At 64.4% G+C, this 114900-nt stretch carries 103 protein-coding genes (1 of these 103 running past the window's edge); 44 read left to right on the top strand and 59 right to left on the bottom strand.

The genetic code is table 11. The features are described from left to right. Positions 1-2: 2 nt before the first annotated feature. The 3 genes from E0L29_RS06415 to E0L29_RS06405 all read left to right on the top strand — a co-directional run bounded on the left by E0L29_RS06415 (position 3) and on the right by E0L29_RS06405 (position 3994). Positions 3-1415 (top strand): isochorismate synthase, encoded by a 1413-nt coding sequence (locus tag E0L29_RS06415; RefSeq protein WP_131356503.1) that lies wholly within the window; start codon positions 3-5, stop codon positions 1413-1415. Further along, a complete protein-coding gene (gene menD / locus E0L29_RS06410; RefSeq protein WP_131356501.1) occupies positions 1412-3157 on the top strand; it encodes a 2-succinyl-5-enolpyruvyl-6-hydroxy-3-cyclohexene-1-carboxylic-acid synthase in 1746 nt (581 codons plus the stop codon). The genes E0L29_RS06415 and menD overlap by 4 nt, the downstream gene beginning before the upstream one ends. Positions 3158-3262: 105 nt before the next feature. Beyond that, on the top strand, positions 3263-3994 hold the full coding sequence (locus E0L29_RS06405; RefSeq protein WP_131356498.1) for a uridine kinase: 732 nt from the start codon (positions 3263-3265) through the stop codon (positions 3992-3994). Positions 3995-4120: 126 nt separating this feature from the next. Here E0L29_RS06405 and E0L29_RS06400 read toward each other — a convergent pair whose 3' ends face one another. Further along, positions 4121-4702 (bottom strand): cell wall hydrolase, encoded by a 582-nt coding sequence (locus tag E0L29_RS06400; protein WP_131356496.1) that lies wholly within the window; start codon positions 4700-4702, stop codon positions 4121-4123. Between the two features lie 220 nt (positions 4703-4922). Between E0L29_RS06400 and E0L29_RS06395 the strand changes: the two genes are divergently transcribed. From E0L29_RS06395 to menE, 5 genes are read left to right on the top strand one after another with little or no spacing between them, the layout of a single operon-like run. Beyond that, a complete protein-coding gene (locus tag E0L29_RS06395) occupies positions 4923-6443 on the top strand; it encodes a sodium-dependent transporter (protein ID WP_131356493.1) in 1521 nt (506 codons plus the stop codon). Further along, positions 6430-7239, top strand: coding sequence for a 2-succinyl-6-hydroxy-2,4-cyclohexadiene-1-carboxylate synthase (gene menH / locus E0L29_RS06390; RefSeq protein WP_131356490.1), 810 nt, complete (start codon positions 6430-6432; stop codon positions 7237-7239). The genes E0L29_RS06395 and menH overlap by 14 nt, the downstream gene beginning before the upstream one ends. Next, a complete protein-coding gene (gene menB / locus E0L29_RS06385; protein WP_131356487.1) occupies positions 7236-8057 on the top strand; it encodes a 1,4-dihydroxy-2-naphthoyl-CoA synthase in 822 nt (273 codons plus the stop codon). Before menH ends, menB begins: the two co-directional genes overlap by 4 nt. Beyond that, positions 8054-9127: an o-succinylbenzoate synthase gene (gene menC / locus E0L29_RS06380; RefSeq protein ID WP_131356484.1), complete on the top strand. Its 1074-nt coding sequence runs from the start codon at positions 8054-8056 to the stop codon at positions 9125-9127. The genes menB and menC overlap by 4 nt, the downstream gene beginning before the upstream one ends. Then, positions 9115-10593: an o-succinylbenzoate--CoA ligase gene (gene menE, locus E0L29_RS06375; RefSeq protein ID WP_131356481.1), complete on the top strand. Its 1479-nt coding sequence runs from the start codon at positions 9115-9117 to the stop codon at positions 10591-10593. Before menC ends, menE begins: the two co-directional genes overlap by 13 nt. Here the strand turns inward: menE and E0L29_RS06370 are convergent. The 4 genes from E0L29_RS06370 to E0L29_RS06355 are packed head-to-tail and all read right to left on the bottom strand — an operon-like array spanning position 10568 to position 13593. After that, on the bottom strand, positions 10568-11083 hold the full coding sequence (locus E0L29_RS06370) for a hypothetical protein (protein ID WP_131356478.1): 516 nt from the start codon (positions 11081-11083) through the stop codon (positions 10568-10570). The two genes, menE and E0L29_RS06370, sit on opposite strands and share 26 nt — an antisense overlap. A gap of 5 nt (positions 11084-11088) precedes the next feature. Next, the gene (gene dapB / locus E0L29_RS06365; RefSeq protein WP_131356475.1) at positions 11089-11835 is read right to left on the bottom strand and encodes a 4-hydroxy-tetrahydrodipicolinate reductase; all 747 of its coding nucleotides are present in this window, start codon (positions 11833-11835) and stop codon (positions 11089-11091) included. 49 nt (positions 11836-11884) lie between these two features. Then, positions 11885-12772 carry a ParB/RepB/Spo0J family partition protein gene (locus E0L29_RS06360; RefSeq protein ID WP_131356472.1) on the bottom strand — a complete coding sequence of 296 codons (888 nt, stop codon included), beginning with the start codon at positions 12770-12772 and terminating at the stop codon, positions 11885-11887. 23 nt (positions 12773-12795) lie between these two features. Then, on the bottom strand, positions 12796-13593 hold the full coding sequence (locus E0L29_RS06355; protein ID WP_131356469.1) for an AAA family ATPase: 798 nt from the start codon (positions 13591-13593) through the stop codon (positions 12796-12798). Between the two features lie 97 nt (positions 13594-13690). Here E0L29_RS06355 and E0L29_RS06350 point away from each other — a divergent pair, with 97 nt between their 5' ends. The 5 genes from E0L29_RS06350 (at position 13691) to E0L29_RS06330 (ending at position 19262) form a co-directional block, all read left to right on the top strand. After that, positions 13691-14281 (top strand): DNA-3-methyladenine glycosylase, encoded by a 591-nt coding sequence (locus E0L29_RS06350; RefSeq protein ID WP_131356466.1) that lies wholly within the window; start codon positions 13691-13693, stop codon positions 14279-14281. A gap of 99 nt (positions 14282-14380) precedes the next feature. Next, complete coding sequence (gene mgtE, locus E0L29_RS06345; RefSeq protein WP_131356464.1) at positions 14381-15763, top strand: magnesium transporter; 1383 nt, start codon at positions 14381-14383, stop codon at positions 15761-15763. Positions 15764-15787: 24 nt separating this feature from the next. After that, positions 15788-17467: an electron-transfer flavoprotein:ubiquinone oxidoreductase gene (locus E0L29_RS06340; RefSeq protein WP_131356461.1), complete on the top strand. Its 1680-nt coding sequence runs from the start codon at positions 15788-15790 to the stop codon at positions 17465-17467. Positions 17468-17472: 5 nt separating this feature from the next. Then, positions 17473-18567 (top strand): tRNA 2-thiouridine(34) synthase MnmA, encoded by a 1095-nt coding sequence (mnmA, locus tag E0L29_RS06335; RefSeq protein WP_131356458.1) that lies wholly within the window; start codon positions 17473-17475, stop codon positions 18565-18567. 26 nt (positions 18568-18593) lie between these two features. Continuing rightward, positions 18594-19262 (top strand): phospholipase, encoded by a 669-nt coding sequence (locus tag E0L29_RS06330; RefSeq protein ID WP_131356455.1) that lies wholly within the window; start codon positions 18594-18596, stop codon positions 19260-19262. A gap of 125 nt (positions 19263-19387) precedes the next feature. Here E0L29_RS06330 and E0L29_RS06325 read toward each other — a convergent pair whose 3' ends face one another. Beyond that, positions 19388-19564: a hypothetical protein gene (locus tag E0L29_RS06325; RefSeq protein ID WP_165498837.1), complete on the bottom strand. Its 177-nt coding sequence runs from the start codon at positions 19562-19564 to the stop codon at positions 19388-19390. Between the two features lie 147 nt (positions 19565-19711). On the opposite strand from E0L29_RS06325, the gene metH reads away from it, so the two are divergent. Together metH and E0L29_RS06315 are read left to right on the top strand one after the other, a co-directional pair. Beyond that, complete coding sequence (gene metH / locus E0L29_RS06320) at positions 19712-23395, top strand: methionine synthase (protein ID WP_131356449.1); 3684 nt, start codon at positions 19712-19714, stop codon at positions 23393-23395. A 183-nt stretch (positions 23396-23578) separates the two neighbouring features. Further along, the gene (locus E0L29_RS06315; RefSeq protein ID WP_131356446.1) at positions 23579-24577 is read left to right on the top strand and encodes a TIGR00341 family protein; all 999 of its coding nucleotides are present in this window, start codon (positions 23579-23581) and stop codon (positions 24575-24577) included. Between the two features lie 11 nt (positions 24578-24588). On the opposite strand, the gene E0L29_RS06310 is transcribed toward E0L29_RS06315, so the two are convergent. The 5 genes from E0L29_RS06310 to E0L29_RS06290 all read right to left on the bottom strand — a co-directional run bounded on the left by E0L29_RS06310 (position 24589) and on the right by E0L29_RS06290 (position 28771). Then, positions 24589-25062, bottom strand: coding sequence for an SRPBCC family protein (locus tag E0L29_RS06310; RefSeq protein ID WP_131356443.1), 474 nt, complete (start codon positions 25060-25062; stop codon positions 24589-24591). A 4-nt stretch (positions 25063-25066) separates the two neighbouring features. Beyond that, on the bottom strand, positions 25067-26701 hold the full coding sequence (locus E0L29_RS06305) for a L,D-transpeptidase family protein (protein ID WP_131356440.1): 1635 nt from the start codon (positions 26699-26701) through the stop codon (positions 25067-25069). Between the two features lie 32 nt (positions 26702-26733). Then, the gene (locus E0L29_RS06300) at positions 26734-27438 is read right to left on the bottom strand and encodes a murein L,D-transpeptidase catalytic domain family protein (RefSeq protein WP_131356437.1); all 705 of its coding nucleotides are present in this window, start codon (positions 27436-27438) and stop codon (positions 26734-26736) included. A gap of 93 nt (positions 27439-27531) precedes the next feature. Beyond that, complete coding sequence (locus E0L29_RS06295; RefSeq protein WP_131356434.1) at positions 27532-28146, bottom strand: hypothetical protein; 615 nt, start codon at positions 28144-28146, stop codon at positions 27532-27534. Then, positions 28100-28771, bottom strand: a complete 672-nt coding sequence (locus tag E0L29_RS06290) for a DUF2278 family protein (protein WP_131356431.1) — start codon at positions 28769-28771, stop codon at positions 28100-28102. The genes E0L29_RS06295 and E0L29_RS06290 overlap by 47 nt, the downstream gene beginning before the upstream one ends. A gap of 164 nt (positions 28772-28935) precedes the next feature. Here E0L29_RS06290 and tkt point away from each other — a divergent pair, with 164 nt between their 5' ends. Together tkt and pgl are read left to right on the top strand one after the other, a co-directional pair. Continuing rightward, positions 28936-30951 (top strand): transketolase, encoded by a 2016-nt coding sequence (gene tkt, locus E0L29_RS06285; protein ID WP_131356428.1) that lies wholly within the window; start codon positions 28936-28938, stop codon positions 30949-30951. Continuing rightward, a complete protein-coding gene (pgl, locus tag E0L29_RS06280) occupies positions 30948-31766 on the top strand; it encodes a 6-phosphogluconolactonase (protein WP_131356425.1) in 819 nt (272 codons plus the stop codon). The genes tkt and pgl overlap by 4 nt, the downstream gene beginning before the upstream one ends. Here the strand turns inward: pgl and zwf are convergent. The 8 genes from zwf to E0L29_RS06240 form a co-directional block, all read right to left on the bottom strand. Further along, entirely contained in the window at positions 31757-33181 is a 1425-nt protein-coding gene (gene zwf, locus E0L29_RS06275) for a glucose-6-phosphate dehydrogenase (protein ID WP_131356641.1), read from the bottom strand. The two genes, pgl and zwf, sit on opposite strands and share 10 nt — an antisense overlap. Then, positions 33181-34092 (bottom strand): phosphogluconate dehydrogenase (NAD(+)-dependent, decarboxylating), encoded by a 912-nt coding sequence (gene gnd / locus E0L29_RS06270; protein WP_131356422.1) that lies wholly within the window; start codon positions 34090-34092, stop codon positions 33181-33183. The genes zwf and gnd overlap by 1 nt, the downstream gene beginning before the upstream one ends. Before the next feature lie 19 nt (positions 34093-34111). Next, positions 34112-36349, bottom strand: coding sequence for an ATP-binding protein (locus tag E0L29_RS06265; RefSeq protein ID WP_131356419.1), 2238 nt, complete (start codon positions 36347-36349; stop codon positions 34112-34114). 118 nt (positions 36350-36467) lie between these two features. Next, complete coding sequence (locus E0L29_RS06260; RefSeq protein ID WP_131356416.1) at positions 36468-37586, bottom strand: glycosyltransferase family 1 protein; 1119 nt, start codon at positions 37584-37586, stop codon at positions 36468-36470. A gap of 130 nt (positions 37587-37716) precedes the next feature. Beyond that, the gene (locus E0L29_RS06255; RefSeq protein WP_131356413.1) at positions 37717-38187 is read right to left on the bottom strand and encodes a YbaK/EbsC family protein; all 471 of its coding nucleotides are present in this window, start codon (positions 38185-38187) and stop codon (positions 37717-37719) included. Between the two features lie 95 nt (positions 38188-38282). Further along, entirely contained in the window at positions 38283-38846 is a 564-nt protein-coding gene (locus E0L29_RS06250; protein ID WP_242664300.1) for an outer membrane protein, read from the bottom strand. A 113-nt stretch (positions 38847-38959) separates the two neighbouring features. Next, entirely contained in the window at positions 38960-39748 is a 789-nt protein-coding gene (locus E0L29_RS06245; RefSeq protein WP_131356406.1) for a patatin-like phospholipase family protein, read from the bottom strand. 36 nt (positions 39749-39784) lie between these two features. Beyond that, complete coding sequence (locus tag E0L29_RS06240; protein ID WP_131356403.1) at positions 39785-41146, bottom strand: aldehyde dehydrogenase family protein; 1362 nt, start codon at positions 41144-41146, stop codon at positions 39785-39787. A gap of 143 nt (positions 41147-41289) precedes the next feature. Here E0L29_RS06240 and E0L29_RS06235 point away from each other — a divergent pair, with 143 nt between their 5' ends. The 3 genes from E0L29_RS06235 (at position 41290) to E0L29_RS06225 (ending at position 45421) form a co-directional block, all read left to right on the top strand. After that, positions 41290-42045 carry a TerC family protein gene (locus E0L29_RS06235; RefSeq protein ID WP_131356400.1) on the top strand — a complete coding sequence of 252 codons (756 nt, stop codon included), beginning with the start codon at positions 41290-41292 and terminating at the stop codon, positions 42043-42045. A 158-nt stretch (positions 42046-42203) separates the two neighbouring features. Beyond that, on the top strand, positions 42204-44597 hold the full coding sequence (locus tag E0L29_RS06230; protein WP_165498841.1) for an ATP-binding protein: 2394 nt from the start codon (positions 42204-42206) through the stop codon (positions 44595-44597). Positions 44598-44602: 5 nt separating this feature from the next. After that, on the top strand, positions 44603-45421 hold the full coding sequence (locus E0L29_RS06225) for a universal stress protein (protein WP_131356638.1): 819 nt from the start codon (positions 44603-44605) through the stop codon (positions 45419-45421). Here E0L29_RS06225 and E0L29_RS06220 read toward each other — a convergent pair. After that, the gene (locus E0L29_RS06220; protein ID WP_242664299.1) at positions 45418-46239 is read right to left on the bottom strand and encodes an RNA methyltransferase; all 822 of its coding nucleotides are present in this window, start codon (positions 46237-46239) and stop codon (positions 45418-45420) included. The genes E0L29_RS06225 and E0L29_RS06220 overlap by 4 nt on opposite strands. Beyond that, complete coding sequence (locus E0L29_RS06215) at positions 46236-46778, bottom strand: hypothetical protein (protein ID WP_131356394.1); 543 nt, start codon at positions 46776-46778, stop codon at positions 46236-46238. Before E0L29_RS06215 ends, E0L29_RS06220 begins: the two co-directional genes overlap by 4 nt. A 172-nt stretch (positions 46779-46950) precedes the next feature. On the opposite strand from E0L29_RS06215, the gene E0L29_RS06210 reads away from it, so the two are divergent. Further along, a complete protein-coding gene (locus E0L29_RS06210) occupies positions 46951-48195 on the top strand; it encodes a peptidase U32 family protein (RefSeq protein WP_131356391.1) in 1245 nt (414 codons plus the stop codon). Positions 48196-48202: 7 nt separating this feature from the next. On the opposite strand, the gene E0L29_RS06205 is transcribed toward E0L29_RS06210, so the two are convergent. From E0L29_RS06205 to E0L29_RS06190, 4 genes are all read right to left on the bottom strand, one after another. After that, entirely contained in the window at positions 48203-48631 is a 429-nt protein-coding gene (locus E0L29_RS06205) for a peptidylprolyl isomerase (protein WP_131356387.1), read from the bottom strand. A gap of 144 nt (positions 48632-48775) precedes the next feature. Further along, positions 48776-49858 (bottom strand): mechanosensitive ion channel family protein, encoded by a 1083-nt coding sequence (locus tag E0L29_RS06200; protein WP_131356383.1) that lies wholly within the window; start codon positions 49856-49858, stop codon positions 48776-48778. A 4-nt stretch (positions 49859-49862) separates the two neighbouring features. After that, positions 49863-51056 (bottom strand): FAD-dependent oxidoreductase, encoded by a 1194-nt coding sequence (locus E0L29_RS06195; protein ID WP_131356380.1) that lies wholly within the window; start codon positions 51054-51056, stop codon positions 49863-49865. A 124-nt stretch (positions 51057-51180) separates the two neighbouring features. Beyond that, positions 51181-51723: a gamma carbonic anhydrase family protein gene (locus E0L29_RS06190; RefSeq protein ID WP_165498836.1), complete on the bottom strand. Its 543-nt coding sequence runs from the start codon at positions 51721-51723 to the stop codon at positions 51181-51183. A 190-nt stretch (positions 51724-51913) separates the two neighbouring features. Here E0L29_RS06190 and E0L29_RS06185 point away from each other — a divergent pair, with 190 nt between their 5' ends. The 5 genes from E0L29_RS06185 to E0L29_RS06165 all read left to right on the top strand — a co-directional run bounded on the left by E0L29_RS06185 (position 51914) and on the right by E0L29_RS06165 (position 55712). Then, complete coding sequence (locus tag E0L29_RS06185; protein ID WP_131356377.1) at positions 51914-52258, top strand: NINE protein; 345 nt, start codon at positions 51914-51916, stop codon at positions 52256-52258. Positions 52259-52360: 102 nt separating this feature from the next. After that, positions 52361-53095, top strand: coding sequence for an LPS export ABC transporter ATP-binding protein (gene lptB, locus E0L29_RS06180; RefSeq protein WP_131356374.1), 735 nt, complete (start codon positions 52361-52363; stop codon positions 53093-53095). Between the two features lie 17 nt (positions 53096-53112). Next, positions 53113-54519 carry an HD domain-containing protein gene (locus E0L29_RS06175; RefSeq protein WP_131356371.1) on the top strand — a complete coding sequence of 469 codons (1407 nt, stop codon included), beginning with the start codon at positions 53113-53115 and terminating at the stop codon, positions 54517-54519. 76 nt (positions 54520-54595) lie between these two features. Then, a complete protein-coding gene (locus E0L29_RS06170; RefSeq protein WP_131356368.1) occupies positions 54596-54931 on the top strand; it encodes a YtxH domain-containing protein in 336 nt (111 codons plus the stop codon). Position 54932: 1 nt separating this feature from the next. Next, positions 54933-55712 carry an alpha/beta fold hydrolase gene (locus E0L29_RS06165; protein ID WP_131356364.1) on the top strand — a complete coding sequence of 260 codons (780 nt, stop codon included), beginning with the start codon at positions 54933-54935 and terminating at the stop codon, positions 55710-55712. A 24-nt stretch (positions 55713-55736) separates the two neighbouring features. Here E0L29_RS06165 and aroA read toward each other — a convergent pair whose 3' ends face one another. From aroA to E0L29_RS06145, 4 genes are all read right to left on the bottom strand, one after another. Next, positions 55737-57038 carry a 3-phosphoshikimate 1-carboxyvinyltransferase gene (gene aroA, locus E0L29_RS06160; protein ID WP_131356361.1) on the bottom strand — a complete coding sequence of 434 codons (1302 nt, stop codon included), beginning with the start codon at positions 57036-57038 and terminating at the stop codon, positions 55737-55739. A gap of 88 nt (positions 57039-57126) precedes the next feature. Beyond that, on the bottom strand, positions 57127-57324 hold the full coding sequence (gene rpsU / locus E0L29_RS06155) for a 30S ribosomal protein S21 (protein WP_131356358.1): 198 nt from the start codon (positions 57322-57324) through the stop codon (positions 57127-57129). Between the two features lie 32 nt (positions 57325-57356). Further along, on the bottom strand, positions 57357-57929 hold the full coding sequence (locus tag E0L29_RS06150; RefSeq protein WP_131356628.1) for a hypothetical protein: 573 nt from the start codon (positions 57927-57929) through the stop codon (positions 57357-57359). 195 nt (positions 57930-58124) lie between these two features. After that, entirely contained in the window at positions 58125-59498 is a 1374-nt protein-coding gene (locus E0L29_RS06145; protein WP_131356355.1) for a pyridoxal-phosphate dependent enzyme, read from the bottom strand. Between the two features lie 286 nt (positions 59499-59784). Between E0L29_RS06145 and alr the strand changes: the two genes are divergently transcribed. From alr to E0L29_RS06130, 3 genes are read left to right on the top strand one after another with little or no spacing between them, the layout of a single operon-like run. Beyond that, complete coding sequence (gene alr, locus E0L29_RS06140) at positions 59785-60879, top strand: alanine racemase (protein ID WP_242664298.1); 1095 nt, start codon at positions 59785-59787, stop codon at positions 60877-60879. A gap of 36 nt (positions 60880-60915) precedes the next feature. Further along, positions 60916-61428 (top strand): helix-hairpin-helix domain-containing protein, encoded by a 513-nt coding sequence (locus E0L29_RS06135; RefSeq protein WP_131356347.1) that lies wholly within the window; start codon positions 60916-60918, stop codon positions 61426-61428. Next, a complete protein-coding gene (locus tag E0L29_RS06130; RefSeq protein WP_131356344.1) occupies positions 61425-62282 on the top strand; it encodes a hypothetical protein in 858 nt (285 codons plus the stop codon). Before E0L29_RS06135 ends, E0L29_RS06130 begins: the two co-directional genes overlap by 4 nt. Before the next feature lies 1 nt (position 62283). Here the strand turns inward: E0L29_RS06130 and E0L29_RS06125 are convergent, their stop codons facing one another. Genes E0L29_RS06125 through E0L29_RS06110 form a run of 4 tightly spaced genes read right to left on the bottom strand, consistent with a single transcriptional unit; the run spans position 62284 to position 66438 of the window. Next, entirely contained in the window at positions 62284-63306 is a 1023-nt protein-coding gene (locus E0L29_RS06125) for an aspartate-semialdehyde dehydrogenase (RefSeq protein ID WP_131356340.1), read from the bottom strand. Next, positions 63303-64367: a tRNA dihydrouridine synthase DusB gene (dusB, locus tag E0L29_RS06120; RefSeq protein WP_131356337.1), complete on the bottom strand. Its 1065-nt coding sequence runs from the start codon at positions 64365-64367 to the stop codon at positions 63303-63305. The genes E0L29_RS06125 and dusB overlap by 4 nt, the downstream gene beginning before the upstream one ends. Before the next feature lie 4 nt (positions 64368-64371). After that, on the bottom strand, positions 64372-65415 hold the full coding sequence (recA, locus tag E0L29_RS06115) for a recombinase RecA (protein WP_131356334.1): 1044 nt from the start codon (positions 65413-65415) through the stop codon (positions 64372-64374). Positions 65416-65454: 39 nt separating this feature from the next. After that, positions 65455-66438 carry an NAD-dependent epimerase/dehydratase family protein gene (locus E0L29_RS06110; RefSeq protein ID WP_131356331.1) on the bottom strand — a complete coding sequence of 328 codons (984 nt, stop codon included), beginning with the start codon at positions 66436-66438 and terminating at the stop codon, positions 65455-65457. A gap of 132 nt (positions 66439-66570) precedes the next feature. On the opposite strand from E0L29_RS06110, the gene E0L29_RS06105 reads away from it, so the two are divergent. Next, complete coding sequence (locus E0L29_RS06105) at positions 66571-67830, top strand: pitrilysin family protein (protein ID WP_131356328.1); 1260 nt, start codon at positions 66571-66573, stop codon at positions 67828-67830. A gap of 84 nt (positions 67831-67914) precedes the next feature. Beyond that, entirely contained in the window at positions 67915-69195 is a 1281-nt protein-coding gene (tig, locus tag E0L29_RS06100) for a trigger factor (RefSeq protein ID WP_131356324.1), read from the top strand. A gap of 97 nt (positions 69196-69292) precedes the next feature. Here the strand turns inward: tig and E0L29_RS06095 are convergent, their stop codons facing one another. Continuing rightward, positions 69293-69661, bottom strand: a complete 369-nt coding sequence (locus E0L29_RS06095; RefSeq protein ID WP_131356320.1) for a holo-[acyl-carrier-protein] synthase — start codon at positions 69659-69661, stop codon at positions 69293-69295. 8 nt (positions 69662-69669) lie between these two features. Next, the gene (gene nadC, locus E0L29_RS06090; RefSeq protein ID WP_131356316.1) at positions 69670-70548 is read right to left on the bottom strand and encodes a carboxylating nicotinate-nucleotide diphosphorylase; all 879 of its coding nucleotides are present in this window, start codon (positions 70546-70548) and stop codon (positions 69670-69672) included. Between the two features lie 185 nt (positions 70549-70733). Between nadC and folB the strand changes: the two genes are divergently transcribed. Beyond that, entirely contained in the window at positions 70734-71111 is a 378-nt protein-coding gene (gene folB, locus E0L29_RS06085) for a dihydroneopterin aldolase (RefSeq protein ID WP_131356312.1), read from the top strand. Between the two features lie 11 nt (positions 71112-71122). Continuing rightward, complete coding sequence (folK, locus tag E0L29_RS06080; protein ID WP_347564588.1) at positions 71123-71626, top strand: 2-amino-4-hydroxy-6-hydroxymethyldihydropteridine diphosphokinase; 504 nt, start codon at positions 71123-71125, stop codon at positions 71624-71626. 97 nt (positions 71627-71723) lie between these two features. On the opposite strand, the gene E0L29_RS06075 is transcribed toward folK, so the two are convergent. From E0L29_RS06075 to E0L29_RS06055, 5 genes are all read right to left on the bottom strand, one after another. Next, positions 71724-72878 carry an ArsA family ATPase gene (locus E0L29_RS06075; RefSeq protein ID WP_131356306.1) on the bottom strand — a complete coding sequence of 385 codons (1155 nt, stop codon included), beginning with the start codon at positions 72876-72878 and terminating at the stop codon, positions 71724-71726. Between the two features lie 68 nt (positions 72879-72946). Then, on the bottom strand, positions 72947-74524 hold the full coding sequence (locus E0L29_RS06070; RefSeq protein WP_131356303.1) for a hypothetical protein: 1578 nt from the start codon (positions 74522-74524) through the stop codon (positions 72947-72949). 238 nt (positions 74525-74762) lie between these two features. Beyond that, positions 74763-75005, bottom strand: coding sequence for a bacteriochlorophyll c-binding family protein (locus tag E0L29_RS06065; RefSeq protein ID WP_131356300.1), 243 nt, complete (start codon positions 75003-75005; stop codon positions 74763-74765). A gap of 119 nt (positions 75006-75124) precedes the next feature. Then, positions 75125-75544 carry a chlorosome protein C gene (locus tag E0L29_RS06060; RefSeq protein WP_131356297.1) on the bottom strand — a complete coding sequence of 140 codons (420 nt, stop codon included), beginning with the start codon at positions 75542-75544 and terminating at the stop codon, positions 75125-75127. Between the two features lie 86 nt (positions 75545-75630). Further along, positions 75631-76851 (bottom strand): TRC40/GET3/ArsA family transport-energizing ATPase, encoded by a 1221-nt coding sequence (locus E0L29_RS06055; RefSeq protein ID WP_131356293.1) that lies wholly within the window; start codon positions 76849-76851, stop codon positions 75631-75633. A 205-nt stretch (positions 76852-77056) separates the two neighbouring features. Here E0L29_RS06055 and E0L29_RS06050 point away from each other — a divergent pair, with 205 nt between their 5' ends. The 3 genes from E0L29_RS06050 (at position 77057) to holA (ending at position 79599) form a co-directional block, all read left to right on the top strand. After that, complete coding sequence (locus tag E0L29_RS06050) at positions 77057-77848, top strand: dihydroorotate dehydrogenase electron transfer subunit (RefSeq protein ID WP_131356290.1); 792 nt, start codon at positions 77057-77059, stop codon at positions 77846-77848. 151 nt (positions 77849-77999) lie between these two features. Beyond that, complete coding sequence (locus E0L29_RS06045; RefSeq protein ID WP_131356288.1) at positions 78000-78491, top strand: single-stranded DNA-binding protein; 492 nt, start codon at positions 78000-78002, stop codon at positions 78489-78491. A 67-nt stretch (positions 78492-78558) separates the two neighbouring features. Further along, on the top strand, positions 78559-79599 hold the full coding sequence (gene holA / locus E0L29_RS06040) for a DNA polymerase III subunit delta (protein WP_131356285.1): 1041 nt from the start codon (positions 78559-78561) through the stop codon (positions 79597-79599). A 16-nt stretch (positions 79600-79615) separates the two neighbouring features. On the opposite strand, the gene E0L29_RS06035 is transcribed toward holA, so the two are convergent. Continuing rightward, positions 79616-82342, bottom strand: a complete 2727-nt coding sequence (locus tag E0L29_RS06035; protein WP_131356282.1) for an autotransporter outer membrane beta-barrel domain-containing protein — start codon at positions 82340-82342, stop codon at positions 79616-79618. Positions 82343-82797: 455 nt separating this feature from the next. Beyond that, on the bottom strand, positions 82798-83790 hold the full coding sequence (locus E0L29_RS06030; RefSeq protein ID WP_131356279.1) for an NAD-dependent epimerase/dehydratase family protein: 993 nt from the start codon (positions 83788-83790) through the stop codon (positions 82798-82800). Between the two features lie 202 nt (positions 83791-83992). Between E0L29_RS06030 and E0L29_RS06025 the strand changes: the two genes are divergently transcribed. The 7 genes from E0L29_RS06025 (at position 83993) to bchE (ending at position 98893) form a co-directional block, all read left to right on the top strand. Further along, the gene (locus E0L29_RS06025) at positions 83993-85195 is read left to right on the top strand and encodes an aminotransferase class I/II-fold pyridoxal phosphate-dependent enzyme (protein WP_131356276.1); all 1203 of its coding nucleotides are present in this window, start codon (positions 83993-83995) and stop codon (positions 85193-85195) included. Positions 85196-85446: 251 nt separating this feature from the next. Further along, positions 85447-87855: a TonB-dependent receptor gene (locus E0L29_RS06020; protein ID WP_131356272.1), complete on the top strand. Its 2409-nt coding sequence runs from the start codon at positions 85447-85449 to the stop codon at positions 87853-87855. A 216-nt stretch (positions 87856-88071) separates the two neighbouring features. Continuing rightward, positions 88072-91875, top strand: a complete 3804-nt coding sequence (gene bchH, locus E0L29_RS06015) for a magnesium chelatase subunit H (RefSeq protein WP_131356269.1) — start codon at positions 88072-88074, stop codon at positions 91873-91875. 81 nt (positions 91876-91956) lie between these two features. After that, positions 91957-92370 (top strand): hypothetical protein, encoded by a 414-nt coding sequence (locus tag E0L29_RS06010; protein ID WP_131356266.1) that lies wholly within the window; start codon positions 91957-91959, stop codon positions 92368-92370. 127 nt (positions 92371-92497) lie between these two features. Continuing rightward, positions 92498-96343, top strand: a complete 3846-nt coding sequence (locus tag E0L29_RS06005; RefSeq protein WP_131356263.1) for a magnesium chelatase subunit H — start codon at positions 92498-92500, stop codon at positions 96341-96343. A 52-nt stretch (positions 96344-96395) separates the two neighbouring features. After that, positions 96396-97094, top strand: a complete 699-nt coding sequence (gene bchM, locus E0L29_RS06000; protein ID WP_131356260.1) for a magnesium protoporphyrin IX methyltransferase — start codon at positions 96396-96398, stop codon at positions 97092-97094. Positions 97095-97252: 158 nt separating this feature from the next. Further along, positions 97253-98893 (top strand): magnesium-protoporphyrin IX monomethyl ester anaerobic oxidative cyclase, encoded by a 1641-nt coding sequence (bchE, locus tag E0L29_RS05995; RefSeq protein ID WP_131356257.1) that lies wholly within the window; start codon positions 97253-97255, stop codon positions 98891-98893. A gap of 79 nt (positions 98894-98972) precedes the next feature. On the opposite strand, the gene E0L29_RS05990 is transcribed toward bchE, so the two are convergent. From E0L29_RS05990 to E0L29_RS05980, 3 genes are all read right to left on the bottom strand, one after another. Beyond that, a complete protein-coding gene (locus E0L29_RS05990) occupies positions 98973-99392 on the bottom strand; it encodes an Hsp20/alpha crystallin family protein (RefSeq protein ID WP_131356253.1) in 420 nt (139 codons plus the stop codon). 95 nt (positions 99393-99487) lie between these two features. Further along, entirely contained in the window at positions 99488-100411 is a 924-nt protein-coding gene (locus E0L29_RS05985; protein ID WP_131356250.1) for a DUF4438 domain-containing protein, read from the bottom strand. An 11-nt stretch (positions 100412-100422) separates the two neighbouring features. Further along, positions 100423-101163, bottom strand: a complete 741-nt coding sequence (locus tag E0L29_RS05980) for a hypothetical protein (protein ID WP_131356247.1) — start codon at positions 101161-101163, stop codon at positions 100423-100425. Between the two features lie 134 nt (positions 101164-101297). Here E0L29_RS05980 and E0L29_RS05975 point away from each other — a divergent pair, with 134 nt between their 5' ends. Further along, positions 101298-102647, top strand: coding sequence for a peptidoglycan DD-metalloendopeptidase family protein (locus tag E0L29_RS05975; RefSeq protein WP_131356244.1), 1350 nt, complete (start codon positions 101298-101300; stop codon positions 102645-102647). A gap of 28 nt (positions 102648-102675) precedes the next feature. Here the strand turns inward: E0L29_RS05975 and arfB are convergent, their stop codons facing one another. The 14 genes from arfB to E0L29_RS05905 all read right to left on the bottom strand — a co-directional run. Beyond that, on the bottom strand, positions 102676-103068 hold the full coding sequence (gene arfB / locus E0L29_RS05970; RefSeq protein ID WP_278248903.1) for an alternative ribosome rescue aminoacyl-tRNA hydrolase ArfB: 393 nt from the start codon (positions 103066-103068) through the stop codon (positions 102676-102678). 8 nt (positions 103069-103076) lie between these two features. Further along, positions 103077-103673, bottom strand: a complete 597-nt coding sequence (locus E0L29_RS05965; RefSeq protein ID WP_131356237.1) for an HAD-IA family hydrolase — start codon at positions 103671-103673, stop codon at positions 103077-103079. A 150-nt stretch (positions 103674-103823) separates the two neighbouring features. Next, complete coding sequence (locus E0L29_RS05960) at positions 103824-104033, bottom strand: cold-shock protein (protein WP_131356233.1); 210 nt, start codon at positions 104031-104033, stop codon at positions 103824-103826. A gap of 190 nt (positions 104034-104223) precedes the next feature. Continuing rightward, positions 104224-105183 carry a WD40 repeat domain-containing protein gene (locus E0L29_RS05955; RefSeq protein ID WP_131356230.1) on the bottom strand — a complete coding sequence of 320 codons (960 nt, stop codon included), beginning with the start codon at positions 105181-105183 and terminating at the stop codon, positions 104224-104226. Positions 105184-105268: 85 nt separating this feature from the next. Continuing rightward, positions 105269-106405, bottom strand: a complete 1137-nt coding sequence (locus E0L29_RS05950) for a glycosyltransferase (protein WP_131356227.1) — start codon at positions 106403-106405, stop codon at positions 105269-105271. Between the two features lie 95 nt (positions 106406-106500). Then, on the bottom strand, positions 106501-107385 hold the full coding sequence (gene hisG, locus E0L29_RS05945; protein ID WP_131356223.1) for an ATP phosphoribosyltransferase: 885 nt from the start codon (positions 107383-107385) through the stop codon (positions 106501-106503). A gap of 18 nt (positions 107386-107403) precedes the next feature. Then, positions 107404-108150, bottom strand: a complete 747-nt coding sequence (locus tag E0L29_RS05940; RefSeq protein WP_242664296.1) for a UDP-2,3-diacylglucosamine diphosphatase — start codon at positions 108148-108150, stop codon at positions 107404-107406. Between the two features lies 1 nt (position 108151). Next, positions 108152-108862, bottom strand: a complete 711-nt coding sequence (locus tag E0L29_RS05935) for a phosphatidate cytidylyltransferase (RefSeq protein WP_131356221.1) — start codon at positions 108860-108862, stop codon at positions 108152-108154. Positions 108863-108909: 47 nt separating this feature from the next. Continuing rightward, on the bottom strand, positions 108910-109914 hold the full coding sequence (gene bchG / locus E0L29_RS05930; protein WP_131356218.1) for a (bacterio)chlorophyll synthase: 1005 nt from the start codon (positions 109912-109914) through the stop codon (positions 108910-108912). Positions 109915-109990: 76 nt separating this feature from the next. Continuing rightward, positions 109991-111325, bottom strand: coding sequence for a tRNA (N6-isopentenyl adenosine(37)-C2)-methylthiotransferase MiaB (gene miaB, locus E0L29_RS05925; RefSeq protein WP_131356215.1), 1335 nt, complete (start codon positions 111323-111325; stop codon positions 109991-109993). A gap of 14 nt (positions 111326-111339) precedes the next feature. Beyond that, positions 111340-111951, bottom strand: a complete 612-nt coding sequence (locus E0L29_RS05920) for an iron-sulfur cluster assembly scaffold protein (RefSeq protein ID WP_131356211.1) — start codon at positions 111949-111951, stop codon at positions 111340-111342. Then, a complete protein-coding gene (locus tag E0L29_RS05915) occupies positions 111935-113131 on the bottom strand; it encodes a cysteine desulfurase family protein (protein ID WP_131356207.1) in 1197 nt (398 codons plus the stop codon). Before E0L29_RS05915 ends, E0L29_RS05920 begins: the two co-directional genes overlap by 17 nt. Before the next feature lie 45 nt (positions 113132-113176). Beyond that, complete coding sequence (gene cysK, locus E0L29_RS05910) at positions 113177-114109, bottom strand: cysteine synthase A (protein WP_131356204.1); 933 nt, start codon at positions 114107-114109, stop codon at positions 113177-113179. A gap of 244 nt (positions 114110-114353) precedes the next feature. Beyond that, positions 114354-114900, bottom strand: partial view of a helix-turn-helix transcriptional regulator gene (locus E0L29_RS05905; protein WP_131356201.1) — the 3' portion only. Its footprint extends 167 nt past the window's final position; the window shows 547 of its 714 coding nt (coding positions 168-714); its start codon lies beyond the right edge, outside the window; its stop codon occupies positions 114354-114356.

Genomic DNA, 114900 nt, shown 5'->3' with positions numbered 1-114900 from the left:
TTATGAGTGACCAGCATATCATCACGCCACAGGACACCCCCCTACCCATAGTACAGGCGGCCGAAGCCATAGACTCCGCACTCCAGGCCCTGGACGCCGTCGGCGCAGGACGCCCGACGGGCACCCTTGTCGAGTTCCGCCAGAAGGTGGAGCCGATCGACCCCATGCGCTGGCTCGCCCGGCAGAAGGCATGGCCGAAGATATTCTGGCGCAGCCGGGAGCGAGACTTCACCGCCGCCGGCCTCGGTTCGGCCGACACGGTGAGCTTCGCCGGCCGTGAACCCAACGCCTCCGTCTTCCGGCGCCTCGGGGAGACGATGGGCACAAAGAAGCACGACGCGAGATACTTCGGGGGCATCGCCTTCAACAGCCTCGAAGCCGAAAGGGAGGAGTGGAAGCGCTTTCCCGCATTCTCCTTCATACTCCCCCTCGTCGAACTCACCGAGGAGAACGGCGAGCAGAGCCTTTGCTGCCGGATCGTGCCCGGCACAAGGGAGGAGACGGCCGAACGGGCCGCTGAAGCCCGCCGCATCCTCTCAGCGCTCAAAGGCCCCCTCACGGATGAAGCGGCCGGCATTCCGGCCGTCCGCAGCCGCTCCTGCAGCCCCGACCGCGAGGGATGGATCAGAAACTGCCAGAGGGCGATCGAAACCTTCGAAGAGGGCAGCACCGAAAAAATCATGCTCGCCCGCCGCACGACCCTCGAGTTCGCCGCCCCCTTCGACCCGATGCTCATCCTCCTCCGCCACCCCTACCCGAAAAACGCGACCTACCGGTTCTACTTCGAGCCCGAAGAGGGGTGCGCGTTCCTGAGCTTCACCCCCGAGCGTCTCTACCGTCGCGACGGCCGCCGGCTCCTCACCGAAGCCCTCGCCGGGACCTGCTCGAAAGAGAATGCCGAGCTGAGCGACGAATGCGCCTCCCGGGCCCTCCTGGCCTCCGAAAAGGATCTGAGGGAGCACCGGTTCGTGAAGGACATGATCGAGAGCGAACTGCAGCCGGCCTGCCGGCGGATCGAGATGGAGGACGACGTGCAGGTGCTGCAGCTCAACCGGCTCGCCCACCTCTATGCCCGCTGCACGGCCGAACTGAAGCCCGAGTGCGCCGGCGACGGCCAGGTGCTCTCCATCCTCCACCCGACGCCCGCCGTCGGAGGGGTGCCGAAAGAGGAGGCGATGCGCCGCATCCTCGAGTTCGAACCCTTCGCCCGCGGCTGGTACGCCGGGCCGGTCGGCTGGATCAGCCGCGATTCGAGCGAGCTTGCCGTCGGGATCCGCTCGGCCCTCGTGCAAAGCGCCACGGCCTGCCTCTACTCCGGGGCGGGCCTCGTGCGCGGCTCCGACCCGGAGCTGGAGTGGGCGGAGGTCGAGCAGAAGATCGGCGACCTCGTCGCCATCACCGGAGCCACGCCGTGAACAACCGCCAGGTGACGACCCTCTGGAGCACCGTCCTCGTCGAAGAGCTCGTCCGCCAGGATGCCTCGATGTTCTGCATCTCTCCCGGATCGCGCTCCACGCCGCTCACCGCGGCCGTCGCCCGCAACCCCGACGCCCGGTGGAAGATGTTCCCCGACGAGCGCTCCGCAGGGTTCTTCGCCCTCGGCCACGCCCGCGCCACCGGCCGCCCCGCCGTGCTCGTCTGCACCTCCGGCACGGCGGTGGCCAACTACTTCCCCGCGGTCGTCGAAGCCTCTAGCGACCATGTGCCGATGATCGTCATCTCGGCCGACCGCCCCTTCGAGCTGCTCGAATGCGGTGCCAACCAGACCATCCGCCAGGACAACATCTTCGGCAGCTACGTGCGCTGGCACATGCAGCTGCCGCTGCCCTCGAGCGACATCCCGCTCCAGTCGCTGCTCTCGACCGTCGGCCACGCCGTGGCAAGAAGCCTCGGATCCCCGAACGGCCCGGTCCACCTGAACCAGCCGTTCCGCGAACCCTTCGACCCCGAACCCTTCGAAGACGAGACCCCTTGGCTCGAGCCGCTCCGCGCATGGAAGATCGACCGGCGGCCCCGCACCAGCACGCCGCAGCCCGAACGCCGGCCGGACGCCCGGGCCGTCGCCACCCTGCGCGGCCTGCTCTCCGGGGCCCACAGCCCGCTCTTCATCGCCGGGAGCATGAGCTCCCGTGAGGACGCGCTCGCACTCGAAGCGCTCTCGGAAGACCTCCGGGTGCCGCTCTACTGCGACCTCTCCTCCGGGCTCCGCCTGAAGAAGGGGCGCGGCGCGTGGCAGCAGGCCTTCGCCTCACCGGCCTTCCTGGAGCATTTCCGGCCGGACCTCGTCGTGCACTTCGGCGGGCGGCTCGTCGCCCGCCATCCCTCGGCCGCACTCAGGACCTGGAAGCCCGACCACTACGTAGTAGTGCGCGAACACCCCTGGCGCTACGAGCCCGACTATCCGGTACAGCTCTCCGTCGAGTCGCCGATCGCAGCCGCCGCCCGCGAACTCACGGGCAGCCGGAGCCAACCCTGCGGCATACTCGAAGAGGCCGAAGGGTTCTTCATGCGGTGCGCCGAAACGCTCGACGCCCTCACGGATCCCGGCCTCGCCCTGAGTGAAATCTCCGCCGCACGGCTCACCTCGAAGCTCATCGCCCCGCACGAGGCGCTCTTCACCTCCAACAGCATGGCGGTGCGCATGCTCGACTCCTTCTCCGCGGCCCCGCACGCCGAGGGCCCCCGGACGGCCCTCAACCGGGGAGCCAGCGGCATCGACGGCATCATCTCGACCGGCGCAGGGTTCGCCGAAGGACTCGGAACCGCAGGCACGCTCCTCATCGGCGACATCGCCTTCCTGCACGACCTCAACGCACTCTCGCTCCTCGCCTCGCTCAGCCGTCCGATGCGCATCGTGCTGCTCAACAACAACGGAGGAGGGATCTTCTCGTTCCTGCCGGTGGCGGCCTGCGACGACATCTTCGAAGAGCACTTCGCCACCCCCCAGCACTTCAGTGCACGGCCTGCGGCGGAGATGTTCGGACTCGGCTACGCAGCGCCCCGCACCAACCGGGAGTTCGAAGCGTGTTTCCTCGAAGCCGGCCGCTCGAAAAAAAGCACCCTCATCGAAATCGTCACCTCGCGCCAGGAGAATGTCGAGCGGCACCGCACCCTCCAGGCCCGCTTCAACGCCCTGGCGGAGTCGGCCTTCGGCTGAGACGGGGGTTTGCTTTTGCGTCTTCCGCACAAAAAGCGTTACCTTTAAGGCAGGCATCAGCTGGATGCCGGCGTTGAATGAGAAGCAACCAAGAAGTTTCCGGCCATGTTGGGAGACGTACTGCTGATCAACGACCAGCACAAATCGGCTGCGGGCGCCATCCTGGAGCGGGTGCTCCTGGATCTCGAGCTGCTCCGCAAAAAACAGCCCGGCGAAAAGTTCGTCGTAGCCATATCGGGCGAATCGGGCGCAGGAAAATCCGAGCTTTCGCACTCGCTTGCCCTCCTGCTCAAAGGCCGCGGCATCCGGGTCAAGATCCTCCACACCGACAACTACTACCACGTCCATCCGCTCGACCGGCGGAAACACCGCATCGAGAGCAACTACGAGGCCGTCGGCGTACAGGAATACGACTGGGAGGAGCTGCACTGCAACATCGAGGATTTCCGCCGGAACCGCACGGCCTCGATCCCCTGCATCGACATCATCACCGAGGAGGTCGACCGGCTCCGCACCGACTTCAGCAAGATCCAGCTGCTCATCATCGACGGCCTCTACGCCATCCGCACGGAAGGCGTGGACCTCAAGGTCTTCATCGACCTCACCTACCACGAAACGAAACTCAGCCAGATGCTGCGCTGCAAGGAGCCGACGGACGGCTACCGCTGGAAGGTCCTCGAACAGGAGCACCGGCACGTCAGCGCCCTCAAGCCCCTGGCGGACCTGCACATCGACAAACACTACCGGGTCTTCGACCCCCAGGTCGCCAACCAGGCCCCCCGGCCGTGGCAGCAGAAGGCCCCCCACATGGCCGTCTACCCGTCCGGGAACCGCTGAGCGGCACGGCACAAGCGACAGAGAGCAGGCGAAGCCTGCACGGATAACGACACGGATCACCGGAGAGCGGGCGGGCCCCGAAGCGACGGGGCCCGTCTTGCATGGAAGGGTGGCTACAGAGGGTGGCTACAGGTAGAAGACGTGCCGCCCGACCGTCGCCACTTCGGTGCGGGTGTCGGCCCAGTAGGGCTTTACGTAGTCGGCATGGTAGAAGAGCACGCCCTCGAGGTTCCTGGCGATGGGCAGGTCGGGGTTGAGCATCACCTCCAGCGCCGCCGCCATCGCCTTCTCCCACGCCTTGCGGTTGGGCTCGCGGTCGGCCATGCCGTCCCAGTACCAGCTGAACTGCTTGTACTGCTTGACGACCCCCTCGATCGTATCGGGGTAGCGGGATGATTTCACACGGTTGAGGGTAACGACGCCGACGGCGAGCATGCCGTCCCAGGATTCACCGCGCGCCTCGTGGTAGATGTTCCGGGCGAGCCACTTGAGCTCGGCCGAATCGATAGAGGCGAGCCTGCCCGCAGAAGCGTGGGCCGACTGCTCGGCCGCGCTGCCGGTATGGCCCGGGGCGGGATGGTGGTGGTGGCGGGCTGCGACGCCTGCCGAGAACAGGCCGGCCATGGCGACTGCGCCGCCGACCTTGCGGAGCCGTTTTGCGGGAAAGGCTCCCACCCACTGCCTGACATGCCGTTTCATCTTTTTCATGCCCCATCCTCCTTTTCAGCCGCTCCGGATTCCGGAGGGATTGGTTGGCGGGATTCATGCGAGCGTAGACGCTGCTTCAAGGCAAATTACGAAAATTTTGATTTATCCCGCAGGGAGGAGCGTGCCGGGCCGGGCGGGCCCGGCGCACGGCGCTGAAAACAGGCATCTTTTCCGTACTTTCTGCAGAACCACCCACACGAACCACAAGAGCGTTTCGAGCATGCCACACACGAGCCCCGAAAGAAACAGCTGGAAATCCAGGACCGGTTTCATCCTTGCCGCCATCGGCTCGGCCGTCGGGCTGGGCAACATCTGGCGGTTTTCGTACCTGACCTACGAGAACGGCGGCGGAGCCTTCCTCATCCCCTACCTCGTCGCCCTCCTGACGGCCGGCCTGCCGCTCCTCATCCTCGAGTTCGGCATCGGCCACGAGCGCTTCGGCAGCGCCCCGCTCGCCTTCCACAAGATCAGCCCCCGGTGGGAGTGGCTCGGCTGGTGGCCCCTCCTCTTCACGATGTTCGGCATCGTCCTCTACTATTCGGTGGTGATCGCCTGGTGCCTCGACTACCTCTTCTACTCCCTCACCCTCGCCTGGGGTGACGACCCCAACCGGTTCTTTTTCGAGTCGTTCCTGCAGGTGAGCTCCTCCCCCGCCGAAATCGGCTCCGTGCGTCCGCCGATATTCATCGCGCTCCTCGTGGTCTGGCTGCTGAACTGGGCCATCATCATCCGCGGCGTCGGCCGCGGCATCGAACTGGCCAACAAGATCTTCATGCCCCTCCTGCTCCTGCTCACCCTGGCCCTGGTCTTCTGGGCACTGAACCTGGAGGGAGCCATGGTGGGGGTGGAGGCCTACCTCCGGCCCGACTTCTCCAAACTCGCCGACCCGATGGTATGGGTGAGCGCCTACGGCCAGATCTTCTTCACGCTCAGCCTCGGCTTCGGCATCATGATCGCCTACGCCAGCTACATGCCCTATGAGTCGAACATGACGGGAAGCGCCGTCATCACCGCGCTTGCCAACAGCGCATTCTCGCTGCTGTCGGGATTCGGCGTCTTCGCCGTCCTCGGTTTCATGTCCGCAACCCAGGGCATCCCGATCGAAAAGGTGGTGCAGCAGAGCATCGGCCTCGCCTTCGTCGCCTACCCGAAGGCCATCTCGCTGCTCGGCGCCTCGGGCCCCGTCTTCGGCGTTCTCTTCTTCCTGAGCCTTACGGTGGCCGGCCTCTCCTCCTCGATCTCCATCGTCGAGGCCTTCGTTTCCGGCGTCGAAGACAAGTTCGCCATCAACCGCCCCATGCTCGTCAGCGTGCTCTCCGTGCTCGGCTTCGCCGGCGGGCTCGTCTTCACGACGAAAGGCGGCCTGCTCTGGCTCGACATCGTCGACCACTTCATCAACAATTACGGCCTGATCGTGGCCGGCCTGCTCGAATGCCTCGCCGTCGGCTGGTTCTTCCGGCTCGAAATCATCCGCCGCCACCTCAACCGGGTTTCGAAACTCCAGCTCGGCACCTGGTGGAACCTGACCATCCGCTTCGCACTCCCCCTCTTCCTCTGCGTCATCCTGCTCAACCAGCTGGTCCGCGAACTCATGAGCGCCTACGGCAACTACTCCTGGGGCAGCCTTATGGCGATCGGCGGAAGCTGGATGGGCATTTCGCTGCTCGGCGCCTTCGTTTTGGCCACCCGGCAGTGGAAAACCGACAACCATCTCAAAGGGGGGCGTGGTGAGGAGCTCTGAAATCCAGCTGACGAGCGTCGGCCGGGAGGAAAATCCCTGGATCCTCTTCCTCCACGGGTTCCTCGGCGCGGGCAGCGACTGGCTCGGCCATGCCCGACGGCTCGAAGCGGACTACTGCTCGCTGCTCGTCGACCTTCCCGGACACGGAACGGCGCCCGTCCCCGAAGAGGGGGACCCGGAGCGCTACTTCACGGAATGCGTCGACGCCATTGCCGACCTCGTGCGCCGCCGAGGAACGCCGGGATTCCTCGTCGGCTACTCGATGGGGGGGAGGATCGGCCTCGCCCTCTCGCTCCGCCACCCCGACCTCTTTTCGGCGGCGGTTATCGTCTCCTCCTCCCCGGGCCTCAAGACGGAAGAGGAGCGCTCCGCACGCCGGAGGAGCGACGAGGGAATCGCGCGCAAGATCGAGAGGAATTTCGGAGGCTTCATCGAGGCGTGGTACCAGATGCCGCTCTTTTCGACCCTGAAAGCACATCCGCTCTTCGGGGAGATCGACTCGAAACGCAGAGAGGGAGAGCCGCGAAAACTGGCCGCGGCGCTGCGCCTGCTCGGCACCGGAAGCCAGCCCCCGTTCTGGCAGATGCTTCCCGAAAGCCGCGTGCCGATGCTCTTCATGGCGGGCCAAAAAGACGCCAAATACGTTGAGATTGGCCGGCAAATGGTTACTTTGCATTCCATGTCGAGCCTCGAGCTCTTCGAGGGGTGCGGCCACACCCTGCATATCGAAGAGCGGGAGGTGTTCCTCCGGAAGCTGCTCGATTTTTTCAACCAGCATCAAGCATTCAGATCATGAGCACCGTCAACTGGACCAGCGCAGGCGAATTCTCCGATATCCTCTACCATAAAGCCGAAGGTATCGCCAAGATCACCATCAACCGTCCCGAGCGGCGCAACGCCTTCCGTCCCCAGACGGTCGAACAGATGATCGAAGCCCTGCAGGATGCGCGCAACGACGAGCAGATCGGCGTCGTCATCCTGACCGGCGCGGGAGATCTGGCCTTCTGCTCCGGCGGCGACCAGAAGATCCGCGGCAACGCCGGCTACGCCGACGCCAAAGGGGTCAACAAGCTCAACGTGCTCGACTTCCAGCGCGACATCCGCACCTGCCCGAAACCGGTGATCGCCATGGTCGCCGGCTACGCCATCGGCGGCGGCCACGTGCTGCACATGCTCTGCGACCTCACCATCGCGGCCGAGAACGCCCGCTTCGGCCAGACCGGCCCCCGGGTCGGCTCCTTCGACGGAGGCTGGGGAGCCAGCTACATGGCGCGCCTCGTCGGCCAGAAAAAGGCCCGCGAGATCTGGTACCTCTGCCGCCAGTACGATGCACAGCAGGCGCTCCAGATGGGGCTCGTCAACACCGTCGTCCCGCTCGAGAAGCTCGAGGAGGAGACCGTGCAGTGGTGCCGCGAGATCCTGGAGAACTCTCCGCTTGCGATCCGCTGCCTGAAGGCGTCGCTGAACGCCGACTGCGACGGGCAGGCAGGCCTGCAGGAACTTGCCGGCAACGCCACCATGCTCTACTACATGAGCGAAGAAGGGCAGGAAGGCCGCAACGCCTTCGTCGAGAAGCGCAAGCCCGACTTCGGCCGATTCCCGAAACGGCCTTGAGCGCCTCCTACGCCTATCTCTACCGGTACACCCTTCCCTTCACCGAACCGGTCAGCGTCAGGGGCCGCCGCCTCCTGAACCGGGAGGGCCTGCTCCTGGCACTGAAAAGCGAGGACGGCGCCCACGGCGCGTGGGGCGAAATCGCCCCCCTTCCCGGCCTGCACCGCGAGACGCTCGAGGGCGCCGAGCGACAGATCCTCGAAACCCTTTCCCGCCACGGCGAAAACGGCTCCTCGCTGTGCACCGAAGGACTCTTCCCTTCGGTACGCATGGGGCTCGAAATGGCGGTCATGAACCTCGAAGCCTCCATCACCGGCCGCCGGCCCTTCGGCCTCGACGCCCGCTCACCCCTCCCCGCCGTTCCGCTCAACGCGCTTCTGGCGGGACCGACCGAGAGCGTGCTCGCCCATGCCGAAGCGAGCTTCCGGGCCGGCTACCGCGCCTTCAAGCTGAAGGTGCGGCTCGAAGAGCGCGGGCGGGCGCTCGACTCGGTACGCGAGCTGCACCGCATGTTCGAAGGCCGGGCCAGGCTCCGGCTCGACGCCAACCAGGCCTTCACGCTCGAAGAGGCCGTACGGTTCGCCCGGGAGCTGCCGGAAGGGAGCGTCTCCTACATCGAGGAGCCGCTGAGAGAACCCCGGAACATCGCCGAATTCCATAACAGGACCGGCCTCTCTTCCGCGCTCGACGAAACCCTCTGGCAGAAGCCCGGCCTCTTCGAGTCCCTTCCCGAAAAGGCCGTCGGCGCCCTTGTCCTCAAGCCCAACTGCCTCGGCGGGCTCGCCGCAGTCCTCCGGCTGGTCAGCCACGCCGCGGAGCACGGAATGGAGGTGGTCTTCAGCTCCGCCTACGAAAGCGGCGTAAGCCTCGGCTTCTACACCCTCCTGGCCGCGGCGACCTCGCCCCGCCCGGCAGCCTGCGGGCTCGACACCTTCCGCAGCCTCAAGGTCGACCTCTCCCGGAATCCGCCGAGGAGCGAAGGCGGAGTGCTCAAGCCGGAGGCCATCTACCGGGAAAGCTGCCGGGTCGAAACCCGCAGGCTCAGCCTCGCCTCGATATGGACCCTCTGAGCGCCCCACCGAACGACCCCGTCGCCGCGGCGGCGTCCCTCTACCGGGATGCGCCCCTGCTCCGCACTCCCGACGCCGTCCTCTCTTTCGAAGCATGCAGCCAGGCCGCCGGCCGGATCGCCTCCATGCTCCTCGCCCGGGGCCTGGAGAAGGGGGACCGCGTCGCCGTCGTCTCGACGGGCACCCCCGAAAGCGTCCTGCTGCTCCTCGCCCTCCTGCGCGCCGGCATGGTGGCCGCGCCGCTCAACCACCGCCTTCCCGAAGCCCGGCTCCGCCAGATGCTCGAGGCACTCCGCCCCGCCCTCACCCTCACCGGCGAGGGCTCGCCGCTCGAAATGGATGCCGCCGCGGAAACGGAGGATATCGTCCGGCTCATGGCCGAATCCCGCGGCTTCGACCATGCACTGCCCGACCCGGGCCCGGCCGACAGGCCTGCAACCCTCATCCATACCTCGGCGAGCACCGGCCCGGCGAAAGCGGCCGTCCACTCGCTCGAAAACCACTGGTACAACGCGCTCGGCTCGAACCTGAACATCCCGTTCGGGCGGGGCGACACCTGGCTGCTCTCGCTTCCGCTCTTCCACGTCGGAGGGTACGCGCCCATCTTCCGGGCGCTCGCTTCGGGAGGAGCCCTCGCACTCGACCGCCAGGGAACGCCCCTCCCCCACACCCTCGAACGGTTCCTCCCGACGCACCTCTCGCTCGTGCCCACCCAGCTCTACCGGCTCATCGAGAGTGGAAGGGGACAGGAGGAGGCGAAGGGGATCAGGGCCATCCTCCTCGGCGGCAGCGCGGCCTCGACCCGCCTCGTCGACGAAGCGGCCCGAAAGGGGCTCCCTGTCTATCTCAGCTACGGCTCGACCGAGATGGGCTCGCAAATCGCCACCACCCCCGGACCGGTCCGGGGCGCCCGAGAGGACAGCGGACAGGTGCTCAGGTGGCGCGAGCTTCGCCGTGCCCCCGACGGAGAGCTCCTCGTCCGCGGCCGCTGCCTCTTTTCGGGCTACCTCCGCGGGGAAGAGGTGGACCCCTGCCGCGACGCCCGGGGGTGGTTCCACACCGGCGACATGGGCCGCATCCTGGAGGACGGCTCGGTGGTGGTGGAGGGCAGGAAGGACGGGATGTTCATCTCGGGAGGAGAGAACATCCACCCGGAGGAGATCGAGCGCGAGCTCACGGCAGTCGAAGGGGTGCGGGCGGCCGTGGTGGCCCCGATCCCGGACCCCGAGTACGGCGAGCGCGCCGCGGCCTTCATAGAGACCTCCCCGGCGGAAGGCCCCGACGAGGAAACCCTCCGGACCGGAATGCAGCGGAGGGTCGGACGGCTGAAGACGCCGGTGGTGTTTTTCAGGGTATGCCAGTGGGCGACGCTTCCGGGTTCGGAGAAGATCGACCGGGCGTGGTACCGGCAATTGGCCCGCGAGTACCGCCGGCCGGAGTCTAGCGGCGGGCCGCCCTGCGCTTGAGGCGGAAGACGGCCCACATCCCGCCGAACCCGGCGATGGGAGCGTAGAAGGCCGCCGAGAAGAGCATGCTGGCAAGAAGGTCGGTAAGGCTCAGCGAAACCGGGGCGAGGGCGAGCTTTTCGGCCTCGAGCAGTGCCTGCACCTGCGGCTGCAGTTCGGGCCGGTTTCGGGCCGTCTCCACCACCCAGTCGATGACGAGCGAGAGGCTCTCGGTGCCCGGCCGGTAGGAGAGGGTCTCCATCAGCACCCACGAGATCGCCTCGGAAAAGATCCCCCCGACGATGCCGCCGAAGAAGGCGAGAATGAAGGCCTCGTTGTAGGCAAGGCGCACCTGGAAGCGCAGGATGCTCCGGTTGAGGGCGATCGAGCCGGCAAGGAAGATCCCGAGGAAGAGGAAGACGTTGAGGAGCGTCAGGTACGGCACCGTCGTCGTGAGGACGACGATGGCGGCCGTCAGCATGACGGCAAAGAGTTTTTCACGGAACGCCATGGAGCTCAGGCAAGTCTTTCGTTGAGGAAGTCGTCCATGGTGTAGAACCCGGGTGCCGTCCTGTGGCGCATGGCGAGCCATGCGGCACTCTCAACAGCGCCGGAGGCGAAGCCGGAGCGGTTCTTTGCGGTATGGGAGATCACGATCTCGTCGGCTTCGGAGTCGATGTATGCCGTATGCTTGCCGAAGACGCCGCCGAGCCGGATGGCAGCCACCTGCAGTTCGTCGGGCCGGATGCGCCGGTCGTCGGAAAGCTGGCGGACGATCGTTTTCTTGCGGCTGTTGGCCTCGAGGATCCGCTCGGCGGCGGCAAGGGCCGTGCCGCTCGGGAAATCGGCCTTGGCGGTATGGTGCTGTTCCGAGAAGGCGATGTCGAACTGCTCGAAGGGCTCGATGAGGCGTGCGGCCTCGCGCACGGTGCGGAGGAAAATATTCACGCCGAGGGAGAAGTTGGCCGAGTAGAGCAGCGAGGCGCCGGCCGACTTCACTTTTTCTGCGACCGCTCCCCTGACGTCGTCCCAGCCGGTCGTCCCGGCCACGATCGGCACGCCCGAGGCGAGCATCGCGTCGAGGTTCTGGAGGAATGCGTCGCGGACGGTGAAATCGATGATGGCGTCGCTGCCCCGGAAGGATTCGGGGGTGATCAGGGCGTCCACGTCGAGGACGGAGGCGGTTTCATGGATGCCGGAGCGGCTGATGACGGCGGCAACCTGCTGGCCCATCCGTCCGTTGCCTACCAGGGTAAACTTCATAGTGTATCGTACGTGCTTGTGCGGTTGAGGCGTGACGGGCCCCGGAAACTCATTCGTCGCTCATGATCTCGAGTATACGGTCGAGGTCGTCACTGGAAAAATACTGGATGTGGATCTCGCCCTTGCCGCCCTTCTTCTCGATGATGCGGACCTTCGTGGCGAGCTTGTTGCGCAGGAGCGACTCGAGCTGGGCGACATGCGGCTCGCGCTCCGGCTTCTCTTTCCCCCCGGTGGCACCCTGCTCGCGGAACAGGCGCGCGACGAGGGCCTCGGTCTGCCGGACCGAGAGCTGGCGGGAGACCACCTGCTTCCAGACCCTCAGCTGCTGCTGTTCGTTGGGCAGGTTGATGAGGGCGCGGGCGTGCCCGAAGGAGATCTCCCGGTTGCGGATGCTGTCCTGCACCTGCAGCGGAAGCTTGAGCAGGCGGAGGAAATTGCTGACCGAAGAGCGGTTCTTGCCGACCTTCCTGGCGACCTCGTCCTGGGTCAGGCGGCACTTGGTCGTCAGGCTCCTGAGCGCCAGGGCGACTTCGATCGCGTTGAGGTCCTCGCGCTGGATGTTCTCGATAAGGGCGAGCTCGAGCTTGCTCTGGTCGGTCTTGGCCTCGATGAGGTAGGCGGGAATGAACTTGTAGCCGGCCTTCTTCACCGCCCTCAGGCGACGCTCGCCGCTGATGAGCTGGTAGCCGTCCCCGTCGCGCTGCACCGTCACCGGCTGGATGATGCCGTTTTCGAGGATGGAGTTCATCAGCTCCTCGAGGGCCGTCTCGTCGAACTCCTTTCGGGGCTGGAACGGGTTGGCGTGGATCTTCCCGACCGGAAGGCTGGCGATCACGCCCTCCACCGCCTCCGTTCCGCTCTCTTCACGGCCGGAGCGTGAGAAGCCCTCTTCGGGAATGAGCGCCTTCAGGCCTTTTCCCAGTGCGTTTTTGGCCATATCCCTCTGTTAGCTGCCGGAAGCTAGCGCTGCCGGACCTTGAATTTCTTGATGTTGCCGTCCCGCTCGAAGATCTCCCGGACGAGGTCCAGATAGTCCTTGGAGCCGATGCTCTGGGCATCGTACAGGAGGGCCGGCATGCCGTGGCTCGGAGCCTCGGAGAGCCGCACGTTCCTGCGGATGTGGGTACGGTATACCTTGTCCTTGAAAAACTTCCGCACCTCTTCGGCCACCTGCGTGGCGAGCCGGAGCCGTGCGTCGTACATGGTCACCAGCACGCCCTCGATCTCCAGCTTCGGGTTCAGGTGCTTGCGCACGATGCTGATCGTGTTGAGCAGCTTGCCGAGGCCCTCGAGCGCGTAGTACTCCGCCTGCACCGGAATGAGCACCGAGTCGGCGGCGGTGAGGGCGTTGAGGGTGATGAGCCCGAGCGAGGGAGGGCAGTCGATGATGATGTAGTCGTACTCGCCGCGGACCGTGTTGAGCACCTTCTGCATCACGTACTCGCGGTCGCGCATGTTCACCAGCTCCACCTCCATGCCGACCAGGTTCACGTTCGAGGGCAGGACGTCGAGGTACTCAAGGCTGGAGCTCATGATGGCGTCCTTGATCTCCCCGCCCTTGACCATCACCTGGTAGAAGGTGTTGTCGATCTCCTCGCCGTTGTCGATACCGAAACCCGAGGTCGCGTTGGCCTGGGGGTCGATGTCGATCAGCAGCGTCCTGAACTCGGAAATCGCAAGGGAGGCGGCAATGTTGACGGCCGTGGTCGTCTTGCCGACCCCGCCCTTCTGGTTTGCAATCGCAATGACTCGGCCCATGTAGTTCAGCAGGGGAATTTGGAGCTGTTGAAGTTCAAATCTGACATACTACATTATACTACTTGAAGATGCTTTTGCAAACTACTATTCGCTGACCATGAGGCGCCTCACGAGAGAATTTTTCACAGCCTCAACACTCGAGCTCACCGAGCGCCTCCTCGGCAAGGTGTTCGTGCGCCGCGCCGCCTCGGGAGCGCTGCTGAAAGGGCGCATCGTCGAAACCGAGGCCTACCTCGGATCGGGCGACGAGGCCTGCCACGCCTGGAGGAAGAAGACCCCGCGCAACGAGGTCATGTTCCGCGCTCCCGGGACCCTCTACGTCTACTTCACCTACGGCTGCCACCACCTCCTGAACATCGTCACCGAGCCGGAGGGGGTGGCCGGGGCGGTGCTCCTGCGGGCGATGGAGCCGCTCGAGGGCATCCCCCTCATGCAGGAGCGGCGCCGGACCGGGCGGGAGACGGAGCTGATGAACGGCCCGGCCAAGCTCGCAGCCGCCCTCCGGCTCGACTGCGGCGACAGTGGACGGGACCTTTTCGGAGATGAGTTCTGGCTGGAGGACGCCCCGCCGCCGCCGCCCTCGGCGATCGCAACGAGCAGCCGCGTCGGCATTACGCGCAGCCGCGAACTGCCATGGAGGAAATACCTTGCCGCAAGTCCCCACGTCTCGAAGGGACGCCCCTCGTGAGGGGGACAAAAAGCCGCGCCGATGTTGGAAAGTTGAAAAAAAATGTCCTTTATTAGGGGACGACCGGCAAGAGAGGATCCACCTTAAACGACGTCCGGAATGCTCGGAACCCCACTCCTTCCAGAAATCAGGGAACTGATCGAGCGCAGGAACTTCAGCGCCCTGCAGAGGATATTCAACGACTGGCTCCCGGTCGACCTTGCCGAGCTCATAAGCGACCTCCCCGAAAACGAACAGGCCATCCTTTTCCGCCTGCTTCCGAAGAACGTCGCCACCGACACGTTCGAGTACCTCGACCTCGACTCCCAGCAGAACCTTCTCGAGGCGCTCACCCAGAAGGACGTCACCCACATCCTCAACAGCATGTCGGCCGACGACCGTACGGCCCTGCTCGAGGAGCTCCCGGGCAACGTGACGCAGGAGCTGCTCCGGCTGCTCTCCTTCAAGGAGTTCAAGATCGCCAAGACCCTGCTCGCCTACGCCGAAGACAGCGTCGGCAGGCTCATGTCGCCCGACTACCTCTCCGTCAAGAAGGACTGGAACATCAACCAGGTCCTCGAATACATCCGCGTCCACGGCCACGAGAGCGAAACCCTCAACGTCATCTACGTCGTCGACGACCACGGCAAGCTGAAGGGCGAGCTGATGGCCCGCGAGCTCCTGCTCTCGAGCCCGGAGAAGAAGGTCCGCGACATCGTCTCCGAGGACAAGATCGTCACCCTGACAGCCACGCAGGACCAGACCGACGCCCTCGAGGCCTTCAAGAAATACGACACCGTCGCCCTCCCGGTGGTCGACTCGAACGGCTACCTCATCGGCATCGTCACCGTCGACGACATGCTCGACGTCGCAGAAGAGGAGGAGACCGAGGACATCCAGAAATTCGGCGGTATCGAAGCCCTCGAAGAGCCCTACATCGACCTGCCCATCCCGCAGCTCATCAAGAAGCGCGCCGTCTGGCTCGTCGTGCTCTTCATCGGCGAGATGCTGACCGCCTCGGCGATGGCCTTCTTCGAGGAGGAGCTTGCAAAAGCCATCGTGCTGGCCACCTTCATCCCGCTCATCATCTCCAGCGGCGGCAACTCCGGCGCGCAGGCCGCGACCCTCATCATCCGCTCGCTCGCCCTCGGCGAAATCACCATCCGCGACTGGTGGAACGTCATGCGACGCGAAATCATCTCCGGCATCGCCCTCGGCGGCCTGCTCGGCGTGATCGGCGTCTTCCGGGTCGTCGTCTGGTCGATGGTTTTCGGCCAGCTCACCATGCAGTGGGTGTACCTGGCGCTCACCGTCGGCATCTCGCTCGTCGGAATCGTCCTCTTCGGCACCCTTGCCGGCTCCATGCTGCCGCTGCTCCTCAAGCACTGGGGGCTCGATCCGGCGACATCCTCGGCGCCCTTCGTCGCCACGCTGGTCGACGTGACCGGCATCGTCATCTACTTCAGCGTGGCCTCGCTGCTCCTCGGGGGCATCTTGCTCTGAAACGAGGCCCAAACCCTTCCATCCGTGCAGATCCAGCGAGAAACACTCGAGTTCGACATTCTTTTCATCGGCGCGGGACCGGCCTCGCTTACGGGAGCGATCCACCTCAGCCGCCTGCTCCGCCGACACAACCCTGAAAACGGGGAAACGATCGAGCCCTCCATCGCCGTCATCGACAAGGGCCGCTACGCCGGCGCGCACCTGCTCTCCGGAGCGATCCTCGACCACCGCGCCCTCCGGGAGTTCATGGAGGACTACCTCGAACGCGGCTGTCCGGCCGGTCCCGCCGTCACACGGGAGAGCGTCTCCTACCTTACCAGGAACCGCAGGGTCCCGATTCCCGGCGTTCCCGAGGCGATGAGCAGCAAAGGCTGCACCGTCTGCTCGATCTCCCGCCTCGGCGAGTGGATGGCAGAGCTCGCCCTCGAAGAGGGAATCGAGCTGTTCGAAGGCATCGCGGCCGTCGCCCCCCTCATCGAGGAGGGCCGACTCGCCGGAGTGGTGACGGACGACAAGGGGGTAGAAAAGGACGGCACCCCCAAAGCGGCATTCGAACCGGGCCCGATCCTCAGGGCGCAGGCCGTCGTCGTGGGCGAAGGGGCCGGAGGATCCCTCACGTCCGAACTCCAGCGGACCTTCAGCCTCCTCGGCGAGGGCGCAGGCCGCGACCAGGAGACCGGCGTGAAGGAGTGCTGGAGGATCCCTCCGGGCAGGATCGCGGCCGGAGAGGTCCTCCACAGCTTCGGCCACCCCCTTCCCCGGAACCGCTACGGCGGCGGGTGGATCTATGCGACCAGCGACACGGAGCTCTCGGTGGGCTTCGTCACCTCGGTCGAGCGCCGGGCGCCGGCGGCCGACCCGCACCTCAACCTGCAGCGCTTCAAGGAGCACCCGTCGGTACGGAGCCTGCTCGAGGGCGGCACCATGCTCGAGTCCGGTGCGCGCACCATCACCTCCGGAGGGCTCGACGCCATGGGCCGGATCTCGGGGCCCGGGTTCCTGCTCGTCGGAGAGTCGGCCGGCATGCTCGACATGCGGCGCCTGAAGGGCATCCACCTGGCCATGAAGTCCGGCATGCTCGCCGCCGAAACCCTCCTCGAGGCGCTCAAAAGCGGCGACTTCTCCGCCGGACGCCTCGCCGGCTACGAAGAGCGGTTCGGCGCCTCCTGGGCCTACGAGGAGCTGCGGGCCTCCCGCAACTACCGCCAGGCGTTCGAAGGGGGGCTCTACCAGGGCCTCCTCCGGACCGGCTTCAGCCTGAAGTTTCCCGGCTCGACGCTGCTCGAGGGACTGGGGGAAGGAGCAGGAAAGGGAACCGATCCGGCCGCCCGATCCCGAAAGGAGATGGCCGAGCTGGAGAAGCAGGAGCGGGAGCACGCCCCCGACGGCCGGCTCACCTTCACGAAGTCCGACACCCTCTACCGATCAGGAACCGTGCACGAGGAGAACCAGCCCTGCCACCTCCGCATCTCGGCAGAGGACATGGCCTCGATCTGCCTCGAGCGGTGCCGGAAGGAGTACCGCAACCCCTGCACCCGGTTCTGCCCGGCAGGGGTCTATGAACTTGCCGAAGGGGGCAGCGCGCTGCGGCTGAACCCATCCAACTGCCTGCACTGCAAGACCTGCCAGGAGGCCGACCCCTACGGCGTCATCACCTGGGTCCCGCCCGAAGGCGGCGGCGGGCCCGGCTACAAACTCAGCTGACGCACGTGGAAAAGAGAAGGAAAAAAGTGCTCGTCGGCCTCTCCGGCGGGGTAGACTCCTCGGTCGCGGCATGCATGCTCGTCCGCCAGGGATTCGAGGTCACGGGCCTGCACCTCCAGCTGCACGCCGAAGGGGAGGATGCGACGCGGCCGGAACCGATGGAGATGAGGATATCGGATCGCAAGGAGTTCGATATTCCCGTCTACCGGTTCAACCTCTCCGGTCGGTTCCGCCGTGAGGTCGAGGACTATTTCCGGGAGGAGTACCTCGCTGCGCATACCCCGAACCCCTGCATGCTCTGCAACAAGACCGTCAAGTGGGCCGGCCTGCTCGAGGCGGCCCGACTGCTCGATGCCGAACTCGTCTCGACCGGACACTACGCCCGCACCGCATTCAGGGAGGGCCGCCACCGGCTTCTTGCGGGCCTCGACCCGAAAAAGGACCAGAGCTACTTCCTCTGGATGCTTTCGGAGGAGGAGATCGCCAGGACCCTGTTTCCGCTCGGGGAGCATACCAAACAGGAGGTCCGCGAACTCGCCCGAAGCTTCGGCGTCACCGCTGCCGAGAAAAAGGAGAGCCAGGAGATCTGCTTCATCCCCGGCGACGACTACCGCAGCTGGCTTGCAGCCTCGGTACCCGGGCTCCGGGAGCGGCTCGAGGGAGGAGGGATCCTCGACCCTTCGGGCAAGCTGATCGGCAGCCACCACGGCTACCCGTTCTACACCGTCGGCCAGCGCCGCGGGCTCGGCACCGCCACCGGGGAGCCCGTCTACGTCACCTCGATCGACCCGGAGACCAACACGCTCCATACCGGCCCCAGAAGCGCGCTCCTCTCCACAACCCTCCGGGTCGGCCGGCTGAACTGGATCGCCTTCGACCCGCCCGCCGCGCCTTTCGAGGCAACGGCCAGGATCCGCTACCGCGACACCGCCGCCCCCTGCACCCTCACCCCCAAGGAGGGAGGGGAGATCGAGGTCGTCTTCGCCGAGCCCAAAAGCGCCCTCACCCCTGGCCAGGCCGCCGTCTTCTACCGCGGAGAGGAGGTGCTCGGCGGCGGCATCATCACCGATGCCGGGCCCGCCGCCGGAAAAGAATCGTAACCGCAACCCAGCAACCCCCTATCGCCATGCTCCAGCGTAAACAACGCTCGCTCACCACCCTCGAGCTCGACCCAGAGGGCCCCGAACCCGCTCCGCTCGTCATCATGCTGCACGGCTACGGCAGCAACGAAAAGGACCTCATCCAGCTGGCCCCCGAGCTCCCGCCCGAGTGCCGCTACGTCAGCGCGAGAGCTCCGGTGCCGCTCGACATGGAGATGTACGGATGGTTCCCGATCGAGTTCACCGCGGAGGGGATCACGGTCGACTACGAGGCCGCCGGACGGGCGCTCGAGCAGTTCATCGCCTTCACCGGGGAATTGATCGAAACATTCAGCCCGAAAGGAGGAAAGGTCTATCTCATGGGGTTCAGCCAGGGGGCGGTGATGAGCTATCTCACCGCATTCACCCGTCCGGACCTGCTGCACGGGGTCGTCGCCCTCTCGGGCCAGCTCCCCGAATCGCGCCTGCCGGAAGAGCGGGGCCCCGAAGGACTCGGAGAACTCCCATTCCTCGTCCTGCACGGGCTCTACGACGACGTGCTGCCGATCGAAAAAGGGCGTGCGGCCGAGCGCTGGCTCGAGGGAAGGGTCCGGAGCCTCACCTACCACGAGTACCCCGTAGCCCACCAGATCTCCGAGGAGGGGGTCGAAGAGATCCGCCGGTGGCTCCGAAATGAGACTTCGGCTAGAAGCTGAAGGAGAGCGCCATGCCGTACTCGGAGGAGTTGTTCCGGGGCTCGACGAACCCGACGCTCGAGGCTCAGCCGGTCGAGCCCCCGGAAGAAATCGGTCTTTCGGTAGGAGCATGAGGCCGAAACGCCCTAGAGCAGCCCGGACTCCTTCATCACGCCGGATTCTTCATAGGAGAACCAGGAGATCCGCGGACCGACGTCCAGACTGAAGCCCTCGCCGAGCGGGGCGGCCCGGGCGAAACCGGGCAGAAACATCGAAAACACGAGGGAAAGGAGAACGGGAAGAGGGGAGGGAAAATGTCGCATGGGGATCACGGTTCCGGGGTTCATCAAAAGCCGGAGCATCGTTCAATATACAGACAATTCCCTCCACCCTCCACCCCCCGGAACGGGGAATTGCCCCGTTAATCCTTATATTCCCCTTTTTCAAAACCGGACCCGGGACACCACACAATGAAGTCAACACCTAGAGAGCTCCTCAGGGAGCGCATCCTCGTTCTCGACGGCGCCATGGGCACCATGATCCAGCGTCACAAGCTCACCGAGGAGGACTACCGCGGAGAGCGGTTCAGGGAGCACAGCCACCCGCTCCTCGGCAACAACGACATCCTCGTGCTGACCCGGCCGGACATCATCCACCAGATCCACTGCGACTTCCTCGAGGCGGGTTCCGACATCATCGAGACCAACACCTTCAACGCCAACCCGATCTCGCAGGGCGATTACGGCACCGAAGGGCTGATCCGGGAACTCAACCTGGAGGCCGCGAAACTGGCCCGCAAGGCGGCCGACAGCTACACCGCCAGAAACTCCTCGAAACCCCGGTTCGTGGCCGGCTCGATCGGCCCGACGAACAAGACCCTCTCGCTCTCCCCCGACGTCAACAACCCCGGCTACCGGGCCGTCACCTTCCGCGAGGTGGTCGACAACTACCTCCTGCAGCTCGAAGGGCTGATGGACGGCGGAGTCGACCTCCTGCTCGTCGAGACCGTCTTCGACACCCTCAACTGCAAGGCCGCGCTCTTCGCGATCGAAGAGCACTTCGGAAGCACCGGCAAACGCGTCCCCGTCATGGTGTCCGGCACCGTCGTCGACCAGAGCGGCCGCACCCTTTCCGGCCAGACCACCGAGGCGTTCTGGATCTCCATCTCCCACATGCCGGACCTGCTCTCGGTCGGCCTGAACTGCGCGCTCGGCTCGAAGCAGATGCGCCCGTTCATCGAGGCACTCTCCTCGGTGGCCGAAAGCTTCGTCAGCGTCTATCCGAACGCCGGCCTGCCGAACGAGTTCGGCGAGTACGACGACTCTCCCGACTACATGGCCGAGCAGATCAGGGATTTCGCCGCATCGGGCTTCGTCAACATCGTCGGCGGCTGCTGCGGCACCACGCCGGAGCACATCAGAGCCATCGCGGAAGCGGTCTCCACGCTCCCGCCGAGAAAGAAGCCCGAAGCGAAGCACGAGCTCGAGCTCTCGGGCCTCGAACCGCTCAGGGTCAACGCCACGACCGGCTTCATCAACGTCGGTGAGCGGACCAACGTCACCGGCTCGAAGAAGTTCGCGCGCCTCATCCGCGAGGGCAGCTACGACGAAGCCCTCTCCATCGCCCGCCAGCAGGTGGAGAACGGCGCACAGGTGATCGACGTCAACGTCGACGAGGGCATGCTCGACAGCGAGAAGGTGATGGTGGAGTTCCTGAACCTCATCGCCTCCGAACCCGAAATCGCCAAGGTGCCGGTGATGATCGACAGCTCGAAATGGTCGGTCATCGAACACGGCCTCCAGTGCGTCCAGGGCAAGGGCATCGTCAACTCGATCAGCCTCAAGGAAGGCGAGGGGCTCTTCCGGGAACGCGCCCGGAAAATCCTCGAATACGGTGCGGCCGCCGTCGTCATGGCCTTCGACGAGGCCGGACAGGCCGACAGCCTCCAGCGGCGCATCGAGATCTGCAGCCGGGCCTACCGCATCCTCACCGAGGAGGTCGGGTTCCCGCCGGAAGACATCATCTTCGACCCCAACGTGCTTACCGTCGCCACCGGCATCGAGGAGCACGACAGCTACGCCCTCGACTTCATCGAATCGGTCCGCTGGATCAAGGAGAACCTCCCCCACGCAAAAGTCTCCGGCGGCATCAGCAACGTCTCTTTCTCCTTCCGCGGCAACGAGCCGGTGCGCGAAGCGATGCATGCCGCATTCCTCTACCACGCCATCCGGGCCGGGCTCGACATGGGCATCGTCAACGCCGGGCAGCTGGCCATCTACGAAGAGATCGAGCCGGAACTGCTCGTGCGCGTCGAAGACGTGCTCCTGAACCGCCGGGCGGACGCCACCGAGCGGCTCGTCAGCTTCGCCGAAACCATCCGCGAAGGTGAGGGGAAAACCGAGGCGAAAGCCGCAGAATGGCGCTCGCTTCCGGTCGAGGAGCGGCTTCGCCACGCCCTCGTCAAGGGCATCGTCGAGTATATCGACCTGGATACCGAAGAGGCCCGCAAGCGCTACGAGAGCCCGTTGCAGGTGATCGAAGGCCCCCTCATGGACGGCATGAACGCCATCGGCGACCTCTTCGCCGAGGGGAAGATGTTCCTGCCGCAGGTGGTCAAGAGCGCCCGCGTCATGAAGCGTTCGGTGGCCTGGCTCATCCCGTTCATCGAAGAGGAGAAGAAACAGCAGAAGGATAGCAGGGCGGCGGCCAAGATCCTGCTTGCCACCGTAAAGGGCGACGTGCACGACATCGGCAAGAACATCGTCTCCGTCGTCCTCTCCTGCAACAACTACGAGGTGGTCGACATCGGCGTCATGATGCCCTGCGAGAAGATCCTCGAAGCCGCCGAGCGCGAAAAGGCCGACATCATCGGCCTGAGCGGACTCATCACCCCCTCGCTCGACGAGATGGTGCACGTGGCCTCGGAAATGGAGCGCCGCGGCATGAAGATCCCGCTCATCCTCGGCGGAGCCACCACATCAAAGATCCACACCGCAGTCAAGATCGCCCCTGTCTACTCGGGTCCCGTCGTCCAGGTGCTCGACGCCTCGCGCAGCGTCCCGGTCGCCGGCAGTCTCCTCAACCCCCAGCTGAAGGACCAGTACGTCGCCACGCTGAAGGCCGAGCAGGAGGCGATGCGGCGGAGCCACGCCGAACGCACTTCCGCGAAGCGCTACCTCTCGCTCGAAGAAGCGCGGAGGAACCGGCCGGAGTTCAACTACGCCGACTCGCTCCCTCCGGCCCCCCGAAAGCCCGGTGTCACGGTACTCGAAAACGTGACGGCAGCATCACTCCGCCCCTACATCGACTGGACCCCGTTCTTCCGCACCTGGGAGCTGCACGGCCGCTACCCGGAGATCCTCCAGGACCCGAAAGTCGGGGAGGAGGCCCGCAAGCTCTTCAGCGACGCGGAGGAGATGCTCGAAAAGATCGAGCGCGAAGGGCTGCTCGGCATCCGCGGCGTCGCGGGGCTCTTCCCGGCAAACAGCACGGGCGACGACATCGAAGTCTACGCCGACGAGACGCGCACGTCCATCCTGGCCACCATCCATACCCTCCGTCAGCAGCAGGAGAAGGCTCCGGGGGAAAAGAACCTCGCGCTTGCCGACTACGTCGCCCCGAAAGAGAGCGGGCAGAAGGACCATGTGGGCGGGTTCGCCGTCACGACCGGACTCGGCATCAAGACCCTCTTGGAGGGCTACCGGGCAGAGCACGACGACTACAGCGCCATCCTCCTCCAGGCCATCGCCGACCGGCTTGCCGAAGCCTTCGCCGAGATGCTGCACGAAAAGGTGCGCCGCGAGCTCTGGGGATACGCCCCCGGCGAAATCCTCGGAAGCGAGCAGCTCATCGAGGAGCGGTACCAGGGCATCCGCCCTGCTCCCGGCTACCCGGCATGCCCGGACCACAGCGAAAAGGCGGAGATCTTCACCCTGCTCAACGCCGAGGCCAACACCGGCATCACCCTCACCGAAACCTTCGCGATGGATCCGGCCGCCTCGGTAAGCGGGCTCTACTTCGCCAGCCCCGAAGCCAGGTACTTCGTACTCGGCAAGATCGGCCGCGACCAGGTGGAGGACTATGCGGAACGCAAGGCAATGACGGCAGGAGAAGCGGAGAAGTGGCTCGCTCCGGCGCTCAATTACGATGCCTGAAGAGAGCTGCGGCATCCAACGAAAAAGGGGCGGTTTCGACACCGCCCCTTTTTCGTTACTCCTCCCCTCTGCCCCCGTACCGCAGGCGACACACCGCCCGGCTTGAAAGAAGGCAATGGCAGAGGCCGTTCTTTTTCCTACCTTACTGCATACTCCCCCCTTCATAACCAGACCCGTGAGTCGATGAAACTCGTCGAAGTCATCGCAGCCGCATCGAGCCTCAAGACCGCAGAGGCGATCGCAGAGAAACACCATGCCCGCGACTTCAGGAGCTCCGAACCGGATAAGGGAGACAGGTCGACGATACGGATGGTGGTGAGCGACGACGAGGTGCAGGCGGTGCTCGATACCCTCCAGGGGGTGCTCGGAGCGCAGCCGGAATCCCGCATCTTCGTCTATCCCATCGACATCTCCCTTCCCAAGGAGAGCGAGGAGCAGGAGGAGAAAGAGGCCCGGGCGACCCAGGCAAGGGAGTCGCTCTACCGGGAGGTGCAGAAGAACTCGCGCCTCGACTTGAACTACCTGGTGCTCGTCACGCTCTCCACCATCGTCGCGGCCATCGGCCTCATCGAAAACAACGTGGCCGTCGTCATCGGCGCCATGGTGATCGCCCCCCTCCTCGGCCCCAACCTCGCCTTCGGGCTCGGCACCGCGCTCGGCGATCTCGACCTGATGAAAAACGCACTCCAGACACTCGCAGCCGGAGTGGCCGCAAGCATTCTGCTCTCCATCGCCATCGGGTTCATCTGGCCCTTCCAGGTGACGAGCTCCGAACTCCTGCTGCGCACCGACCCGCGCCTCGACTCCATCGCCCTCGCCTTCGCTTCGGGGGCGGCGGCGGCGCTCTCGCTCACCACGGGGCTCCCCTCCGTGCTGGTCGGCGTCATGGTCGCCGTCGCCCTCCTGCCCCCGGCGGCCACCTTCGGACTCATGGTCGGGCACGGGCTCTTCGGGCTCGCCTCAGGAGCCGCGCTCCTGCTCGCCGTCAACGTCGTCAGCGTCAACCTGGCATGCAAGCTGGTATTCCTCCTCAAGGGGGTCCAGCCGCGGACATGGTGGGAAAAGGAAAAAGCCCGGAAGGCGATGCACGCCTACATCGTCATCTGGATCCTGACACTGCTCCTCCTCGTCGTCGCCATCTCGATCAGGACCGTAGGAATCCCCCTGGAGCTCGCTCCCTAGGAACCCGGAGCTCAGGACGTGGCCCCGAAGCTCCGCTGCAGGTTCTCGACGTAGCCGTCGACGAGCCGGCCGAACTCGAAAGAGACGAGCGGCTGGAGGAGGGGCTGGAGGAGGCCCGGGAAGTCGAGCGTGAGCTCGCCCTTCGAGACGAGCCGGACACGGCTGCCGCTCCCCTCCGCTTCGATATGCCAGCTGCCCTCGACGAGGGCGTTGCCCACCCCGTCGAGAGGAGTCCAGCGCACCGCGAGGGCGGCCTCGTCGGCCGTGTAGCGGCTGGCATAGACGGTCTGCTGGAGGGTATGGCCCGCAAGCTCGATCTTCTCCATCTCCCAGCGGTAGGCGCCCCCGCCGAGATCGGTCAACTGCTCGACCTTCGGAAAATGCGAGGCCGAGCGGGGCACGTCGGCAAGCAGCCGGAAAACCTGTTTCGGATCGGCGGAGGTCGAAAACTCCCGCCCGATGGGGATCTCAACAATGAAGGACATGGTCTTAAAAGCCGCAGCTTTCCGTTTTGTAGTTGGGAAGAGGCGAATCAAGGGCCTTGAGGAGGGCTCCGTCGCGCCGGTAGACGTCCCGGCGGAACAGCACCCGCTCTCCTTCGGCGACAGCGGTGAGGTAGAGGATGAGGACGGGCACGGGCCTCGGGAGAGCGACCCTCACCGTCCGGCCGGACGCTATGAGGGAGTCGATACGCCCCGGGTTCCAGCGCACGCTGTCGGCAAGCACCAGTTCGGCGAGCCGGCGGGGGTTTTCGACCCGGATGCAGCCGGAACTGAACGTCCGCTCGCTCTTCTCGAAAAGCTCCCGGGTCGGCGTGTCGTGCAGGTAGACGAGATGCGGGTTCGGCATCACGAACTTCAGACGGCCGAGCGCCCCCCAGTCTCCCGAAGCCTGCCGGAGGCTGTACGGGAAATCCGACTTCCCGAAGGAGTTCCAGTCGATTGTGGCGGGGTCGACGGTCCGGCCGTCCCGGTCGACGACCGAGAGCCGCTGCGCCCTCAGCCACCCCCGGTCCTTCCTGATGGCCGGGAGCGCGTCCTTCCGGAGAATAGTGGGAGGAACGACCCATTGCGGGTTGAAGACGACAGCCGTCATCGGGGACTTGAAGACCGGCGTCCTGCGGAACGGACGGCCGACGATCACCCGCGTGGACCAGCGGAACCGTCCGTCTTCGACGTACTGGAGCGAGTACCCGGCGATGTTGACGAGCACGTAGGTCGAGTCGAGCCCGCCGAGGAACCAGCGGTAGCGCTCGAGGTTCAGCCGGAGCTCGTCGATGCGCCGCGAGACCGGCACATTGAGGGCCTCCAGCGTGCCGCCACCGGCAACCCCGTCCGGCTTGAGGCCGTGGCGCCGCTGGAACCGCCGGAGCGCTTCGACGAGCGCCCGGTCGTAGACCTCCGCATCTGCGGCAGCAGAGAGGGCGAGCTCACCGGTCGCCGAGAGGCGCCGTCGGAGGAGCGCCACCCTGGGGCTCCGCATCCCGACGCTGAGGGCCGGCCCCGGAGGAACCGCGCTCCATCCTCCGGCCTCTTCGATCCCGCGGTAGCGCGCCAGCGCATCGCGGAGCATGCGGTACTTGGGGTGGCGGGGGCGGAGCCCTTCAAGCACGACTCCGGGTCCCTCCCGGCCGGCCGCCCTGACGAGCGCCGCGGCGACGACGGAGCGGCCGGAGGGCTCATGGAGGTTCCAGTTCGGGTCCAGCCGTACGGGATCGACCTTGCCGTGGCTGAGGTGGTCGGCAAGGGTGAGAAAGGCGTCGGACTGCAGGAGCTCGCGCCGTGCACGCTCGGCGGGCGTCGGGGGGTCCTCCCCCGTCATGGCCGCAAGGGCGTCGCGGTGGTAGTCGCGGGGATTGAGCCCGTCGCCGTCCGAGGCCTCCACCTCGCCAAAGAGGGCCGCCGCAGCGCCCTTTCCGGCCCAGATGGGGCGGAACCCCCTCGGAGCGTAAAGATCGTAGAGCTGGCGGATGCAGGCGTGCATCCGGTCGGGCGCGGGATGCTCCCGCAGGAGGCCCTCCAGGCGCGCCTCGATCGCCATGGCCGCCCGATCCTCCGGACGCGGAGCCTCGCCGGCCGGAGGGGCAGGGCTGAAGGCGAAAAGCACGAGGAGCAGAAACAGCATGGCGGGTCCTCCCGGTCGGTCATGGCGCGCCCTCAGGACGGGCCCGTAACGTCAAGCAGATGCGACTCGGCCAGGTAACCGGGGCTCTGGTGGTAGATGAAGAGGCAGCTCCCCCCCTTGATGAGATCGATCACGGCCCGGGAGCTGGACGGCGGCAAGGCCGGGCACCCCTGGCTCCGGCCGAGCCGGCCGTGCTTCAGGACGAACGCCCGGGTGGCGTATGCGGCCGGATGGATGACGATGCTGCGCATGGCTGCGTTGTCGTTCACGCCCTCCTCCAGCCCCTCGAGCCGGAGGGAGTAGCCGTGGCTGCCTTCGTAGGTGGCACCGGTAGTGAAGAAGCCGAGACTGCTCCGGAAAGAACCGGGCTCGTTGGAGAAGCGCTCGGCCGTCGATATCCCGCTCCCCCGCCCGTGCGCGACGAGCGAGGAGTAGAGGATGCGGCGCCCGGCGACGTCGATGACGAAGAGCCGTTTCTGGCTGGAGGGGCGGCTGAAATCGATCACGGTCAGAATGCCCTCCCTCGTGAGCCTTCCCTCCTGCTTCAGGCGGCTGAAGCCGGCAAAGGCCTGATGGAGCAGATCCGCGCCGAGCTCGGAGCGGAGGGCCGGGGCTGCCGAGAATGCAGCCGCTCGGGCGGAAATGGCGGGAGACTCCGCCGCCCGGAGGAACGAGGGAGGGGCAAGCAGGAGCATGCAGAGAAGGGCGGCGCGATACGCGGTGTTCACAACGGTCATACCATCTTCATCGGTTGGGTAAAGCCCGGCGGCGCAGCCGCGGAACGGGCCCGGTCATCATAGCAATGAGGCAATATATAAAATCCATACATATCACCGACCCCCACCGGCGGCGAAGGGCGGAGCCGGCTCTCGGGAGGAGCCGAAAAGGAGCGGCGCGGCTGCGATCCGGCGGAAACGGCGTGCGCGGCGGAGCTGTGGCGGCAAGTCGAGCACGACGCGCACCAGCGCCTCCCATACCGATACCCAGGCGGCGATCGTGAGCCCTTCGACGAGGATCCTCGAGGGGGCGGCGCCGGAGGAGGGAATATCGAAACGGGCCGGCACCCAGAGGGAGAGGACGAGCAGGACCAGGCCCGAGAGGAGCAGCAGGATGGAGGTTTTCAGCATCCGGCGCATCGCCTCGAGCTCCAGCTCGCGCCGGTACATGAAAAAGGTGTTGAGGCTCGAACGGACCCGCTCGAGGAGCTCTTCGGCCGGCGGCTGGTCGAAGGTGAAGCGGAGCATGAAGGGAGATCGGCCGATTTCACGGACGCAGCCCACGAGGTACTCCGTCAGGTCGTCGTCGAGGTCCTTGCGGCAGTATGGGGCCCGCTTGTCGAAATCAGCATAGAGATCCTCGACACGCGGAGCGGCGACCTCGATCAGGACGCTTCCGTCCTCACCCCTTGCGTAACGGTCGAGTATCCCTTTTTTCGCTCGTGCCATGGCGGGTCTCCTCCTGCATCAAAGAGAGAAACTTCTGTGTCTTGAATTTACACAAAAAAGCCGCAACCGACCCATCGTGGCGGAGCATGAAAAGGCCTCCGTCCTGCCAGCTCCCGTTCTCGCGCCGCCAGCGCGAATGCGGGGGATCGCCCTGGTTCTGGTGGATGTTGTGCACCCCGCTGCCGCGGCGGAACGGTTCACCGAATACGAAGATCCTCCGGCACGCCACGAGCAGCGGCTCCAGCTCCCTGAAGGCATTCCGGCCGGTCCCCGAACGCCATCCCGGCGGGAGCCCGCCATCGGAAGGGGAAAAGGAATCCGGCACCTGAAGCTCGGGGCTGCGGTAGTAGTCGATGGCGCCGGTGCCGGGCCTCGAGGCGAGCGGATGCCAGCCGTCGGCGAAGCGTTCGAGCGGAGAGGGAAAGGGGGGAACGGGATCGACGATGCGCCACTGGAGGCCGTCGGAGAGCTGCTTGCTGTCGAGGTCGACGGGGCATCGGTAGTAACGCCCGCGGGCCCGGACCCTGAGGTTGCAGTGGAAGTACTCCCCCTCTACCCGCGAGCGGTCGCAGTACCAGTTGCCTATCGTGCCGCAGAGCACGCCGTAGCCGTCGTTGAGAGGCATAGAGCATCAGAAGGGTTGTTGGAGGAGCCGCGCTCTCTTTGAATGTACGCAACGCTTCCGCCGAAGACAACGACGCAGGGCATCCGCCATGAAACCTTTCGGCCGTCGGCGCAGGTTGCTATATTGCTGTTGGTCCAAAAACGGCGAACCGGAGGGAGCACGAGATGAACGAGAACCCTGAAGAGCGGCAGGCGATCGACACCGCCCGCCTGCTTGCAGTCGACATGGTGGAGAAGGCCCGATCGGGCCATCCCGGCATGCCGCTCGGCGCCGCCCCGATGCTCTACGTGCTCTTCGGGCACTTCATGCGCCACAGCCCGCACAACCCCGCGTGGGCGAACCGCGACCGGTTCGTGCTTTCGGCCGGACACGCCTCCGCGCTCCTCTATGCGATGCTCCACCTCACCGGCTACGATCTTCCGATGGAGGAGCTGCGGCGCTTCCGCCAGCTCGGGAGCCGCACGCCCGGCCACCCCGAGCGCGGCCTGACCCCGGGGGTGGAGACCACGACGGGCCCGCTCGGCCAGGGAATCGCCACTGCCGTCGGCATGGCCATCGCGGAGCGGCGCTCGGCCGCGCTTCTGAACCGCCCGGGAATGGCGGTGATCGACTACCGCACCTGTGTGCTGGCAAGCGACGGGGACCTGATGGAGGGCATCAGCGGCGAAGCAGCCTCGCTTGCCGGCCACCTCCGGCTCGGAAAACTGATCTGCCTCTACGACAGCAACCACATCTCGATAGAGGGCCCGACCTCGCTGGCCTTCAGCGAGGACGTTGCGGGCCGCTACCGCGCCTATGGCTGGCAGGTCCTGGAGGTGAAGGACGGCAACGACCTTCAGGCGATACGGGAAGCCCTGCGCCTGGCTGGTGAAGAGCCGGGCCGCCCGTCCCTCATCAGGGTACGCACCCACATCGGCTACGGCAGCCCGCACCGCCAGGACAGCGCGAAAGCCCACGGCGAACCGCTCGGAACCGAAGAGACGGCACTCATAAAGAAAGCGTTCGGGTTTCCGCCGGACGCGAGCTTCCATGTCCCGGCGGAGGTTCGCCGGCACTTCATGCCGGTCCGGGAGCGGGGAGAATCGCTCGAGAAGGGATGGAACGACACCCTCCTTCAGTACGGGAAACGCCATCCCGAGGCAGCCCGCCTGTTCGAGGATGCGCTCCGGGGACGGCTCGCCGAAGGCTGGGAAAAGAGCCTCCCGGTGTTCAGGCCGCCCGCGGAGCTGGCGACCCGCCAGGCCTCGCACCGCTGCCTCGAAGCGATGGCCGCGCACCTTTCCGTCCTCATCGGAGGATCGGCCGACCTCGCCCCCTCCTGCGGCACCATCCTGCAGGACTCGGAGGAGTTCACGGCCGAAAGCTCCGGCGCCACCCTCCATTTCGGCGTCCGCGAACACGCCATGGGGGCGATCCTCAACGGCATCGCGCTCTCCGGGATCCTGCGCCCATACGGGGCGACCTTCCTCGTCTTCGCCGACTACATGAAGCCGGCCGTAAGGCTCTCGGCGCTGATGCGCCTCCCCGTGCTCTTCATCTTCACCCACGACAGCATCGCCCTCGGAGAAGACGGCCCGACGCACCAGCCGGTCGAGCAGCTGGCGATGCTGCGCGCCATGCCAGGCCTCACCACCGTCCGGCCGGCCGACGCCAACGAGACGAGGGCGGCCTGGGCTCTGGCACCCACCCTTCCCGGCCCCGTCGCCCTCGTCCTCACCCGCCAGAAGCTCCCCGTGCTCGACCCGACACGCCACCCTACGCTCGAGGGGACCCCGAAAGGCGGCTACGTCATCGCCGACTGGACGGGAGACCCCTCCCCGGAGGAGGCCGCCATCATCATCGCCACGGGCTCCGAAGTCCACCCCGCCCTGCAGGCAAGGGAGCTGCTCGAGCAGGAGGGCGTTCCGACAAGGGTGGTCTCGATGCCCTCTTTCGAGCTTTTCCTCCAGCAGCCCCGATCCTGGAGGGAGAGCGTGCTGCCGCCCGCCGTCACCGACCGCGTCTCGGTGGAAGCCGCTTCGCCGTTCGGGTGGGAACGGTTCACCGGTACGGAGGGGCGCATCGTCGCCATCGACCGCTTCGGCGCCTCGGGGCCCGGTACGGAGCTGCAGGAGGCCTTCGGCTTCACCCCGAGCCGTATCGCCGACGCGGTACGCGAACTCAAACACAAGCGCCCATGACCCCCGCCCCCCGCACGAACAGTCCGGAGCACTTCACCGGAACCCCCGAAGAACTTGCGGAACAGGCCGCCGCCCTCATCATCCTTGAAGCGCACCGGAGCGTCCGCCGCCACGGATTCTTCTCGATGGCCCTTTCGGGCGGCAGCTCTCCCCGGCCCCTCTACCGCCTGCTCCGGCAAGGCCTCGAACGCGAAGCCTTCGGCCATAGCGGCCTCCCGCTCCCGGAAGCGGAACCTGACGCGGAAGGCGCCTTCGCGATGCCGTGGCGAAACAGCCTCTTCTTCTTCGGCGACGAGCGCTGCGTTCCGCCGGAGAGCCTGGAGAGCAACTACCGCATGGCCCGGGAGACGCTCTTTTCAGGCATGGAGGAGAAGGGGATGCAGATCTTCAGGATGGAGGGGGAAGACAGGGTGCCGGAAGAGGCCGCGAAACGCTACGAAGCGCTTCTCTTGAACTCGCCCATCGGAACGGAACGGAAACCCGAAGACCGATTCCCCGCACTGGACCTGGTCCTGCTCGGACTCGGCCCGGACGGCCATACCGCTTCGCTCTTTCCCGGCGACCGCAAGGCGCTCCAGGAACGGGAACGCCGGGTGGTGGCGACCGGGGTGCCGCCCCTCGAGCCTCGCGTCCGGCGGCTCTCGCTCAGCATGCCGGTGCTCAACCACGCCCGCACGGTGCTCTTCTTCTCTCCCTCCCCGGAAAAGGCGGCGCTGGCCGCTTCGATCATCCTCGGCAAACGGCCGGACCTGCCGGCCTCGATGGTGCGTCCGGAGCACGGCCGCACCATCTGGCTCACGGCTCCTCAGCCGTAGATCCCGGACGCGGAGGCTGGTCCGTCGGAGTGTATCGGATAGGGTTCGGGGTGACGGCCGTCGAGGGCGTGGCGGATGGCGTCGACCACCTCCCAGGCGTGCTCCACGCTGTCCTGGCGGATGAAGTTCATCCGGTCGCCCGTGATGGCGTCGAGCAGCAGCCGGTGATAGGCGGTGAGCCCCTCGCCGGGAAAGGAGTCGCGGTAGTCGAATTTCATGTAGACCGGATCGGTCTCGACCGCCTCGCCGGGGCGCTTGGTGCCGAAACGCAGGGCGATGGTCTCCTCCGGCTGGATGGTCATGACCACCTGGTTCGCCGTGTAGCCGCAGCTGTCGGAGGGCCCGAAGAAGTTCTGCGGGGGGCACTTGAAGGTAATGACGATGCGGGTGCGCGTCTCGCCGAGGTTCTTGCCCGCCTTCACGTAGAACGGCACCCCCTGCCACCGCCAGTTGTCGACGAAGAAGCGGATGGCGGCGAAGGTCTCCACCTCGGAGCGGGGATCGACGTCCTTCTCCTCCCGGTATCCCTCGTACTGGCCGAGCACGATGGCCGTGCCGGCGTCTGCCGGCGTGTGGCGGCGGATGCTGCGCAGCACCTTGGACTTCTCGTCGCGCACCGAATCGGCCGAGAGGTCGACGGGCGGCTCCATGGCGACGGAAGCCAGGAGCTGGAGCGCATGGTTCTGGATGATGTCGCGAAGCAGGCCGACCTCCTCGTAGAAGGCGCCCCGGTCGCGGATGCCGAAGTCCTCGGCGATGGTGATCTGGACGCTGGAGATGTAATGGCGGTTCCAGAGCGGCTCGAAAATGCCGTTGGAGAAGCGGAAGACGAGGATGTTCTGCACCGTCTCCTTGCCGAGGTAGTGGTCGATGCGGAAGATCTGGTCCTCGTTGAACACCTCCCCGACGGCGGCGTTGAGCGCGCGGGCGCTCTCCAGGTCACGGCCGAAGGGTTTTTCGACGATGATCTTCCGCCACCCCCTGCAGGGCAGGTTTTTGCCGCCGAGTCCCGCCGCCTGGAGGTTCCTGACGATCAGGGGAAGCAGTCCGGGCGAGACGGCGAGATAATAGAGCAGGTGGGTGCAGACGCCGCTCTGGCCTGAGGCGTCCATGATCTCGCGGTGGAGCCGGTGGTAGCCCTCCGGCTCCGAGATGTCCAGCCGGACATAGAAGATGCGGCGAAGGAACGGCGCTATGGCCTCCTCATCGAAACCGCCCGCGCCGGGAGATGCCCGGAGCGCCTCGAGCACCGTCCTGCGGAAGGCTTCGTGGGAAAGATCCCGGCGGCCGGTGCCGATCACCCGGTACTCCTCCGGGAGGTGGCCGTAGCGGAAAAGGTCGAAGACCGAGGGGAAGAGCTTGCGCCGGGCAAGGTCGCCGGTCGCGCCGAAAATGACGATGCTGAAATTCTCCATCATGCCTCGGCGTCCTTCGGCGGAGTCATGGCGTGGCCCCCGAACCCGTAGCGCAGTGCCGCCACGACGCGGTCGGAGAAGGCGTTGTCGTCACGCGAGCGGTAGCGGCTGAAGAGCGAAGCTGCGATGACGGGAACGGAGACTCCGTGCTCGAGGGCGCTTTCGACCGTCCAGCGCCCCTCTCCCGAATCAGCGACCCGTCCCTCGAGGTAGCCGAGCGAGCCGTCACGCCGGAATGCGTCCCGGGCCAGCTCCATCAGCCACCCGCGGATCACCGATCCGTTCGACCAGACCCTGGCGACCTCCTCGAGATCGAGCCCGTAACGGCTCGCGTCCATGAGCGCGAACCCCTCACCCATCGCCTGCATCATGCCGTACTCGATGCCGTTGTGGACCATCTTGACGAAGTGTCCCGAACCCGAAGGACCCATGTAGCCGTAGCCGCCCTCGACCGTAAGATCCCTGAAGAGCGGCAGGGCGGCGTCGTACGCCTCCTTCTCGCCGCCCACCATCACGCACGCCCCGTGCCGGGCGCCGTCCAGCCCGCCGCTGGTGCCGGCGTCCAGGAACCGGATCCCCTTCAGGGCGAGGCGCCGTGCACGCGCTTCCGAATCGGTGTAGCGGGAGTTGCCGCCGTCGATGAGGATGTCGCCCGTCGAAAGGAAGGGCTCGAGCTGGGCGATGGTGGCCTCTACCGGTTCTCCGGCCGGCACCATCATCCAGACGATGCGGGGAGAGGGAAGGGCCGAACAGAGCTCGCCAAGGGATGCGGCCGTCCCGGCCCCGGCCTCGGCAAGGGCATCCATGGCAGAGGGAATCAGGTCGAAGACGACCAGCTCGTGGCCGCGCTCAAGCAGCTGCGAGGCCATGTTGAATCCCATTTTCCCAAGGCCTATGAATCCGATTTTCATGGAGGATCAGTTAGCATTTTCAGACAGTGTACCAGCCGGTTTCTACGGCTTTATCTTTGAAACGCAGGAAACACCCGTTTAAATTCCCGAGCATCCGGTCGAACGCCGTGAACTCCTTCGAACGCTCAGCCGCTTCGAGCTCTGCGGCCAGCCGGCTCAGCTCGGCCGCGCCGACCGTGGCGGCCGCTCCCTTCAGGGTGTGCAGGAGCAGGCGGCAGCGGGCCATATCGCTGTCCGCCCACGCCTCGGCGATCGCCCGAAGCTCGTCGTCAGCCGATTCGATGAACTGGGCGACGATGATCCGGACGATCTCCCGATCCTCCTGCAGCCGCCCCAGCACCTCCTCGACCATGAAGACGCGATCGGACTCTCCCCCGGAGGAAGCGGCAGCCGCCGCTTCCCTGTCGACCGGCGGATCGCTCTTTGCGGATGGAAAATACCGCTCCATCACCGCCTGGAAATCCGTTATGCGAAGCGGCTTGGCAAGATAGTCGTCCATACCGGCATTGAGGCATTTCTCCCGGTCCCCCTTCATCGCATTGGCCGTCATGGCCACGACCGGCACGCGCTCCGAGCGCTTCAGTCCGGCGTCATGGCGAATGCGGCGCGTCGCCTCGTACCCGTCCATCCCGGGCATCTGGCAGTCCATGAACACCAGGTCGTAGGATTTCCTCAGCATGGCTTCGAGGGCCTCGCTGCCACCGACCGCCACGTCCGGCGAGTACCCGAGCTTTTCGAGCATGGAGACCGCGACATTGCGGTTGACCGAGCTGTCGTCGACGACGAGCACGTTGATCGGCGTGGCCTGCCGGCACGACACCTCTCCCGCGCAGCTGACGGCGGGTTCTTCCGCCACCCTCGCAGATGCCCCCCCGGCCTCGCCGTGGGCCTGCAGGACGGCAAGAAGCTCCTGGCTACGAACCGGTTTTTCGAGGAATACGGCACAGAGTCCTCCGGTGAGCGCTTTCAGGTTCTTCTTGCAGCCCATCGGCACGAGCAGCACTACCGGCACTCCCCCGCAGGCCTCCAGGACCGGAAGGAACGCCCCGAACCCTTCAGCCTCGGGCCCGAAACAGCGCAGGTCGAGCAGGAGGAGGGGCGACTCTTCCGGCGCCAGGCCGCCGAGCAGGCCCGGCAGCGCTTCGGGGTCGTCCACACGCCGGCAGCGGTGGCCGCTCGACTCGATCAACGCCGAAAGCGCCTCGCCGAGCGCACCGGACCAGGTAACGAGCAGGACTGAACGGGAGCCCGTATTGGCGACAAGGTCGGAATCGGCCGGCTCCGGCAGTTTTTCAAGAACGATGTCGAACGAGAAGGTCGACCCCTCATCCGGCACGCTCTCCACGCGGATCCGCCCACCCATCTTGCTCACAAGGTGGCTCGATATGGAAAGCCCCAGGCCGGTTCCGCCGTAGCGGCGGGCGGACGAGCCGTCCGCCTGCGAGAAGGGCTCGAAAATCGAGTCGATCCGATCAGCGGGAATGCCGATGCCGGTATCCGTAACGGAGAAACGCATGACGGCATACCGTTCAGTCTCCTGCATGAGCGACAACCCGAGGACCACCTCGCCTCCCTCGTGGGTGAACTTGACGGCGTTGCCGAGGAGGTTGACGAGCACCTGGCGGAGCCGCAGCGCGTCGCCCTTGACCTGCAGAGGCCCCTCCGGAGTTACGGCGAGCGTCAGCTCCAGTCCCTTTGCCCGTGCTTCCGGACCCATCATGCAGCCGACATCCTCGAGGAGGTCGACAAGCCGGAAAGCCTCGTGCTCGAGATCGAGGCGGCCCGCCTCGATCTTGGAAAAGTCGAGGATGTCGTTAATGATGTTCATGAGGTTCCGGCCGCTGGCGATGATGGCCTGCACGTACTTCTGCTGCTCAGGTTCGAGGCTGGTTCCAAGCAGGAGGTCCGCCATGCCGATGACGCCGTTCATCGGAGTCCGGATCTCGTGGCTCATGTTGGCAAGGAACTGACCCTTCGACACGCTGGCCTGCCTGGCCTCCTCGGCCATGAACTTGGTCTGGAGCACCGACTCCTCAAGACGCTGGTTGCTCCGGCGCAACGCCTCGAGCGCCCCCTCGAGCTGCTGGCGCACGTCGGACTCCTCGATGGATTTCCTTGTCAGCCGGGTATTCTGGTCACGCAGCAGCGCATGCCGCTCAAGGGAGCTCTGCTCGAAGACCCGCCGTTCGGCGGCCTCGCGCTCGAGCTCTTCTACCCGGCGCTTGAGATCGCCGTATGAGGGCTTGCCTGTAGCCATGCGGAGGAGGGGGATGGAAGGTTGTCTTTCCTATAAAGTACGCAATTTCAGCGCGCACGCTTATACATATAATATAGAAAACGAACGGAAAATGGGGAAAAGACAGCGGCGGCGATGCTCAGGAGGTCATCCGCCGGTAACGCTCGATGAGGGCGCCGTTGACGGCGTCCCAGGACTGGGACGCGGCATAGGCGAGGCCCGCCTCGCGCTGCCGGCCGAAGAGGCCGACATCCTCCATGAGCGTGGTGCAGCAGCGGTAGAAGTCGTCGACGTCGCCGGCTCGGGCGACGAGTCCGCCCCGAGAGAGTTCGACCACCTCGCGGCACCCGCCGACGTCGGAAACGACGGCCGGAAGACCGCACGAGATGCCCTCCAGCGTCACGTTGCAGAACGCCTCGGTGGTCGAAGGAAAGAGGAAGATGTCGCCGCTCGCGTAGGCTTCCGGCAGTGCAGTCCCGGTCAGGTAGCCGGTGAAGACCGCCTCCGGCATCTCGCCTCTCAGCGTCTCCTCCTCGGGTCCGCTGCCGATCATGACGAAGCGCACCCGATCCCCGAGGCCCTCCCGGTGGAAGCGCCGGTAGAGGTCCATCACGACCCGGATGTCCTTGTACCAGACGAAACGGCCTGCGAAAACGAGCACCGTGCGGCCCTCGGCGTCCCAGGAGCGGCGGAGCGGCCCGCTTCGCCGGCCGGGGTGGAACAGGCCGCGGTCGATCCCCCGCGACCAGATGCCGACATCGCGGATGCCGTGCGAGAGAAGGTTCCGGCGGACGATCTCGTTGGGGGCCAGGACGGTGCCGCAGCTGTTGTAGAACCACGCCAGGTATCGCCATAAGGCGCCCTCGGCGAATCCGAGCCGGTAGTATTCCAGATAGGAGGGAAAGTCGGTATGGTAGGCCGAGGCGACCGGAAGGGAGCGCTTCAGGGCGTAGAGCAGGAACTTCCGCCCGATGATGTCGGGAGTGGAGATATGGACGATATCGGGGGCGAAGCGGTCGAGCTGGCGGCGGGTTTCAGAAGAGAAGAAACCGAGCCGGTAATCGGGATAGAGCGGAATCGGGACCGAAGGCATGGTGTATACCGGTACCCCGCCGTGGTCGTCGGACTCCGAGACGTCCGGAGACCAGACCATGACCTCGTGGCCCTCTTTCCTGAATGAAGCGACGAGCTGGTATATCGATCTGACGGCACCGTCCTTGTCCTTGACGAAGGTACCGGCATATAACGCAATCTTCATGACGGGCAAGCAGTTCTGGAGTCAACGCGGCCGCATGCCCGGCAGTTCGGGGAAGCGTTGTTCCCGGAGCGTCTTCAGGCATGACCCAAAGGTAACATTTCCCCCGGAAAAACCAGCATCGGGGAGACGATCACGCCTCCGGAATGCTCAGCGGAGCCGCCTTCGGCCGCACCAGGCGGCTGAAATCCCGATAGGCCAGACGCACGAGCTCCCGGTGGGTGCCGGCGTTGAAGGCGATATCCTCGTCGTCCTCGAGCACCTCATCCACATAGACCGCCATCCCGTAGAGATTGCCGAACGGAGGCATGGCGCCGGGCTCGCAGCTGCCGAACCGGCCGGCGAACTCTTCCTCGCCGGCAAGTTCGGCATGTTCGGCACCCGAGGCCTGGCCGAGCAGCTCGAAATCCAGCCTGCGGGAAGCCGGCAGGACGGCCATCGCCATCCGTCCGTCGAGTTTGACGACCACGGCCTTGGCCAGCTCCCGGCCCGGCACATGCGCCGAGGCGGCGACCTCCTGCGCCGTGTATGCGGGAGAGTGGATAAGGGTGGAATAGCGGACACCGTGGCTGTCGAGAAAGTCCGTGAGCGTGCTGTAGGGCATGGTATGGCTCCTTCCGTCTGCTGTTCATGAAGGGGGAGGCTCACGCCGCATACCGCGGGACGCTCCGGCGCCTGCCGGAAGCGCCCCGCAGCGATTCAGAATTCGATCCGCAGCCCCACCATGAGGTTGTGGGTGTCGATGGTGTACTCTCCGCCGTACAGGTCGGCGTCGCTGGTGCCGAGATAACGGTAGCGTGCGTCGACCAGCATGTTGTCGGCGATCCGGTAGCCCACGCCGGCGCCGAGCTGCCAGGCGAAGACCGTATCATCGACGGAACCGGGACCGGTTGAATCATCCACCGAGGCAAGGCCGAGGCCCGCCGTCAGGTAGGGGGTGAAGGATGAACGCTCGAGCTCGAAGTCCACATAGCCGTTCGCCAGGAAGCTGAGGATCGAGACCTCGTCGCCGCTGTGCTCGATGCCGTTCTCCTGGTAGCCCAGCTCGCCCTCGAGGCGATACTGGCCGCTTTTGAGGCCAACGGCCCCGGCAAGCGCGTAGCCGGTGTTGTAGGAACGCTCACCGCCGAACTCGATATCCGAATCCTGCAGCATGGCAAGACCCACCGAGCCGGTGGCGTAGGGCGTTGCGGCCGAGGCGGCCGTAGCGGAACCGCCGAGCGCCAGGACGGCGCAGAGGGTTCCCGCAGCAAATCTCTTCATCACACACACTCCTTTTTTCATCGTTTCCTTTCGTTCGCCTGTCACTACCGCCGGAGGATACGCCCCCGGCACCTCTTCACCACTTTTAAAGGTAAAGCAATCTGGAAAACGAATCAAGAAGAACGGGGAGCTTTTTCCATGAAACGGCGCAGTGCGGGAAGCGCGTCGCGGTAGCCCGCATCAATCAGATCGGAGACCTGGGAGGTATCGACGAGATTGAAGGCCGAGAGATCGGGTGCGAGGCAGAGGTCGGCACCGGCGGTCTGCATCGAGGCCGTGTTGGTGACGGCGGTGTAGAAGGAGTTGAGCAGGAGGCCGACGATGCTCTCCGGCTTGGTGAAGGCGTGGCGGGCGAGCAGGTCGACGCAGATGACCGGCCGCAGGCCTTCGTCGACGAGCGGCGAAATCGGCACGTTCTCGAGCAGCACCCCGTCGACGAGCATCGACCCGTTGCGCTCGAGGGGCCGGAACACGCCGGGGATGCAGCTGCTGGCCATCACCCCCTCGGCAACGTCGCCGCTCCGCAGCACCGCCTTGCGTCCCGTCGAGATGTCGGCGGCCACCATGGCGAGCCGAATAGGGGCGTCCTCGATGTTGCGCCTTCCGAGCAGGTCGTGGACGACCTGGCCGAACTTCTTGTTCGAAAGGATGCCGTACTGCGAGAGCACGGGACCGGAGAGGTCGAGCCAGTCGAGCTCGAGCGTCACGTCGCGGATCTCCCGCCAGCTCTTGCCGAAAGCGTGGAGCGCGGCGATGAAGGAACCGATGCTCGTGCCGCTGACCATCGAGACCCTGATATCGAGCTCATCGAGCGCCCTGAGCACCCCGATATGCGCGGCGCCGAGCACCGCCCCGCCTCCCAGCGCAAGCCCTGCGGTTCCGGTCGTACTCTTGTTGATCATCGCATTCGGGTCAGATTGTTGAACGTGGCCGCCGGGCTACTGGAAGTGCAAGGCGAGCCAGCGCAGAAAGCGGTACTTCAGTCCATGGTAGGGCGGATAGCGAAGCCGGATGTCCGCGGCGATCGGCCGCTGCATGAGGCTCCGGCGAACCGAGAACGCCTCGAACCCTGCCCGGCCGTGGTAGGCGCCGAACCCGCTCGAACCGACTCCGCCGAATGGAAGCGAGGGGACCGCCGCCTGGAAGAGCAGGTCGTTCAGGCAGACCCCCCCGGAACGGGTGGAGGCGATCACACGGTCCTGCACCCGGCGGTCGGAAGTGAAGAGGTAGAGGGCGAGCGGCTCGCCGCCGCGCTGGACGATATCGATCGCCTCTTCGATATCCCCATAGGCGACGAGCGGCAGGACAGGCCCGAAGATCTCCTCCTCCGACATGACGGCCTCCGCTCCGGCCCCCTCGATGAGGGTCGGGCGAAGGCACTCCCCCGCCGCAATCCCGGGAAAGCGTTCCAGGAGCCGCCGGCGGCGGGCATTGTTGCGGACGCACGCGTAATCCCCACCCTCCCCGGGCGAAAGGCCGTAGAACTCCCCGACGGCCTCGCGCAGGGCGGCGGCCAGCCGGCCCTCGAGCTCTCGGCGCACCAGGACGTAGTCGGGGGCGATGCAGGTCTGTCCGGCGTTGAGGAACTTCGCCCAGGCGATGCGGCGCGCGACCGTCCGGAGGCCCGCATCGGAATCGACGATGCAGGGAGAGCGGCCGCCGAGCTCCAGGGTCACAGGAACGGGATGGCGGGCGGCGGCCCGCATCACCTCGCGGCCCGCCGCCCGGCTTCCGGTGAAGAAAACGTGGTCGAAGCGCTCTGCGAGCAGGCCTCGCGCCGCCTCCGCCCCGCCCTCCACCACGCGGAATGCCCGAGGGTCGAGGTAGTCCCTGACGCCCCGGGCTATGGCGGCGGAGGTCAGAGGAGCCTGCTCGGAAGGCTTGAGCACCGCGCAGTTGCCGGCAGCGATGGCGGCGACGAGCGGAGCCAGGACGAGCTGGAGCGGGTAGTTCCAGGCTCCGATGACGAGTACCACCCCGACCGGCTGGAAAGACCAGGAAGCAGAGGCTGGAAGGTAGAGGAGGGGGACCGATGCCTGTCGGGGACGCATCCAGCGGCCGAGGTGGCGGAGGGCGTAGCGGATCTCGCCCTGCAGGAAGGCGGTTTCGGTGAAGAAAAGCTCTGCCGGAGGTTTGCCCGTGTCGGCAGAAACGGCCGCGGCAAGTTCCTCCTCCCGCTCCTCAAGGAAACAACGGAGCGCCTCCAGCTGCCCGACCCGCCAGGCGCGGGGACGGGTCAGCCCCGATCGGAAGGTCTCGCCGAGAATCGGTGCGAGCGGCTGGCGGTGTGCTTCTCCCATAGGAAAGAGCGGATGAATGGTGGTAATGACAAGAAAAGTAACGAAAAAGCGCGTCAGCCAAAACAGTGCGGGCGTTGGCGGAAGCGGGAATGTTGGCTACATTGGGTGAAATCACGACCGGAAACCCGCACTCCCCTCTACCGATGGACTGGATAACGCAGCCCGAAGCATGGGTCGCTTTGGCGACCCTCACGATCCTCGAGATCGTCCTCGGCATCGACAACATCATCTTCATCTCGATCCTGGCCGGCCGGCTCCCCGAACACCAGAGGCAGAAGGGGCGCGTCCTGGGGCTCGGCCTCGCCATGGTGACGCGCATCCTGCTCCTGCTCTCCATCAGCATGGTCATGCGCCTGACCGGCGAGCTCTTCAGCCTCGCAGGCCACGGCGTCTCCGGCCGCGACATGATCCTCGTCGCCGGAGGACTCTTCCTGCTCGCCAAGAGCACCCGCGAGATCCACCTGAGCCTCGAGGGCGAAGAAGAGAGCGGAAGCCGCACCGCCGCCGGCAACTTCATCTTCACCCTCCTGCAGATCGCCGTCCTCGACATCGTCTTCTCGCTCGACTCCGTCATCACGGCCGTCGGCCTGGCGAAGGATCTCGGCGTGATGATCCTGGCCATCATGATCGCCGTCGGTGTCATGATGCTCGCGGCCCGCAGCATCAGCGACTTCGTCGAACGCCACCCGACCGTCAAGATGCTCGCCCTGAGCTTCCTCATCCTTGTCGGCGTCACGCTCCTTGCCGAGGGAGCCGGCTACGAGATCCCGAAAGGCTACATCTATTTCGCCATGGCCTTCTCCATCGGCGTCGAGATGCTCAACCTCAGGCTGCGGCCGAAAGCGGCCGCCCCCGTCCAGCTCCGCCCTACGCTCCCCACGGACGGGAAGGAGGGGTGAGGGAAGGCGTTCCCGTTCGGGAAGAATTTTCATACATTGGAAGCAGAGGAGAGAATAAATCCGGAATGACCAGAACCCCCAGCTGCAGGTTCCGGCGCTTGACCCGGTAAGAGGGAAACCCATTCGCTCGGCGATCGACCCGAAAAGGAGTGGAGATGATGCAGCTGCCCTTAAGACTTCCCCCCGACCAGCTTCGCAGGAGATGCGACCCGCTGGAATTCAGCTTCGAAACCACCGCAGAACTCGACGGCCGCAGGGAGGCCGTAGGCCAGAAGCGTGCCCTTGATGCCATCGCCTTCGCCATGGCCATCCGCCATGACGGCTTCAACCTGTTCGCCCTCGGTCCCAGCGGCACAGGAAAGCAGACCGCCCTCATGCACCACCTCGAAAGCGTCGCGCCGGAAGCGCCGGTGCCAGACGACTGGTGCCACGTCTACAACTTCGAAAAACCGCGCCATCCGAAAGCGATGCGCCTCCCCCCGGGCAGGGCCATGGAGCTCTCACTGGGCATGGACCATCTGGTCGAAGCCCTCTTCACCGTCATCCCCGCCGCCTTCAGCAGCGAGGAGTACCAGGCACAGGAAAAAGCCATCCACGAAGAGTTCCAGGAAGAGCAGGCCGAAGCGATCGGCGCACTCGAGAAAAAAGCGGCGGACGAAAGCATAGCCCTCATCCGGACCCCCGCGGGATTCGCCTTCGCGCCGGTCAGCAAAGGCGAGGTCATCAAGCCCGACGAGTTCATGAAGCTCAGCGACGGGGAGCGCAAAGAGATCGAAGAGAAGATCGGGCGGTTCAAGGACGAGCTGCAGTCGATCATGTCGCAGATCCCGAAGTGGCAGCGCCAGACGCAGGAAAAGATCAACGCCCTCAACCGCTCGATTGCGGACTTCGCCCTGCGGCCGCTCGTCGAGGAGCTCAAGAACCGCTTCGAGACGCTTCAGGAAGTACGGGCCTACCTCGACGCAGTGGAGAACGATATCGTCCTGAACTTCTACCAGTTCCTCGAAAAGAGCCAGGAGCCGGGCGATTCGGTAAAGAAAAGCCACGCCTTCAACCGCTACCGCGTCAACGTGGCTGTCGACAACGGCAAAACCATCGGCGCACCGGTGGTCTACGAGGACAAACCGGCCTGCAGGAACCTCGTCGGCGACATCGAACACCTCTCGCAGATGGGCACGCTCGTCACCGACTTCACCCTCATCAAGGCGGGCGCCCTGCACCGGGCCAACGGCGGCTACCTGATCCTCGACGCCCGGCGCCTGCTCATGGAGCCCTTCGCCTGGGAGGCCCTGAAAAAGGCGCTGAGGACCCGCCAGATCCGCATCGAATCGCTCGGCCAGCTCTACAGCCTCATCAGCACCGTCTCGCTCGAACCCGAACCGATCCCGCTCGAGCTGAAAGTCATCCTGCTCGGCGAACGGCGGCTCTACTACCTGCTCAACGCCTACGACCCCGACTTCAGCGAGCTCTTCAAGGTCGCGGCCGACTTCGAGGACGAACTGGAGGCGGACACGGAAGGCAAAAACTCCTACGCCCGCATCATCGCCCGGGTCGCCCGGGACCAGGGCCTCCGCCACTTCAGCCGCGAGGCCGTGGCCCGGACCGTCGAATACGGCGGCAGACTGGCCGGCGAAGGGGGAAAGCTGACCGCCCGGCTGCAGGAGATCAGCGACCTGGTCCACGAGGCCGATTTCCATGCCGAGTCGGCAGGGCGCGCCACCGTCGGAGCCGAGGAGGTGGAGCAGGCGGTACAGGCACGCATAGCGCGCGCCTCGCGCATCAGCGAAAAGATCAGGGAGGCCACCCTCAAGGAGTCCATCCTGATCGACACCGAGACGGAAAAGGTCGGCCAGATCAACGGCCTGGCGGTCTATGAGGCGGGACGGGAGCGGTTCGGCCATCCGACGAGAATCACCGCCCGGATCCGGCTCGGCAAGGGAGAGGTGATCGACATCGAACGGGAGACCGAGCTCGGAGGTCCGATCCACTCCAAGGGGGTCATGATCCTGACGGGGTTCCTCGGCGCCCGATTCGGCATGCAGCAGCCGCTCTCGCTCTCCGCCTCGCTCGTCTTCGAGCAGTCCTACGGCGGGGTCGAAGGCGACAGCGCCTCGTCGGCCGAGCTCTACGCCCTCCTCTCTTCCCTCTCCGGACTTCCTCTCCGTCAGTCGATCGCCGTGACCGGTTCGGTCAACCAGCACGGCGAGCTGCAGGCGATCGGCGGCGTCAATGAAAAGGTCGAGGGGTTTTTCGACCTCTGCCGTGCCCGGGGGCTCACCGGGCGGCAGGGAGTCCTGATCCCGAAAGCCAACACGCTGAACCTCATGCTCCGCCCGGACGTGGTCGAGGCGGCGGCGCGGGGGGAGTTTTCGATCTATGCCGCCAGCCATGTCGACGAGGCTATCGAGCTGCTCACCGGCGTTGCGGCCGGCGAGCCTGACGCGGAGGGCAACTGGCCCCCGGAGAGCGTCAACGGGCGTATCGTCGCACAGCTCGGCTCGATGGCCGAACGGCTCAAAGCGTTTTCCCAGAACAATGAAACCCCCGAGTGAGCACCATGATCATCCGCCGCATCGCCGTCGCCATCGACGGCTCCCCCCACAGCCTCGCCTCGATCGAGGCCGCCCGGGACCTGGCCCTCAGCATGGAGGCCGAGCTTCGGGGAATTTTCGTCGAAGACGACAACCTCTTCCGGCTCGCCGCGCTGCCCTGCAGCAGCGAGATCCGGCCCTACAGCAGCGAAGCCCGCCCGATGGAGCCCTCCGAACTCGAACAGGCGGTGCGGCGGCAGGCCAGGGAGGCCGAAGAGGCGCTGATCCGGGCAATCGGCCAACGCGTGATCCGCCACTCCTTCACCACCTGCCGCGGCATGGTGCCGGAAGCGGTGGTGGCGGCCTCGACGGAAAGCGACCTGCTCGTGCTCGGCCGCAGCGGGCGCTCGCCCACCTGCCGCCGCAGGCTCGGCTCCACAGCCGAAAAAGCCCTGCGCGAAGGCAAACGACCGCTGCTCCTCATGCGCCACGGGTTCAGGACGGCGGGGCCGCTGCTCCTCCTCTACGACGGCTCGGAAGGCTCACGGCGGGCGCTCGAGGCGGCCCTCGCCCTCTCGGCAGAAGGCGGCCTCCTGAACGTGCTGGTCCTTGCCGGCGACCCCGGAGAGTCCCTGCACATGGAGGAGGCGCTGCAAGCGGAGCTCTCCGCCCGGGGCGTCGAAGCGGAGTTCCACCACCTGAGGCCGGGGGACGCCAAAACGCTGGCGCAGTTCATCCGCATGGCCGACTCGGGCCTGCTCGTCCTCTCCGACGAGATGCACCTCGAAAAGGAGGTGGTGCTGGAGCTCGTCAGCGAGCTCGACTATCCGGCGCTGCTGGTCTAGAGGGTGGCAGGGGGAAGGGGCGAGAGAAGGATGCGCTCCAGAAGGATCGCCGCCGAGACCGCCGCGTTGAGCGACTCGACCCGGGACCGTCCGTCACCGTGGGGGATCTTCACCAGCCGGTCGGCCATGGCCTGCACCCGGCGCTCGGCGCCGTTGGCCTCGTTGCCGATGACGAGCGCCGTCCGCTCCGGCCACGCCCCGAACCGGCGGAAGTCGATGCCCTCGAGCGAGGAACAGACGATCTCGAAACCCAGGCTGCGGAGCGCGCCAAGCGCTTCGGGAAGATCGTCGGTGCGGGTGTGCGGCATGGAGAACAGGCTGCCGGCCGAGGATCGGACGCTCTTGGGGTTGTAGAAGTCGACCGTGCCGGGCCCGGAAAGAAGGGCGTCGGCCCCGAGCCAGGCCGCCGTGCGCAGGATCGTGCCGGCGTTGCCGGGATCCTGCACCCCGTCGAGCACGACGACGAGCGCGGTGGCAGGATAGTCCCGTTCGTGCGGCGGGGGAAAGGAGGGCTGGCGGAACACCCCGAGCACGCCCTGGGGAGAGCGGGTGCCGGCCAGCGCGGCGAACTCGGCCTCGCCGGCAAGAAAGACCGGGAGGGCGGAGCGGGAGGCCTCCGGCAGCTGCAGGAGGCCGCTTTCGGTGCAGACGAGGCAGTCGAGCATCGAGGGATCGGCCATCTGCTCGAGCAGCTCCCGGACGGTGCGAAGCCCCTCGGCAAGGAACAGCCCCGACTCGTCACGGTACTTGCGCTGATGGAGCCGCGCCAGGCGTTTGAGGAGGGCGCGGCTCGCGGCCTCTGCTCCGGGAGTTCTCACGGCTTGCCTCCCGCCCGGCGCAGGCTGGCCATGACCGACGAGGGATCGTGGGAGAAGTCGGAGGGCATGGTGCCGCCGCTGCGGGCCAGGGCGTCGCTGTCGAGCTCGACCGAAATGCCATCCTCGTCCCCATCGTTTCCCCCCTCGCCCATCGAGCGGCCGATGTACTCCCGGAACCCCTCCATGTCGAGCGAGAACCCTTCGAGGCCGGAAGCGCCCGAGCGCTCGATCGAGGGCTTTCCGCCATCCCCGCAGGCGCCGCCGCGGAACTCTTCGTCCGAGCGGTAACCCTCGAGCCGCTCGCGCATCATCTCGTCCCGCATCGCCCTCTTCCGGCGCGCCGAAACCGACTCCACGGCATGGCGCGAGCCGAGGAAAAGGCGCGCCGAAAACAGCATGCCGGCAAGCGAGAGGGCGAGCGAGAGGAAGAGGACCGGAAGATCCGGCGGGAGCGACGCCGAAAAGAGGAGCGCGAGCTCAGCGACGGCAAGGAGCCCGGAGAGGGCGAAAAGGAGCGAAGCGAAGAGGCGGTCGTTCATAGGGAGACCCGGGGAAAAATGGCAGGCGGCGGGAAGAGGGCTTCCTCCGCCCCGAAAACGGTCGGACTGTCGAATTTAACGCCTTATTCGCTATTATCCCATACCGGCCGCCGCATGGCGGCCCCTCGAGCATCAGGAACCAGGAGACGAAAGCAGGCAGGAGAACACCCCCATGCAGATGAAACGACCCGAACTGATCGCCCCGGCCGGCAGCCGGGCCTCCATGCAGGCCGCGCTCCGGGCGGGAGCCGACGCCGTCTACTTCGGCGCCGACGGCTGCAACATGCGCGCCGCAAGCGAGAGCTTCACCGCATCGGACTTCCCGGCGGTGCGCGCCCTCTCGGACCGCTACGGCGCCCGGGCCTACCTTGCCCTGAACACCACCGTCTACGACAGCGAGCTCGCGATGGTCTATGACTACGTCCGCTCGGCCCGTGCCGCGGGCCTCGACGCCGTCATCTGCTGGGACGCGGCAGTGATCGAGGCCTGCCGGAGGGAGTCGATGCCCTTCCACCTCTCGACGCAGGCCTCGGTGAGCAACAGCGCCGCCCTGCGCCACTTCGCCGCGCTCGGCGCCACGATGGTCGTCCCGGCCCGAGAGCTCACGATCGAACAGGTCGAAGCGCTCGTCCGAACGGCGGAGGCCGAACGGCTGCCGGTCACCATCGAGTGCTTCGTGCATGGGGCGATGTGCGTCGCCGTCTCCGGCCGCTGCTTCCTCTCCCAGGAGCTCTTCGGGCGCTCGGCCAACCGCGGCGAGTGCGTCCAGCCCTGCAGGCGAAGCTACGTCATCACCGACCCGGAGGAAGACAAGAGCTTCGAACTCGGAACGGGCTACGTCCTGAGTCCAAAAGACCTCTGCGCCGTGGAGTTCCTCGACCGGCTGACGGACGCCGGGATCGGAGCGTTCAAGATCGAGGGGAGGAACCGCAGCCCCGAATACGTGCAAACGGTGACCCGCGCCTACCGTACCGCGATCGACTGCTGCATGGAAGAGCGGGGCAAGCCCGGGTTCAGGGCCCGCTACGGCGAGCTTACCGGACGGCTGAAAGGGGAGCTCGAAAAGGTCTACAACCGGGGATTTTCCAGCGGGTTCTACTTCGGAAGGCCGATGGAGGCCTGGGCGGACTCCTACGGATCGCAGGCGCTCGAGCAGAAGACCTATTTGGGAAAGGTGGTGAAGTACTATCCAAAGGCGGGGGTTGCCGAGATCCTCATCCATGCGGGGAGGCTCGAAAAGGGGGCGAAACTCTCGGTGCAGGGCCCCCTCACCGGTGTGGAAACCTTCATCGCGGAAGGTTTCCGCACCAACGACATGGAGGGATCTCCGGCGGCCTCGAAGGGCGACACCGTCACCCTGAAGTGTCCTCTGCTCCGCCGGAACGATGCCGTCTACCTTCTGGAGGAACGGCCCTGATCCTTCTTCAGGCGATCTCGACCAGCTCGATCTCGAAGGTGAGTTCCTGACCGGCGAGCGGGTGGTTGGCGTCGAGCGTCACCGCATCTTCCTTCAGGTCGACGACCATCACGATGGCCTGCTGTCCGTCGGCAAGCCCGACCTGCAGCTGCTGGCCGATCTCGAGCTCCATGTCGGCAGGGAAACGCTCACGCGGAACGTCGGTCACGAGCTCCGCCGAGTGCGCGCCGTAGGCCTCCTCGACAGGGATGACCTGCACCTTCACCTCGCCCGGCTTCATGTCGATCAGCGCCGTATCGAAACCCTTGATGACCTGTCCGCCGCCGACGGTGAACTCCAGCGGCTCACGATCCGCAGAGGTGTCGAACACCGAACCGTCTCCGAGTTTTCCCGTATAGTGGACTTTTACCTTGTCTCCTGCTTTGGCCTGTGCCATAATCGCATCCTCCTCGTTTGTACCGTTCCGGTCATGATTGAAAATAGTCCGGGCAGAACCTCTGCAGCTCGGCAATCACGCCTCGCCGGCCCCGCTCCCGACAGAGAGCGAAACTAGCCAAAAAAGCGCAAAGAACCCATTTTTTTATCCCTCGACGACCGGCGCGGACCCCTGGTCCATCTCCATGCGCACGCGGGGAAGACCCGCGGGATAGTTCTCACGGATGAATCCGACCATCTGTTCGCGCACCAGGCAGCGGAGCTCCCAGGCGTCGGAGGAGTTGCGCGCGCTCATGAGCGCGCGGACCTCGAGGGAGCGCTCGGTGGTCTTCGTCACGTGCAGCTTCACGACGCGGCCGTCCCAGAGCGGAGTCGCGGCGACGGTGCGCTCGAGCTCCTGGCGAAGGCTTTCGACCGGTATGGCGTAGTCGACGTAGAAGAACACCGTACCGAGGAGTTCGGGGGAGATGCGCGACCAGTTCTCGAAGGGCTGGTCGATGAAGCGGCTGATCGGCACGATGAGCCGGCGCTGGTCCCAGATCTGCACGACCACATAGGTGAGGGTGATCTCCTCGATCTTGCCCCACTCTTTCTCCACGACGACGACGTCATCGATGCTGATGGGCTGGGTGACGGCGATCTGCACGCCGGCAATCAGCGTCGAAAGGCTTTTCTGGGCGGCGAAGCCGATGATGACGCCGGCGATGCCCGCCGAAGCCAGGATGCTCACCCCGACCTGGCGGACGGTGTCGAAGGTCATGAGGACGGAAGAGACGGCCAGTACGACGAAGAGCACGTTGAGGATCTTGCGGGCAAGGCTCGCATGGGTGGCCACCTTGCGGCGGGCGGCGCTGTTTTCGAGCGTTTTCGACTCGTAATGGTGCAGGACGGCCTGTTCGAGCACCACGAGAAGGCGCATCATGAACCAGGCGGCCCCGACGATCGAGAGGATGAGGAGCAGATGGTGCAGCACCGGCAGCAGCCCCTCGGGCAGCGGCAGGTAGCGCAGGACGAGAGAGATCCCGGCGAGTTCGACGAGCAGGCGGAACGGCGTGGCCGTCGCCTCGAGCGGAAGACCCGTCCCCTTCAGCGAACGGCGGATCCTGCCGGCGATACCCCGGAAGAGGGAGTTCGCCCCGAAATAGAGCAGCAGGAAGGCAAGCACGAGAAGTACCGGCATGAGATAGCCGCCCTCCATGAGTTCCCGGAACCGGAGCGTCACGTCCATGCCGCTACCCCCTCAGGCGTTCGCATTCGCTCTTCGAGCGGCTGACGCAGTCCTCGATGGCCATGCCGCCGAAATAGTTGCCGGAGAGCGCGAGTCCTTTTCTCGAGGCAAGCAGGGCGTCGGTTTTTCCGAGCCACTCGTGGTGGCCGAGGCGCAGCGAAGGGACCGTATTGGTCTTCACGTGGACATGCTCGATCTTCGACATCGGCACGCCGAGCACCTCCGTGATGCGCTGCTTCTTCAGCTTGTCGTCGAGACCCGGACGGAAGTGGAACGAGAACCCCCTGTAGTCGTCGTCCGGCACGGTGTCGCGCGAGACGGCCGAGAAAAAGACGTCGCCGGGAGAGATCAGGGCGGCGACCGGCTTCAGCGAAAGCGCATCCTTCTTCAGGACGACGCCGACGGAGTCGACCTCGGCGGCACGGAGCGTCGAAAGGTGCGCCGAGAGTTCGGGATCGGCTCCCGCGAGCAGTTTCGATGAGACGGCCGAAGGAGCGGCGAGGACCAGCTTCGCGGCCGCATGCTCTTCCCCGCCGGCGGTCCTGACGACGTACCGATCGCCCTCGCGGCGCACGCCGACGGCCTCGCTCGAGACGGCTACCGTGACCTCCGGACGGGCGGCGATCGCGCGGGCCACGCTCTGCAGGCCCTCGCGGAAGGTGTAGTTCTTCAGCACGTCCTTGCGCTTCTCGCGGCTCTTGAACATCATGTCGGCCGGGAAGTCGTCGGTCGGCTGCGAGGGGACGGCATTGAAGAAGTGGCGGATGACCTCGTCGTAGTTGCGTTTTCCGACGATCTTCTCATAGTAGGAGCGTACGCTCTCTCCATCCTTCTTGAGCCGGAAGAGGTTCGGCGCCGAAAGGAAGAGCTCGCCGATGTGCAGCGACGAGACGAGGGACTTGACCTTGCCGTCGACGAAGAGCGAGAAGGGCACCTTCTCCCGCGGGATGATGTCCCCCATCATGGAGCACTGCTCGACGATGCCGAGCAGGTTCTGGTAGGAGCTGTAGCAGGTGTGTGCGCCCATCTCGAGCCAGAACTCCCTGCCCCGGCTCCCGTAGCGGGGCGAGGAGAAGGAGCCGCCCGCTTCGGGGCGCTGTTCGAGCACGAGGGGCCGCATGCCGGCTTCGGCGCAGTAAAACGCCATGGAGAGGCCGCTGATGCCGCCGCCTACGATCACTATATCATGTTCACTCATGGGTGGAGAAGGAGAGTTTTTTCAGAAAGTGCGTTCTTGAACCCCGTTGCGGCCTCGCGGGCCGCCCGGCACAATTTAGCGAAATCAGCCCGGAAAACACACGATGATTCCCGCACGGCTCCGCCTACCGTTCCCGGGCCTGTTCGAGCACCCTGCCCTCGCGGTAGTTGGCCGAGTAGCGCACGTAGTTCTCCGGAGACTCGACGATGTTCCGCCGCTCATCCTCGGTGATGGGGCGCATCACCTTTGCCGGCACGCCGGCCACCAGCATCCCGGACGGCACGCGGAACCCCTGGCGCACGAGCGCGCCGGCCGCGACGATCGAGTAAGGCTCGACCACGCAGTCGTCGAGCAGCGTGGCGCCCATGCCGATGAGCACCCAGTCCTCGACCGTGCAGGCGTGCAAGGTCGCCCCGTGGCCGATGGTGACGTTGCTGCCGATGGTGAGCGGCCCGGTGTCGTGCGTGACGTGCAGCGTCACGTTGTCCTGCACGCTCGTCTTCTCCCCGATGCGGATCGGACAGACGTCGCCGCGCACCACGGCGTTGAACCAGAGGCTCGAATGCGCCCCTATCTTCACGTCCCCGACCACATAGGCCCCATCGGTCATGAAGACCGACTCATGCACCTCGGGCCACACACCCCGGTACGGCATCACCTTGCCCATAATCCGCTCCTGCTGCTTGAAACTGTTAAAAGAAAACGACGGCGCACGGGCGCCCGACTTCCAAAGTACGCAATCTTCGGGGGAAATGTCTTGCCCCTTGAAGAGGGAGTCCGTATTTTCACCCGTAGCGCCCACCTCGCCCGGTGAGCCCTCCGCTTCCCCGAAACACGAGAACGAACAACCGCGACCGATGGAAAAACGACCCGACGAAAAATACTGTACCGAATGCGGCGCGCTGATCAGCGCCAAAGCCGAAATCTGCCCGAAATGCGGCGTCCGCCAGAGGCCCGCACCATTCTCCTCCAGCCTCGGAGCCATCGCCCCGAACGGACGGAGCCGGCTTGCCGCTGCCCTTTTCGCGCTCTTCCTCGGAAGCCTCGGCATCCACAAGTTCTACCTCGGCAGTATCGGATGGGGCATCATGTACATCCTCTTCTGCTGGACCGGCATCCCGACCATCGTGGGCTTCATCGAAGGAGTGCTCCTGCTCATCATGAGCGAAGAGACGTTCAACATGAAGTACGGCGGCGCATGATTTCCGTACCGCCCTCAGGACAGCAGCGGGATTTATTCGTATATTGACTTCCATACGGCGCACTCCCGGGCCCGGCCCGGCAACAGCAACCACAGCCACATCATGAGCTCCACCCTCAGCTGCAGCGGACTGCAGAAAGCCTACAACAAGCATCTGGTCGTCCGGGACTCGAACATCTCGGTCAGCCAGGGAGAGATCGTGGGGCTGCTCGGGCCGAACGGCGCCGGCAAGACCACCACCTTCTACATGATCGTCGGCCTCGTGCGCCCGGATGCCGGGGACGTCTTCCTCGACAGCCGCAACATCACCAGGGAGCCGATGTACCGGCGCGCACGGCTCGGCATCGGCTACCTGCCGCAGGAGGCCTCCGTCTTCCGCAACCTGACGGTCGAGGAGAACATTCTTGCGGTCCTGGAGTTCACCGACATGGAAAAGGCGGCACGCCAGGAGAAGACCGACGCGATGCTCGAAGACCTCGGCATCTCCCATATCCGCAAAAGCATGGGCTACGCGCTCTCCGGCGGCGAGCGCCGCCGCACCGAAATCGCCCGGGCCCTCGCGCTCGACCCGAAGTTCATCCTCTTCGACGAGCCCTTCGCCGGCGTCGACCCGATCGCCGTCGAAGACATCCAGGAGATCGTCGAGGGACTCGTCAAGCGCAACATCGGCGTGCTCATCACCGACCACAACGTGCATGAGACGCTCTCCATCACCAACCACGCCTACCTGCTCTTCGACGGCAGCCTCTTCATGCACGGCACCCCCGAGGAGATCGCCAGCCATCCCGAGGTCCGCCGCCAGTACCTCGGAGAGAAGTTCAGCCTCGAGCGCTACTAGGCAAGCCCCCCGAGCCCATGATCGCCGAACACCTGCTATTCCGCTCCGACGGAGGATTCATCCGCATCCCCATCTGGGGCCACATTCCGCTCTCCGGCCCCCTGAAAAAGGTCATCTCGCACCCCTCGTTCCTCCGGCTGAAGGGGATCCGCCAGCTCTCCTTCTCCCAGCAGGTCTACCCCGGCGCCACCCATACCCGCTTCGAGCACTCGATCGGCGTCTACCACCTGATGAAGCTGATCCTGCAGCGCATGCTGACCAACCCGCTGGCCCTCAGCCTGCAGGGGGAGCAGTTCCGCTTCGACGACCACAACTGCCGGCTGCTCCTGGCCGCAAGCCTCCTGCACGACATCGGCCACTACCCGCACGCCCACATCATCGAGGACCAGATCCCGGTAGCCGGCGGGGAGCCGGTCTTTTCGCACCACGAGGAGCTCTGCCGGCACTTCATCCACGAGGAACACCCCGGCGTGCCGACCATCGCCGAGATCCTCCGCGACGAGTGGAAGGTGTCGGCCGATGCCGTCGTCACCCTCATCAGGGAGGGATCCAGAAACCGGTTCGGCAAGCTCATCAGCGGCACGCTCGATCCCGACAAGATGGACTACCTGATGCGCGACGCGCACCACTGCAACATCCCCTACGGCAGCATCGACATCGAACGGCTGATCGAGTCGTTCGTGCCGGACCCCGAGCGGGAACGCTTCGCCATCACCGAAAAAGGCATAGCCCCGCTCGAGAGCCTCATGTTCGCCAAGTACATGATGATGCGCAACGTCTACTGGCACCACACCAGCCGCGCCCTCTCGGCCATGCTCCGCCGCCTCCTGCAGGACATCGCGACCGAAGGGCTCCTGGAGCCCGCGGCGCTGCGCGAGCTCTTCTACTCCAACGCCGACGACCGGGTGCTGCACGAGCTGCGTGAACTGATGGGCGGAAAAGGCCATCCCCTGGAGGGCCTCCTCGACGACATCATCATGCGCCGGGTCTACAAGCGGGCCATCACCGTGCAGCCCTACCTGGAGTCGGGCGAGGCCGACCTGCGCTGGTTCTCCTACAACGGCGACGGCGCGAGAAGGCGAAAGACGGAGCAGAGGATCTGCCGGTTCCTCAACGAGCGGCACGGCCTCGAGCTCGCCGGCCACGAGGTGCTCATCGATCCTCCCTCGAAAAAGGACATCTTCGACTACAGCGACCTGAAGGAACTGCGCGTCCACCCCACCCGCTCGGAGCACGTCCACTACTCGCTCGAGCTCGAGGGCGAGTACGTCCGCTTCGACGACCTCGACGAATCGGTCTTCCGTTCCGACTTCATCCTGGCCTTCGAACGCTACACGAAGAAGTTCCGCCTCCTCTCCCGCCCCGATCTCACCGGCTTCATCGTCGACGCGCGCCGGGAAATCATGGAGATGATGGCGGGCTAAGGGGAGAGGGAACGGCAAAAATCGCTATATTGTTTGCATATAGAGATATCCATCCACCTCATAACCATCTCAGGCCATGGTACAGCAGGACAAATTCTACAAGGGACTGTTTTTCGGAGCGCTGATCGGAGCGGCTGGCGGTACCGTCATGGGACTGCTCTTCGCTCCCCACAAGGGCAGCGACACCCAGCAGATACTCTCCGGCAAACTCAAGCACGCGCTCGAAAAGGCCGCCGAGCTCTATGAGGGCGAGGAAGAGGGCGAGGAAGAGGGCGAGGTCTACGGCAACGAGGCCAAGAAGCGCTCGCAGGAGATCATCGACACCGCGCGCCAGGAAGCCAGCAAGATCCTCGACGAGGCCAACAGCATCATCCGCGAGATCAAGGGCCAGCCGAAAGTCGCGGAGAACTGAGATGGCCCTTACCTGGCAGGGCGTGAACATCGACGCCCGCAATCCTTTCGAAGGCGTGCTTCTCCTGCACGCCTTTCCGCTTTCGGCCGCCATGTGGCATCCGCAGCTGCGCGCACTCGAAACGGCCGGCGTCCCGGCAATCGCCCCGAACGCCTGGGGCATCGAAGGATCCGGAGAACGTGACGAGTGGAGCTTCGAGGAGTACGCCGACGAGCTCGCCCTGCTGATGGAGCAGGTCGGGATGCAGCGCGCCACCCTCGCCGGGCTCTCGATGGGCGGCTACCAGGCCTTCGCGTTCCTCAGGCGCCATCCCGAACGGGTCCGCTCGCTCGTGCTTGCCGACACCCGGCCCGAGCCGGACGCCCCGGAAGCGGCCGCGGCGCGCGCGGAGTTCATCTCCGCCGTGAAGGAACATGGTTCGGAAGAAGCTGCAAGAAGAATGGTGCCGAACTATTTCAGGGAGGGTGCCGAGGAGGAACTGAAGCGGGAAGCGGAGGCGATGATCACGGCCCAGGCGCCGGAAGTCATTACGGCAGCGATGCGGGCCATCATGGGACGCCCTGACAGCACCCCGATGCTCCGCTCAATCGCCTGCCCGACGCTCGTCCTCTGTGGCGAAAACGACCGGCTGACCCCTCCCGAAACCGCCCGCATGATGGCCGAAGCCATCCCCCGCTCCACGCTTGAAATCATCGCGCAAGCCGCCCACATCTCCAACCTCGAACAGCCCGAAGCCTTCAACAGGGCCCTCCTCACCCACCTCGCCGCCCTCGGGAGCTGACGGCTCCGGGGCCCGGAGGCCCCCCTAAACCTCCAGGGATTCGAGCAGCTCGAAGAAGTTCGGGAACGACACCCCGGCCACATGACTGTCGGAGAGCTCGATGGGCTCTCCGCAGGCCCTCGCGGCCACGGCGAAGCTCATGGCGATCCGATGGTCGTCGAAACACTCCACCACCACCGGTTCCGCCGGCCGCAGTCGACGGCCCGTCACGCTGAGCCCGTCGGGCTCCTGGCGGCACAGGAAGCCGAGCCGCTCGAGGTTCACGGCGAGCGCCTCGATCCGGTCACTCTCCTTGGTGCGCAGCTCTGCGGCGCCCGAGAGCTCGAAACGCTCCGTCATGAATGCGGAGAGCACGCCGAGCATCGGAAGCTCGTCGATCACCCAGGCCACCTCCTGGGGGTCGCTGATGGAAAGCGGCTCCATCACGGCAGAACCGCAGACGAGGATGTCGCCGATCGGCTCTCCGCCGACCGTCCGGCGGTTCTCGATCGTGATCGCCGCTCCGGCGCGGACAAGGATGTCGATGAAGGCCGCCCGGGTCGGGTTGAGGCAGACGTCCCTGATCATGATCTCGCTTCCCCGGCCGAGCAGGCCGAGCGAGACGATGAAGCAGGCGGCCGAAGGATCGGCGGGAATCTGGAAGGGACGGGCTGCGATGGGCCGGCGGCCGGGGATTACGATGACACGCTCGCCGTTCTCCACCCCGGACTCCAGCCCGAGCATCAGTTCGGTATGGTCGCGAGAGAGAAGCGGCTCATAGATGCGCGTCTCCCCCTCGGCATGCAGAGCGGCGAAGGCGACGAGCGACTTGACCTGGGCGGAGGGAACCGGCAGGCGGTACTCGATCGCCTTGAGCTCCCTCGTGCCATCGATTACGACCGGGGCGGTGCCGCTCGGCGAGAGCGACACCCCGGCGCCCATCTGGCGGAGCGGATCGGCGATGCGGCGCATAGGGCGCTTCATCAGCGATGCGTCGCCGACAAGCTTGCTCTGGAACGGCTGGCCGGCCAGAATGCCGGAGAACATGCGCATGGTGCTGCCGGAGTTGTTGCACTGGAGTGCTCCCTCAGGCGGGGTGAAGCTCCAGAGCCCCCGGGAGCTGACCACCACCCGACGCACCGGGGCGCCCCAGGGCCCGGGGACCTCTTCCTGGCGGACCGGGATGCCGCAGGCGGCAAGCACGCCGAGGGTCGACTGGTTGTCGAAGCCGGCGGAGAAGTTCATGATTTCGGTCTCGCCCTCCGACAGGGCCGCGATGAGGGCCGCGCGGTGGGAAATCGACTTGTCGGGAGGCAGCGAGGTGACCTCGCCCTTGAAAACGCTCATGGATCTGGGTGGAATTGACGGTGGCGAAAAAAAAAGCAGCCCCCCTTGTGAGGAGCTGCTTTGAGCTATGCCTTTGACAGGCTTCGAATCACGAGTTGCGTTCCTCGTTCGCACGCTGCGCGCGGCGCTTGCTGCGAGACCGTTTCAGGCGGCCGTCGATCGAAGGCTTGACAAAGTATGCGTTTTTGCGAAACTCCTTCAGGACACCTGCGCGCTCATACTTCTTCTTGAAGCGCTTCAGCATCTTGTCGATGGATTCGTTATCGTTCATCTGCACACTGACCAATGAAATTCACCCCCTTGCTCGTTGGCGGACTCTTACCGCCGTAATTTCGTCTTGATTATATCCGTAATGCTTTCAGAGCTCTTCTCCCTGGCAGGGGTCAGCTGCACGTTTTCGAGAAGCTGCTTCTTTCCGCTCTTACAGAATTCAACAATAATGACATAGGAACCGCTTCCGGTCGCCTGTTTTTCACGGACCACGCCCACCTCGTCAAGCGCCTTGTGGTAGAGCGCGTCGCCCGTGGCGTAAATGCCGTGCGGGGAGTACACCTGGCACTCCTCCGCCTTCAGTTCGTCGGGACTCAGTTCGCGGTCGATCTGGATCTGCCATTCCTGCAGGAGATGCACCTGGTTGCACTGCATGCAGCGGATCCAGTACTGGTTCTCTGCGGCAGGCACCGGAGTCTCCTCGACCACCGTCTTTTTCTTCTTCCCTTCCCGGCCCTTTTTCGGCGGCGGCGGAAGCAGGGGATCGTCCTCCCTCGGCTTGTCGCTCGGCATCCATTCGCCGACGAAGGCCTTCTCGGTCACCTGGCCGCACCCGTCGCAGTACCCGGGCTTGATCTTCCCGTCCAATATGAACTGTCTCTTTCTGGACTCGACCTTCATTGCATGAAACATCTTGCTGCGTTGTTGCGCCGTGGACTGAACAGCAGAGTGGAACTCCGTCGCAGCCGGAACCTCTGCCGGCATGGTATCCGGAGGCGCAGCGGCCGGAACTGGCCGGGCGGTGACCGGAGAAGCGCAGGACTGCCTAATTAAGTAAATACGGCCAAAAAAACAACCCCATAATTCCCTTCGTCCTCACTTATGCGTAAGCGCGTCGATAAGGTCCGATTTGGTAAGGAGTTGCAAATTGCCGTCGAGCATGCTGATAAGCACGCCCGAGGCGTTCTGCTGGAGTTTTTCCGAGAGCTCCGAAATGGCGGCGTCCGGCTGGCAGACCGGAAAGGGGGGCTCCATGAAGCCCAGGACCTTCGAATTCATCGCCTCGTCGTTCTCGATGAGAATGGAGAGGATGCGGTTTTCGCTGATGCTCCCGATGGGGGCGTTGTAGGAGACGATCGGCAGCTGGGAGACGTCGTTCTGCTTCATCATCTCGAACACCTCGGCAAGGGTGTTCTCGGGATAGGCCACGATCAGGTCGCGGTGTGCCTTCAGCCGGAGGATGTCCTCAGCGGTAAGCTGCTCAAGGGGGGACTTCTGGCGGCGGTAGAGCCTGCGGCTCTTCATCCACTCGTCACGATACATCTTGCTGAGGCTGTAGCCGCCGAAGTCGCTGAGCAGTGCGACGACGGTGGCATCGGAACCGAGAGTTGCGGCTGCCGAAAGGGCGGCGAACATGACCGCTCCGGAAGCGCTGCCGGCAAAGACCGCCTCGGTGCGCAGCAGCTCCCGGCCGCAGTTCAGGGCGTCCTCGTCGGAGACCTGCACCACCTCGTCGATCTGCGAAGGGTCCCAGCAGGCGGGAACCTTCTGCGCGCCGATCTCCTCGAGTTCGGAATAGGCCGGAACGCCGGGCTCGCCCTTCTCCAGGAGCCCTTTGAACACCGAGCCCAGAGGCTCGACCCCGATTACCCGGATGGCGGGGTTCAGGGCCTTGAGCGCGCGGCCGACGCCGGAGACCATGGCGGCCGAGCTCATCGGCACGAACACGTGGGTGACCGTCCCGTCGGTCTGCTCGAAGATCTCCGGTCCGGTCGCCTCGCGGTGCACCTCGACGTTCATCGGGTGATCGTACATGCCGGCGAAAAAGGCGTTCGGGAGGTTGCGCACAAGGCTCTCGGCCACGTTCATGCAGCTGCGGGCCTCGCCCGGCAGCGCATCGGACGGGGTGATGACCAGTTCGGCCCCGATGGCGCGGAGCACGTCCTGCTTCTCGCGCGAAATCTTGTCAGGAGCTGCCAGGAGAACCTTGTAGCCGCGGCTGGCGGCCGCCATGGCCAGGGCGATGCCGCTGTTGCCGTAGGTCCAGTCGACGAGTGTCATGCCGGGATGGATGAGCCGGCGTTCCTCGGCGTCGCGCACCACTGCCGCCGCCACCCGGTAATAGTGGGAACAGGCGGGGTTCAGGTACTCGAGCTTGGCCATCACCTTCGCCTGCATCTGGCGGGGCATCTGGCTGAGGAGCACCGTCGGGGTCTGGATCTTGAGTCCGAGAATATCGTTGTTGGCCATTGTAATATCTAAGCTGTCGGCAGTGGTGGATGCGGGAGCGGCACAACGGCCTCCCCGCGGGATTCAGGGGAAAATACACAAAACCCCCGGACGAACCCTCCGCCCGGCGGGAAAAAGCGCCGCCGGATGCATTCAAGGTAGTCAAATTATTCCTTTTTCTGCGGCGACGGATCGTGCGACGGCCTGCCGTACCGGTGAAAATCCGCATTATTTTTGATACCTTGCAAAAAATCCGTCAACCCCTAGAGAGCGCCCGACGCCAATGCACCCCGACACACCCGAGCCCATGGCTGAAGCGGTCATTTCGCTTGCGAACCTTCGCCACAACGCGCGCCTCGTCCGGAAGAAGGCCGGCGTGCCGCTCATGGCCGTCGTGAAAGCCAACGCTTACGGCCACGGCGCCACGGAGGTCGCGCGCGCGCTTGAGGAAGAGGGCGTCAGCCACTTCGGGGTGGCCAACATCCGCGAAGCCCTGGAGCTCCGCAGGGGCGGCGGACTCGAGCCCTCCGCCTCCGTCCTCGCCTTCTCCTCGCCGCTGCCCTCGCAGATCCCGCACTACCTGGAGCACGATATCGAAATGACCCTCTGCGGCATCTCGAACCTCCGGGCAGCCGAAGAGAGCGCATCGGCCGCCGGCAGGACCATCGGCGTGCAGCTCAAGGTGGACACCGGGATGGGCCGGCTCGGCCTGCCGCCCGAAGAGGCGCTGCAGGTGCTTTGCGAACTCCCCCGCTGCCCGCACGTGGAGCTCCGGGGCATCTACACCCACTTCGCCGACAGCACCGGCGAGCGGGCCTTCACCCGCCGCCAGCTCGAAGCCTTCACGGCGTTCTGCCGGGAGTACGAGCACGCCTCCGGACGCACGGTCCTGAAGCACGCGGCCAACAGCGGAGCCATCCTATCGGAGCCCGGGGCCACCCTCGACATGGTCCGCCCCGGCATCCTCCTCTACGGGGCCCGACCCTCCGCGGAAAGCGAGGAGACGCTCGGTCTCCGCCCGGTCATGCAGCTCGAGGCGAGGGTGGTCTTCCTGAAAACCGTCCGGGCCGGCACCACCATCAGCTACGGACGCACCTGGAGCGCCCCCGGCACGCGCCGGATCGCCACCATTGCGGCAGGATACGCCGACGGCTACCACCGCGCGCTCTCCGGCAGGGGAACCGTCGCCATCAACGGCCGGCCCTACCCGCAGGTCGGCACCGTCACGATGGACCAGATCATGGTCGACCTCGGAGAAGAAAGCGACGTCAGGATCGGAGACCGGGCCGTACTTTTCGGGGCCGGCGGCATGAGCGTCGACCAGCTCGCCGATCGCGCAGGCACCATCAGCTACGAGCTCCTCTGCGCCGTCTCCGGACGCGTAAAGCGAGTCTTTCGCTGAATCTTCGTATCTTGGAACAGACCAACCCCCGCCGGCATGCACGTTGTTGACAAACTATCGGAAAAACTCAGCCTGACCAGGGCGGAAGTCCTCATGGTATCCACCCTGCTCGCGTTCCTCGTGCTCGGCGGCGTCCTCCGCCAGATGCACGCCGTGGAGCTCGAAAGCGACGCCCGGCAGCGGGCCGAAAGCGCAGTTTTCAGCGATGCGGAGGCCGACAGCCTGCTCAAGCTCGCCCTGCTGGAAGAGGGCCGCGTGGAGGAAGCCGTACGGGAGAGCATGGCCCTCGAAAAGGATGCCGGCGGCTTCGTCAAAACGGCGCGGAGAAGTGCGAAAAAACCCTTCACCGGAACCGTTCCGTTCCGGAGCGCCACCTTCGAGGAACTGCAGCAGATCCCGGGCGTCGGCCCGGTCATGGCAAGGCGGCTTATCGACTTCAGGGAGAAGCATGGAGGAAGCGTCGACTCCTATGAGAAGCTTCTCGAAGTGAAAGGCATAGGAACGAAGAAACTCGAAATCCTCAAAAAGCACCTGATACTCGAACAATGAGCAGAAGCATGGTGGCCTGCGCGGTAGACGCCCTCGAAAGCAGCGTCGTGCGGCTCAAGACGAGCGGCGGTGACGGCTTCATCCTCAGCGGGTGCCGCACCGTTCCGGCCGGGTTCAGGGAGCTCACCTCGCCGAAGGGACAGCGGACGCTGAAGCGCCTTGCGGCGCATGCCGCCAAATGGGCTGGCGAACCCCTCGCCCTCACCGTCGCTTACGACACCTACCATCCGCTTCCGGCTCTCTTCCCTGCCGGGGCGACAGCCGAAGAGTGCGCGGGCTGCAGCCGGCTCGAGGCGTCCTACTTCCTCAGCGAACCGGACCGCTACCGCTGCGACATCCTCCCGTTCACGACAGAGGCGGAGGAGGGGGCGCACGAGCGGAAGCTGCTCGTGTTCTGGCCGGAAGCCGCGCGAGGAAGCATTGCCCGGGCCTTCGAGGAGCGGCATGGCCTCAGCCTGGAGAGCACTCCCGTGAAAACGGCGGTCGGCATGTCGAAGTTGAGTGCGGAGCCTACGGTGCTGCTCGAGCTCGAGAGCGGCCACCTGCTGCTGCTCGTGGCCAGTGGCGGCGCCGTCGAACATTTCTCGCACCGCCAGGTGCGGAACCGTGACGAAAGCCGCTATTTCGCCCTGCGGGAGCTGAGCGAAGCCGGTCTTCCGGCCGGCACGCCGGTGCAGCTGAGGGGAGAGCTTGCCGACCGGGCGATGCGGGAGCTGATCAAGCACGAAAGCGGCTTCGAACCCACCGCCCAGGCGCTGCCGCCGACCATCTCCGTCAGCGGCATGTCGAAGAGCGTCGCCTCCTCACCCTCCGCCCTCGTCGCCATCATGACGGCGATCCAGGCGCTCGGCTGACTCAGGGTTTTCCCGCCAGCACCACCTCGGCGATCTGCACGGCGTTGGTGGCCGCGCCCTTGCGGAGATTGTCGGCGACGATCCAGAGGTTGAGCGTGTTGGGGTGCCAGTAGTCGGGCCGGATACGTCCGACGAACACCTCGTCCTTCTCATACGAGGTCAGCGGCATGGGGTAGACGCGCGCGGAAGGATCGTCCTGCAGGACGATGCCGGGCGAGCCTGCGAGCAGCGCCTTGACCTCCCCGATATCGAACCCTTTTTCCAGCTCGATGTTCAGCGACTCGCCGTGGCCGCCGTAGACCGGGATGCGCACGGTGGTCGGCGAAACGCTGAGCGACGGGTCGCCCATGATCTTGCGCGTCTCGTTGACCATCTTCATCTCCTCCTTCGTATAGCCGTTGTCGGTGAAGACGTCGATCTGCGGAACGGCATTGAAGGCGATCTGGTGGAAGTGCGTGAACTCCTCCTGCCTCTCGCCGGCCAGCTCGCTCTCGAGCGCGTCGCGGCCGGCCTTGCCCTTGCCGGTGACCGACTGGTAGGTGGAAACGATCACGCGGCGCAGGCCGTAGCGCTCCATCAGCGGCTTGAGGACGACGACCATCTGGATGGTCGAGCAGTTGGGGTTGGCGATGATCTTCTCCGCCGTGCCGTCGAGCCGGAAGATCGCCTCCGGGTTCACCTCCGGGACGACGAGCGGAACCCCCTCCTCCATCCTGTAGGCCGACGAGTTGTCGATGACGACGGCGCCCTCGGCCGCCGCCACCGGCGCCCACTCGCGGCTCGCCGAGGCGCCGGCAGAGAAGAGCGCGATATCGACCCCGCGGAAGGCCTCGGCGGAAGGTTCGCGGATCACGAACTCCCTGCCCTGGAAGGTGACCGTCTGGCCGGCGCTGCGCCGTGAGGCGAGCGGGACGATCTCGGTTGCAGGGAAGTTACGCTCTTCGAGGACCTGCAGCATGGTGCGGCCGACGAGGCCGGTCGCGCCGAGGATGGCGACACGGCAGGGTTTCTGGGAACTGCTCATATGGTTTTGTTCGATGCTTTGTAGTTCAACACAAGTTTATCGGAATGGTCGTTGAGGTACTCCGCGTGCTCGCGGATCCTCCCCTCCCGTTCATAGCCTTCGCACTCCAGGCGGTAGTCGAGAAGGATGGAGCGGACCACGCGCCAGTCCTCTTCGCGCACCAGCTTGTTGCGCACCACCGACACCTTCGGCAGCCCTTTCAGGTAGGTCGCGTAGTGGCGGCGCATCTCGAGCGAGCCGTACTTCTCCCCCTTGAACGCCACCGAAAGCTCGAGATGCTCGACGGCCGCCCCGATGCGCTCCCGGAACCCCGGGGGCGGAGGAGGCGTGCCGGTCCGCAGGAGATGCTTCGTCGCATTGAAGATGAAGGGGTTGCCGATCGAGCCCCGCCCGATCATGATGCCGTCGGCTCCGGTTTCCTCAAACATCCTCACGCCGTCTTCCGGGCTCCACACATCACCGTTGGCGATGAGCGGGATGCGGGCATGGCGCTTTGCCTCGGCGATCCAACCCCAGTCCGCCTTCCCCTTGTACATGTCGCTGCGGGTCCTGCCGTGCAGGGCGAGCGCGCGGATGCCGGCGTCCTCCAGGCGGCGGAGCACATCGAGGATGTTGATGGAGTCGTGGTCCCAGCCGATCCGGGTCTTTGCCGTCACCGGCAGCCGGACCGCCTTCACCACCGCCTCGGCGATGGCAGCCATCTTTTCGGGCTCCCTGAGAAGCGCGGCGCCGGCGCCCTTGCCGGCGACCTTCTTCGTCGGACAGCCGAAATTGATGTCGAGGTAGTCGGGCTCGAACCCTTCGGCGATCACGGCCGCCTCGACCATCGACTCCACCGTGCTGCCGAAGATCTGCACCGCCAGCGGCCGCTCGACCTCGTCCGCCTTGAGCTTGCGCATGGTCTTCTCGATACCCCGGCGCAGGGCCTCGGCGCTGACGAACTCCGTATAGACGATGTCGGCCCCGTGACGCTTGCAGAGCTGGCGGAACGCCCGGTCGGTCACGTCCTCCATGGGGGCGAGGATGACCGGGCGGTCGATGTCGAGGGCGCCGATCTTCATTGCTTCAGGGCTGCAGGGCTTCGGGGTTGCCGAGCATGAGGTCGCGGACCTGCGACTGGACTTTCGCGAACAGCTCGGCATCTTCGCGCAGCGCCTTCTTGACGGCCTCGCGTCCCTGGCCGAGCTTGTCGGAGCCGTAGCTGAACCACGATCCGGCCTTCTTGACCACGCCGAACTCCACGGCCAGGTCGATCAGCTCGCCCATGACCGAAACACCCTCGCCGTAGAGGATGTCGAACTCGGCGATGCGGAAGGGAGGGGCGACCTTGTTCTTGACGACCTTCACGCGGGTGCGGTTGCCGATGATCTCGTCGCCGTCCTTCAGCTGTGCGATCTTGCGGATGTCGAGCCGGACCGAGGAGTAGAACTTGAGCGCCTTTCCGCCGGTGGTGGTTTCGGGGCTGCCGTACATGACGCCGATCTTGTCGCGCAGCTGGTTGATGAAGATGCAGACGCTGCTCGACTTGGAGATGGCGCCGGTGAGCTTCCGCAGGGCCTGGCTCATGAGCCGGGCCTGGAGGCCGACGACGCTGTCACCCATCTCGCCCTCGAGCTCGGCCTGCGGCACGAGCGCGGCCACGGAGTCGACGACGACGACGTCGACCGCTCCGCTGCGAACAAGGGTCTCGACGATGGAGAGCGCCTGCTCGCCCGACTCGGGCTGGCTGATGAGGAGCGCGTTGATGTCCACGCCGAGCTTGCGGGCGTAGGTGGGATCGAAAGCGTGCTCGGCGTCGACGATGGCGGCGATGCCTCCGGCCTTCTGGGCCTCGGCGATGACGTGCAGCGCGAGGGTGGTCTTGCCGGAGGATTCCGGGCCGTAGATCTCGGTCACCCGGCCTCTCGGCAGGCCGCCGACGCCGAGGGCGAAATCGAGCGTCATCGAACCGGTCGAGATTGCCTGGACCTGTATGATGGAGTCGTCTCCGAGGCGCATGATGGCACCCTTTCCGAACTGCTTTTCAAGGGCGTCGACAGCGAGGTTCAGCTGCTTGAGTTTTGCCGGGTCGATGCCTGCGGCGGCCGCTGCGGGTTTGGGTGTATCCATGGTACGTATGGGGTAAAGGTGGAGAAAAACCGGCCCTTCTCAGGTTACTGCGCCTAGAAGAGTCTCTTCAAGCGGCCGGTAGGTGACCTGAAGCTCCTCCGTTGATTTCGTATTGCTGTACGAGGCCATGCGCGCGGCAAGGCGGATGGCCTCCATGCTGATGAACGAGGGGCGGCCCGTCATGAGCGAGTAGAGCTCTCCGCCGACGCCCGCCATGAGCCCGAGAACACGCGGAATAGGAACCGGGCGGCGCGTCCTGGCGCCCCGGAGGGTGCCGATACGCCCGAACAGCTCCCCGAAAGCGAGGTTGTGTCCCACCACAAGGTAGCGCTCGCCGCTTTTGCCGCGCTGCCATGCGGCCACCAGGGCCTCGGCCACGTCGCGGACGTCGACGAACCCGGTGCCGCCCGCCGGGTGCAGGGGAATGCGCCCTTCGTAGATGAGGCGGAGCACCTCGTTCGACGAGCTCCGCGAGCAGGGGTTCCCGCCGTCGCGGCCGATGACGACGCCCGGGCTCACCATAAGGGCCTCGAGGCCTTCGGCCGCGCCGCGCAGCACCTCGAGCTCGGCCAGGTGCTTCGATTCCATGTAGCCGTTCCGGTGCTGCCAGTCCTGGAACTGGGCCGACTCCGTCACCGGCGAGCCGTCCGCGCTCGCCCCCGCAGCGGCGATCGAACTGACGGCGACGAGGCGCCGGACTCCCGCCTTGAGGCAGGCGTCGACGACGTGCCGGGTGCCGAGAACGTTCACCCTGTAGAGATCCCCCCGGGAGCGCTTCGTGTAGGAGATGAGCCCCGCCGAGTGGAAAACCGTGTCGATCCCCGTAAACGCCTCCTCGAGGCTCGCCTGGTCCAGGATGTCGCCGCGAACGACCTCCGCTTCGAAACCGGCTGCATCAAGGCAGCCGGAACCGTTCCGCGCCACCACCCGCACGCCCGTTACTCCCTTCGAGTCGAGCGAGCGGAGGAGCTGCGAACCGATATAGCCGGTCGCCCCGGTAATGGCAATGGACGGAGTCGTCATGAAACGGGCTTGATTGTTCGGCCCTCCGGGAAACGGGGGCGCTCCGATGGAGCTTCTGCTGTTTTTTAACATAAGAATAAAAAGTACATTGCTCTCAATTCCAATGCAGAGCACCCGAAATTTTTCCCTTTGATGCACCATCCACCCGAACCGGAGCACGCGGCGGTCCGTGAGGAACGGCTCTCGTGCGGCCTGCGGGTCGTCACCGACCGGGTTCCCTCGGTTGAGAGCGTGACGCTCGGCATCCTCGTCGAAGCCGGATCGCGCGACGATCCCGAAGACGCCGCGGGGCTCGCCCACTTCATCGAGCACGCCATTTTCAAGGGCACCGGCCGGCGCAGCTATCTCGACATCGCCCGCGATATCGAGCGCAACGGGGGCTATCTCGACGCCTGGACCACCAAGGAGCACACCTGCATCTACGTGCGCTGCCTCAGCCGCCACATGGAGGCCGCCTTCGAACTGCTCTCGGACCTCGTCACCGACCCCGTCTTCCCCGCCGGAGAGATCGAGAAGGAAAAGGAGGTGGTGCTCGAAGAGATCGCAAGCATCGAAGACACGCCCGAGGAGATGGTCTTCGACGAGTTCGACCTCCGCTCCTTCCCCCGCCACCCCCTCGGCCGCCCGATCCTCGGCACGGAGGAGAGCGTGGAGGGGCTGACAGAGGGGCACCTCACGGCCTTCATGCGGGAGCACTACCGCCCCTCGAAGATGATCCTCACCGCGACGGGCGACGTGCGCCACGACCTCATCATGCGCCTCGCCGAACGCTTCCTCGCCAGGACGGAAGAGGTACCCCCGACAGCGCAGCGCATCCCGTTCCGCACAGAAGACTACCGGCCGTTCCGGAAGACGCTGAAGAAAAGGATCTCGCAGTCGCAGATCGTCCTCGGCACCGCCGTCCCCCGCAACGACGAACTCTTCTACGCCGCGATGGCCTTGAACTCCATGCTCGGAGGGGGAATGAGCTCGCTCGTCAACCTCGAGCTTCGAGAGAAGCGGGGCCTTGCCTACACCGCCTACTCGAGCGTTTCGTTCTACGACGACCTCACCACGCTGAACATCTATACCGGCACCGACGCGACGAAAATCGGAACCGCGCTCGAGCTCATCGAAAAGCTCCTCCGGGGACCGGCCCTCACGGACCCCGACCCGCTGGAGGTCGAGACCGCCAGGAACAAACTGCTCGGCTCGCACATCATGGGCATGGAGAAGATGACGCGCAGGATGTCGCAGGTGGCCACCGACATCTCCTACTTCGGCCGCTACCTGACGCCGGAGGAGAAAACGGCCGCAATCGAAGCCGTCACGCCGGAAGCGGTCGCCCGCGCCGCCCGTGCCCTTGTCCAGGAGGCACCCCTCTCCACGCTCATCTACCGCCCCTCCCGCTAGGCTCCGGCTGTTTTGATTCCCTGCTTATAATTCGTATCTTTTGGACTTTGATTTTTGACCCTTACCAACAAACCACACAGAGCCTTGCAAAAGAATATCAAGAACATCAGCGACACCGAGCAGGAGCTCGAGCTCATCTTCTCCGCCGACGAATTCGCCGGCGACTACGAACAGGAATTCGAAGAGGCCAAGAAGAGCGTGCAGCTCAAGGGCTTCCGCAAGGGCCACGCCCCCGCAAGCCTCATCAAGAAGCTCGCCGGTCCCTCGATCGAAGCCTCGATCGCCGAGAAGCTCGCCTCGAAGCATTTCGGGGAGGTCGTCGAAGCCGACAAGATCAAGACCGCCAGCCGCGCAGGCATCATAGACTTCACCTTCACCCCCGAGCAGCTCACCGTCCGCCTCGGCTACGAAGTGCACCCCGAGTTCGAACTGAAGGACTTCAGCGGATACGAGTTCACCCGCTCGGTCTACACCGTTGACGACGCGGCCGTCCAGAAGGAGATCGACCTGATCCTCAAGGGCCACGGCACCATGGTGAGCGTGGACGGAGAGGCGAATGCCACCGACACCGTCATCGGCGACGTCGTGAGGCTCACCGAAACCGGCGAGGAAGAGGAAGAGAGGACCGAGAACCACCACTTCAACCTCGAGTACCTCCCCGAGGACAACCCGTTCCGCAAGGGCCTCGAAGGCAGGAAGGCCGGCGACGTGGTCGAAATCGAAGCTCCCGGACAGAACGAAGGCGACGCAGCGCAGCGCTTCCGCGTCACCGTCGGCGAGATCAAGCAGATGGAGCTTCCCGAGCTCACCGACGAGCTTGTCAAGGAGATCACCGGAGGACGCTTCGAGAACGAGAAGGATTTCCGCGCAGATGTCAAGATCCAGCTCGACGAGCACTTCCAGAACAAGTCCGAAGAGGACCTGCTCGAAGCCATCTCTTCGAAGCTGATCGACGAGAACCCGGTTCCGACCCCGAAGGCGATGGTCGCCTCGTTCGCCAACATGCTCGTCGAGAATGCCAAGCGCCAGATGGGCGGCAGCTTCCCGAAAGCCTTCGATACCGACCAGTTCAGGACGGCCATGGCCCCCAACGCCGAGCGCCACGCCCGCTGGCTCATCATCAGCCAGAAGATCGCCGAGATAAACAACCTCGAAGTCGACGAAGCCGCCATCAGGGAGTATGCCGAGAAGGAAGCGGCAAAGAACACCGCCATGGACGCCGAGGAGCTCATGAAGACCTACATGTCTGCGGAGTTCCGCGACTACGTGACCGACACCATCACCAAGGAGAAGGTCTACGAGGCCATCAAATCGAAGGTGAAGATCCAGGACGAAGCGACCCCGGTTCCCGAGCACAGGGGCTGAGGCCGGAACGGACACACCGGACACGAACGAAGGCGGGACCCGAAAGAGTCCCGCCTTTTTTCATGTAAAGACGCCAGGAAAAACGGATCGACGGCGTTCAGCCGCCAGAAGAGCAGTCGAGGACTGCGGTCGCCACTGCGGCGTGCCGGTCGTGGGCGATGGAGATTTTCAGCGAGCACCCTTCAGCGAGCACCCCCTCGGAAGGGATGACGACCGGGCGGCCGGCGGGATCATTGAGGACCTCGAAGCTCTTCCAGCCGACGGTCGCCGTAATGCCGGTTCCGAGGGCCTTCACCACGGCCTCCTTCGCCGCGAACCGCCCCGCGATGCTGGCGACGGGGGAGGGCTTTCTGAGGCAGAGCTCGATTTCGCGCTCCGTCATGATCCGCTCGAGGAACTTCCGGCCGTACCGCCCGTAAGCTTTTTCGATGCGTTCGAGCTCGACGATGTCTACACCTATCTCCATTTGGCCCCTCAGTCGAGCGTGATGGTCATGGAGAGATCGAGCGCGCGCACGCTGTGCGTCAGCTCGCCGACCGAGATGAAATCGACCCCCGTTTCGGCGACCGCCTTGACGGTATGCAGGCTCATGTTGCCGGAGGCCTCGAGCTCGACGGAAGCCGAGATCGAGCGCACGTACTCGACCGCCTCCCGCAGGAGGTCGAGGGTGAAGTTGTCGAGCAGGATGATGTCCGGCCGGCAGGCGAGCGCCGCGGAGAGTTCGTCGAGCGAGCGGACCTCGACCTCGATTCTGATATCGAGGGCGTGCTTCTCGCGGTACATCCTGGCCCGGTTGAGGGCGGGGCCCACCCCGCCGGCAGCGTCGATGTGGTTGTCCTTGATGAGGATCAGATCGAACAGCCCGAACCGGTGGTTCCGCCCGCCGCCGATGCGCACCGCCTCCTTGTCGAAGTAGCGCAGCCCCGGAGCGGTCTTGCGCGTATCGAGAATCCGGGTGTCGGTATGGGAAATGAGATCGACGAATGCCCGCGTTTTCGTGGCGATGCCCGACATGCGCTGCATGAAGTTCAGGGCCGTGCGCTCGCCGAGCAGGATCGGGGCGAGCAGGCCTTTCACCTCCATGACCCGCTCTCCATTCGCGACCCGCTCGCCGTCCTGGCGGTGCATGGCAAGCGAGAGCGACGGATTGCAGGCCGCGAAGACCTGCGCGGCGACGTCGAGGCCGGCCAGGATGCCGTCCTCCTTGGCCGTCACCACCGCATGGCCCTCCTGGGCGGGATCGATCGTCGCCATGGTGGTGACGTCGCCCGTATAGCGGTCTTCCTCAAGCGCGAGCATCACCGCCCTCGAGCGGCAGCCCTCGTAAAAATCGTGGCAGTCCCGGTTCTTCATTCTCCGTCCGTGCTTGAAAGTCGTTGGTAAAACCTCTTGAACCCTTAAAGTAACACTTTTTCGCGTCCCTGCTCCGGCCTAAAAAACCGACGGCGTGGTTTTGTCGTTTTCGATTTTGAATTCAGCCGATTCTGAGCAACATTGTCAAGTACACAACCGCGCCACACAACCAGTTCCACAGTCCCATGGCACACCTCTCGCGCTCCTCGGTCAGGCTTTCCAACATGGTCTTCTACGCCCATCACGGGGTAATGCAGGAGGAGCACCGGATCGGGGCCAAGTACGAGGTCGACGCCGAGCTCGTCTTCGACTTCACACGGGCGGCGGAGAACGACGACATCTCGAACACGGTGGATTACGGTGCGGTCTACGGCCGGATCCGCAGGGCGCTGACCGAGAAGAAGTACTTCCTCATCGAAGCGGTCGCCTGGGAGATCGCCCGGGACCTGCTCGGAGACTTCCCGATCGTCTCGGAGGTCGGGGTGCGGGTGCGCAAGCGCAACCCGCCGGTCGACGGCATCTGCGACTATGCCGAAGCCGACTGCACCATGCAGCAGCGCTGACCGCGATGGAGATGGTGAAGGCATACATCGGCACAGGCTCGAACGTCGGGGACCGTTTCGGGAACCTCCAGGAGGCGCTCCTGCGCCTCGCAGCCCTTCCCGGAACACGCGTGCTCGAGGCCTCGCCTGTCTACATGACCGAACCGGTCGGCGAGGAGGAGCAGGAGCGTTTCTTCAACGGCGTGGTGCTCATCGAAACCACCCTTGAGGCCGAAGAGCTGCGGCGCCGGACGAAAGCGATCGAGCAGGAGCTGGGCCGGCCGGAACGCTACCGGCGCTGGAGCCCGAGGGTCATCGACCTCGACATCCTGCTCTATGGAGATCGGGTGATCGAGAGCGGAACGCTCCACGTCCCCCACCCCGAACTCCACCGTCGCAAGTTCGTGCTGGTTCCGCTGCTCGACATCGCCGACCCCGTGCACCCCTCCCTCCAAAAGACCATGCTGGAGCTCCTCCCCCGCTCCGCCGACCCCTCCGTGCCCGTCAGGCTGAAACAGCGCCTCCGTCTCCCCTGACCCCCCAAACACGGCGGGCCGCCCGTCCAGAGGCAGCCCGCATGCAGTTCATCTCCCTCTCCTCCGCCGATGGACGGCAAGGAGCCGGGTCCCTCCGTCAGTTCGCGAAGGTGATGTTGAGGTTTCCGGCCTCGAAATCCGCACCTTCCGTCTTGCGTCCGACCAGCACGTTCGGCAGGATGATGCTCTTGCGGAAGTTGTTGATATCGACGAGCAGCTCGTCACCCTTGATGTTGACGTTGAGCTTCTGCACCTCGACGTTCGGCAGATAGAGGCTGAGCACGTACTTGCCGTCGATCTTCTCGAGGGTCTGGGTGCGGTCGTTGGTATAGAGCACGTCGGCGGGGTTCTTGTCGCCGAAGATCTCCTTGCTGAGATCGTAGAGGCGGTCGGGGTTGATGACCTCGGCCGTGGCCTGCTTGGCGCGGAAGATCGGGAGCGGGAAGAAGCAGTTCTCGATGACGCGCAGGTACTTCTGCTGAATGTCGATGAGGCTCTGCAGGTAGTTGTCGCCGGACTTGTCGGGAAGGATCTTGTTGACGACGGCGGCATCGAGCTTGTAGCCGAAGAGGTTCAGGTAGGTCTGCACGCGCAGCGCCTCCTTGATGACCATGTTCTCGGGGTTCAGCACAACGCGGAAGGTGGTGATGCTCTTGTCCTGCAGCATGCCGTGGAGCTCCTTCATGTGCTCGTTCACCTCCGGCATGAGCTTGAAGATGTTCTTCTTCGGCATGAACTTCGTCAGTAGCGGCGCGGCGAATCCGATCGCCTTCGAGTGCCAGCCTCCGATCTTGTCGGAGTACCAGCCGTAGGACTCGGGCATGCCGAGCAGACGCATGGTTTCGCCGGTAGGGGCGGCGTCGACGACGACAGCGTCGTACTTGCCGGATTTGGCGGCCTTCCAGATATAGCGGAGGCTGATCATCTCCTCCATGCCCGGCACGATGGCCAGCTCCTCAGCAACGACCTCGTTGGCGCCGTCGTGCATGAGGATCGAAGAGAAGTAGGAGTAGAGTTCACTCCAGTTTTCGCGGATCTCGGCCAGCACGTTGACCTCCATGGCGAAGAGGTTCTTTTCGACCTCGACAGGGCTCGTGCCGAGCTCGACACCGAGCGCGTCGGCAAGGCTGTGGGCCACGTCGGTGCTCATGATCAGCACCCTGCCGCCGCGGCGTGCGATCGCCGTGGCCGTTGATGCCGAGACCGTGGTCTTGCCGACCCCGCCCTTACCCAGATACAGAATAATTCTCATGTTGCTAAACGAAACGATTGAGGAGAGTTGACCTTTATTGAACTACACTCTGGCGGACCCGTGCCGCCTCATGAATCCTGCGTTGCGGGGCCTTCCGGCGCCTTCTTCACAGGGTCCGACTCTATGGTCCCGTAGAACCCGCCGTCCTTCTTTTCGGGCGTCTTTTCACCGAGCGCCGCAGCCAGCACGTCGTCGGAAAGAAGCGGCTGCTCTTCGGCGTCTGCGCTCTTCACCGCAATCTTCCTGCGGACCGGCGCGGGGGCCTCGCTCGCAGGCTCTGCCTCCGATGCGGGTGCCGCCAGAGCGTCGCCCTCGGCCTCGGTGATCTTTATTTTCCTGCGGTGCACTTCGCCGTTCCCGCTGGCGGCGGGGCTCTCCTCGGCAGGCCTGTCCATGTCCATCATATCCTTGACGAGCGCCGGAACATCTTCATCCCCCATCTGGATCTTGATCTTCTTGCGTCCGGCGGGAGGTGCGTCGTTTGCAGGCGGCGGCGGGGGGAAATCGTCATCCTTGAAGTCGAAGCTGTTTGCGGCACCGGCCGAAGCGTCGTCCTTGACGGAGATCTTCTTGCGGCGGACGCTGCGGTCGTCGTCGTCATCGAACCCTCTTCCGGCCTGCGAACCTTCCTGCTGGCGGGCGGGAGCCTTGCGGGAACCGCCGATGCCGGACATCTGTATCATCTTGCCGATGGAGCCGAGCACGCCGTCGTTGCGCACGGCGGTCTTGATGGCTGTCATGACGAACTGCTCGGCATGCGGGTTGCCGGCGATGTTCGAAACCAGTTCGTTGACCGCCGTCAGCACCGTGGCCACGTCGCCCGGCACATGCTGGAGGTCTTTCATCACCTGGTCGCGGAGCTTGAAGGGAGCCTCGCCGACGAGGTCCTTGATCGAACCGGCGATCCGCTTCAGCGAGGCCGGGTCGGTCGGAAGCATACTCTCGAGCCCGCCCATGGGGCCGGCCGGCTGACCTGCGCCCTGCGGCCTGCCCTGAGGCTGCTGCTGAGGGGCCTGCTGGCCCGACATGCCTTCCCCGGGAGGATAGCCGATCGAAGCCTTGTACTGCTCAAGGAGATCCTGACCGTAGCCGATGGAGCTGTCCTGCTGCGGGGCGGGAGGAGCGTCGAGCGCCACGTGGAACTGCCGGGGGATGCAGACGCTCCGGCCGGCGTCGAGCACGCGGTGGGCGACGGCGTCGGGAACGGCCTTGCGGTAGCCCGTTCCGAGCTTCTCCTCGATAACCGATTCGATGAGGGTGTGCATGCGGGTGATCAGCTCGGCCTCATGGATCTCGACCATGTCGAAGATCACGTAGACCGGCTCCTTGTCCTCGCGGCGGATCTTGAGGTTGAGGGTTGCGAACGCGCTGTCCTTGTTGCGGCTGTTGACCGTGAGGGTACTGAGGTCGAAACGGTCGAGATAATCTTTCGTGGCGCCGCGGGCCCAGAGATAGACCGCACGGTCGGAATATACCAGGTAGTCCTGGAAGGCGATGTTGCCTACCCGCTCCTGGTGTGATTCATAGAACACGCCGTCGAAGAAAGCGATGGGCTGCTCACCCTCGCCGAGCATGTGCTTCTGGAAGAATTCCGTGACATCGGCTACTTCCGTCTGTCCGGAGACATATAAAGAGATATTGGCCATTTACCGGTTTCCGATCGTGTTACACGGTTATCCGTCAAGTCTGCATTGAAACCTTTAAAATAGAAAAACTAATGGAAATTACCGAAAGGGCTCCAGGGGAGGAAAAGCGCTTCGAGGGCAGGAGGAAGGAAGTCGGAGCAGCGGAGCGCGGAGAGGATGGCGGGAAAGCGCGGAGAGGACAAAAAAAAGGCAGTATCAGGCTTGCGCCTGCACTGCCCTCGAAAGAAGCAACGGGTGCTTACTTTGCGAACTTCGACTCGACAGCCTTGGAAGGCACGGCGTAGCCGGCAACCTCAGGCGAAGAACCGCGGAGGCTTGCACCGCCGCCCATGCTGCCATAAGCGTTGCGGTTGATCCTCATGGTACCTTTGCCGAGAGAATCGAACAGCATGCCGACAGTTTCCCAGTGCCCTTCAACCATGACCTCAAAGATGCGGCCGGCTGCGGCAAGGATATCAGTAAATACTCCTCCACCAGTCATAATTCCTCCTTGGAATTTTATTATTGGAAAATAACCTACTTAACAGAATATGAATTCTTTGAATCAATTTAAACCAATCGACCAAAAAATACAAAAAGATTTTCAGCGGCGCCGAAACCTTACTTCTTGCCGGCCGACTTCTGGACCGAACCGGTAAAGCTCTTGACTGCTTCGGACGCGCTGACGCCGGCATCGCCAATAGCCTTGGCTGCGTTGTCGGTCACGTTCTCGACGTTCTTGACGGCATCATTGTAGAGATCTCCTGCGGAACGGGAGACGTCCTTGACGGTGATGGCGACACGGTCGATGGTCTCGCCGACGACTCCGCCGGTGCGGCCGAGCAGGCTGCCGATGCCGGTGGCATCGAGCAGGGAGCCGACGGTGCCGGTCACGGTTTCGACGACGGTACCTGCGAGCTCAAGGCCGCCGACTACCGCGCTCTGGCCGGTGAGCAGCGTGCTCTCGGCAAGAAAAGTGAGACGGTCGGTGAACTCAAGATCCTTGAAATCCTTGCGGAGTTTCTGGTAGGACTCTGACATATCTTCCTCCTGTTAAACGATTGTGGTTTATGGTCGTATGACAAAAACTACGAAAAATTACCGCCTGAGGCAAACGCCCCTGCCGTTCAGGCCTTGCTGCTGTACTCCTTGTCCGTCTGGTGGCGTCCCTGGCGGTTGAGATCGAAGGGAATGTGCAGCCACTTGTCCCTGAAGACCGCGTCGCCGGGCTCGAGGCCGGTGAGGCTGATCGGAAGGGTGATGACCTTGCGCTGGCTTCCGATCTGCACATAGAGCTCGTCGCCGGTCACCCAGACGTCGATATCCCCGGGGTTGGCGAACATGAGCTTCAGCTGCACCTCGTACAGGTCGCCGTTGCGAACGAACTTGATCGGCGGCTCGTCGTACATGAGGTCCGAAGGGTCGGTATCGCCGTACATGTCGGCGGCGAACTGCTCGAGAGCCTTCAGCCCGACGATCTCCTGCTCGTACATGCGGAGCTTGGCCACGGGAAGCGGGGAGAAGCCTTCCTCGATCTCGCCGAGGTATTTCTGCTGGATCGCCTTCCAGTTCTCGAGGTAGCCGCTGTCCTCGTTGGTGTCGAGGAGGCGGTTGACGAGCACCATGTCGACCCTGAATCCGTAGAGGTTCAGGTAGGTAAGCGCGCGCATGGTCTCCTTGATCGACATCTTCTCGGCGTTCATGACGAGACGGACCGTCGATTTCTGGTTATTGGTGAGGATCTCGCGGATGTCCTCGAGCTCGTCGAAGACCTGGTCGACCGATTCGATGGCGTCTTCCGGCGGAATGTAGTAGGCGATGCGGTCCGACATCTTCGAGAGCGGCTTGCTGAGCGGCCGGACAATGTATTTGTTGACGTTCTTGACGGCCTTCATACCCCATGAGAGGGTGTCGGGCAGGGAGAGGAGGCGGAGGGTCTCGCCGGTCGGCGCGGTGTCGAGCACCAGCGCGTCGTAGAGGCCGGAGGACTTGTAGCGCTTGATGCGCAGGAGCGAGAAGAGCTCTTCCATGCCGGGAAGGATCGTCATCTCGTCTGCCATGACCCCGGAGACGCCCTGGGCCATGAAGATCCTGGTATAGTACTTCTGTACGGCCTGCCAGTTCTCCTTGAGGTCGACATACGGGTTCACCTCGATCGCGTGGAGGTTCTCCTTGATCTTGGTCGGCTCGGAGCCGAGCGGCAGATTGAAGGAGTCGGAGAGGCTGTGTGCCGGGTCCGTTGAGAGCACGAGGGTACGGTAGCCAAGTTCCGAGAGCCGGACCGCGGTTGCCGCCGAGACGCTGGTCTTGCCGACGCCGCCCTTACCCGTAAATGTTAGAATGCGCATGAACCGGACTTTGGAATTGAATAGAATGAAAAGCGAAAGATTGAAAGATATAACTCTCAAGGGACTCTGCAAAAGATATGGCGAAGATACTCCCCCCTGCCGGATCGCTTGCAAATGTTGCCGTCCCTGCATTAATTACCATTCCGATCGAGCGGCTCCGGGTGCGGATGCCGCTTACCGACAGCAACCGAAACCCCTCCCCGACATGCAGCGAGAGAGCACCATCACCGATACCCGGGCCACCCTCACCGACACCCGGCGGATCAGCCGCGACGTCAGCATCATCACCCTCCGCTGTCCCGAAGTCGCCGAAGCGGCCGAGCCCGGCAACTTCGTCAACGTGAGGGTCAGCGACACCACCCAGCCGCTCCTGCGCCGCCCGTTCTCGATCCATGACGCCGAAGGCGACGAGATCCGGCTCATGGTCAAGGAGATCGGCAAGGGCACGGAGATCTTCTGCGGGTGCCGGCCCGGCACCGAGCTTTCGATTCTCGGCCCCCTGGGCAACCGCTTCAGCGTGGAGGCCGACGACTACGACACCGCCCTGCTCGTCTCGGGCGGCATCGGCACCGCCCCGATGAAGCTGCTCGAGCGCCGGCTGAGGGCGAAAGGAAAAACGATCGTCAACCTGATCGGAGGGCGCACGAAAACCGACCTCCTCCAGGATGGGCTCAGCGACTGCCGGCTCGCCACCGACGACGGGTCGGAAGGACTGCACGCCACGGTGCTCGCACTCCTGGCGCAGGAGCTGCCGGCCCTTTGCGCGGCCGGGCGGCCGAGGGTGTTCGCCTGCGGCCCCACCCCGATGCTGAAGGCGGTTGCGGCGTTCTCCCGGGAGCAAAAGATCCCCTCGGAGGTCTCGCTGGAATCGGTGATGGGCTGCGGCTTCGGCATCTGCTACGGCTGCAGCGTGGAGGTCGCCGCGCCCGAGGGAGGCACAAAAACCGTCCTGCTCTGCCGGGAGGGCCCGGTGATCGACGGCGGCAGGATGGTTTAGGAGCCGGAAGGAAGGCGCCCCCTGCAGTAAATTTACCGCAGGACTATGTTATCGCGCCGGAGACTCGTATACTACCCTATTATAATAAGGCCCATCCGCGCCCGGCGAAGAAGGGCCCGGCAACAGATCGCTAACCTGAAGACACAGACCAATGGCAAGAGGACTCAATAAGGTAATGCTCATCGGCAACCTCGGAGGAGACCCGGAGCTCCGCACCATCCCCTCGGGACAGACCGTCGCGAACTTCACGCTCGCCACCACCGAAACCTTCAAGGACAGCGGCGGCAACCCGCAGGAACGGACCGAATGGCACCGCATCGTGGCATGGGGTCGGCTCGCCGAGATCTGCGGCCAGTACCTCAAGAAAGGCCGCCAGGTCTACGTCGAGGGACGCATCCAGACGCGCAGCTGGGACGACCAGAAGACCGGCGAGAAGAAGTACGCGACCGACATCGTCATCACCGACATGCAGATGCTCGGAAACATGCGCCAGGAGGGCGGCGGATACGGCGAGGGCGGACAGCAGGGCGGCTACTCCGCTCCGGCAGCCCAGCAGCCGCGCCAGGACTCGCCCGCCACGCCTCCCCCCGCAGCCCCTTCGGCTCCGATGATGGAAAACGACAAGGACGACCTGCCGTTCTAACCAAGCCACAACCCGCCAGCCGCACCGGGGCGCCCACGGGGGCGCCCGGCGGCGTGCAACCCCAGTGATGGAAACTCTCAAGAAGAACATCCTTGCCGGCAGGCTCGAGCCGGTCTATTTTTTCCACGGACCGGAGAGCTACCTCAAGGAGGAGTTCAGTGCGCTCATCCGCAGCGCGGCCTTTCCCGACGAGAACGAAGCGGCGGCCAACACCCATATCGTCTACGGAGCTGAAACCACCCCCGGCGAGCTCGTCGCCCGTGCCTCGGAGTACCCGATGTTCACCCCCCGCCAGCTCATCATCGTGCGGCAGTTCGACAAGCTGAAGAAGCCGGCGGGCAAGGAGCAGCAGAAACAGCACACGGAGAAGTTCGCGGCCTACATGAAGAACCCGGCCGAGTTCACCATCCTCATCCTCGACGCCGAGCAGCTCGACCGGAAGGATATCGAAAAACCGCCCTACGCCGCCCTGAAAGCCTTCCGGCACGACTTCCCGCTCATCAAAACCCCGGACCTCTTCGCCGCGAACCGCGCGCGCGAGGCGGGCTGGGAGTTCGACCCGGAAGCGCTGAAGGCCTTCACCGCCTACATCCAGCCCTCGTCGCGCGAGATCTGCCAGGAGATCGAGAAGCTGACCACCTACGCCTCGTCGCGCGAGGGCGAGCGGCGCATCACCGCCTCGGACGTCTACGAGTGCGTGGGGATCTCGAAGACCTACAACGTCTTCGAGCTGGAAAAGGCGGTGGCCTCGAGGAACCTCCGGCTCTCGAGCGGCATCTCGCTAATGATCATGGAGCGCGAAGGACAGAAGGAGGGTCTCATGAACATCGTGCGCTACCTCACCACCTTCTTCATGCGGCTCTGGAAGGTCTCCCAGCCGGAAGTGCGGGCGATGCCGCAAGGAGAGATCGCAAAGGCGCTCGGCATGTACGGCAAGCAGGAGTACTTCGTGCGCAACTACCTCTCCTATGCAGGCGCCTTCTCAGCACCGCAGACCGAGCGCGCCATCGCGGCCCTGAAAGAGACCGACGCCGCCATGAAGGGACTCTCCAGCTACCCCGACGAAAAGTACCTGCTGCTCTGCCTCATGCAGCGGATCCTCGGCTGAACGCCCCCCTATCCCTTCAGAACGGCACCCTCACCCCCGCCCCGACCGAAAGCGTACGGCTCCCGCCTGAGCCGCCGGACCCTTCCGCACCCGCACTCACCCAGTAGACCGGATCGAGCGCCCCGCCCGAGCGGTTTCCGAGGGTGAGGTTCGCTCCCCAGAGAAGCTCATCCCCCTCGGTCATGAGCGTGACGCCGGAGGCCGGGTAGCGGACGCTGTTCTCCGGAGAGCCATCCCACCGCGCCGTCCCCTCCATTACGAGATACCAGCCCGGGCAGTCGGTGTTCACGGCAAGGCCGAGCCCGAAGAGCCCCTCCGCGCCGTTCCCGTCCGGGATCTCGAGCGGCCCCGTAGAGGCCGGGCTGAGTCCGAATCCGTCCATATGACGCCAGATCCCCTGCACCCTCGAGGTGAGGGCGACGCCCCGGCCGAGCCCGAACTGCGCCGCAGCCTCGAGGGAGCCGAGGCTCCCCTCCGTCGAATACCCCTCCTTCGGATCGTCCTCGTAGCGCACCTCGCCCTCGCTGAGAACGCCTCCGAACGAAGCCTCGAGCCGCCATGCGCCCGGACGCACGAGGAACGCGTAGAGGCCTCCGGCGTAGAAGGTGCCCTCGAGACCACCGGCAGCCCGTCCGTCGGCAGCGGTGAGGGTGCCGCTCTGGGTGCCGGTGCCGCCAAACACGCCTGCACCCCATGAGGAACGCCCGCCATGGCCGTGCCATGCGTCCCAGCCGAGTTCGACGAACCGCATACTGCCGTCGGTGACGCTCCCGGCATCGCCCTCGAGCACCGTGCGGAGCGACGAATGCCCCGCCCTGGCCCAGCCGCCCCCGAACTCCGGCATCACACCAGCGGCTCCGCCGTAGGCATGCCGCTCGGGAAAGCGCGGCACCAGCTCTTCGAGGGGTTCGGCGACGAACGCCATCACGGCCTGCGCGGCATAAGCCTCGTCGTGCAGGCCGCCGACCCCGTAGTACCAGTCCGTGCCGGATGCGGCGTCCTGCACCACCGATACCCCCGCGACGTAGGGGCCGTAGTCGGTCGCATCAACGACGGAAAAGGCCTCTTCAGCCACGACGGCGTCGGTATGGACGAGGAGCGAAGGCTCCGCCGAGGCGAGCTCCGTCACCGTCGGCAGCACGCTGAGCAGAAGAACGGTGGAGTCGGTGACGGAGCCCGAGAGGATAAGGGTGTCGGAGCTCCCGGCGCCGATATCGAGCCCGACCGAACCGCCGCCCGCATAGCTCCCCGCCACCGTGAGGGAACCGCCGGCGCGTCCGTCGCGCAGGTCGACGAGCCCCTTGTTGGAAAGGCTCCCTGAAACCCGGTCGCCGCCGCCAGCCGAACCGGGCCGGAGCACGGCGCCCTCGAGCACCGAGAGCTCGCCGGAAAAGGAGCCGAGCGCACCCATCGAAAGCGAGGAGCCGGAACCGACGTCGAGATGCTCCCACCCCGTCATGGCGCTCGAGTACGCGCCGCTCCAGCTGCTGAACACCAGCCGGTCGTCCCCCGTCCCGCCCTCCAGCGCCCCCACGCCGGAGATGTCGGCCGTGCCGCTGAGGGTGAGGGAGTCGTCGCCGTCGCCGAGATAGACGCCGCCGGTGAGCACCGCGCCGCTGGCGAGCACCACCGTATCCGTGCGGGACTCGGTGTTGTCGGTGAATCCGCCCTTGCCGTCGAACATGCCGGAGCGGATGGCGTATGCGGACGAGCCTGTTGCGGTGAGGGTGCCGGTCACGTAGAGGTTCATCTCGTTCCAAGCCATGACAGCGGCGGAGGCGCCGGAGGAGGCGGCCGTAATGGTGCCAGAAATGCGCAGCGGGTCGGAAGAGGATGCTCCGTGGATGGCGCTCTCGAAGCAGTAGAGGCCGGCCGCGTCAGACCCGGAAGCCGTGGCAGAGAGCGTGCCTGTCACCGCCCCAGTGAGGGAGACGGCGCTTTTCGCCCTGATCGCGTAGGCGCCATCACCATCCAGAGTGGTTGCCGTAATCGTACCGGAAATGTCGCCTCCGACCGCGAGACTGCCCTCCACCTTCAGACCGCAGGCATCGTAGCTACCCGCCGTGGCCGAGATCGTCCCGCCAAGATCTCCCGACACCGTAAGACCACTAGCCGAATAGATTCCCCTGGCGCCATAGGTTCCGGTGGTCGCCGCAAGATTCCCGGTAACGCTGCCATCGATTCGCGCAGCCGTCGCCGAATACAGCGCCGAGGCGCCTCGACTCCCGGCATTTACGGCAATAGTGGCGGAAACATCTCCCTTCACGAACAGAGCGGAATCTGAGCGCACGCCGTAAACATACTGGGAGTCCCCGCTCGCATGAAACTCTCCGGCCAGATCGCCACGTATTGTCAGGTCGTCTTTGCCCCGCACCACTGAAACGTTGGACGAGGCAGATGTCTCAAAGTAGCCTGACGATGGCAGAGAAATCGTCGCGGGCGACTGCCACATGAAAAGAGCGCTATTGTAGCCCGTCTCACCGACCACCCGGACGCCCGATGCAGGAATCACAAACGCCACGTCATGAGCAAGTTCCGGCAATTTGCTCGACACCGTCACCGTGGACGCTGCAAACGTTATCACGTTGCTGGCATCACCTGAATCGTTCACCTTCGTGATAGCGTCACGAAGCGTCCCGTCACCGGTGTCTGCCGACGAGGTCACGGTAAACTCCCCCGCGGCAAGTTCGTCCGGGAAACACATGGAAAGAAAGAGCAGCAGCCGAAGGAACCGCCTGTTCATACGCACTCCCTTTTTTAGGGTGGCGATGCCCAGGGGGCGGTCCGGAGGGAACCGCCCCGCTCGGGAGGCACCGAAAAACCTCTGGCCGGCAATCGCATGCCGGCGGGCGCCTGACGGACGAAAAAGACTAGGGTCCCCCGAAGCACCCGAGGGTGAGGGAACGGGACGCGGAACGGTACCGCCGCACGCGGCAGAAACGTTTTGCTAAATGGTCAGGCGTTCTTAATCGGGCATTGCGGCCCGTCGTGAAGGAATGAGGGACTGGAGAGCGCCGGCCCGGCCGGCACCCCTACACGCCGAAGCATTCACGAGGCGCCCCCTGCCGTACTATCGAAGCAGGATCGGCCCGATGCTTGCCAGCGCATTCGCAGCACTACGAAGTAGTGCTTGTGGGTAAATATATGGAATTGTAGCGTAAACGCCCAAACCACGGAGCAAAGCGCGAATGTAGGAACCTACAGCAACCCCTCGCGTTTCGCCCATGCGACGGTGGAGGCCACCCCCTCCGCAGGAGAGATCCCGCTGATGAAGCCGAGCTCTTCCAGCGCCCGCCTGGGGGAGGATACCCAGTAGTCCTGGAGCAGTTCGACCGCCTTGTCGCGGTTGAGGATGGAGGCTTTGCCGAGGAGGGACGCGGCGCCGCCGACAGCGGTGCCGAGCAGCATGACGAGAGGGGCGGGAAGCGAGAGTCGCAGGACACGCCGGAACCCGAGGGCCGGGCGAGCGGCGTCGACGACGTCGTCCCACGACCAGGGCGAAGAGGAGGTGATGTTGTAGGTGCGGCCTGCCGCGGCGTCGGAGCGGGCGGCGAGCACGATGCCGCGAACGAGGTCGTCGACGTGGATCATGCTGAAGCGCTGGCGCCGTGCGTTGCCGGCGGTGACGAGCACGCCCTTCGCGAGCATCTGGAAGACCTGCAGCACGTCGCGGTCGCCGGGCCCGTAGACGGCCGGTGGCCTCACGATCGTGAGGGACACGTCGCCCGAAAAGGCGAGTGCGGCCTCTTCACCGCGGAGCTTGCTGCGGCCGTAGGCGCTGACCGGATGCGGCGCGTCCGACTCCCGCACCCCCTCCAGGCCTTCGCTCGCGGGACCGGCGGCGGCAAGCGACGAGACGAGCACGAACCGCTTGAGGCCGGGGTTGTGGCGGCGGACGGCCTCGAGGAGGGTTCGGACGGGCAGGACGTTGCCCGCGTCGAAAGCGGTCTCGTCTTTGGCTTTCGTCACGCCGGCGAGGTGGATGATGCGGTCGACCCCCTCGACGGCACGGCCGAGCGCCTCGGGATCACTGAAGCCGGCACGCACCGCCAGGACGCCTTCGGGCATCGGGCGATCGGGGCTTTCGGGGCGGAGCAGTACCCGTACCCGCTCCCCCCGGAGCGAGGGGTGCCGGAGCATCCGTCGGCCGATGAAGCCGGTGGAGCCGGAGATGAGTATCGTTTCAGCCATACGCGTTCAAGGTGTTCGGAGCCCGTAAAAAAACAGGGCTCGGCAATATCAGAAAAAACAAAAATTTTAATACATTTCGGTTTCTGGGCATCTTACCCCCAAAGCGAAACCCGGTCACCGAAAGAAACAGAAAAAGCGACGGCCGGGAAAACGAGAAATTCCAGCGCTGCATCTCTTGCAGCGGAAGCAAATCTACACTACTGTGGAGAAACCGAAAGATCTTTTCAAGAAATGCTTTGACTTCACCCTTGCCGATGCGATCAAGGAGCAGGGCATATATCCGTTCTTCCACCCCATCGACGAAAACGAAGGTCCGGTCGTCTCCTTCGAGGGCCGCAAGGTCGTCATGGCCGGTTCGAACAACTACCTCGGCCTGACCTCCGACCCCCGCGTCAAGGAAGCCTCCATCGCAGCCATAAAGAAGTACGGCACCAGCTGCAGCGGCTCGCGCTACATGACCGGCACCGTCACGCTCCATATCGAACTCGAGGAACAGCTCGCGGACTTCTTCGAAAAGGAGCGCTGCCTGCTCTTCAGCACCGGCTACCAGACCGGCCAGGGCATCGTCCCCACCCTCGCGCAGCGCGGCGAGTACATCGTCTCCGACCGCGACAACCACGCCAGCCTCGTCGCCGCATCCATCATGGCGCAGGGCGCAGGGGCCAACCTCGTCCGCTACAACCACAACAACATGGATGACCTCGAGCGGGTCCTCCAGAAGATCCCGGATACTGCAGGCCGCCTGATCATCTCCGACGGTGTCTTCTCCGTCTCCGGAGAGATCGTCGACCTTCCGCGCCTTGTTGAGCTCGCCAAGAAGTACAACGCCCGCATCGTCATCGACGACGCCCACGCCGTCGGTGTGATAGGCAAAGGCGGCAGGGGCACCCCGTCCGAGTTCGACCTGGTCGACGAGGTGGATCTCATCATGGGCACCTTCTCGAAGACCTTCGGTTCGCTCGGTGGCTACGTCGTCGGCGAGGACAAGGTGATCGACTACATCAAGCACAACGCCTCATCGCTCATCTTCAGCGCCTCACCGACCCCGGCAAGCGTCGCGGCGGTGCTCACCACGCTGAAAATCATCCGTGAGGAACCCCAGCTCGGCGAGCGCCTCGTCGCCAACACCGACTACGTCCGCCAGGGCCTCCTGAAGGCGGGCTTCACCCTCATGCCCTCCCGCACGGCCATCGTCACCGTCCTCATCGCCGACCAGATGAAGACCCTCCACTTCTGGAAGCGGCTCTTCGAAGCGGGTGTGTACGTCAACGCCTTCATCCGCCCCGGCGTCATGCCCGGCCACGAGGCGCTGCGCACGAGCTTCATGGCCACGCACGAGAAGGAACACCTCGACAAGGTCATCACGGAGTTCTGCACCATCGGCAAGGAGCTCGGCGTGATCTGACGGCAGGAGCATCCGGAAGTCCTCCCCGGCCCCCCCACACCATCGAATCAGGAACCCCCGCGAAGCCGGGGGTTTTCCTTTTTCCGCCCGAACCCGCTCCCGACTACTGCGTAACTTGCTTTTTTCAAAAAACTTTGTATACCTTTAACTATCTACCCGCATGATGTGATGGCGAACGAGTACGACGGACGCTGACGATGATCCGCTGCTGATGTACAGGGGTTTTTCCAACAACCATACCACACACAGCCATGAAATCAACCAAGACACGGGCAGGTTCGTTCGCCCGTATCGTAACGGCAGCATGGTGCATGCTGGCGTTCCTGGTACCGATGACCGCGTTTGGCGCGGACACGGGAACCATCAAGGGAAAGGTCACCGACAGGGCTGACGGGGAAGGCGTCTACGGCGCGACCGTCACCGTAGGCGGCACCACCCTCAGCACCGCGACGGACATGGACGGCAACTTCACCCTGAAGGGCGTCCCCGCAGCAACCCAGAAGATCTCCGTTTCCATCGTAGGCTACGCGCCTGCGGCCCAGGCAGTCACCGTCGGCGCCGACGCGACCGCGACTGCCGAAATCTCCCTTTCACAGACCACCATCATGGCCTCCGAGGTCGTGGTCGGCGCCGCCATGTACGGCCAGGACCGCCTCGACGTGCCCGTGACGGCCAACGTGGTTACCAGCGAGCAGATCAAGGAAGAGCCCAACCCGACGCTCGACTCGGTCGTCGACGGCGTTCCGGGCGTGGTGGTGTCGCGCGCTGGCGGTCAGACCAGCAGCTCGCTCCAGATCCGTGGCTCGAACGTCTACCAGGGCGGAGGAATCGGCACCAGGGTGAATGCTTTCTATGACGGATTCCCGATTAATGCCCCCGAGTCCGGCGAGATCGTCTGGCAGACGGTCAACATGAACGCTGCCGACAAGGTGGAGGTCCTCAAGGGCGCCGCAGCGACCCTTTACGGCTCAGCAGCCATGGGCGGCGTGGTCAGCGTATATGGGCACCTTCCCGAAAAAGAAGAAATCATCGCTGGTTCGAGCATCGGATTCTATGATGCGCCTCCGTCCGACGATCAGAGTGCCTATCGTGAGAGCTATACTCCGGTCTTCTGGAACAGCTATGTCGGCTACGGCAACAAGGATGGGAAATGGCGTTACAACATCCTTTACAGCCATAGCGATGACAACGGGTACAGGGAAAACACCGACAGCTACCTGAATGACCTGAAGATCAAGGCTCGGTACGACATCGACGCAACCCAGTACCTGCAACTCAGCGCGTTCTATAATGCCACGGTGGGTGGGTATGGTAGAAACTGGCCATATGATACTGACATGACGGGAGCGATTACGGCCACACACCCTGAACTCGCTTATGACATTAATAACGCAGCCTATTATGGCGATGACAGCACTCTGAGGAAAAACGCTCTTGTCGGCTTGAACTATGTCAAGATGTTCAGCGACAACATCTCTCTGGACACAAAGCTTTACTATACTCACAACGGCACTCGCTATGAGTACAACCCCACAGCAGAGACGGAGTATCTGTATCCGGGCAGTACCGTATCGAAAGCACCCGGAGCATTCAACGAGACCTATTCCGACAGGGTCGGCGCAGGAACAAAGCTTGACTGGAAAGTCAGCGATGCTCACCGCCTCCTCTTCGGTGTGGACGGCAACTTCACCAATGTAATGTCGACGCAGGTCACGGCCACCACTCCGGTCACAGGCGTTCTGAACGACATCCAGGAAAGCAATTTCGCAAGCTTCCTGCAGGATGAATGGAAAATCACCGACCGCCTGACGTCCCTCGCATCAGTCCGCTACGACTGGAACGGCATCAGCGATGACATGGTTGGAACCACCCCCATCCAGAACAAATCGGTTGACGCTGTAAGCCCTCGCGTAGCATTGAACTACAAGGCAATGGACGACATGAGCTTCCGCGCCTCATGGGGCAGGAGCTTCAGGGCACCCTCGCTCTATGAGCGGTTCGTTCGTGAAGGTGGATTTGCGACACTGACGCCGAACCCTGCCTTGGATAAGGAGACTATGACCGCATGGGAAGCCGGCGTTTTCAAGCAGTTCGGCGAACGGGTTGCCCTTGATATCGCAGGATTCATCAACAACTACAAGAACCTGATTGAATCCACATCTTCTGATGGAACAACCTTTCAATACGAAAACCTCACAAAAGCACGCATTTGGGGTATCGAAACTAACCTAAGCATCAAACCTGTCGATGAGGTGAATGTCAACCTGGCATACACCTACATGAATGCGAAAAACAAATCGTATGACCCCAATACCGCATTAGCCAGCGTAAAGGACAATCCCGACCCCGACTGGCTCGCCTACCGCCCGGAGCACACCGCCTCGGCCAGCACGACCTGGAATGCAACCAAGGCCCTCGCGCTCAATGTGAACGGCCGCTACGTCAGCAAGTACAAGAACATCAACATGTACAACAATGTTGCCGGAACAAACTACCCCGGCGACTTCGTGGTGTTCAACGTCGGCGCGAAGTACAGGGTGAACGACAACTTCACCACCTCGCTCGTCTGCAACAACATCAACAACACCCAGTACGAGGAAGTCGCGTGGTTCCGCGCCCCCGGCCGCAGCTACGTGCTCGGCGTGGACTTCTCCTACTGAGCGATTCCCCTCCCGGGGAACCATCGGGCGCACTGCGCCGTTCATTACAGCCAGCTCCCTTCCGGGGGCTGGCTTTTTTTTGTGTCCAGAAGCACTGATTGCGTAATTGAGCACCCGAGCCGCACGGCACAGAACCGGTTAGCATTCATCAAGCCTTTTTCGTACATTTACCAATTCGTTACGTACCACCTTTCAAGCACATCTTCCGTTATTCTTATGCCCAGTAAGATCAGAATCGCAGCAGTCGTCGGTATGGAGCAATGCAACCAGCGGGTCTGGCGAGAGGTCAGTGAGATGATCTCAGAGCACGCCGAACTGACCCAATGGACCGATCAGGATCTCGAACACCAGAACCCGGAAGCGGGCGAGGCCATCCGCAACGCGGACTGCGTCTTCACCACGCTGATCCAGTTCAAGGGGCAGGCGGACTGGCTCGAGGAGCAGCTGAAGGCCTCGAAGGTGAAGACCGTCTTCGCCTACGAGTCGATGCCCGAGGTGATGCAGATGACGAAGGTGGGCAACTACATCGTCTCCGGCGACGGCGGCGGCATGCCGGACATCGTCAAGAAGGTCGCCAAGATGCTCGTGAAGGGCCGCGACGAGGACGCCCTCTACGGCTACATGAAGCTCCTAAAGATCATGCGGACGATGCTCCCCCTGATTCCGAAGAAAGCCAAGGATTTCAAGAACTGGATGCAGGTCTACACCTACTGGATGCATCCGACCGCGGAGAACCTCGCCGGGATGTTCAACTACATCATGGCCGAGTACTTCGAGGTGGGCGTGAAGGCCGAAAAGGTGCAGGAGGTCCCCACGATGGGCTTCTACCACCCCGACGCCCCCGAATACATGAAGGACCTGCACCACTACGAGAAGTGGCTGCATAAAAAAGACAAGGCATCCGCCAAGCGGCGCAACATCGCGCTTCTCTTCTTCCGCAAGCACCTCCTGCAGGAGAAGGAGTACATCGACAACACCATCCGCGCCATCGAGTCGCGCGGTCTGAACGTCCTGCCGGTCTTCGTCATGGGCGTCGAGGGCCACGTCGCCGCCAGGGAGTGGTTTACGCACGGCAACGTCGACATGCTGGTCAACATGATGGGATTCGGGTTCGTCGGCGGCCCTGCCGGCGCCACCACCCCTGGAGCCTCGTCGGCCGCGCGCGACGAGATCCTCACCAAGATCGACGCACCCTACGTCGTCGCACAGCCGCTCTTCATCCAGGACATCAACTCATGGAAGAAAGAGGGCGTCGTGCCGCTCCAGTCGGCCATGACCTACTCGCTGCCGGAAATGGACGGCGCGGTCTGCCCGGTGGTGCTCGGCGCCATCAAGGACGGAAGGCTCCACACCGTGCAGGACCGACTCGACCGGCTTTCGCTCCTGGCAAAGAAGTTCTCGGACCTCCGCCAGCTGCCCAACAGCGAGAAGAAGGTCGCCTTCGTCGTCTACGACTATCCGCCCGGCATGGGCAAGAAGGCCAGCGCCGCCCTGCTCGACGTGCCGAAGAGCATCTACCTCATGCTGCAGAAGATGCAGGCCGAGGGCTATAACGTCGGCGAACTGCCGGAGTCCCCGGAAGCGATGCTCGAGATGCTCGACCGCGCGACCGACTACGAGATCCAGGCCCACGAGCCCGACAGCTTCTCGATCGACCGCGAGGTCTTCAACCGCATCACCACCGACCGCGAGAGAGAACGCATCGAGGGCCGCTGGAGCGGGTTCCCGGGCGACATCGTCCCCGTCGGCACCGACAAGCTCTTCATCGGCGGCGTGCGCTTCGGCAACGTCTTCATCGGCGTGCAGCCGCGCCTCGGCATCCAGGGCGACCCGATGCGCCTGCTCTTCGACAAGGAGAACACTCCGCACCACCAGTACATCGCCTTCTACCGCTGGATCAGCCGCGAGTTCGGGGCCAACGCCATGGTCCACGTCGGCATGCACGGCACCGTCGAATGGATGCCCGGCCTGCAGCTCGGCGTCACGGGAGAGTGCTGGCCGGACGCGCTGCTCGGCGAGGTCCCGCACTTCTACATCTACCCGATCAACAACCCGAGCGAAGCCAACATCGCAAAGCGCCGCGGCTACGCCACCATGATCTCGCACAACATCCCCCCGCTCGCCCGCGCCGGTCTCTACAAGGAGCTGCCCGCCTTCAAGGAGATGCTCAGCGACTACCGCGAGCGCGGCCTCGAGAAGATCGTCGACGTCGAGACCGAGGAGGCCATCATCCAGAAGGCCCAGCAGCTCAACCTCACCGACGACTGCCCGCGCTGCGAGGGAGAGCCTTTCCAGGAATACATCAGCCGACTCTACACCTACATGATGGAGCTCGAGGGACGTCTCATCTCCAACTCGCTGCACGTGTTCGGAGAGACCCCCCACCTCGACACCCAGGTCACCACCATCACCGAGTACCTGAAGGTGCGCGGCAACGAACGCTCGCTGCCCTCCGTCATCCTCCAGGCGATCGGCGAGAGCGCCACCTACGGCGACTACGCGACACTTGCCACCAGGGCACGCAAAGGCGAAGCCGAGGCGCTGAAGGTGCGCGAGCGGGTCGACGGGCACACCCGCGACTTCATCGCCGGAACCATTTTCGAACGCGGCAACCCGGCTACGGTGTTCAGCACCCTGACCGGCGGCGGCCAGGTCTCCAAGGAGATGGCCGAAGCCATCAACGAGTCCCTGAAAGAGGGCCAGGCCATGAAGAGCGCCCTCGAGGACAACAGCGGCGAAATGACGAGCTTCCTGCACGCGCTCTCCAGCGGATACCTCCCCTCGGGACCCGGCGGCGACCTCGTGCGCGACGGCGCCGGCATCCTGCCGACCGGACGCAACATCCACGCCATCGACCCGTGGCGCATCCCCTCCGAGCTGGCCTTCAAGCGCGGCAAGCAGATCGCCGACAGCATCATAGCACGCCACGTCGAGGAGAACGACGGCGAGTACCCCGAAAGCATCGCCCAGGTCCTCTGGGGCCTCGACACCATCAAGAGCAAGGGTGAGGCGGTCGCCGTCATCATCCACCTGATGGGCGCCGAACCGGCCTACGACGCGCAGGGCAAGATCAGCCACTACCAGCTGATCCCGCTCGACAGGCTCGGCCGTCCCCGCATCGACGTGCTCATCCAGATCAGCTCGATCTTCCGCGACACCTTCGGCGTGCTCGTCGACCACCTCGACAAGCTGGTCAAGGACGCCGCGAAAGCCGACGAGAGCCATGATATGAACCACATCAAAAAGCACGTGGACCTGGCCATGCAGCAGGGCGCCGACTTCGAGGCCGCGACCTCCCGCCTCTTCACCCAGGCCCCGGGCGCCTACGGTTCCCAGGTCGAGGAGCTCGTCGAAGACTCCGCATGGGAGTCCGAGCAGGACCTCGACGACATGTTCGTCAAGCGCACCGGCTTCGCCTACGGCGGCAACCGCTACGGCGACCAGCAGACCGACATCCTGAAAGGGCTGCTCGGCACGGTCGACCGCGTCGTGCAGCAGGTCGACTCCGCAGAGTTCGGCATCTCCGACATCGACCGCTACTTCTCCTCCTCCGGAGCGCTGCAGCTCTCCGCACGCCGCCGCAACCCGAAAGGCGACAGCGTGAAGCTCAACTACGTGGAGACCTTCACGGCCGACGTCAAGATCGACGACGCCGACAAGGCGCTGAAGGTGGAGTTCCGCACGAAGCTCCTCAACCCGAAATGGTTCGAGACCATGCTCGAGCAGGGCCACAGCGGCGCGACCGAGATCAGCAACCGCTTCACCTACATGCTCGGATGGGACGCCGTCACCAAAGGCGTCGACGACTGGGTCTACAAGGAGGCCGCCGAGACCTACGCCTTCGATCCGAAGATGCGCGACCGGCTCATGAAGGCCAACCCCAAGGCCTTCAAGAACATCGTCGGCCGCATGCTCGAAGCCAGCGGACGCGGCATGTGGAACGCCGATCCCGACATGATCGACAAGCTCCAGGAGATCTACAGCGACCTGGAAGACCGACTCGAAGGCATCGAGGTATAAGCCGCACACCGGGCCCCCAGAGAGGGGCCCGGTTTCGTTTTTAGCGGCGGCCATGGTATATTGGACGATAAATCCGCATTCATGCCGAACCGCAACCCGAACATCTTCAGGAGCGCCTGGCGCCTCTTCGAGGTCCTCCTCTTCTTCATCGTCTCGGTGCTCGGATTCGGCCTCCTCTTCAAGACCAGCGGCTTCGGCTCGCGCTCCAAAGAGAAACTCCGCCAGCAGCATACGGCCGCCGCCGCCGTCCATGAAAGCCGGCTCACGGCGCTCGCCGCTGCGTTCGCGCCGTTTGAACGCGGCCGCACCCTACTCCCGGAAGTGCGCGCCGGGCAGGATGAAACCGCTCCCGCAGCCCTTTCCGCAACCGCCTTCGATCGCCCGGCCATACTTGCGCCGCCGGCCCCCGCACCACTTGCATCCGCGCCCCCCTATTCCGCCCTTCTTGCCCTTCCGGCGAACCTCCTGCAGGAGAACCCGGTACTCCTCATCTGATACCCTTCCCTCCGCTCCATCCGCAAACGGCACCGCCCGCGGATGCGCGGCATCCAGAGATCCATACGCCAGAGAACGTGCAGGCCGGGCGCGACCGACATTTTTTGATTTAGCCTAAGCAGTACCTATGCATTTCGTATTCCTGACCATGGAGGCCACCAACAACGGCACGCTGAAGGCGGCCGCAGGTGAGCTGAACCGCAAGTACGGGACCGGACTCGAAGTCTCGGTCTTCAGCCTCGGCCTGCACAACAGCCCCGAGCTCTGGGAGAGGCTCCGCCGCACGTTGCCGGAGGCGGACTTCGTCTTCGGCTCGATGCTCTTCAGCGAGGAGATCGTGCGCCCGCTCGAAGCGCTGCTCGACGGACTCCGGTGCCCGGTCTGCATGATCACGAGCAACCCGGCGCTCGTCGGCCAGACCCGGCTCGGCCGGTTCTCGCTCAAGAAGCAAAAAAAGGAGCATGAAGGCCCCCCCGGCATCTTCAAGCAGTGGGCCGACAAGCTCAAGCCGAAACACAGCGGAGGGGAGAGCCAGCGCCAGCTGGCGCTCGCGCGCAACGCCAGCCGCATCCTCAAGCACCTCCCCGGCCGCGCACGCGACATCCATACCTTCATCGCCGCGCACCAGTTCTGGCTGAACGGATCGCAGGAGAACATGGAGCGGTTCCTCTCACTCCTCATCGAGCGCTACGCCGAAGGGTGGAAGGGCCGGCTGCCGCAGGAAGACCCCATCTTCTATCCCGACACGGCCCTCTTCCATCCCGACTCGCCGGAAGAGTTCGAGAGTGCCGCCGCATTCCTCCGCTGGCAGAAAAAGCACCGGCCGGAGCTCACGAAAGGCCCGGTCGCCATCCTCACGATGCGCTCCACCGTACTCGGCCGGAACATGGACCATATCGAGCACCTGCTCCGCACTTTTGAAGCCAGAGGCATCAATACCTGCCTCGCATACAGCGGCGGTCTCGACTGCCGGCCCGCCCTCAACCGGTTCTTCCACCCCCGCATCCCCGGCGCCCTGCGCCCCGTCCTGCTCCTCAACGCCACCGGGTTCTCGCTCGTCGGCGGGCCGGCGGAGAACCATGCGGCCGACGCCGCCGAAGCGCTCCGCGAGCTCGACGTCCCCTGCTGGAACCTCATCCCGCTCTCCTTCCAGCCGGTCGAACAGTGGCGGAAGGGCAGCCTCGGACTCACCCCGCTGCAGACGGCGCTGAGCGTCGCCATCCCCGAGCTCGACGGCACCGTCGAACCGCAGGTCTACGCCGGTACTGAGGCCGGAAGCGACCGATCCATACCGCTGAAACCCGAAATCGAGCTCATCGCGGGACGCGCCGAACGGTTCCTCCGGCTGAAGGCGACGCCGAACGCCGGCAAGAAGGTCGCCATCGTCCTCTTCAATTTCCCGCCGAACCTCGGCAACGCCGGTACGGCGGCCTTCCTCAATGTCTTCGAAAGCCTCCGCCGCCTGCTCGTGAAGATGGATGAGGAGGGCTATACGGTCGAGGTGCCCCCGTCGGTCGAAGCGCTGCGCGACCGGCTGCTCGAAGGCAACAGGCTCATCCACGGAACGGACGGAAACGTCGGCGGCGACCTCTCACTCGAGGAGTACCGCAGGCTCTTCGGAGCCTACCACGAAATCGAGGCGTTCTGGGGCGACGCGCCGGGCGAGATGCTCAACAACGGCCGGCAGTTCCATATCCTCGGGTGCCGGCTCGGCAACGTCTTCGTCGGCCAGCAGCCGAGCTTCGGCTACGAGCGCGACCCGATGCGCCTGCTCATGGCCAAGGACGCCGCGCCGAACCACGCCTTCGCCGCCTTCTACACCTGGCTCGAGCAGAAGTTCGACGCCGACGCAATCGTCCACTTCGGAACCCACGGGGCGCTTGAGTTCATGCCCGGCAAGCAGGTGGGGCTCGGCGCCTCGTGCTGGCCGAAACGACTCATCGGCACGCTGCCGAACTTCTACTGCTACTCGGTCAACAACCCGAGCGAAGGGGCCATCGCCCGCCGACGCGGCATGGCCACCCTCCTCAGTTATCTCGCACCGCCCCTCGAAGAGGCCGGTCTCTACCGGGAGCTGCGCAGGCTCGGCGACCTCGTCTCGAGCTGGAGGGCGGCCCCCTCCGACGAACTCCTGGATGAGATCCGCGAGCTCGCCCGCACGGCCGAAATCGACGCCGGCGACGAGGAAGCTCCCGCCGAGACTTTCGTCACCCGCCTCTCCGGCGAACTCTACCGGATCGAGGAGCGCATGATCCCGCTCGGCCTGCACATCATGGGCGAGGCGCCCTCGCCCGACAGCCTCACGGACCAGCTCGCCCTCCTCGCCTCGCACCCGCAGCCCTCGCTCGCGGGCAAGTCCCTCCCCGAACTCGTCGCCGCGCGCCTGCGGCTCGACTACCCCACGCTCGAGGATCGGATGGAGGACGACTTCGAATCGCAGGCGGCGTGGCGCCGCATCCAGGCCGTCTCGCACGAAGCGGTCCGGCGTTTCGCCGGCAACATCAGCGAGTCGGCCGGAAACGGGCGGCAGTTCACCGCCGCCGAACTGCTCGAAGGCAGCCTGGCGGTCCGCGCGGCTGAAGCCGACGCCTATCTCGCAAAAGAGGCCGGGCTCCGGCCCGCCGATACCGAGGCGCTCTGGAGCTTCCTGCAGCGGGTCATGCTCGGTCTCGCCCGGAACACCGAAATCGAATCCCTCCTCGCGGCGCTCGAAGGGCGCTACGTCCTCCCCTCGCCCGGCAACGACCTCGTGCGCGACCCCGAAGTGGTCCCCACGGGACGCAACATCCACAGCCTCGACCCCTACGCCATGCCCTCCCCGCAGGCGGCCAAAGCGGGCCGGCACTCTGCGGAGGAACTGCTCCGCTCCTACCGGGCGGAGCACGGCGAGCTGCCCGAATCCGTCGCGCTCGTGCTCTGGGGCACCGACAACCTCAAGAGCGGAGGCGAGGGGGTGGCCCAGGCGCTCGCGCTCCTCGGCACCCGCACCCGCACCGACGAGCTCGGCAAGATCGCCGACGTGGAGCTCATCCCGCTCCCGGAGCTCGGCCGACCGCGCATCGACGTGGTGATGACCGTGAGCGGCATCTTCCGCGACCTGCTCTCGGTGCAGGTGCGCCTGCTCGACCGTGCGGCGCGCCTTGCCGCCGCAGCAGACGAACCCGGAGAGCTGAACTTCGTGCGCCGACACGCACTCCAGGAGATGGAGGAGCGGGGCTGCAGCCTCGAGGATGCCTCCAACCGGGTCTACTCGAACGCCCCCGGCAGCTACGGCGCCAACGTCAACCACCTCGTCGAAAGCAGCTCGTGGGAAAAGGAGGAGGAGCTCGCAGAGGCCTTCACCTCGAGGAAAGGGTTCGCGGTGACGCCGTCGGGCGAGTGGGCCGAACGGCCCGAAGCGCTCCGCTCCGCCTTGAAGTCGGTCAGCCTCACCTACCAGAATATCGACAGCGCCGAAATCGGCATTTCGGATATTGACCATTATTATGAGTATCTTGGCGGTGTATCCAAGACGGTCGAGCGCCTCGGCGGGAAAAAACCCTCCGTCATGGTGGGCGAGAACTCCGGCAGGGGCGGCAGGCAGCGGATCACCTCGCTTGAAAAGATGGTGGCGCTCGAATCGCGCACGAAGCTCCTCAACCCGAAGTGGTACGAGGCGATGCTCGGCCAGGGCTACGAAGGGGTGCGCGAGATCGAGTCGCACCTGTCCAACACCTACGGATGGAGCGCGACGGCTTCGGCCGTGCCGAACTGGACCTACACCGAAGCGAGCAGGACCTTCCTCGAGGATGCGGAGATGGCCGCGCGCATGAAGGCGCTCAACCCGCACGCCACGATGGCCATGTGCGGCCGGCTCCTCGAAGCCAACGCACGGGGATTCTGGGAGACCGGCGAGGGGACCCTCGAAACGCTCCGGGAGCTCTATGCCGACCTGGAATCGCGCATCGAAGGCGCCGATGGCCCCGTGCACTGACTGAAAAGGAAAACGAAACCATACAACCATTACAACCCGTAACACCGACATCATGAGCAGCACCTCTTTCAATGCCGAGGAACACAAGAACATGCTCCGCACCTACTTCAACGGCCAGGGCTACCAGCGCTGGGCGTCGATCTACGGCAGCGACAAACTCTCCACCGTCCGCAATACCGTCCGCCAGGGCCATGCGGTGATGATGGACCGCGCGTTCGCCTGGCTGGAAGAGCTCGGTCTCCCGAAAGGTGCGCACATCCTCGATGCGGGATGCGGCACCGGACTCTTCAGCATCCGTCTGGCCAAGGCGGGCTACCGGGTGACTTCGGCCGACATCGCCTCGCAGATGGTCGAGAAGACCAAAGCCGACGCCACCGCCGCAGGAGTCGCCTCGAACATGGAGTTCCAGGTCGAGAGCATCGAGTCGGTCAGCGGGAGCTACGACGCCGTCGTCTGCTTCGACGTCCTGATCCACTACCCGAGCGAAGGGTTCATCCAGGCCTTCGGGAACCTCTCGAAGCTCTCGAAAGGCCCCGTCATCTTTACGTACGCACCCTACAACAACATCCTCGCCTTCCAGCACTGGCTCGGCGGCTACTTCCCCAAGAAAGAGCGGCGCACGACGATCCAGATGATCAAGGACGAGCAGATGCGGCAGGCGATGCAGGGAGCCGGGATGGAGATCAAACGCAAAGAGAAGATCAGCTTCGGCTTCTACCATACCATGCTGATGGAAACGGAACACCGCTGAACGCGGAGGGCAGAGGGGTCGCCGAAAGCGTTCGGGATTTACAGAATAAATTGTAAATTTAGGGTTCATAGGAATTTTATCTGCCGGGCTTCGGCCCGTCCGACTGCAGCTAGCAATAGCGATTTCGTAAAACACACATACCTGGAGGGTGGATACCGATGAAAATTTTGATGGTTCAGCCTAATTATCACTCCGGCGGCGCTGAAATCGCCGGCAACTGGACCCCCAGCTGGGTGGCCTACATCGGAGGTGCGCTGAAACAGGCAGGATTCGACCAGATCCGCTTCGTCGACGCCATGGCCGATGACATGCCCGATGATCAGATCGAGGAGATCATCCGCGCCAACCGTCCCGACGTGGTCATGACCACCAACATCACCCCGTCCATCTTCAAGGCGCAGGACATCATGAAGATCGCCAAGAAGGTCGATCCGAAGATCCGCACCATCATGGGCGGCATCCACTCCACCTTCATGTACCCGCAGGTGCTGACCGAGGCGCCGGAGACCGATTACGTGATCCGTGGCGAAGGCGAGGAGATCGCCGTCAACCTGATCAAGGCCATCGCCGCCGGCAACGACCGCGAAACCCGCTCGGAGATCACCGGCATCGCCTACGTCGACGACGAGGGCAAGGTGTTCGCCACCCCGGCCCACCCCGTCATCGAGGACCTCGACTCCCTCACCCCGGACTGGAGCCTCTACGACTGGGACAAGTACATCTACACCCCGCTCAACTGCCGCCTGGCAGTACCGAACTTCGCACGCGGCTGCCCCTTCACCTGCACCTTCTGCTCGCAGTGGCAGTTCTGGCGCCGGTACCGCGCCCGCAGCCCGAAGCATTTCGTCGACGAGATCGAAGTGCTGGTCAAGAAATACAACGTCGGATTCTTCATCCTCGCCGACGAGGAGCCGACGATCAACAAGCAGAAGTTCGTATCGCTCTGCCAGGAGCTGATCGACCGCAAGCTCGACGTCACCTGGGGCATCAACACCCGCGTGACCGACATCATGCGTGATGCCGACCTCCTGCCGTTCTTCCGCAAGGCGGGCCTCGTGCACGTCTCGCTCGGCACCGAGGCTGCCAGCCAGATGAACCTGAACCGTTTCCGCAAGGAGACCACCATCGAGGAGAACAAGCTGGCCATCAAGCTGCTCCAGAAGAACGGCATCGTGGCCGAGGCGCAGTTCGTGATGGGCCTCGAGCACGAGACCCCGGAGACCATCGAGGAGACCTACCAGCTCTGCAAGGACTGGGATCCCGACATGGCCAACTGGACCATCTACACCCCCTGGCCGTTCTCCGACCTCTTCAAGGAACTCGGCGACCGCGTCGAGGTCCGCGACTACTCGAAGTACAACTTCGTCTCGCCGATCATCAAGCCGGACAACATGGAGCGCGAGGACGTGCTGAAGGGCGTGCTGAAGTCCTACGGACGCTTCTACGCCCGCAAGACCTTCTTCGGCTACCCCTGGATCAAGGATCCGTATGTGCGCAAGTACATGCTCGGCTGTCTCAAGGCCTTCGCGCAGACGACCCTCACCAAGCGCTTCTACGACATCGACCGCGTGAAAACCAAGAACCGCAAGCTCGAGATCGACCTCGGTTTCGACAAGTCGAGGATCCTCACCGAGGAAGAGGTGAAGAACCTCAAGGAACTGCGTCCGGAAATGGTCGCCGACATGAGCTTCGGCCTCAAGGAGGCGGGCTACCAGCGCGAGCACGACGAGCACGAATGGGACGAGTTCGACGAGTCGACGATCAAGGACCGCCAGGACTCCACCATCCGCAACTGCTGATCCTGCAGGACTGCGGAACAGGAAAAAGGAAAACCCTCCACTGCGGAGGGTTTTCTCGTTTCCGGCCGAAGAGGCCCTGCTACTTCACCGCGATCTCGGTACCGCGTTTCGGTTCCGGCTCCTTCTTCGGCACCCTGATCTTCAGGACGCCGTTGTCGTAGTGCGCGTCGATGTTCTCCTCGTCGACGTTGTCGCCGAGCGTGAAGCTGCGCGACAGGCTGCCCCAGCTGCGTTCGATCCGGTGATAGCCCTTCTTCTTCTCCTCCTCACTCTGCTCGCGCTCCGCATGGATGCAGAGCACGTCGTCCTCCATCTTGACGTGCACGTCCTCCTTCTTCATGCCCGGCATGTCGGCCTCGATGAAGACGGCGTTCTCGTCCTCGCTGACGTCGACCTTGAAGTCCGGGGCGACGATCGATGAGAAGAACGGCGACACGCGCTCGTTGAACACGTCTTCGAAGAGCTTCAGGGGATCCCTTCCGTACAGTTTCATGGCCATGAGACTCTCTCCTTTGTGATGTTGATGTTGCGATACGACTGCACAAGGGGGAAAAACCTATAACCGTACGGAAGCGGAAAAAATTCAGTCTCTTCTCACTTCCCCTTCCCGCGTTTCGGGCCTTTCGAGCCGCCCTTGAGCCGGGTGCCGAACCCGAGCCGGTCGGCGATGTTGGCCTCGGGATCGACGACAGGGCGGATGAGGGGCGACGCGGCGGTCATGAGGGTGGTGACGCCGGGCCCATGGCCCGCCTCGCGGCAGTCGCTGTGCACGACGATGCCGATGCTCACCGCGCCGCGCCGGTAGGCACGCCCGTAGCGGTTGTCGTGGTCCATGAGCGCGACGAAGTCACCGAGGCGGATGCGGTCGAGCCCGTACTCGGCGACCGTTTCCGGATCGCTCGTCATGATGTCGTAGTCGCCCTTCGCCACATGCGCCGAGCCGATGCCCGAACCCATGCAGACCGGAGGAACCAGCGTCGTCACCGGCACCTCGAGCACCCCGTCGGGAGCCTCTTTGATCTTCATCTTCCCGAGCAGGTCGGGATCGAGGTTGAAGAGCGCGACCTGGGGATGGCCGGTAAGCTGCAGCCCCTGGCCGCGGCCCCGGATGATGATGGTGTCGCTGTAGAGCAGCTGCTCCTTCACTTCGCGCGGGAAATCGACGATGACGTGCTCGGAGCCGCCGTGGTGGCCGAGCACGCGGCCCTCGGCGCCCTTGGCCTCACCGGTGGCCACTGTGGCGAGGTTCCCGGCGCAGGAGTAGATCTGCAGGCCCACGTTGGGGTGTTCGAAGGGCTTCTGGGTATCGGCCGTGCAGCTGACTCCCGGCTCGACATGGTCGCCCTGCCAGCCGAATGCGGAATCGCCGGCCTGGACATTGAGCGTGATGCCGCCGATGGAGGGGAGGATGAAGGGGACACCCTGGTGGTCGACCTCCCAGCTTCCGCGGGTACGCGGCTGGCCGGGGTGGCACTGGAGAAGGAATTCGACGAGGCGGTCTGCGTTGGTGTTGAGCATGGTACTGCGCTTTAGGGGTTGGCGGATGAAGAAGGTTCGGTATCGAAACCGGGGCGCTGGAAGGCCCGGGCGTCGGGAAAGACGAGCTCCAGCGAACGACGGAGCCGGTCGAGGTGCAGCAGGATCGAGAGCGTGCGGTCTTCCTTGCCGGGATGATCCCCGTAGAGGATGCTCCAGGCGCCGATCGAGCGGTCGATCGAGAGCAGGGCGATCTTGGCCGAGCCGTCGGAATCTCTCCCGGCCCCCGGATCCTCGCGCGAAAGGGCGTGGTTCCTGCCGTCGACGGCACGCACGACCTTCGCATAGATCAGGTAGCGGTAGTGGCGGATGACCTCGACGGCCTCCATGGAGCCTGAAACGGGCTTTTCCCGTTCCGCCTCCATAAACCACCCGTCGGCCATGCCGGCATAGGCGAGCGCCGCCCGGGAAGCGGGATGCTCCCTCGCGCTCCGCCGTGCGGGCGCCATGACCGGTTCCGGCGGGGCCGGGTCGGCACCCTCCCCCCGGCTATCCTCGGCCGCGGAAACCGCATCGCGGATCAGGCGCGAAGCGCGCTCCATCCCGAGGGCGAGCTCCTGCCAGAACGGCACGCCGAAGATGTCGAGCCCCTCGAGCGCCGTATGGCCCTCCGCCTTTTCGGAATCGAGGCGGAACTGGAGGCAGCGGGCCGTGAACGGGCATCGCCGGCACCAGCGGTCGCAGTAGTGGTAGATCCCCGGAATCATCCCCGGGCCTTCGCTTGTCGTCGTCATCCGCATCGCTCCGGATAAGGGTTCCCGCATCAAAAAGGCGCCGGGAGTTCCATGTGTGGAAATAAAATAGTAAATTACCGCAACCCCCAGAAATTACCGGCGCCCGGTGTGCCCGAGAGACCGAACGAGACCCTATGCACCTCCTCCATGAGTTAGTACGGAACATTTCAGCCTGGCTGACACCTATCAGAAAGAACACAACCCCCGCCTTCTGGCTGCCGTTCCTTGCAGGAACCCTCGTGGCGGTCTTTTTCGCCTACACCCTCATTCCCGGCTTCAGCGGCTACGTCGACGAGCTCGGCGTCACCGGTGCCTCGGAGACCGTCCGGATCGACGAGACGCCCCAGGAAACAGAGACGAACATCGAGAACCACACCGTAAAGTCCGGCCAGTCGATCTACACCATTCTCAGGGCCCAGGGCATCACTCCCCTTCAGATCCACGAAATCAGCCAGCAGCTGAAAGGCAAGTTCAGCCCCCGCTCGCTGCGGCCCGGCAAAGCCTACGAGACCGAAAAAGACCTCGACGGCACCCTCCTGCGCTTCTCCTACTACCAGGACCGCGCAACCGTGATCCATGTCGCCCGCGGAAGCGCCGAAGAGGCCTTCCACGCCGAAAAGGAGATGAAGGAGTACAGTACCCGCACCGTGGCGCTCGAAGGCATGGTCGAGCAGAACCTCTCCACCTCGCTCAGCGCACGGGGACGCGCCGGCCTGCTGCCAGGCATGAAGAAGCTGCTCTCCTCGCGCGTGGACTTCCGCCGCGACATCCCGCCCGGCAGCACCTACCGCGTCCTCTTCGAGGAGCAGTGGCTTGAGGACTCGTTCATCAGCAGCGGCAGGATCCTGGCCGTCGAGCTCACCCTCGCAGGCACGACCTACAGCGCCTACCGCTACATGAACGCAAAAGGCGAAGAGGGCTACTACGACGAACGGGGCCGCTCGGTCGAGCGCATCGCGCGCTTCGCCGCACCCTGCCGCTACCGCCGGGTCTCCAGCCTGTTCGGCTACCGCGTCCACCCGATCTTCCGCACCCGGCACTTCCACGGCGGCGTCGACCTGGCGGCCCCGACCGGCACCCCGGTACGCGCCACCGCGGCCGGCAAGGTCATCTTCAAGGGCCCCAAGGGCGGAGCCGGCAACATGATCACCCTCTCCCATCCCGGCGGGTACCACTCGCAGTACCTCCACCTCAGCCGCTACGCCGTGAAGACCCGCTACGGAGCGAGGGTCAAGCAGGGCGACATCATCGGCTACGTGGGCTCGACCGGCAACTCGACCGGCGCGCACCTCGACTTCCGCATCATCCACAACGGCAAGCACCTCAATCCGCTCACCCAGCTCAGGAAGACCTCCTCGAGGATCGTCGTCAAGGCCGAGATGGCGAACTTCCTCGCCGAGGTCAGCCTCCTGAAGGCCAAGCTCGACGACCGCAGCATCCTCGTGGCAGGTTCAGGCGAGACCACGAACGCGCCGCTCATGTAACGCCCCCGGTTCGGGGTAAACGGGGCGGCTACGGCCCCTCGACCTTCCCCCTGAGCGCTTTCTTTTCCGAGCGGCGCCCTTTCTCCTCCAGCCTCCTGAGGCCCGAGCTTCTCGTCTTCTTCGTCGGCTTTCTTTTCACCGGCTCATCGGCAACACTGTCTATCAGCAGCTGCAGCCGCTGGAGGGCGTCCTCCCGATTCTTCTCCTGGGAGCGGTAGCGCTGGGCCTTCAGCACAAGCACCCCGTCGCGTGATATCCGCCGGTCCCTCAGCTGCAGGAGCCGCTCTTTCACCCCATCGGGGAGCGAGGAGGCGGGGATGCTGAAGGAGAGGTGCACGGCCGTCTCGACCTTGTTGACGTTCTGCCCTCCCGCACCGCCGGAACGCATGAAGCGAAGCTCCACCTCCGAGGGATCGATCACAAGCCGGCTCACCCTGCACCTCCGTCGAGTGCCCGGAGCGCTTCGGGCCAGGAGGTGAAGCAGTGGCTCCGGATCCCCGCCTCCCCGGCAGCCCGGCAGTTCTCAGCCCGGTCGTCGACGAGCGTGCAGCATGCGGGATCGAGGACGGAGTCTTGAAGCACGTGCCGGAATGCCTCGGGCGAGGACTTGAGGAAGCCATGGCGGAACGAGAGGCAGTAGCGTTCCCGGTCCCGTAGCGGGGGAACACGCTCCATGAGAGCGGCGAAGTGCAGGGGGTCGGTATCGCTCATGATCCAGATGCGGCTCCGTTTGGCGAGGGCGGCAACGCCTTCCGCCGCGCCCGGAAGCGGCTTGAAGATCCGCTGCCAGGCAAGCGCAAGCTCCCCTGCCGGCAACCGGCGGACCAGGGGATCGGCCGACAGGAGGGCGAGGAACGCCCCGGCGTCGATGCGCCCGGTATCGAAACGGGCCTTGAGATCCCCGGAGCAGTATTTCGCCAGAACCGCTTCGGCCGCGCCCTCGCGCGGAACCGCCACGGCCCGGGAGAACGACATGAAGTCGACCCGGACCAGCACGTTGCCGATGTCAAGAAGTATGATCTCCATACCAATATCGGGCCGTTCGGACGCACCGGAGCACCACCCCTCGCACTCGGGCGGGGGCACCTGCCGGAAACGGCCGGAGGCAGAGCGCCTCGACCGGTCCGGAATACGATAGTTCGCTGGGGGTGTGCTGCCGCTGCTCGCGGCTAAAGATCAAAGAGGTGTGACATTGGCCGCCTGGAGCCCTTTCTCGCCCTGGGTGACCTCCATCGAGACCTTCTGTCCCTCGATAAGAGTCCTGCGTCCGCTACCGTTGATTGCGCTGTAATGCACGAACACGTCCTTGCCTTCGCCCTGCTGGATGAAACCGTACCCTTTCTCTTCGTTAAACCACTTTACCGTGCCTTCAACCTGATTGTCCATATGGTCCTCATGTGTTTATTGCCGGAAGATCCGGCGTTTCGACCGGGCGCGCCCATGCGACGCCCTTAACCATAATGTACGCACTCTCTTTTTATTCGAAAAGAGGGTTTTGCGCTTCGCCCCGAATATCGGTGTAGTATTTCACAAAAATATCGGGTGAAGCGCAGGAAAAGGATGGGAAAACAGCGAATCAGGGGGTTTCGGTAACGGCCCAGAGCTTGATTTTCCGGTCGTCGCTGCCGGTGACGATGGTCTTGCCGTCGGGCGAGATGTCGACCGACTGGACCTCGAGGACGTGGCCGCGGTAGGTATGCAGGAGCCGGCCATCGGCGACGTTCCAGAGACGCAGCGACTCGTCGTTGGAGACGCTGGCCAGGTATTTGCCGTCGGGGCTGAAGGCAAGGCCGCGCACGGCGTCCTCATGGCCCTCGAGCACGCGGACGACCGAGCCGTCTTCCGCATTGAGGATGCGGATTTTGGCGTTGCGGCCGGCAAGGGCGATCAGTGAGTCGTCGGGGCTGAAGAGGACGGCGTGCGAGAGGTTGTCGCCGGTCTCGTAGTTGGCGGTGTTCTTTCCGGATGCAACGTCCCATACCTTCACGACAGGCTCTTCGCCGCAGCTGACGATCTTCTGGCCGTCGTGGCTGTAGGCGAGGCACTCGATGTAGGACTTGTGGCCCCGGAACTGGCTCTTCTCGGCTCCGCTCCCGACATCCCAGATCCGGATGGTGGTGTCGCGCGAGCAGCTGGCGAGCGTTGCGGAGTCAGGGCTGAAGGCGACCATGCGCACCGCGGTGTCGTGCCCCTTGCAGACATGCAGACACTGGCCGCTTTCGGCGTCCCAGATCCTGACGGTGCTGTCGGTGCTGCCGCTGGCGAGACACCGGCCGTCGCGGCTGTAGTCGATGCACTCCACCCAGGTCTCGTGGCCCTTCATGGTATGGATCGGGCTCGAGGACTCCACGTCCCAGAGCATCACCAGCTCGTCGAATCCGCCGCTGAGGAGCTTCTTGCCGTCGGCACTGAACTTCACGCCGAGCACCCTGTCGAGATGTCCTTCGAGCGTCTTTATGAGATTGTCGTCTTCACGAACCTTCGGAAGCTCGAGCACCTCTTCCTTCTTACCGAACAGTTTTGATAGAAAACCCATGAGGCTGGTCCTTTTGAAATTGATTGAAGGGAAACGGCAGTGGAGGAATTTAAAAAAATTTATCGCCTTTGGCCAATCCGCCCGCTCAGGAAAATCGGTACCGCCTCCCCTTCCAGAGCGAGCCGCCCCCCCAGCGGGCCTGGTAGAGGGAATTGAGGGCGATGGCGATGAGAAGCGAGCGGGCCAGCGGGTCGAAAAACGCGAGCCGCAAAGGCTCCCGGAAACGCCGGGCGACCTGCACGCGTCCAAGGAGCACGAGGGCGATTTGCAGGAGGGGCAGCGCGAATGGGAAGAGGCCGTACTCCCCCGCAAGAAGGGCGTAGCCGAGGAATCCCCATGGGGCGACATGGAGGGCGAAGGTAAGGAGGACGAAGGCGAGAAGTCCGGCCGTACTGCTTCCAAGGCCGGCAAAGAGGTTTTTGGAGAACCCCTCCCAGACCTCTTTGAAGTTGCGGTACATCCGGCAGCTGACGGCGTCCGTGCCGTTGAAGGAGAGCACCCGCCCCCCGGCACGCTTCGAGGCCATGCAGAGCCAGACGTCCTCGACGAGGGCGCTGCGCACCGCCGCGTGCCCACCCAGCCGCTCGTAGAACGCACGGCGGAAGAGGATGAACTGCCCGTTGGCGAAACAGAATGCAGGGTTCGGGGAGGTGCGCACAAGCCGCAGCGGCAGGTAGCTCATGAGAACGACGTTGACAAGCGGGACGACGAGCCGCTCGGAAAAGGAGCCGAGCTCCTGACGCGGGGTCAGCGAGAGCATGTCGCCCCCTCCCTGGCCGAGTCCGCCGACCGCGCGGGATAGCGCATCGGGACGGTGCAGGGTATCGGCGTCGGTGAAGAGCAGCAGTTCGCCGGAAGCTTGGCGCGCCAGCTGGTGGCAGGCCCAGCTCTTGCCGTGCCAGCCCTCCTCGAGCGGCTCGCCCCTGAGCACGCGGAGCCGTCCGCCCGATTCGTCCTCGAGGCGGCACAGAATCGACGGGGTGGCATCGCTCGAGGCGTCGTCGAGTACGAGAAGCTCGAAATCCGGGTAATCCTGCAAAAGAAGTGAGCGGAGGCACGCCTCTATGGAGCGTTCCTCGTTGCGCGCAGGCACCAGCACCGACACCTTCGGCCCGAGCGTCCCGGCAGGGGGAAGGAGGGGCAGCTCCCGGCGGTTCGCCAGCTGGATAGCGAAAAAGAGGAGGAGGAGGCCGAGGACCAGCGGCTGGTAGAATTCAGGCATGCGCAAGGATAAAAAAGGCCGCCCGTCGGGGCGGCCGGCTGGTTGGCGCACCGAGCGGCGAGCGGCACCGAAAGGGGCCCCTCGCCAGGCGGAGCTCAGTCGATCAGTTTGTTGATGTCGTACTCGAAGATGCCCTCGGCGCCGGCGCGCTTCAGCTCCGGGATGAGCTTGCGGACGATCTTTTCGGTCACGATGACCTCGAGGGCCACCCAGTCGTTGTTGGCAAGATGCGCGACGGTCGGCTGGCGGAGCGCGGGAATGATCGAAGTGATCTTCTCGAGCGAGGATTTCGGGGCGTTCATCTTCAGACCCACCTTGCCCTGCGCATTAATGGCTCCCTCGAGGAGAAGGGCCATGCTCTCGATCTTCTCGCGCTTCCAGGGATCCTCCCACGACTGGCGGTTGGCGATCAGCTTGGTGTTCGACTCGAGGATGGTCTCGACGATGCGCAGCTTGTTGGCACGCAGCGACGAACCGGTCTCGGTGACCTCGACGATGGCGTCGGCAAGATCCGGTGGCTTCACCTCGGTAGCGCCCCAGCTGAACTCGACCGAAGCCTTCACGCCGTTCGACTCGAGATATTTCTTCGTGATGTTGACCACCTCCGTGGCGATGTGCTTGCCCTCGAGATCCTTCACCGACTTCACCGGCGAACTCTCCGGAACGGCGAGCACCCAGCGCACCGGGCGCATGGAGGCCTTCGAGTAGACGAGGTCGGCAACCTCTACGACATCGGCATCGGTCTCGATGATCCAGTCCTTGCCGGTCAGGCCGACGTCGAAGGCTCCGAGTTCTACGTAGTGTGCCATCTCCTGGGCTCGGATGAGGATCGCCTCAAGTTCGTCGTCGTCGATCGAGGGGAAATAGGAACGGCTCTGGACGGAAAAATGGAAGCCGGCGTGCGCGAAAAGGTCGAGGGTTGAATCCTGGAGGCTTCCTTTCGGCAGGCCGAGCTTGAGAACCTTGTTTGCTTCACTCATGGAAAAAAGATCTGGTGGTTAAGGTTGCAGGTCGAGAAGCCTGAGACTGCCCTCGCGGTAGACCGCATAGGGCGTGCTTCCATCGATCCACGATCCGAGATTGACGTAGCGGCTCCTGCCGCCGGGAAGCTCGTGCTCCCCCAACACATGGTTGTGGCCGCAGAGAAAATAGTCAAAATCCCGCTCGGTCGCCAGCGATCGGGCGAAATTCAGCAATCGATCGTTCTCGTAGCTGAGGTTTACGGGCTTGTGGTCGCGGCTGAGGCGCGAGAGCCAGCGCATCAGCCCGGTTGCCAGGTCGGCGTGGAAGAGGGTGAGGAGGCCGAGATTGAAACGGTTGCGGGCAAAGCGTGCGAAGAGCTTGTAGCCGAGATCCCCCTCCCCGAGCCCGTCGCCGTGGGCGATGAGGAAGCGTCTGCCGCCGTGCTCCACCTCCTCCATCCCGTAGCCGGTCCCTACGCCGAGCTCACGCTCGATGAAAGAGCCGAGGTAGAAGTCGTGGTTGCCGGCAAGCCAGCGCACCTCGACCCCCGCGTCGACCAGGCGGCGGAGGATGCAGAAAAAACGGGTGAAGCCTTTCGGCACGACGTTACGGAACTCCATCCAGTAGTCGAGGACGTCGCCGAGCATGTAGAGCGCCGCGCCGTCGCTTACGGCCATGTCTGCAAGGCGGGCGAAGGCCCGGAGCTTCCGCTCCTCCTCCAGGGGCTCCTGCAGCCCCAGGTGGAGATCGCTGACGAAATAGACCGACTCCTTCACCGCCACCTCAGATCAGCTGCACGGCACCGAGGACCGCGGCGGGAATCAGGATGTTGTCGATCTCTCTGGGACTCACCCCTTCGACCACCGTCGCGACGAGACAGATGAGCAGGATCCTCTGGAAGTCGAACGAAGCCGGCACGATGAGCCAGACGAAGAATGCCGCGGCGGCGAGGCTGCCCAGGAGGAAAGCCAGGCTCCCCTCCACGCTCTTCTCGCTGAAGACGTGGTACTTCAGCCTGCCGTAGCGGGTGCCGACGACGGGAGCCAGGCCGTCGCCCCAGCCGAGGATCGCCATGGCCAGCACGCCTTCGAACTGCTTGTAGTAGAGCGTTCCGCAGAGGATGCCGACAAGGACGAAGTAGAGGGTCCCCTTGAGCAGCTCGCGCTTGTCGCCGGTGCGCGTCATGGTCTTGATGGCCTGGTCGTCATCGGCGGCGAAGAGCCCCTTCTGGATGAAGAGCAGCGCCCATACCACGTAGACCGAGACGTTCAGGTACTGCGACCAGTCGCCGTCGACATAGAGGGGAAGGAAGACGATGAGTGAGCCGGCCGCGATGTGGGTGATCTTGCGGCTGATGTCGCGCGGAAGGCCCTTGCTGGAGACCAGGTAGTCCATCAGCGGAGGGACGCTGAAAACGTAGACGAAGGTCAGGAGCGTCACGAGCAGGTTGTGCCCGTAGGCTGGGAGCCCCAACCAGGTGGCGGTTTCGGTCATGGGAACACCCTCCGTTTAGAGGTTGGGGAAAAGCCCGTGGGGGCGGTTCACTGGTACATGTACTTCACGCCCACCATGCCGGCGGCGATGAAGAGGATGATGAGGAAAAGCAGGTTGTTGGCGACCTGGTAGCGAAGGAAGGTGTTGTGCTCCTGCACGTCGCTCTTGCCGATGGCGTTGCCGAATCCGTCGTCGACGGCATGCTGCATGAAGGAGAGTCCGCCCTTGGGATCGCGGTAGAGCAGGGCTTGGATGACCATGTTGACGGCAAGCGTTACGAGCACGATGGAGAAGAGCAGCATCGAACCCAGATGCCAGGCAATCCAGGAGAACCCGAGGAAGACCCCGTCGATGAGAACGAAGGCGACGAGGAAGGTGTTTTTCGCGCCGATCATCACCGTCATCGACTTCAGGCCGCTCTCGAGGTCGCCCTTGGCGGACTTGAAGTCGTTCATGATGATGAGTGCCACCCCCATGAAGAAGTTCAGGCCGGCCATCCACAGCGTCTCGGGATGGATGTCACTGAAAAGGGCGTTGCCGGCAAGGAACGGCAGCATGTTGTAGGCGATGCCGACGGCGGGGGCCGAAAGCAGGATGTTCTGCTTCAGCTTGAAAGGCGGAGCGGAGTAGATGTAGGCCAGCACGAGCGAGATGCCGATGGCGGTGAGTGCAATCGCGCCCCGCACGCCCCCGAAGTGGAGCCAGAGCCAGATGCCGCTCGAGAGTGCAAGCGTAAAGACGGCGATGCTGTTCCAGACGGCCTCCTTCTCGCTGAGCCTGCCGGAGGGAATGGGACGGCCGGGTTCGTTGACCCGGTCGAGCTCGAGATCGTAATAGTCGTTGATGGCCTGGCTGAAGCCGGTTCCGAGGGGGCCGAACATCAGGAAGAGCAGCAGCAGGATGAAGAAATCGTGCGGAGTCGCATGCATCTGGCCCGAAGCCATGGCTCCGGCCGCTAGCGAAGGGAAAACGCTGATCCAGGTGACGGGATCGAGCAGCTCGATGTGAGCCCTGACTTTGTTGATGAATCCGGTACCTGGGGTGGATGGCATGCGTTACTTCTCTCCTGGGCCTGCTAAAAAGGCGGTTTAGATGAGTCCTGTCTAAACCCCAATTTACGAATACGACTCAAGATAAAAAAGCCCGAATGAGGCCCGTCCGGCGCCCGCTGAGGGTGGCCGAAGTGGCTGAGTCGACCCTCACCCGAACCAGGTCCCCCGGCACGCACTCCCCCCGGTCGAACACGACCGCCTGGCCTTCGTCGGTACGGCCGAGCAGGCGGAAGGAGGAGCGGCGGCTCTCCGATTCGGCGAGCACCTCGACCTCGGTGCCGACGAGCTCCCGATGCAGCTCCAGCGAAACGGACTGCTGCAGCTCGATGATCTCCTGCAGGCGCCGCTTCTTCACCGCTTCCGGCACGTCGTCCTCGAGGGTCCTGGCGGCCAAGGTGCCTTCCCTCGAGGAGTAGTGGAACATGAAGGCGGAGTCGTACCGGACGGTCCGGAGCAGCTCGAGCGTCGCCCGATGGTCCTCCTCGCTCTCGCCGGGGAAGCCGGCGATGATGTCCGTCGAAAGGCTCACGCCCGGCAGGGCCCTGCGGATGATGCGGATCTTCTCCAGATAGTCCTCGACGCCGTGCCCGCGGTTCATCAGTCGCAGCACGCGGTCCGATCCCGACTGGACCGGCAGATGCACCTGCCGGCAGATGTTCGGGTTCCGGGCGATCGTTTCGACGAGCCGCGGGGAGATGTCCTTGGGATGCGAGGTGGTGAAGCGGATCCTGAGATCCGGCGCGGCCATGGCCACGGCGCCGAGCAGTTCCGGGAAATCCGCCCCGGACAGAGGATCGCTGTAGGAGTTCACATTCTGGCCGAGCAGGGTTATCTCGCGGTAGCCGGCGGCTGCAAGCCCGCGGGCCTCCTCCACGACCATCCCGAGCGGCTGGCTGCGCTCACGGCCCCGGGTGAAGGGCACCACGCAGAAGGCGCACATGTTGTTGCAGCCGCGCATGACGGGGATGAAGGCGCTGACCGGGCTCTTCCTCACCTGCCCGACCCCCTCGTAGGTCTCCGTCGGGTCGAAGTCGAGAAGCGCGGGACGCGATCCGCATCCGGCAGAGGCGATGAGCGAGGGCAGCCGGCGGTAGGTGTCGGGGCCGGCGATGAAGTCGACGGCGGGAAAACGCCCGAAGAGTTCCTCGCGGAGATGCTGGGGCACGCAGCCGAGCACGCCGACCAGAAGCGAACGGCGGCGCCGCTTGGCCCCCTTCAGGTGCTGGAGGAGGTTGCCGATCTTTTCGACGGCGTTCTCGCGCACGGCGCAGGTGTTCAGGAGAATGACGCCGGCGTCCTCTTCGCCCTCCGAACGGTGGAATCCGGCCTCAAGCAGTATGCGGGATATGATGCCGGAATCCGCCTCGTTCATCTGGCATCCGAACGTCTCGATGTGGAACGAGCGTGCCATGTCCGTCGGCACGCTCAGGCCCCGAAGTGGAGGTGCTTGTACTTTTCAAGCAGGCCTTCGGCCTCGTCCCTGCACTGGCCGCAGACGGTGCCGAGCTTGGTGCGCTCCTGCAGCTCGAAATAGGTGCGCGCACCCTCGAGCACAGCCTCCTCGATGTCATGGTCGGTGATGTTCATGCACTGGCAGACGATCTTGGCCTTCTCCTCCATCACCCTGTCCTCCATGCCGTTGCGGACATAGTAGTTGTTGATGGCGGCACGAAGCGCCTTGTCGCCGAGTACCGAGCAGTGGATCTTGTTCTCCGGCAACCCGCCGAGCTCCTTGGCCACATCCTTCGGCGAAACGTTGAAGGCCTCCTCGAGCGTCATCCCCTTGACCATCTCGGAGAGGATCGAGGTGCTTGCGATGGCGCTGGCGCAGCCGTAGGTCTTCCACTGGCAGTCGGTGATGACCTCTTTGTCCCTGTCGACCTTGATGACCACCATCATCTGGTCGCCGCACTGCAGGTTGCCCTCCATGCCGACCCCGTCGAACGCATCGGTGTCCTCGCCCTGGAGGATGTTCTTCGGGTTCATGAAGTGCTCTTTCAGTTTCTCGCTGTATGCCCACTCACCTGCTTGCAGCATGTGTTCCTCCTTTGATGTATGCCGTTGACATGTTTCTGATTCTTTCAATGACTCCCGGAAGCACGTTGAGCAGGTGCTCGACATGCTCAACGGTGGTCTCCCTGCCCATGCTGATGCGGATCGAACCGTGCGCCCGCTCCGCGTCGACGCCTGTCGCCAGGAGTACGTGCGAGGGGTCGAGCGAGCCCGAGGCGCAGGCCGAACCGGTCGAGACGGCGATGCCCTCGAGGTCGAGATAGAGCAGGATGGACTCTCCTTCCGCACCGGGGAAGGAGACGTTGAGAGTTCCGGAAAGCGACTCGGTCGGATGACCGTTGAAATGCACATCGGGGATGCGCTCCTCGATACCCTTCCGGAGCACCTGCTTGAAGCCGAGCAGCCGCTCGTGTTCGGCCTCCATTTCAAGGGCGCGCATCTCGACCGCCTTGCCGAGACCGAGGATACCGAGGGTATTCTCCGTACCGGCGCGCCGGCCACGCTCCTGGTGGCCACCCCGGATGAGGGGGCAGTAGGGGGTGCCGTGCTTGACGTAGAGGGCGCCAACCCCTTTCGGGCCGTAGATCTTGTGCGCCGACATGGTCAGGAAGTCCACGTCGAGCTCGCGCACGTCGACCGGCACCTTGCCGACCGCCTGAACGGCATCGGTATGCATGAAAGCGCCGCACTCGTGGACCATCTTCGTAATGGTGCCGATGTCCTGCATGGTGCCGATCTCGTTGTTGGCCATCATGACGGAGACGAGGCCGATATCGTCGTTGAGCATCTCCTTCAGCTGCTGGAGGTCGATGCGGCCGTAAGGGTCGACATCGAGGAACTTCACCTTCACCCCGCGGTGCATGAGGCACTCCGAGGTTTCCAGCACGCAGGGATGCTCGATCTTGGTGGTGATGATGGTGCCGCGTGCGGTAGTACCGGGGATGCACTGCGCCGAGGCGCAGACGAAAAGCGAAAGCACGGTGTTGTTGGCTTCCGAACCGCTCCCGACGAAGACGATCTCCTGCTCGTCGGCGTTGATGAAACGGGCGACACGGCGGCGGGCGTCCTCAACGTTCGCCTTGGCCTCGCGGCCGAAAGCGTGCATGCTGGAAGGGTTCCCGTACATCTCCATCGCCGCCGCCATCTCCTTCTTCACCTCCGGGTGCAGGGGGGTTGTGGCGTTGTTGTCAAAATATGCCTTCATGTGAACTGCTCTCGATTCTGGTTGTACTGACTATATAGGGTTCGCTCAGGCTTCCGGCTCCCCGAAGAGCCAGGTCGAAAGATAACGCTCCCCGCTGTCGGGAAGCAGCACGACGACGGTGCGGCCTTCCATCCCGGGGCGGCGTGCGACCTCGAGCCCGGCGGCCAGCGCCGCGCCGGATGAGATGCCGGCAAGGATGCCCTCCTTCAGGGCAAGCTCCCTGGCCACCGCTCCGGCCCGGTCTGCGTCGACCCGGACGATTTCATCGATCACCTCGCGGCGGAGGACCGACGGCACGAAACCCGCCCCGATCCCCTGGATCCGATGCGGACCCGGGCTTCCGCCCGAGAGCACCGGGGACTCCGAAGGCTCGACGGCGACGATCCGGACATCGGGGTTGCGCTCCCGGAGGAGCGTGCCGACGCCGGTGATGGTGCCACCAGTACCGACCCCGGCGACGAACACGTCGACGGAACCCTCCGTGTCGCGCCATATCTCTTCGCCGGTGGTGCGGCGGTGCATGGCAGGATTGGCGGGGTTGGTGAACTGCTGGAGCATCAGGCCGGAGGGGATTTCGGCGACAAGGCGCTCGGCCTCAGCGATGGCCGCCGTCATTCCGCCCGAGCCGGGCGTGAGAACCAGCTCGGCCCCGAGGATCTGCATCAGCCGGCGCCGCTCCACACTCATGGTATCCGGCATGACGATGATGAGCCGGTACCCCCTTGCCGCACAGACGAACGCGAGACCGATGCCGGTGTTGCCGCTCGTCGGCTCGATAATGGTCGTTCCCGCAGCGAGGCGGCCCGACCGCTCGGCGTCTTCTATCATGGCGAGGGCTACCCGGTCCTTGACGCTCGACATCGGGTTGAACGACTCGAGCTTCACGAGCACCGTGGCCCGGCACCCCTCCGTAACGGAGTTGAGCCTCACGAGCGGCGTATTGCCGACGGCTGAGGTTATGTCGTCATGGATCTTCATCTGCAGTGCGCTTGTAGCGGCCCGCCGGCATGCGGCAGGATCCGGAAAAAATGGATAATAGGGAATAAACTGCTGGAATCACAACGCAACGTTCCCCGCCCGGACGAGATGCGCGGCCCGGAAGGCCTCGAAGCCGCGACGGCGTACGTGACAATTGTGAATGGCCCTCCATAAAGAAAAAGGCCTTCGAGCCATCAATGTTTCAGGATAACAATTAATTCCGATAAATGAGACTTTTTTTATCTCAATTATCGATTCCAGAGGAGGGCTCAGCGTCCGGAAGCGGTGAGGACGGCTCGGCTGCGGGCGAAGGAGCGGGCGGAAGAGAGGGCTTGAGCGGAGCGGCGACGGCTTCGGCAGACTGCGCCGCCTTTGGGGCGAGAGGGACCGGTGCGGGCTCCGTGACGGAGGGTTCGACCCTGGCTGCAGGCGCGAGGGCGGAGTCGGGCATCACGGCCGACGAGGGCTCCGGAGCCGGGGCGAGCATGGGTTCGGGAGAGCGGAAGAAACCCGATGCCAGCGCTACGACGAGAAGAACCAGAAGGGTGCCGGCCACGAGGGCCGCCGCTTTTGGCCTGCCGAGGAGGAAATCGAACGCCGCCTGCAGTCTTGTCGGGCGGAAGTCTGCGGAGAGCTCCGGAGACCGGCCGCCGGAGGAAGGGCTGCGCTTCAGGCCGGTGGAGACCGAAAGCTCACGGCGGCATGCGTCGAGAAGCTCTTCGTCGCCAAGCTCCATCTCGCGGAGATACTCCTTGATGTAGGCGAAGATGTAGGCGCCGGGAAAGAAGGTG

The organism is Chlorobium sp. N1, assembly GCF_004332115.1.
Taxonomy (GTDB): Bacteria; Bacteroidota; Chlorobiia; order Chlorobiales; family Chlorobiaceae; genus Chlorobium.
The sequence above is the reverse complement of the archived record's forward strand: the minus strand, read 5'-3'. Positions and strand labels throughout refer to the sequence as shown.

Coding starts and splice junctions, on each gene's coding strand:
- nadC (WP_131356316.1), bottom strand. CDS start 70,548: ATGAAGAACCGGGACTGCCACGATTTTTACGAGGGCTGCCGCTCGAGG.
- E0L29_RS06405 (WP_131356498.1), top strand. CDS start 3,263: ATGTTGGGAGACGTACTGCTGATCAACGACCAGCACAAATCGGCTGCG.
- E0L29_RS06215 (WP_131356394.1), bottom strand. CDS start 46,778: ATGAACGACCGCCTCTTCGCTTCGCTCCTTTTCGCCCTCTCCGGGCTC.
- E0L29_RS06245 (WP_131356406.1), bottom strand. CDS start 39,748: ATGATCAACAAGAGTACGACCGGAACCGCAGGGCTTGCGCTGGGAGGC.
- recA (WP_131356334.1), bottom strand. CDS start 65,415: ATGGATACACCCAAACCCGCAGCGGCCGCCGCAGGCATCGACCCGGCA.
- menE (WP_131356481.1), top strand. CDS start 9,115: ATGGACCCTCTGAGCGCCCCACCGAACGACCCCGTCGCCGCGGCGGCG.
- dapB (WP_131356475.1), bottom strand. CDS start 11,835: ATGAAGTTTACCCTGGTAGGCAACGGACGGATGGGCCAGCAGGTTGCC.
- folK (WP_347564588.1), top strand. CDS start 71,123: ATGGTGAAGGCATACATCGGCACAGGCTCGAACGTCGGGGACCGTTTC.
- E0L29_RS06170 (WP_131356368.1), top strand. CDS start 54,596: ATGGTACAGCAGGACAAATTCTACAAGGGACTGTTTTTCGGAGCGCTG.
- mgtE (WP_131356464.1), top strand. CDS start 14,381: ATGCTCGGAACCCCACTCCTTCCAGAAATCAGGGAACTGATCGAGCGC.
- E0L29_RS06205 (WP_131356387.1), bottom strand. CDS start 48,631: ATGGCACAGGCCAAAGCAGGAGACAAGGTAAAAGTCCACTATACGGGA.
- E0L29_RS06400 (WP_131356496.1), bottom strand. CDS start 4,702: ATGAAAAAGATGAAACGGCATGTCAGGCAGTGGGTGGGAGCCTTTCCC.
- E0L29_RS06110 (WP_131356331.1), bottom strand. CDS start 66,438: ATGACGACTCCGTCCATTGCCATTACCGGGGCGACCGGCTATATCGGT.
- folB (WP_131356312.1), top strand. CDS start 70,734: ATGGCACACCTCTCGCGCTCCTCGGTCAGGCTTTCCAACATGGTCTTC.
- aroA (WP_131356361.1), bottom strand. CDS start 57,038: ATGAGCGTTTTCAAGGGCGAGGTCACCTCGCTGCCTCCCGACAAGTCG.
- E0L29_RS06350 (WP_131356466.1), top strand. CDS start 13,691: ATGAGGCGCCTCACGAGAGAATTTTTCACAGCCTCAACACTCGAGCTC.
- E0L29_RS05960 (WP_131356233.1), bottom strand. CDS start 104,033: ATGGACAATCAGGTTGAAGGCACGGTAAAGTGGTTTAACGAAGAGAAA.
- E0L29_RS06200 (WP_131356383.1), bottom strand. CDS start 49,858: ATGGACGTGACGCTCCGGTTCCGGGAACTCATGGAGGGCGGCTATCTC.
- alr (WP_242664298.1), top strand. CDS start 59,785: ATGGCTGAAGCGGTCATTTCGCTTGCGAACCTTCGCCACAACGCGCGC.
- E0L29_RS06150 (WP_131356628.1), bottom strand. CDS start 57,929: ATGAAGGTCGAGTCCAGAAAGAGACAGTTCATATTGGACGGGAAGATC.
- E0L29_RS06325 (WP_165498837.1), bottom strand. CDS start 19,564: ATGCGACATTTTCCCTCCCCTCTTCCCGTTCTCCTTTCCCTCGTGTTT.
- E0L29_RS06265 (WP_131356419.1), bottom strand. CDS start 36,349: ATGGCTACAGGCAAGCCCTCATACGGCGATCTCAAGCGCCGGGTAGAA.
- zwf (WP_131356641.1), bottom strand. CDS start 33,181: ATGGAGAATTTCAGCATCGTCATTTTCGGCGCGACCGGCGACCTTGCC.
- E0L29_RS06105 (WP_131356328.1), top strand. CDS start 66,571: ATGCACCATCCACCCGAACCGGAGCACGCGGCGGTCCGTGAGGAACGG.
- E0L29_RS06060 (WP_131356297.1), bottom strand. CDS start 75,544: ATGTCAGAGTCCTACCAGAAACTCCGCAAGGATTTCAAGGATCTTGAG.
- E0L29_RS06295 (WP_131356434.1), bottom strand. CDS start 28,146: ATGGCACGAGCGAAAAAAGGGATACTCGACCGTTACGCAAGGGGTGAG.
- pgl (WP_131356425.1), top strand. CDS start 30,948: ATGACCCCCGCCCCCCGCACGAACAGTCCGGAGCACTTCACCGGAACC.
- dusB (WP_131356337.1), bottom strand. CDS start 64,367: ATGAAGATCGGCGCCCTCGACATCGACCGCCCGGTCATCCTCGCCCCC.
- E0L29_RS06020 (WP_131356272.1), top strand. CDS start 85,447: ATGAAATCAACCAAGACACGGGCAGGTTCGTTCGCCCGTATCGTAACG.
- E0L29_RS06250 (WP_242664300.1), bottom strand. CDS start 38,846: ATGAAGAGATTTGCTGCGGGAACCCTCTGCGCCGTCCTGGCGCTCGGC.
- E0L29_RS06415 (WP_131356503.1), top strand. CDS start 3: ATGAGTGACCAGCATATCATCACGCCACAGGACACCCCCCTACCCATA.
- E0L29_RS05920 (WP_131356211.1), bottom strand. CDS start 111,951: ATGCTGCAAGCAGGTGAGTGGGCATACAGCGAGAAACTGAAAGAGCAC.
- E0L29_RS06355 (WP_131356469.1), bottom strand. CDS start 13,593: ATGGGCCGAGTCATTGCGATTGCAAACCAGAAGGGCGGGGTCGGCAAG.
- E0L29_RS06255 (WP_131356413.1), bottom strand. CDS start 38,187: ATGCCCTACAGCACGCTCACGGACTTTCTCGACAGCCACGGTGTCCGC.
- E0L29_RS05935 (WP_131356221.1), bottom strand. CDS start 108,862: ATGACCGAAACCGCCACCTGGTTGGGGCTCCCAGCCTACGGGCACAAC.
- E0L29_RS06050 (WP_131356290.1), top strand. CDS start 77,057: ATGCAGCGAGAGAGCACCATCACCGATACCCGGGCCACCCTCACCGAC.
- miaB (WP_131356215.1), bottom strand. CDS start 111,325: ATGGCACGCTCGTTCCACATCGAGACGTTCGGATGCCAGATGAACGAG.
- E0L29_RS06195 (WP_131356380.1), bottom strand. CDS start 51,056: ATGAGTGAACATGATATAGTGATCGTAGGCGGCGGCATCAGCGGCCTC.
- E0L29_RS06330 (WP_131356455.1), top strand. CDS start 18,594: ATGCTCCAGCGTAAACAACGCTCGCTCACCACCCTCGAGCTCGACCCA.
- E0L29_RS05950 (WP_131356227.1), bottom strand. CDS start 106,405: ATGCCTGAATTCTACCAGCCGCTGGTCCTCGGCCTCCTCCTCCTCTTT.
- E0L29_RS06315 (WP_131356446.1), top strand. CDS start 23,579: ATGAAACTCGTCGAAGTCATCGCAGCCGCATCGAGCCTCAAGACCGCA.
- E0L29_RS06055 (WP_131356293.1), bottom strand. CDS start 76,851: ATGCGCATTCTAACATTTACGGGTAAGGGCGGCGTCGGCAAGACCAGC.
- gnd (WP_131356422.1), bottom strand. CDS start 34,092: ATGAAAATCGGATTCATAGGCCTTGGGAAAATGGGATTCAACATGGCC.
- E0L29_RS06310 (WP_131356443.1), bottom strand. CDS start 25,062: ATGTCCTTCATTGTTGAGATCCCCATCGGGCGGGAGTTTTCGACCTCC.
- E0L29_RS05965 (WP_131356237.1), bottom strand. CDS start 103,673: ATGGAGATCATACTTCTTGACATCGGCAACGTGCTGGTCCGGGTCGAC.
- E0L29_RS06065 (WP_131356300.1), bottom strand. CDS start 75,005: ATGACTGGTGGAGGAGTATTTACTGATATCCTTGCCGCAGCCGGCCGC.
- E0L29_RS06035 (WP_131356282.1), bottom strand. CDS start 82,342: ATGAACAGGCGGTTCCTTCGGCTGCTGCTCTTTCTTTCCATGTGTTTC.
- hisG (WP_131356223.1), bottom strand. CDS start 107,385: ATGAGTGAAGCAAACAAGGTTCTCAAGCTCGGCCTGCCGAAAGGAAGC.
- E0L29_RS06305 (WP_131356440.1), bottom strand. CDS start 26,701: ATGCTGTTTCTGCTCCTCGTGCTTTTCGCCTTCAGCCCTGCCCCTCCG.
- E0L29_RS06190 (WP_165498836.1), bottom strand. CDS start 51,723: ATGGGCAAGGTGATGCCGTACCGGGGTGTGTGGCCCGAGGTGCATGAG.
- E0L29_RS05915 (WP_131356207.1), bottom strand. CDS start 113,131: ATGAAGGCATATTTTGACAACAACGCCACAACCCCCCTGCACCCGGAG.
- E0L29_RS06145 (WP_131356355.1), bottom strand. CDS start 59,498: ATGGCCAACAACGATATTCTCGGACTCAAGATCCAGACCCCGACGGTG.
- E0L29_RS06235 (WP_131356400.1), top strand. CDS start 41,290: ATGGACTGGATAACGCAGCCCGAAGCATGGGTCGCTTTGGCGACCCTC.
- E0L29_RS06185 (WP_131356377.1), top strand. CDS start 51,914: ATGGAAAAACGACCCGACGAAAAATACTGTACCGAATGCGGCGCGCTG.
- E0L29_RS06395 (WP_131356493.1), top strand. CDS start 4,923: ATGCCACACACGAGCCCCGAAAGAAACAGCTGGAAATCCAGGACCGGT.
- E0L29_RS05975 (WP_131356244.1), top strand. CDS start 101,298: ATGCACCTCCTCCATGAGTTAGTACGGAACATTTCAGCCTGGCTGACA.
- bchM (WP_131356260.1), top strand. CDS start 96,396: ATGAGCAGCACCTCTTTCAATGCCGAGGAACACAAGAACATGCTCCGC.
- E0L29_RS05985 (WP_131356250.1), bottom strand. CDS start 100,411: ATGCTCAACACCAACGCAGACCGCCTCGTCGAATTCCTTCTCCAGTGC.
- tkt (WP_131356428.1), top strand. CDS start 28,936: ATGAACGAGAACCCTGAAGAGCGGCAGGCGATCGACACCGCCCGCCTG.
- E0L29_RS06260 (WP_131356416.1), bottom strand. CDS start 37,586: ATGAAGATTGCGTTATATGCCGGTACCTTCGTCAAGGACAAGGACGGT.
- bchH (WP_131356269.1), top strand. CDS start 88,072: ATGCCCAGTAAGATCAGAATCGCAGCAGTCGTCGGTATGGAGCAATGC.
- E0L29_RS06225 (WP_131356638.1), top strand. CDS start 44,603: ATGATCATCCGCCGCATCGCCGTCGCCATCGACGGCTCCCCCCACAGC.
- E0L29_RS06300 (WP_131356437.1), bottom strand. CDS start 27,438: ATGACCGTTGTGAACACCGCGTATCGCGCCGCCCTTCTCTGCATGCTC.
- E0L29_RS06290 (WP_131356431.1), bottom strand. CDS start 28,771: ATGCCTCTCAACGACGGCTACGGCGTGCTCTGCGGCACGATAGGCAAC.
- E0L29_RS06005 (WP_131356263.1), top strand. CDS start 92,498: ATGCATTTCGTATTCCTGACCATGGAGGCCACCAACAACGGCACGCTG.
- E0L29_RS06165 (WP_131356364.1), top strand. CDS start 54,933: ATGGCCCTTACCTGGCAGGGCGTGAACATCGACGCCCGCAATCCTTTC.
- E0L29_RS05990 (WP_131356253.1), bottom strand. CDS start 99,392: ATGGCCATGAAACTGTACGGAAGGGATCCCCTGAAGCTCTTCGAAGAC.
- E0L29_RS06125 (WP_131356340.1), bottom strand. CDS start 63,306: ATGAGCAGTTCCCAGAAACCCTGCCGTGTCGCCATCCTCGGCGCGACC.
- bchE (WP_131356257.1), top strand. CDS start 97,253: ATGAAAATTTTGATGGTTCAGCCTAATTATCACTCCGGCGGCGCTGAA.
- metH (WP_131356449.1), top strand. CDS start 19,712: ATGAAGTCAACACCTAGAGAGCTCCTCAGGGAGCGCATCCTCGTTCTC.
- E0L29_RS06095 (WP_131356320.1), bottom strand. CDS start 69,661: ATGGAGATAGGTGTAGACATCGTCGAGCTCGAACGCATCGAAAAAGCT.
- E0L29_RS06045 (WP_131356288.1), top strand. CDS start 78,000: ATGGCAAGAGGACTCAATAAGGTAATGCTCATCGGCAACCTCGGAGGA.
- bchG (WP_131356218.1), bottom strand. CDS start 109,914: ATGCCATCCACCCCAGGTACCGGATTCATCAACAAAGTCAGGGCTCAC.
- E0L29_RS06135 (WP_131356347.1), top strand. CDS start 60,916: ATGCACGTTGTTGACAAACTATCGGAAAAACTCAGCCTGACCAGGGCG.
- E0L29_RS06175 (WP_131356371.1), top strand. CDS start 53,113: ATGATCGCCGAACACCTGCTATTCCGCTCCGACGGAGGATTCATCCGC.
- cysK (WP_131356204.1), bottom strand. CDS start 114,109: ATGAAGATCCATGACGACATAACCTCAGCCGTCGGCAATACGCCGCTC.
- lptB (WP_131356374.1), top strand. CDS start 52,361: ATGAGCTCCACCCTCAGCTGCAGCGGACTGCAGAAAGCCTACAACAAG.
- E0L29_RS06130 (WP_131356344.1), top strand. CDS start 61,425: ATGAGCAGAAGCATGGTGGCCTGCGCGGTAGACGCCCTCGAAAGCAGC.
- E0L29_RS06360 (WP_131356472.1), bottom strand. CDS start 12,772: ATGGCCAAAAACGCACTGGGAAAAGGCCTGAAGGCGCTCATTCCCGAA.
- E0L29_RS06010 (WP_131356266.1), top strand. CDS start 91,957: ATGCCGAACCGCAACCCGAACATCTTCAGGAGCGCCTGGCGCCTCTTC.
- E0L29_RS05980 (WP_131356247.1), bottom strand. CDS start 101,163: ATGACGACGACAAGCGAAGGCCCGGGGATGATTCCGGGGATCTACCAC.
- E0L29_RS06240 (WP_131356403.1), bottom strand. CDS start 41,146: ATGGGAGAAGCACACCGCCAGCCGCTCGCACCGATTCTCGGCGAGACC.
- E0L29_RS06070 (WP_131356303.1), bottom strand. CDS start 74,524: ATGGCCAATATCTCTTTATATGTCTCCGGACAGACGGAAGTAGCCGAT.
- E0L29_RS06370 (WP_131356478.1), bottom strand. CDS start 11,083: ATGGCGTTCCGTGAAAAACTCTTTGCCGTCATGCTGACGGCCGCCATC.
- E0L29_RS06210 (WP_131356391.1), top strand. CDS start 46,951: ATGCAGATGAAACGACCCGAACTGATCGCCCCGGCCGGCAGCCGGGCC.
- E0L29_RS05955 (WP_131356230.1), bottom strand. CDS start 105,183: ATGGGTTTTCTATCAAAACTGTTCGGTAAGAAGGAAGAGGTGCTCGAG.
- holA (WP_131356285.1), top strand. CDS start 78,559: ATGGAAACTCTCAAGAAGAACATCCTTGCCGGCAGGCTCGAGCCGGTC.
- E0L29_RS06230 (WP_165498841.1), top strand. CDS start 42,204: ATGCAGCTGCCCTTAAGACTTCCCCCCGACCAGCTTCGCAGGAGATGC.
- menB (WP_131356487.1), top strand. CDS start 7,236: ATGAGCACCGTCAACTGGACCAGCGCAGGCGAATTCTCCGATATCCTC.
- E0L29_RS06075 (WP_131356306.1), bottom strand. CDS start 72,878: ATGAGAATTATTCTGTATCTGGGTAAGGGCGGGGTCGGCAAGACCACG.
- E0L29_RS06030 (WP_131356279.1), bottom strand. CDS start 83,790: ATGGCTGAAACGATACTCATCTCCGGCTCCACCGGCTTCATCGGCCGA.